The 115,343-nt window shown below is 31.8% G+C and carries 97 protein-coding genes, 1 tRNA gene and 4 pseudogenes (1 of these 102 running past the window's edge); 60 read left to right on the forward strand and 42 right to left on the reverse strand.

Going from position 1 to position 115,343, the window contains the following annotated elements:
- Positions 1-659: 659 nt before the first annotated feature.
- Entirely contained in the window at positions 660-2,312 is a 1,653-nt protein-coding gene (gene pruA / locus L3X37_RS10660) for an L-glutamate gamma-semialdehyde dehydrogenase (protein WP_237240161.1), read from the reverse strand.
- Between the two features lie 150 nt (positions 2,313-2,462).
- Here pruA and L3X37_RS10665 point away from each other — a divergent pair, with 150 nt between their 5' ends.
- Both L3X37_RS10665 and L3X37_RS10670 read left to right on the forward strand, forming a co-directional pair.
- Positions 2,463-3,188, forward strand: coding sequence for an NRDE family protein (locus L3X37_RS10665; RefSeq protein WP_237240162.1), 726 nt, complete (start codon positions 2,463-2,465; stop codon positions 3,186-3,188).
- Positions 3,181-4,173 (forward strand): DUF6695 family protein, encoded by a 993-nt coding sequence (locus L3X37_RS10670; protein WP_237240163.1) that lies wholly within the window; start codon positions 3,181-3,183, stop codon positions 4,171-4,173. Before L3X37_RS10665 ends, L3X37_RS10670 begins: the two co-directional genes overlap by 8 nt.
- Before the next feature lie 437 nt (positions 4,174-4,610).
- On the opposite strand, the gene apaG is transcribed toward L3X37_RS10670, so the two are convergent.
- Both apaG and L3X37_RS10680 read right to left on the reverse strand, forming a co-directional pair.
- On the reverse strand, positions 4,611-4,997 hold the full coding sequence (gene apaG, locus L3X37_RS10675) for a Co2+/Mg2+ efflux facilitator ApaG/CorD (RefSeq protein ID WP_237240164.1): 387 nt from the start codon (positions 4,995-4,997) through the stop codon (positions 4,611-4,613).
- Positions 4,998-5,104: 107 nt separating this feature from the next.
- Complete coding sequence (locus tag L3X37_RS10680) at positions 5,105-6,352, reverse strand: type IX secretion system plug protein (RefSeq protein WP_237240165.1); 1,248 nt, start codon at positions 6,350-6,352, stop codon at positions 5,105-5,107.
- Positions 6,353-6,517: 165 nt separating this feature from the next.
- On the opposite strand from L3X37_RS10680, the gene L3X37_RS10685 reads away from it, so the two are divergent.
- The 8 genes from L3X37_RS10685 to L3X37_RS10720 all read left to right on the forward strand — a co-directional run bounded on the left by L3X37_RS10685 (position 6,518) and on the right by L3X37_RS10720 (position 14,092).
- Complete coding sequence (locus L3X37_RS10685; RefSeq protein ID WP_237240166.1) at positions 6,518-7,873, forward strand: Na(+)-translocating NADH-quinone reductase subunit A; 1,356 nt, start codon at positions 6,518-6,520, stop codon at positions 7,871-7,873.
- A complete protein-coding gene (locus tag L3X37_RS10690; RefSeq protein WP_237240167.1) occupies positions 7,873-9,099 on the forward strand; it encodes an NADH:ubiquinone reductase (Na(+)-transporting) subunit B in 1,227 nt (408 codons plus the stop codon). Before L3X37_RS10685 ends, L3X37_RS10690 begins: the two co-directional genes overlap by 1 nt.
- Positions 9,100-9,102: 3 nt before the next feature.
- The gene (locus tag L3X37_RS10695) at positions 9,103-9,846 is read left to right on the forward strand and encodes a Na(+)-translocating NADH-quinone reductase subunit C (RefSeq protein ID WP_237240168.1); all 744 of its coding nucleotides are present in this window, start codon (positions 9,103-9,105) and stop codon (positions 9,844-9,846) included.
- Between the two features lie 3 nt (positions 9,847-9,849).
- Entirely contained in the window at positions 9,850-10,494 is a 645-nt protein-coding gene (locus tag L3X37_RS10700) for an NADH:ubiquinone reductase (Na(+)-transporting) subunit D (RefSeq protein WP_237240169.1), read from the forward strand.
- A 78-nt stretch (positions 10,495-10,572) separates the two neighbouring features.
- Positions 10,573-11,304 (forward strand): NADH:ubiquinone reductase (Na(+)-transporting) subunit E, encoded by a 732-nt coding sequence (nqrE, locus tag L3X37_RS10705; RefSeq protein ID WP_237240170.1) that lies wholly within the window; start codon positions 10,573-10,575, stop codon positions 11,302-11,304.
- A 1-nt stretch (position 11,305) separates the two neighbouring features.
- Positions 11,306-12,613, forward strand: a complete 1,308-nt coding sequence (nqrF, locus tag L3X37_RS10710) for an NADH:ubiquinone reductase (Na(+)-transporting) subunit F (protein ID WP_237240274.1) — start codon at positions 11,306-11,308, stop codon at positions 12,611-12,613.
- Between the two features lie 67 nt (positions 12,614-12,680).
- The gene (locus L3X37_RS10715) at positions 12,681-13,058 is read left to right on the forward strand and encodes a DUF8840 domain-containing protein (protein WP_237240171.1); all 378 of its coding nucleotides are present in this window, start codon (positions 12,681-12,683) and stop codon (positions 13,056-13,058) included.
- Positions 13,059-13,108: 50 nt separating this feature from the next.
- Positions 13,109-14,092: an FAD:protein FMN transferase gene (locus L3X37_RS10720; RefSeq protein ID WP_237240172.1), complete on the forward strand. Its 984-nt coding sequence runs from the start codon at positions 13,109-13,111 to the stop codon at positions 14,090-14,092.
- Positions 14,093-14,166: 74 nt separating this feature from the next.
- On the opposite strand, the gene L3X37_RS10725 is transcribed toward L3X37_RS10720, so the two are convergent.
- Positions 14,167-14,931, reverse strand: coding sequence for a class I SAM-dependent methyltransferase (locus L3X37_RS10725; protein ID WP_237240173.1), 765 nt, complete (start codon positions 14,929-14,931; stop codon positions 14,167-14,169).
- Between the two features lie 117 nt (positions 14,932-15,048).
- Positions 15,049-15,867, reverse strand: coding sequence for a type I methionyl aminopeptidase (map, locus tag L3X37_RS10730; RefSeq protein WP_237240174.1), 819 nt, complete (start codon positions 15,865-15,867; stop codon positions 15,049-15,051).
- A gap of 128 nt (positions 15,868-15,995) precedes the next feature.
- Between map and L3X37_RS10735 the strand changes: the two are divergent.
- A pseudogene (locus tag L3X37_RS10735) lies at positions 15,996-17,243 on the forward strand (acetyl-CoA hydrolase/transferase family protein).
- Here L3X37_RS10735 and L3X37_RS10740 read toward each other — a convergent pair.
- Together L3X37_RS10740 and gpmI are read right to left on the reverse strand one after the other, a co-directional pair.
- Complete coding sequence (locus L3X37_RS10740) at positions 17,240-17,650, reverse strand: BT0820 family HAD-type phosphatase (RefSeq protein WP_237240175.1); 411 nt, start codon at positions 17,648-17,650, stop codon at positions 17,240-17,242. The pseudogene L3X37_RS10735 and the gene L3X37_RS10740 sit on opposite strands and share 4 nt — an antisense overlap.
- Before the next feature lie 81 nt (positions 17,651-17,731).
- Positions 17,732-19,249 carry a 2,3-bisphosphoglycerate-independent phosphoglycerate mutase gene (gpmI, locus tag L3X37_RS10745; RefSeq protein WP_237240176.1) on the reverse strand — a complete coding sequence of 506 codons (1,518 nt, stop codon included), beginning with the start codon at positions 19,247-19,249 and terminating at the stop codon, positions 17,732-17,734.
- Positions 19,250-19,497: 248 nt separating this feature from the next.
- Between gpmI and L3X37_RS10750 the strand changes: the two genes are divergently transcribed.
- The 3 genes from L3X37_RS10750 to L3X37_RS10760 all read left to right on the forward strand — a co-directional run bounded on the left by L3X37_RS10750 (position 19,498) and on the right by L3X37_RS10760 (position 23,094).
- On the forward strand, positions 19,498-19,881 hold the full coding sequence (locus L3X37_RS10750) for an ankyrin repeat domain-containing protein (protein ID WP_237240177.1): 384 nt from the start codon (positions 19,498-19,500) through the stop codon (positions 19,879-19,881).
- Between the two features lie 393 nt (positions 19,882-20,274).
- Positions 20,275-20,347, forward strand: a tRNA-Met gene (locus L3X37_RS10755).
- A gap of 98 nt (positions 20,348-20,445) precedes the next feature.
- On the forward strand, positions 20,446-23,094 hold the full coding sequence (locus L3X37_RS10760) for an ATP-binding response regulator (RefSeq protein WP_237240178.1): 2,649 nt from the start codon (positions 20,446-20,448) through the stop codon (positions 23,092-23,094).
- Here L3X37_RS10760 and L3X37_RS10765 read toward each other — a convergent pair.
- The gene (locus L3X37_RS10765) at positions 23,078-23,758 is read right to left on the reverse strand and encodes a LytR/AlgR family response regulator transcription factor (RefSeq protein ID WP_237240179.1); all 681 of its coding nucleotides are present in this window, start codon (positions 23,756-23,758) and stop codon (positions 23,078-23,080) included. The two genes, L3X37_RS10760 and L3X37_RS10765, sit on opposite strands and share 17 nt — an antisense overlap.
- Before the next feature lie 121 nt (positions 23,759-23,879).
- On the opposite strand from L3X37_RS10765, the gene L3X37_RS10770 reads away from it, so the two are divergent.
- On the forward strand, positions 23,880-24,329 hold the full coding sequence (locus tag L3X37_RS10770) for a doxx family protein (RefSeq protein ID WP_237240180.1): 450 nt from the start codon (positions 23,880-23,882) through the stop codon (positions 24,327-24,329).
- Positions 24,330-24,340: 11 nt separating this feature from the next.
- The gene (locus L3X37_RS10775; protein ID WP_237240181.1) at positions 24,341-25,828 is read left to right on the forward strand and encodes a cytochrome C; all 1,488 of its coding nucleotides are present in this window, start codon (positions 24,341-24,343) and stop codon (positions 25,826-25,828) included.
- A gap of 136 nt (positions 25,829-25,964) precedes the next feature.
- Here the strand turns inward: L3X37_RS10775 and L3X37_RS10780 are convergent.
- The 5 genes and pseudogenes from L3X37_RS10780 to lacZ form a co-directional block, all read right to left on the reverse strand.
- Positions 25,965-26,185 (reverse strand): annotated as a pseudogene (locus L3X37_RS10780) (integrase core domain-containing protein); the annotation flags it as partial.
- A 65-nt stretch (positions 26,186-26,250) separates the two neighbouring features.
- A complete protein-coding gene (locus L3X37_RS10785; RefSeq protein WP_237240182.1) occupies positions 26,251-27,576 on the reverse strand; it encodes a saccharopine dehydrogenase C-terminal domain-containing protein in 1,326 nt (441 codons plus the stop codon).
- Between the two features lie 24 nt (positions 27,577-27,600).
- Positions 27,601-29,049: a tagaturonate reductase gene (locus tag L3X37_RS10790; RefSeq protein ID WP_237240183.1), complete on the reverse strand. Its 1,449-nt coding sequence runs from the start codon at positions 29,047-29,049 to the stop codon at positions 27,601-27,603.
- A 182-nt stretch (positions 29,050-29,231) separates the two neighbouring features.
- Positions 29,232-30,239 carry a zinc-binding alcohol dehydrogenase family protein gene (locus L3X37_RS10795; protein ID WP_237240184.1) on the reverse strand — a complete coding sequence of 336 codons (1,008 nt, stop codon included), beginning with the start codon at positions 30,237-30,239 and terminating at the stop codon, positions 29,232-29,234.
- 43 nt (positions 30,240-30,282) lie between these two features.
- Complete coding sequence (lacZ, locus tag L3X37_RS10800; RefSeq protein ID WP_237240185.1) at positions 30,283-33,420, reverse strand: beta-galactosidase, LacZ type; 3,138 nt, start codon at positions 33,418-33,420, stop codon at positions 30,283-30,285.
- A gap of 226 nt (positions 33,421-33,646) precedes the next feature.
- On the opposite strand from lacZ, the gene L3X37_RS10805 reads away from it, so the two are divergent.
- Complete coding sequence (locus L3X37_RS10805) at positions 33,647-35,311, forward strand: glycoside hydrolase family protein (protein WP_237240186.1); 1,665 nt, start codon at positions 33,647-33,649, stop codon at positions 35,309-35,311.
- Positions 35,312-35,340: 29 nt separating this feature from the next.
- The gene (locus L3X37_RS10810) at positions 35,341-36,246 is read left to right on the forward strand and encodes an alkaline phosphatase family protein (RefSeq protein WP_237240187.1); all 906 of its coding nucleotides are present in this window, start codon (positions 35,341-35,343) and stop codon (positions 36,244-36,246) included.
- A 484-nt stretch (positions 36,247-36,730) separates the two neighbouring features.
- Here L3X37_RS10810 and L3X37_RS10815 read toward each other — a convergent pair whose 3' ends face one another.
- The gene (locus L3X37_RS10815) at positions 36,731-38,419 is read right to left on the reverse strand and encodes an ATP-binding protein (protein WP_237240188.1); all 1,689 of its coding nucleotides are present in this window, start codon (positions 38,417-38,419) and stop codon (positions 36,731-36,733) included.
- 695 nt (positions 38,420-39,114) lie between these two features.
- Here L3X37_RS10815 and L3X37_RS10820 point away from each other — a divergent pair.
- Positions 39,115-40,761, forward strand: a complete 1,647-nt coding sequence (locus L3X37_RS10820) for a solute:sodium symporter family transporter (protein ID WP_237240189.1) — start codon at positions 39,115-39,117, stop codon at positions 40,759-40,761.
- Between the two features lie 42 nt (positions 40,762-40,803).
- Here L3X37_RS10820 and L3X37_RS10825 read toward each other — a convergent pair whose 3' ends face one another.
- The gene (locus tag L3X37_RS10825) at positions 40,804-41,481 is read right to left on the reverse strand and encodes an NUDIX hydrolase (RefSeq protein WP_237240190.1); all 678 of its coding nucleotides are present in this window, start codon (positions 41,479-41,481) and stop codon (positions 40,804-40,806) included.
- Between the two features lie 94 nt (positions 41,482-41,575).
- On the opposite strand from L3X37_RS10825, the gene L3X37_RS10830 reads away from it, so the two are divergent.
- The 11 genes from L3X37_RS10830 (at position 41,576) to era (ending at position 52,847) form a co-directional block, all read left to right on the forward strand.
- Positions 41,576-42,409, forward strand: coding sequence for an SDR family oxidoreductase (locus tag L3X37_RS10830; protein WP_237240191.1), 834 nt, complete (start codon positions 41,576-41,578; stop codon positions 42,407-42,409).
- A 20-nt stretch (positions 42,410-42,429) separates the two neighbouring features.
- On the forward strand, positions 42,430-43,605 hold the full coding sequence (gene uxuA, locus L3X37_RS10835; protein ID WP_237240192.1) for a mannonate dehydratase: 1,176 nt from the start codon (positions 42,430-42,432) through the stop codon (positions 43,603-43,605).
- 21 nt (positions 43,606-43,626) lie between these two features.
- Positions 43,627-44,469, forward strand: coding sequence for a 5-dehydro-4-deoxy-D-glucuronate isomerase (kduI, locus tag L3X37_RS10840; protein WP_237240193.1), 843 nt, complete (start codon positions 43,627-43,629; stop codon positions 44,467-44,469).
- A gap of 3 nt (positions 44,470-44,472) precedes the next feature.
- A complete protein-coding gene (locus L3X37_RS10845) occupies positions 44,473-45,267 on the forward strand; it encodes a gluconate 5-dehydrogenase (protein ID WP_237240194.1) in 795 nt (264 codons plus the stop codon).
- Between the two features lie 91 nt (positions 45,268-45,358).
- Positions 45,359-46,537 (forward strand): BT3233 family polysaccharide utilization protein, encoded by a 1,179-nt coding sequence (locus L3X37_RS10850; RefSeq protein WP_237240195.1) that lies wholly within the window; start codon positions 45,359-45,361, stop codon positions 46,535-46,537.
- Between the two features lie 10 nt (positions 46,538-46,547).
- On the forward strand, positions 46,548-47,951 hold the full coding sequence (gene uxaC, locus L3X37_RS10855) for a glucuronate isomerase (protein WP_237240196.1): 1,404 nt from the start codon (positions 46,548-46,550) through the stop codon (positions 47,949-47,951).
- Between the two features lie 14 nt (positions 47,952-47,965).
- Positions 47,966-48,940, forward strand: a complete 975-nt coding sequence (locus tag L3X37_RS10860) for a TRAP transporter substrate-binding protein (RefSeq protein ID WP_237240197.1) — start codon at positions 47,966-47,968, stop codon at positions 48,938-48,940.
- Positions 48,941-48,943: 3 nt separating this feature from the next.
- Positions 48,944-49,435 (forward strand): TRAP transporter small permease, encoded by a 492-nt coding sequence (locus tag L3X37_RS10865; RefSeq protein ID WP_237240198.1) that lies wholly within the window; start codon positions 48,944-48,946, stop codon positions 49,433-49,435.
- Between the two features lie 2 nt (positions 49,436-49,437).
- Entirely contained in the window at positions 49,438-50,742 is a 1,305-nt protein-coding gene (locus L3X37_RS10870) for a TRAP transporter large permease (protein WP_237240199.1), read from the forward strand.
- A 349-nt stretch (positions 50,743-51,091) separates the two neighbouring features.
- The gene (locus tag L3X37_RS10875; RefSeq protein WP_237240200.1) at positions 51,092-51,838 is read left to right on the forward strand and encodes an FKBP-type peptidyl-prolyl cis-trans isomerase; all 747 of its coding nucleotides are present in this window, start codon (positions 51,092-51,094) and stop codon (positions 51,836-51,838) included.
- Between the two features lie 127 nt (positions 51,839-51,965).
- A complete protein-coding gene (gene era / locus L3X37_RS10880; protein ID WP_237240201.1) occupies positions 51,966-52,847 on the forward strand; it encodes a GTPase Era in 882 nt (293 codons plus the stop codon).
- Positions 52,848-52,856: 9 nt separating this feature from the next.
- Here era and L3X37_RS10885 read toward each other — a convergent pair whose 3' ends face one another.
- The gene (locus L3X37_RS10885; RefSeq protein WP_237240202.1) at positions 52,857-53,363 is read right to left on the reverse strand and encodes a GTP-binding protein; all 507 of its coding nucleotides are present in this window, start codon (positions 53,361-53,363) and stop codon (positions 52,857-52,859) included.
- A 166-nt stretch (positions 53,364-53,529) separates the two neighbouring features.
- Here L3X37_RS10885 and der point away from each other — a divergent pair, with 166 nt between their 5' ends.
- Complete coding sequence (gene der / locus L3X37_RS10890) at positions 53,530-54,834, forward strand: ribosome biogenesis GTPase Der (RefSeq protein ID WP_237240203.1); 1,305 nt, start codon at positions 53,530-53,532, stop codon at positions 54,832-54,834.
- Between the two features lie 53 nt (positions 54,835-54,887).
- Here the strand turns inward: der and L3X37_RS10895 are convergent, their stop codons facing one another.
- The 5 genes from L3X37_RS10895 to L3X37_RS10915 all read right to left on the reverse strand — a co-directional run bounded on the left by L3X37_RS10895 (position 54,888) and on the right by L3X37_RS10915 (position 58,182).
- Positions 54,888-55,745 (reverse strand): TPM domain-containing protein, encoded by an 858-nt coding sequence (locus tag L3X37_RS10895; protein WP_237240204.1) that lies wholly within the window; start codon positions 55,743-55,745, stop codon positions 54,888-54,890.
- A gap of 7 nt (positions 55,746-55,752) precedes the next feature.
- Positions 55,753-56,190: a TPM domain-containing protein gene (locus tag L3X37_RS10900; protein WP_237240205.1), complete on the reverse strand. Its 438-nt coding sequence runs from the start codon at positions 56,188-56,190 to the stop codon at positions 55,753-55,755.
- Complete coding sequence (locus L3X37_RS10905) at positions 56,190-56,777, reverse strand: LemA family protein (RefSeq protein ID WP_237240206.1); 588 nt, start codon at positions 56,775-56,777, stop codon at positions 56,190-56,192. The genes L3X37_RS10900 and L3X37_RS10905 overlap by 1 nt, the downstream gene beginning before the upstream one ends.
- A 104-nt stretch (positions 56,778-56,881) precedes the next feature.
- A complete protein-coding gene (locus L3X37_RS10910; protein WP_237240207.1) occupies positions 56,882-57,211 on the reverse strand; it encodes a MerR family transcriptional regulator in 330 nt (109 codons plus the stop codon).
- On the reverse strand, positions 57,211-58,182 hold the full coding sequence (locus tag L3X37_RS10915) for a M23 family metallopeptidase (RefSeq protein WP_237240208.1): 972 nt from the start codon (positions 58,180-58,182) through the stop codon (positions 57,211-57,213). Before L3X37_RS10915 ends, L3X37_RS10910 begins: the two co-directional genes overlap by 1 nt.
- A gap of 225 nt (positions 58,183-58,407) precedes the next feature.
- Between L3X37_RS10915 and alaS the strand changes: the two genes are divergently transcribed.
- From alaS to L3X37_RS10945, 6 genes are all read left to right on the forward strand, one after another.
- On the forward strand, positions 58,408-61,059 hold the full coding sequence (gene alaS / locus L3X37_RS10920) for an alanine--tRNA ligase (protein WP_237240209.1): 2,652 nt from the start codon (positions 58,408-58,410) through the stop codon (positions 61,057-61,059).
- Positions 61,060-61,134: 75 nt separating this feature from the next.
- The gene (locus L3X37_RS10925) at positions 61,135-61,533 is read left to right on the forward strand and encodes a GxxExxY protein (RefSeq protein ID WP_237240210.1); all 399 of its coding nucleotides are present in this window, start codon (positions 61,135-61,137) and stop codon (positions 61,531-61,533) included.
- Between the two features lie 64 nt (positions 61,534-61,597).
- Positions 61,598-62,548 (forward strand): GSCFA domain-containing protein, encoded by a 951-nt coding sequence (locus tag L3X37_RS10930; RefSeq protein WP_237240211.1) that lies wholly within the window; start codon positions 61,598-61,600, stop codon positions 62,546-62,548.
- A 580-nt stretch (positions 62,549-63,128) separates the two neighbouring features.
- Positions 63,129-63,743, forward strand: a complete 615-nt coding sequence (locus tag L3X37_RS10935; protein ID WP_237240212.1) for a DUF4230 domain-containing protein — start codon at positions 63,129-63,131, stop codon at positions 63,741-63,743.
- 9 nt (positions 63,744-63,752) lie between these two features.
- Positions 63,753-64,688 carry a pyridoxal-phosphate dependent enzyme gene (locus tag L3X37_RS10940; protein ID WP_237240213.1) on the forward strand — a complete coding sequence of 312 codons (936 nt, stop codon included), beginning with the start codon at positions 63,753-63,755 and terminating at the stop codon, positions 64,686-64,688.
- A 128-nt stretch (positions 64,689-64,816) separates the two neighbouring features.
- Entirely contained in the window at positions 64,817-65,569 is a 753-nt protein-coding gene (locus L3X37_RS10945) for an enoyl-CoA hydratase/isomerase family protein (RefSeq protein WP_237240214.1), read from the forward strand.
- 87 nt (positions 65,570-65,656) lie between these two features.
- Here the strand turns inward: L3X37_RS10945 and L3X37_RS10950 are convergent, their stop codons facing one another.
- Positions 65,657-67,417 carry an aromatic amino acid hydroxylase gene (locus L3X37_RS10950; RefSeq protein WP_237240215.1) on the reverse strand — a complete coding sequence of 587 codons (1,761 nt, stop codon included), beginning with the start codon at positions 67,415-67,417 and terminating at the stop codon, positions 65,657-65,659.
- 159 nt (positions 67,418-67,576) lie between these two features.
- On the opposite strand from L3X37_RS10950, the gene L3X37_RS10955 reads away from it, so the two are divergent.
- A complete protein-coding gene (locus L3X37_RS10955; protein ID WP_237240216.1) occupies positions 67,577-68,680 on the forward strand; it encodes a bestrophin family protein in 1,104 nt (367 codons plus the stop codon).
- A gap of 17 nt (positions 68,681-68,697) precedes the next feature.
- Entirely contained in the window at positions 68,698-69,027 is a 330-nt protein-coding gene (locus tag L3X37_RS10960) for a thermonuclease family protein (RefSeq protein ID WP_237240217.1), read from the forward strand.
- A gap of 178 nt (positions 69,028-69,205) precedes the next feature.
- Here L3X37_RS10960 and L3X37_RS10965 read toward each other — a convergent pair whose 3' ends face one another.
- Positions 69,206-69,775 (reverse strand): DUF4136 domain-containing protein, encoded by a 570-nt coding sequence (locus L3X37_RS10965; RefSeq protein WP_237240218.1) that lies wholly within the window; start codon positions 69,773-69,775, stop codon positions 69,206-69,208.
- Positions 69,776-69,913: 138 nt separating this feature from the next.
- Positions 69,914-70,102, reverse strand: a complete 189-nt coding sequence (locus L3X37_RS10970) for a C1orf53 family protein (protein WP_237240219.1) — start codon at positions 70,100-70,102, stop codon at positions 69,914-69,916.
- Between the two features lie 50 nt (positions 70,103-70,152).
- On the opposite strand from L3X37_RS10970, the gene L3X37_RS10975 reads away from it, so the two are divergent.
- The 5 genes from L3X37_RS10975 (at position 70,153) to L3X37_RS10995 (ending at position 73,863) form a co-directional block, all read left to right on the forward strand.
- Entirely contained in the window at positions 70,153-70,491 is a 339-nt protein-coding gene (locus L3X37_RS10975; RefSeq protein WP_237240220.1) for a hypothetical protein, read from the forward strand.
- Complete coding sequence (locus tag L3X37_RS10980) at positions 70,481-71,392, forward strand: 1-aminocyclopropane-1-carboxylate deaminase/D-cysteine desulfhydrase (RefSeq protein WP_237240221.1); 912 nt, start codon at positions 70,481-70,483, stop codon at positions 71,390-71,392. Before L3X37_RS10975 ends, L3X37_RS10980 begins: the two co-directional genes overlap by 11 nt.
- A gap of 5 nt (positions 71,393-71,397) precedes the next feature.
- Positions 71,398-72,204: a glucosaminidase domain-containing protein gene (locus L3X37_RS10985; RefSeq protein WP_237240222.1), complete on the forward strand. Its 807-nt coding sequence runs from the start codon at positions 71,398-71,400 to the stop codon at positions 72,202-72,204.
- Positions 72,205-72,212: 8 nt separating this feature from the next.
- Positions 72,213-73,499: a glutamate-1-semialdehyde 2,1-aminomutase gene (gene hemL / locus L3X37_RS10990; protein ID WP_237240223.1), complete on the forward strand. Its 1,287-nt coding sequence runs from the start codon at positions 72,213-72,215 to the stop codon at positions 73,497-73,499.
- Between the two features lie 79 nt (positions 73,500-73,578).
- Positions 73,579-73,863 carry a hypothetical protein gene (locus tag L3X37_RS10995; protein ID WP_237240224.1) on the forward strand — a complete coding sequence of 95 codons (285 nt, stop codon included), beginning with the start codon at positions 73,579-73,581 and terminating at the stop codon, positions 73,861-73,863.
- 97 nt (positions 73,864-73,960) lie between these two features.
- On the opposite strand, the gene L3X37_RS11000 is transcribed toward L3X37_RS10995, so the two are convergent.
- The 3 genes from L3X37_RS11000 to L3X37_RS11010 all read right to left on the reverse strand — a co-directional run bounded on the left by L3X37_RS11000 (position 73,961) and on the right by L3X37_RS11010 (position 77,600).
- A complete protein-coding gene (locus L3X37_RS11000; RefSeq protein ID WP_237240225.1) occupies positions 73,961-74,422 on the reverse strand; it encodes a DUF4890 domain-containing protein in 462 nt (153 codons plus the stop codon).
- Between the two features lie 437 nt (positions 74,423-74,859).
- Complete coding sequence (locus tag L3X37_RS11005) at positions 74,860-76,077, reverse strand: hypothetical protein (RefSeq protein WP_237240226.1); 1,218 nt, start codon at positions 76,075-76,077, stop codon at positions 74,860-74,862.
- Positions 76,078-76,103: 26 nt separating this feature from the next.
- Entirely contained in the window at positions 76,104-77,600 is a 1,497-nt protein-coding gene (locus L3X37_RS11010) for a hypothetical protein (protein ID WP_237240227.1), read from the reverse strand.
- 150 nt (positions 77,601-77,750) lie between these two features.
- Between L3X37_RS11010 and yiaA the strand changes: the two genes are divergently transcribed.
- The 7 genes from yiaA to L3X37_RS11045 all read left to right on the forward strand — a co-directional run bounded on the left by yiaA (position 77,751) and on the right by L3X37_RS11045 (position 82,913).
- On the forward strand, positions 77,751-78,233 hold the full coding sequence (gene yiaA / locus L3X37_RS11015; RefSeq protein ID WP_237240228.1) for an inner membrane protein YiaA: 483 nt from the start codon (positions 77,751-77,753) through the stop codon (positions 78,231-78,233).
- A gap of 106 nt (positions 78,234-78,339) precedes the next feature.
- Entirely contained in the window at positions 78,340-78,678 is a 339-nt protein-coding gene (locus L3X37_RS11020) for a hypothetical protein (RefSeq protein WP_237240229.1), read from the forward strand.
- Between the two features lie 25 nt (positions 78,679-78,703).
- The gene (locus L3X37_RS11025; protein ID WP_237240230.1) at positions 78,704-79,984 is read left to right on the forward strand and encodes a DUF2157 domain-containing protein; all 1,281 of its coding nucleotides are present in this window, start codon (positions 78,704-78,706) and stop codon (positions 79,982-79,984) included.
- Positions 79,984-80,631, forward strand: a complete 648-nt coding sequence (locus L3X37_RS11030; RefSeq protein WP_237240231.1) for a DUF2459 domain-containing protein — start codon at positions 79,984-79,986, stop codon at positions 80,629-80,631. Before L3X37_RS11025 ends, L3X37_RS11030 begins: the two co-directional genes overlap by 1 nt.
- A 4-nt stretch (positions 80,632-80,635) precedes the next feature.
- Positions 80,636-81,214: a GDYXXLXY domain-containing protein gene (locus L3X37_RS11035; RefSeq protein ID WP_237240232.1), complete on the forward strand. Its 579-nt coding sequence runs from the start codon at positions 80,636-80,638 to the stop codon at positions 81,212-81,214.
- A 36-nt stretch (positions 81,215-81,250) separates the two neighbouring features.
- Complete coding sequence (locus L3X37_RS11040; protein WP_237240233.1) at positions 81,251-82,129, forward strand: alpha/beta hydrolase; 879 nt, start codon at positions 81,251-81,253, stop codon at positions 82,127-82,129.
- Positions 82,130-82,163: 34 nt separating this feature from the next.
- A complete protein-coding gene (locus tag L3X37_RS11045; RefSeq protein WP_237240234.1) occupies positions 82,164-82,913 on the forward strand; it encodes an alpha/beta hydrolase in 750 nt (249 codons plus the stop codon).
- A gap of 259 nt (positions 82,914-83,172) precedes the next feature.
- Here L3X37_RS11045 and lysS read toward each other — a convergent pair whose 3' ends face one another.
- Both lysS and L3X37_RS11055 read right to left on the reverse strand, forming a co-directional pair.
- Positions 83,173-84,864: a lysine--tRNA ligase gene (lysS, locus tag L3X37_RS11050; RefSeq protein ID WP_237240235.1), complete on the reverse strand. Its 1,692-nt coding sequence runs from the start codon at positions 84,862-84,864 to the stop codon at positions 83,173-83,175.
- Between the two features lie 323 nt (positions 84,865-85,187).
- Positions 85,188-86,777: a peptide chain release factor 3 gene (locus L3X37_RS11055; protein ID WP_237240236.1), complete on the reverse strand. Its 1,590-nt coding sequence runs from the start codon at positions 86,775-86,777 to the stop codon at positions 85,188-85,190.
- Positions 86,778-87,057: 280 nt separating this feature from the next.
- On the opposite strand from L3X37_RS11055, the pseudogene L3X37_RS11060 reads away from it, so the two are divergent.
- Positions 87,058-87,315, forward strand: a pseudogene (locus L3X37_RS11060) (IS1595 family transposase); the annotation flags it as partial.
- Positions 87,316-87,404: 89 nt separating this feature from the next.
- Here the strand turns inward: L3X37_RS11060 and tnpA are convergent.
- On the reverse strand, positions 87,405-87,836 hold the full coding sequence (tnpA, locus tag L3X37_RS11065; protein WP_237239481.1) for an IS200/IS605 family transposase: 432 nt from the start codon (positions 87,834-87,836) through the stop codon (positions 87,405-87,407).
- Between the two features lie 83 nt (positions 87,837-87,919).
- Entirely contained in the window at positions 87,920-92,821 is a 4,902-nt protein-coding gene (locus tag L3X37_RS11070) for a DUF8202 domain-containing protein (RefSeq protein ID WP_237240237.1), read from the reverse strand.
- A gap of 197 nt (positions 92,822-93,018) precedes the next feature.
- Between L3X37_RS11070 and L3X37_RS11075 the strand changes: the two genes are divergently transcribed.
- Positions 93,019-93,981 (forward strand): tetratricopeptide repeat protein, encoded by a 963-nt coding sequence (locus L3X37_RS11075; RefSeq protein ID WP_237240238.1) that lies wholly within the window; start codon positions 93,019-93,021, stop codon positions 93,979-93,981.
- A 3-nt stretch (positions 93,982-93,984) separates the two neighbouring features.
- On the opposite strand, the gene rsmG is transcribed toward L3X37_RS11075, so the two are convergent.
- Positions 93,985-94,614, reverse strand: coding sequence for a 16S rRNA (guanine(527)-N(7))-methyltransferase RsmG (gene rsmG / locus L3X37_RS11080; protein WP_237240239.1), 630 nt, complete (start codon positions 94,612-94,614; stop codon positions 93,985-93,987).
- Between the two features lie 143 nt (positions 94,615-94,757).
- Here rsmG and L3X37_RS11085 point away from each other — a divergent pair, with 143 nt between their 5' ends.
- The 4 genes and pseudogenes from L3X37_RS11085 to L3X37_RS11095 all read left to right on the forward strand — a co-directional run.
- Entirely contained in the window at positions 94,758-95,855 is a 1,098-nt protein-coding gene (locus L3X37_RS11085) for a fatty acid desaturase family protein (protein WP_237240240.1), read from the forward strand.
- 28 nt (positions 95,856-95,883) lie between these two features.
- Entirely contained in the window at positions 95,884-97,068 is a 1,185-nt protein-coding gene (locus L3X37_RS11090; RefSeq protein WP_237240241.1) for a pyridoxal phosphate-dependent aminotransferase, read from the forward strand.
- Positions 97,069-97,924: 856 nt separating this feature from the next.
- Positions 97,925-98,050 carry a hypothetical protein gene (locus tag L3X37_RS15310; protein ID WP_262910815.1) on the forward strand — a complete coding sequence of 42 codons (126 nt, stop codon included), beginning with the start codon at positions 97,925-97,927 and terminating at the stop codon, positions 98,048-98,050.
- Positions 98,051-98,171: 121 nt separating this feature from the next.
- Positions 98,172-98,285: pseudogene (locus L3X37_RS11095) on the forward strand (transposase); the annotation flags it as partial.
- A gap of 261 nt (positions 98,286-98,546) precedes the next feature.
- Here L3X37_RS11095 and L3X37_RS11100 read toward each other — a convergent pair.
- Entirely contained in the window at positions 98,547-99,371 is an 825-nt protein-coding gene (locus L3X37_RS11100; RefSeq protein WP_237240242.1) for a Two component regulator three Y domain protein, read from the reverse strand.
- Positions 99,372-99,475: 104 nt separating this feature from the next.
- Positions 99,476-101,386, reverse strand: coding sequence for an ABC-F family ATP-binding cassette domain-containing protein (locus L3X37_RS11105; protein ID WP_237240243.1), 1,911 nt, complete (start codon positions 101,384-101,386; stop codon positions 99,476-99,478).
- Between the two features lie 85 nt (positions 101,387-101,471).
- Here L3X37_RS11105 and L3X37_RS11110 point away from each other — a divergent pair, with 85 nt between their 5' ends.
- Entirely contained in the window at positions 101,472-101,855 is a 384-nt protein-coding gene (locus tag L3X37_RS11110; protein WP_237240244.1) for a DUF983 domain-containing protein, read from the forward strand.
- A 118-nt stretch (positions 101,856-101,973) separates the two neighbouring features.
- Here L3X37_RS11110 and L3X37_RS11115 read toward each other — a convergent pair whose 3' ends face one another.
- The 8 genes from L3X37_RS11115 to L3X37_RS11150 form a co-directional block, all read right to left on the reverse strand.
- Positions 101,974-103,017, reverse strand: coding sequence for an NAD(P)/FAD-dependent oxidoreductase (locus tag L3X37_RS11115; RefSeq protein WP_237240245.1), 1,044 nt, complete (start codon positions 103,015-103,017; stop codon positions 101,974-101,976).
- 154 nt (positions 103,018-103,171) lie between these two features.
- On the reverse strand, positions 103,172-104,062 hold the full coding sequence (gene porN / locus L3X37_RS11120) for a type IX secretion system ring subunit PorN/GldN (protein ID WP_237240246.1): 891 nt from the start codon (positions 104,060-104,062) through the stop codon (positions 103,172-103,174).
- A 47-nt stretch (positions 104,063-104,109) separates the two neighbouring features.
- Complete coding sequence (porM, locus tag L3X37_RS11125) at positions 104,110-105,672, reverse strand: type IX secretion system motor protein PorM/GldM (protein ID WP_237240247.1); 1,563 nt, start codon at positions 105,670-105,672, stop codon at positions 104,110-104,112.
- Positions 105,673-105,718: 46 nt separating this feature from the next.
- Positions 105,719-106,354, reverse strand: a complete 636-nt coding sequence (gene porL / locus L3X37_RS11130) for a type IX secretion system motor protein PorL/GldL (RefSeq protein ID WP_237240248.1) — start codon at positions 106,352-106,354, stop codon at positions 105,719-105,721.
- A gap of 85 nt (positions 106,355-106,439) precedes the next feature.
- On the reverse strand, positions 106,440-107,798 hold the full coding sequence (porK, locus tag L3X37_RS11135) for a T9SS ring complex lipoprotein PorK/GldK (RefSeq protein ID WP_237240249.1): 1,359 nt from the start codon (positions 107,796-107,798) through the stop codon (positions 106,440-106,442).
- Between the two features lie 162 nt (positions 107,799-107,960).
- Entirely contained in the window at positions 107,961-109,127 is a 1,167-nt protein-coding gene (locus L3X37_RS11140; RefSeq protein ID WP_237240250.1) for a formimidoylglutamase, read from the reverse strand.
- Between the two features lie 6 nt (positions 109,128-109,133).
- On the reverse strand, positions 109,134-111,620 hold the full coding sequence (gene topA / locus L3X37_RS11145) for a type I DNA topoisomerase (protein WP_237240251.1): 2,487 nt from the start codon (positions 111,618-111,620) through the stop codon (positions 109,134-109,136).
- Positions 111,621-111,758: 138 nt separating this feature from the next.
- A complete protein-coding gene (locus tag L3X37_RS11150) occupies positions 111,759-112,541 on the reverse strand; it encodes a hypothetical protein (RefSeq protein WP_237240252.1) in 783 nt (260 codons plus the stop codon).
- Positions 112,542-112,832: 291 nt separating this feature from the next.
- Here L3X37_RS11150 and miaB point away from each other — a divergent pair, with 291 nt between their 5' ends.
- Both miaB and L3X37_RS11160 read left to right on the forward strand, forming a co-directional pair.
- The gene (gene miaB / locus L3X37_RS11155; protein ID WP_237240253.1) at positions 112,833-114,281 is read left to right on the forward strand and encodes a tRNA (N6-isopentenyl adenosine(37)-C2)-methylthiotransferase MiaB; all 1,449 of its coding nucleotides are present in this window, start codon (positions 112,833-112,835) and stop codon (positions 114,279-114,281) included.
- Positions 114,282-114,283: 2 nt separating this feature from the next.
- Positions 114,284-115,343, forward strand: the 5' portion of a protein-coding gene (locus L3X37_RS11160; RefSeq protein WP_237240254.1) for a sigma-54 interaction domain-containing protein. It continues 209 nt past the right edge of the window; only the first 1,060 of its 1,269 coding nucleotides appear in the window; the start codon lies at positions 114,284-114,286; its stop codon lies off the right edge, out of view.

Consider the following 115,343-nt stretch of genomic DNA (forward strand, 5'->3'; position numbering starts at 1 on the left):
TACCCCCTTGTTTGTAGTGCGCCCATATTTTATTGACAGATCGCTCTGTAATGCCAAATACTTCACTGGCTTGTTTTTGGGTTCCTAATTTTTTCAGTAAATACTGTGCTACACGAAACCTTGTTTCTTCTTGTGCAAATTTGTTTTTTCGCTTCTCTATACGTGTTTTCATTTACTAAAGATAGTAAAAACAACTATAACAAGAACTAATTTATACTCTTATTAATATATCTTATTTGAATGGTAGTTATACACAAAAGCACAAAGGCTTTGGTAGTGTTTTTTACCTCTAATAAAAACGCTGTTGAAGTTTGTGGAGTCCTCAATTTTTACTTATGCTGAAACTTAAACCTAATATTAAATTAAACTATAGTTATATTAACCTTGTAGTGACTTACTACAAAATCTAACTTAAATCAACTAGAAATAAACATATCAAAAATACATTTAACTGTATTTTTAAAAGTAACAATTGTTACAATATATAAACTAAAAAACGCTGTTTTTCTTAATTAATAATAGAGTTTATTTTTATATATTCTCATTATTTAAAAAAACTTATCTTTTTTATTTATATATAATTTTTATGATTTAGACACACACACAAAAAAAAAGTCACAAAAATTTTTATTTATTTAAAGAACTTATCTTGACTTTTTCTATTTCCCAAAAAAAATGCCTGAAAATTCACCCAAAAAAGGATAACGATAATCTGTAGGCGTAACAAAAGTTTCTTTTATCATTCTTGGCGACACCCAACGTAATAAGTTTTGGGCGCTACCAGCTTTATCGTTTGTTCCAGAGGCACGAGCGCCACCAAATGGTTGTTGCCCAACAACGGCTCCCGTTGGTTTATCATTAATATAAAAGTTTCCGGCAGCGTTTTGTAACGCTTCGGTTGCTTGTGTTATGGCATATCTGTCGGTTGCTAAAACAGCACCTGTTAAGGCATATTCACTAGTTTCATCAACCAATTTTAGAGTTTCCGTATAAGTATCATCTTCATAAACATAAATGGTAATTACTGGTCCAAACAACTCGGTACACATAGTTGTATATTTAGGATTTTTAGTAACAATAACTGTAGGCTCAATAAAGTAGCCTTTGCTTTTATTGTAACCACCACCAACAATAATTTCTGCTTCAGTATCTGCTTTGGCAGCATCAATATATTTTGCCAATTTATCAAAAGAACCTTCGTGAATTACAGCGGTAATAAAATTACTTAAATCTTCTGGAGAGCCCATTTTAAATGAGTTAACATCTTCAATAACATATTTTTTTACATCTGCCCAAAGACTCTGTGGAATATAGGCTCTTGAAGCTGCACTACATTTTTGCCCTTGAAACTCAAAAGCGCCACGAACAATAGCAGTTGCTACTTGTTTTGCATTAGCCGATTTATGAGCGATAATAAAATCTTTACCACCAGTTTCTCCAACAATTCTTGGGTAAGTTTTATAGTTATGAATGTTATTACCTATTTGTTTCCAAAGTTCTTTAAAAATGAATGTTGAACCTGTAAAGTGTAATCCAGAAAAATCTGGGCTCGCCAATACAGTATCAGTAATCATTACTGGGTCTCCAAAAACAACATTAATAACACCGGCAGGAACACCAGCTTCTTTAAATACATCCATAATAACTTTTGCAGAATATATTTGGCTATCACTTGGTTTCCAAACCACAACATTACCCATTAATGCCATACATGCTGGTAAGTTTCCCGCAATGGCAGTAAAGTTAAAAGGTGTAACGGCATAGGTAAACCCTTCTAGTGGGCGATACTCAATGCGATTCCAAGCATCGCTTGTGCTTTCTGGTTGCTCATGGTAAATGTCCGTCATAAACTGAACATTAAAACGTAAAAAATCAATCAACTCACAAGCCGCATCAATTTCGGCCTGATGAACCGTTTTAGACTGCGCTATCATGGTTGCCGCATTTATTTTAGCACGGTAAGGACCAGCAATTAGTTCAGCAGCTTTTAAAAAAATACCAGCACGTTGCTCCCATGGCATTTGCGACCATGTTTTTCTGGCTTCTAAAGCGGTAGCAATAGCGTCTTCAACATGCTTTTTTTCTGCTAAATGATAGGTTCCAACAACGTGTTTATGGTCGTGTGGAGGCGACATGGTTCTGGTATTTCTAGTAGTAACATCCTGTCCATTAATGTACATTGGTACATCAATTTTACTATTAAACATGGTTTTGTATGCACTAAGAACTGCTTCACGCTCTGGAGACCCAGGAGCATATCCTTTAACAGGTTCGTTTATCGCTACTGGCACATTAAAAAATCCTTTTCCCATTATATTTGTGTGTTTTTATTGAATTGTCAAAAAATGAGCTGCAAATTTACGAATTTTATAATCATTTATATCGAGCGACAAGTATTAAATCGAAGTTAATATTTGTTTATTTTTTGTAAGTTGCCAAACCGTTTTAAGACTACAGATTTTATGTGTACAGTAACTTTAATTTATAAGGGCAAAAATGATTTTGTGCTAACTTCAAATCGAGATGAAGCACCAAATAGAACGTCTTTAAAGCCAGAAATTTATGCTATTAATAATACTAAAGTGTTGTTTCCTAAAGATGAATTTTCTGGAGGAACTTGGATTGGCGCAAGTGAAAAAAACCGAGTGGTTTGTGTGCTTAACGGTGCTTTTAAGTTTCATAAACGCAAATCTAAGTATAGATTAAGTAGAGGTATAGTAGCTAATGATTTTTTGATTACTGATGATATCATTAAAACCATTGAAAATTATAATTTTGATGATATTGAACCTTTTACGATTGTTATTGTAGATTGGAATTTTGACTTAAAATTTCATGAATTAGTTTGGGATGGAACTAACACATATTTTACTGAATTACCTTTAGAAACTAAAATTTGGTCATCTTCAACCTTGTATTCAAAGGCTATGAAATCTGAACGTTTAAAATGGTTTGAAGATTTTAAAACAGATAATATTTTAGATAAAAATACATTACTAATATTTCATAAAACTGCTGGAAAAAATAATGATGATTATGGTGTAATAATGAATCGCGGCTTTGTAAAAACAACAAGTATTACACAAATTGAAAAGTCTGCTAATAACCTAATAATGCATTACGAAAGTCTTGTGGATAATACGGTTACAACAAAAAACTTCTATAGCCCACAGGTAGTAAATGAATAATTCTGGTATTATTTTAACACTTGCCTATCCAGATACTATTGTTATGGTTTCTGAAGAATGGTTTTCTCCGTTTTTACGTTATTTAGGTGTTGGTAAAAAGAATTATTTAAGAGCAGGACATGCTGCTCTAGTCTTAATTGATAAAAAAACAGGTGCCCTAGAATATCATGATTTTGGACGCTACATTACCCCAGAACCTAACGGTCGAGTAAGAGGTAGTGATACCGATAATGAATTACATTTTTCGTTAAAAGCAAAGATAGAAAATGATACTATTACAAATTTAGATGCCATTTTAGAGTTTTTAGCAACACATCCAAAAATAACACATGGCGATGGTAAATTAGTAGCATCCGTTTGTAATGCCGTGGATTACAGAAAAGCACGAACCCATATTACCAAAATGCAAAACAAACATTTTATACGTTATGCAGCGTTTATAAAAGATGCTTGTAATTGCGCTCGTTTTGTAACCGATACGTTGATTGCATCGGTAACAGATTTAGAAATTAAAAAGAAACTTGAAAATTCTAAATGGTTTACACCAAGTACGGTTGGTAATGTTCTGCTTGCCGATACTGAAAATCATACTTTTGAAGTCAGTGAAACTGGTGAAATTTCTAAATTTAAAGGCTCTCAAAAAAGTGAAAATGTACGTTGTTTTTTAGATAAGCTAAAGGATTATAAAGTTAATTTGAAAGGAACACAACACCCAAAACCAGTTGAAGGTTTGCATGAAAAAGCACAATGGTTATCTGGAATTGCTGCTGGTGCGTGGTTTGAATTGCACGATTTGGGAAATAAAACCAAATACCGCTTTAAGCGTATTTCACCTTATGGGAATATTGATTGCGATGCTATTTTTAAAGTTAAAGATGCTACTTTTGATTATAATTTAGAATATCAATTTGTGCATTACTCTAATTGTAAGTTTTTTAATATTGAGCAAAATGGGAAGGTTTTTAGGTTTGAACGGAAGTGTTGATTTTTTCGTCATTCTGAGGGAGGTACTACTGCAAGAATCTGTTTAAAACAGGTTTTAATTATGAAACAATCTTATGTGTAAATAGCAACCAACAAGAACAACACTGTTTTGCATACTGGAGTTTCAAGTGACTTAGTTAAACGTATGTGTCAACCATTAGTCAAAAACGTTTAAAGTTTTTTTAGCAAAGTATAATTGCGATAAATTAATGCATTTTGAAGCTTTCAATTTTATTGAAATGACTACTAAAAGAGAGAAACAGATTAAGAAGTATTAGCGAATTAAAAAGATTAAGTTAATTTAAGAAGATAGCTCAGAATGGAATGACTTATTTGATGGTTGTTTTATTTTGGGTAAAACTTAAATTAATGAGATTACCCCGTCGCACACTACTCGCAATAACAGCTTTTACTACAGTTACTAAAAATTAAAGACTTCTAGTTTATAGCAAAAGGAGCACTTAACTTAAAAGTTGGAATAGTAACTTGAAACTTTTTGGTAGTAGTAAAGTTTACCATACTATAAAAACCTTGCATAGCCCCAAAAGGTGAGGTTAATAAGCAACCCGAAGTATAGGTGTGCGATTCGCCTGGTTTTAAAACAGGTTTTTCGCCAATAACACCTTCACCAGTTACAATTTCAACATTATTAAGAGCATCCATGATTTCCCAGTGGCGCGCATAAAGCTGCACTGAGTCTTTACTTTGGTTTTCGATTGTAACCGTATATCCAAAGGCGTATTGTATTTTATAGTTTTTATAAAACGAGCCTTCGAAATTGGTTTCGACCGAAATTTTTATGCCACTTGTAACTTGTTGAACCATGTTAACTGTTGATAGACAATATGTTTAGTCGGCTAAAATAATGAATATTAGATTTAGAATAACAAAATTTAACACCAATGATTGAAAATATTAGTTAAACGGTGCATTTAATTAGAGATATTGACCGATGTACCCTCGCCTAAGCCAATAATTTTGTCGTAGCGGGCGCCTAAATCTCTGTAATACACAATAACTTTGTAATTATTCTCGGTTTGGTAAAAGTTGCCACTAATAGCGCCTTCATCTAGAACACCATTATTTACAACAACATATTTGTAGTTGTAAAAACCTTGTTTTAGTAAAACAGGTTTAGTGAATATTTTGTCGTATTCATCGTATTCCATTCGGGTGTTTTCTTCAAAAGCATAATTGTTAAAATTACCATATAAATAAATGGATTTATCTTTTAAATCATTATTGGCAATTAACGAAAAATGCACCCAAACGTAGTCTGCCTCAATACTTGGGTCTTGGGCATCTATATTGGTTACTAAATAGTTTCCGTTAATATCTGGGTTATAGGTGTATGGTCTGCTAGCTCTTTCGGTATTAGTAAATAAATAATTATGATATAAATCTTGTAAATCTATCCGTTGCACACCAATATTTGCAGCTCTTATATCTTTGTTTTCAAAATATAAATATTCATTTCCTCCCCAAAAACTAGATTCTATATCGTATTTGTACATAAGTTTATTCCCTATTGTAAATTGAGGTTTTAAATTAGAAATGGCTGTATTTAAATTATTGTTTTGAACCATTACTATTTTCACATTTTGTTTGGGGTTGTTAAATTGCATATTACGTGGTGATATGGCAATTTCTAAACGCTGTTTTTCTTCAATAAATTGTACATCCCTTGAGCGTTTTATACTAACCCCAACATTAGATTTATCTTCGTAAATCATAAATTTTCTCGAAAAAACAAGTTCATCATCATCATTAAAAATGCTTATAAGGTAGTTACCCGTAACTTTTAAACGTCTGGTTTGCGCATTGGGTATAGTAAGTTTGTAATGCGAATATATTTGATACGTGTTTAGTGAGTTTTCGTAATTTCTAATACGCTGATTATCAAAACCATCTAAGTATTCATATTTAATTAGCTCAGAAGGTGTCCAATCAAAATTAAAATGCTCAATTTTATAGTAAAAATCTTCTTCATCGCCATTTAAAGCATCAAATTCTAAAATAACCTGCTCACCTAGCTTTAAAACAGGTAATTGGCTTTCTCTAGTGTTTCCTTTAAAAGCAATGGTTTTAATATAATCTGGTGGATTAACTTCTTCAACTTGAGAAAAGGTTAATAATGGGATAAATAAAAAAATAATATTTTGTTTAAACTTCAATAGCATTTTTGAGTTAATTTTTGCATAAAGATAAACAAATATAATGCCTAAGTTCTTTTTATTATTTAGAATAGGTATAAATAATAAAGATGAATGTTTTTGAATGAATTTTTAGTGTTTTATTCGTATTTTTGCACGGATTTTTACACAACTAATTTCAATAAAAAAAATATGTCAAACGACATTCGTATTAAAAAGGGTCTGGACATTAAACTTATTGGTGAAGCTGAAAAAACTGTTGAACAAGCGGTTATTAGCAACTACTACACCATAAGACCAGAAGATTTTCATGGCGTTATTCCTAAACTTGTTGCAAAAGAAGGTACTACTGTTAAAGCAGGAGGCACTTTGTTTTTTGATAAGTCTAACGAATCTGTTAAATTTTCTTCACCTGTATCTGGAAAAGTAATAGAGGTAATTCGAGGACCAAAAAGACGCATTGATGCCATAAAAATTGAAGCTGATAAAACGCAGTCTTATGAAGATTATGGAACGTTTAATTTAGATGCAGCAAGTGCTGATGATCTTAAAGCTCATTTATTAGTATCTGGATGTTGGCCATTTATAAAGCAACGACCTTATGATGTGATTGCTAATCCTGAAAAATTGCCAAAAGCCATTTTTATCTCAGGATATGCAAGTGCACCTTTAGCAGCAGATTTAGATTTTACGCTAAAGGGTAAGGAAGCTAAATTACAAGCTGCTGTTACAGCACTTACTAAACTTACAGAAGGTAATGTGCATGTTTCGGTTGGTAAAAAATCGAATTCGCCATTGGCTGGTTTATCTGGTGTTACATTACACAAAGTTTGTGGTCCGCATCCTTCAGGGAATGTAGGGACTCAAATTAATAAAATTGACCCTGTTAATAAAGGTGAAGTTGTTTGGACAGTAAATGCGCAAGACTTAGTAATTATAGGCGAATTGTTACTTACTGGAAAATTTAACGCAGAACGTATTGTAGCACTAGTTGGGTCTTCAGTTGAAAAACCAAGATATTTTAAAACCATTATTGGTAGCGAAGTATCAACAATGGTTTACGATAAAGGTATTTCTAAAGATGCTAATGCGCGTATTGTTTCTGGTAATGTTTTAAGCGGAAAGCAAGTGAAACCTGATGGTAGTTTAGACTACTACAGTAATGTTATTAGCATTATTCCTGAAGGCGATGATTACGAATTTTTTGGTTGGAATAAACCCATTTTTAATAAAATTTCTACATCAAGAGCCATGACTTTTTCTTGGTTAACTCCTAAGAAAAAATACGACTTAAATACCAATACAAATGGTGAGCATCGCGCTTTTGTAACTACTGGAACGTATGAAGAAGTTTTTCCATTAGATATTTATCCGATGCAAATTTTAAAAGCTTGTATGTATAAAGATTTAGACGAAATGGAAGCTTTAGGAATGTACGAAGTGGCTCCCGAAGATTTTGCTTTAACAGAATTTGTTTGTGTGTCTAAACAACCACATCAAAAGATTATAAGAGAAGGTTTAGACTTAATGCTTAAAGAGATAGGATAATGGGCTTAAAACAAAACTTACATAAATTTAAAGAAAAGAATAAAAACAAAAAATGGATTCCTGCATTTAATGCCATTCATACATTTTTATACTTACCAAATGAGATCACACATAATGGGACTCATATAAAAGTTGCCGATGATTTAAAACGTACCATGAATACGGTTATTATGGCAATGATTCCGTGTTTAATTTTTGGTATGTTTAATGCAGGTTATCAACATCATTTAGCATTGGGCGATATTCAGGCGGTTGCAGGAAGTTTCTTTAGTTCAGAATTTTGGACGATGGATAATTTCTTAGTTGGATTTTGGAAAATAGTGCCATTAATTATTGTGTCTTACGGTGTTGGTTTAGGTATCGAATTTATATTCGCTATCATAAAAGGACACGAAGTAGAAGAAGGTTACTTAGTAACAGGGATGCTTGTGCCACTTATTGTGCCTATTGATATTCCACTATGGATGCTTGCTGTAGCCGTAATCTTTGGTGTAGTAATAGGAAAAGAGGTGTTTGGAGGAACAGGAATGAATATTCTTAACCCTGCATTAACCATAAGAGCCTTTTTATTCTTCGCTTATCCAACTTGGATGAGTGGTGATAAAGTTTGGGTACATGGTGCTGTAGAGCGCGACCAAATGATAGCTGCAGGAGAGAACCTTGATGCTGTTTCTGGTGAAACCATTTTAGGTGTTTTGGCTCAAGGTAAAGAAGTGACGCATTCTGTTTCGGAAATGTTCTTAGGTTTTATTCCAGGTTCGGTAGGTGAAACGTCAACATTATTAATACTATTAGGTGGTTTGTTCTTAATCTTTTCAAAAATAGGGAGCTGGAGAATTATGCTATCGTCTGTTTTAGGAGCTATAGCTATGGGATTAATTTTTAATGGAGTTGTAGATTCTGGATGGATTACAGAAAGCAGTAAATTTTATGGGTTAATGAGCACACCTTTTTGGCATCACTTAATTATTGGTGGTTTTGCTTTTGGTACGGTATTTATGGCGACAGATCCTGTAACAGCTTCGCAAACCACAAAAGGAAAATGGATATACGGTTTTTTAGTAGGATTTATTTCTATAATGATTCGTGTATTCAATCCAGCATATCCAGAGGGTGTTATGTTAGCTATTCTATTAATGAATGTGTTCGCGCCAACAATCGATCATTACGTAGTACAAGGAAATGTTAAAAGACGTTTAAAACGTGTAAAGGTTAAAACAGCTTAAGTTATGAGTAATAAAACAGATTCAAATATATATACAATACTATTTGCCATAGTAATGGTAATTGTAGTAGGTGGATTGTTAGCGTTTACAGCTTCAGCTTTAAGGTCAAACATTGATGAAAATAAACGACTAGAAAAGCAGCAAAATATTTTGTATGCCATGGGAGTTAATGAAAACGAAGGGAATTCAGCAGTTTTTGTTTCGACAGAAAAAGCTCCAGAGTTATTTTCGCAATACATCAAAAAACAATTAGTCATTCAAGATGGAAAGGTATCTGAAGATGATCAAGCTTATCTAATTGATGTTAAAAAAGAACAAGCTAATGCTAAAGTGGGTAATGCAAGACGTTTACCGTTATTTGTTGGAGAAAAAGATGGTAAAACATTTTACATTGCTCCAATTAGAGGTAAAGGGCTTTGGGATGCTATTTGGGCTTATGTAGCTATGGATGAAAATATGGTAGTAAAAGGTGCGTATTTTGATCATAAAGGAGAAACACCAGGTTTGGGAGCTAATATTAAAATGCGTTATTTTATGGATGACTTTATTGGTGAGCATTTGATGAAAAATGGTGCCTTTAAAGGAATTAATGTAGCAAAAGGAAATGCTGATCCTAAAAACGAAGATAAAACGGATAATGAGGTAGATGCCATTGCAGGTGCTACTATTACAGGTGATGGCGTTTCAGCAATGATAAAGAGCGATTTAAAACTTTACGTACCTTATTTTGAAACTTTAAAACAATAACAAATGGGACTTTTATCAAAAAAAGACACAGCATTAATAACAGATCCACTAACAGATAATAACCCAATTACAATTCAAGTACTAGGTATTTGTTCTGCTTTAGCTATTACGGCAGAACTTAAAGCTTCTTTAGTAATGGGGATTGCAGTATTGTTTGTATTAGGAGTAGGTAACGTCGTTATTTCTTTAATGCGAAATATTATTCCTTCAAAAATTAGAATTATAGTACAGCTTATAGTTGTGGCTTCTTTAGTAATTATTGTTGATCAAGTTTTAAAAGCATTTGCTTACGAATTAAGTAAAACGTTATCAGTGTTTGTTGGGTTGATAATTACCAATTGTATTATTATGGGGCGTTTTGAAGCTTTTGCTTTAGGAAATGGTCCTTGGCGTTCTTTTTTAGATGGCATTGGTAATGCTTTGGGGTATGCTGTAATTCTTATAATAGTTGGTTTTTTTAGAGAGCTTTTAGGGTCGGGAACACTTTTCGGTATTCCAGTACTAGGAGATTCTATTGAAAAAACAGGAGTATACGCATTTGGATATGAAAATAACGGATTTATGTTAATGCCTCCAATGGCATTAATTGTAGTAGGTATTATTATTTGGGTACAACGTAGTAGAAATAAAGCATTAATTGAAGACTAAAATTTAGCTGATGGTAAATGATTTTTAGTTAAAAATTTTAACCAAAAACAAATAACCAACAACAAATAACTAAAAAATATGGAACATATAGAATTATTTTTTAAATCAATATTTATAGATAACATGGTATTTGCAGTGTTTTTAGGAATGTGCTCTTATCTTGCTGTATCTAAAAAAGTGAGTACTGCGGTTGGTTTAGGCGCTGCAGTAATATTTGTATTAGCTATTACAGTGCCTTTAAACTGGTTGCTAGATCAATACCTCTTGCAGCCTGGTGCGTTAGCATGGTTAGACCCAAAATACGGTGTTAATGGTAGTGAAACAATGGATTTAAGTTTTTTATCATTTATCATGTTTATTGCAACGATTGCAACTATGGTACAATTGGTAGAAATAGTAGTGGAGAAATTTTCACCTTCATTATATAATTCACTAGGTATTTTCTTGCCATTAATCGCTGTAAACTGTGCGATTTTAGGAGGTTCATTATTTATGCAATCTCGTGAAATCCCAACTTTTGGTCTAGCATTAAATTATGGTGTTTCTTCAGGAATAGGGTGGTTTTTAGCGATATTAGCTATTGCAGCTATTCGTGAAAAAATTAGATATTCAAATGTGCCACCAGCGTTAAGAGGTTTAGGCATTACATTTATTATTACTGGATTAATGGGGATAGGTTTCTTAAGTTTTGGAGGCATGCTAACAGGAGGAGAAGAAGAATATGAAGTAGAAAAAACAGCTAAGATAATAGATACAGCAAAAGAAACTAAAGAAAATGAGTTAGCTAACAACATAAAAGTAAATGAGTAATATGATTTTGGCAGCAGGTACATTAGGAACAATAATAGCAACAGTAACAGCTTTTTTAATTATTACGTTGTTATTAGTAGCATTACTATTAGTTGTAAAGCAAAAATTATCACCATCTGGTCCAGTAAAAATCATCATTAATGGTGAACGGGAAATTGAAGTAGCTTCAGGAGATAGTTTATTATCCACATTAGGTGCACAAAAAATATTTTTGCCATCAGCCTGTGGTGGTGGTGGAACGTGTATTCAATGCGAATGCCATGTTTTAGAAGGAGGAGGAGAAGCTTTACCAACTGAAACACCTCATTTTACTCGTAAAGAGTTAAAAGAAGGCGCACGTTTATCTTGTCAGGTTAAAGTAAAGCAAGACATGAATATTACCATTCCAGAGGAAGTGTTTGGTATTAAAAAATGGGAAGCAACCGTTGTGCGTAATTATAATGTGGCATCATTCATTAAGGAGTTTGTTGTAGAGATTCCTGAAGATATGGGCTATAAAGCAGGAGGTTATATCCAAATTGAAATTCCTGAGTGCGAAATTAAATATTCAGATATTGATATTACGGCACATCCAGAAGAGCATGATACGCCAGATAAATTTCAAGCAGAATGGGATAAATTTGGACTTTGGCCTTTAGTTATGAAAAATACCGAAACTGTTGAAAGAGCTTATTCTATGGCTTCTTTTCCAGCTGAAGGAAGAGAAATTATGTTAAATGTACGTATTGCTACACCACCATGGGATAGAAATAAAAACGGATGGATGGATGTAAACCCAGGTATAGCATCGTCTTATATATTTGCGCAAAAACCAGGAGATAAAGTAACTATTTCTGGGCCTTATGGAGAGTTCTTTATCAATGAGTCCGAAAGCGAAATGCTTTATGTTGGTGGTGGAGCAGGTATGGCACCAATGCGCTCGCACTTATATCATTTATTTAAAACCCTAAAAACGGGTAGAAAAGTAACATATTGGTATGGTGGACGTTCTAAACGCGAGTTATTTTACCTTGAGCATTTCTATGAGTTGGAACGTGAGTTCCCTAACTTTAAATTCTATTTAGCGCTTTCTGAACCTTTACCAGAAGATAACTGGAAAGTAAAAGAAAATATTGATGCTGAAGGCGATGGTTTTGTTGGGTTTATTCACAATTGTGTGATTGATAATTATTTAAATCATCATGAGTCGCCAGAAGATATAGAATTGTATTTCTGTGGACCGCCATTAATGAATAAAGCAGTTCAAAAAATGGGAGAAGATTTTGGTATCCCAGACGAGCATATCAGATTTGATGATTTTGGAGGTTAAGCTTTAAAACTTTATAAAACTAAAACCCAATGCGAAAGTGTTGGGTTTTTTGTATTATTTTTACATTATGAGTAAACCACTTACAGAACAAGAATTACACAATTTAGCTATGAACCATGTTGGAAAAGATTTAGAACAACGTGGTTTTGAGTTTATAGCTGTTAATAGTAAACTAAAAAAACATCCGCAATTTGTGTGTATCGATAAAAATAAGCAATATTATTTTGTAATTGTTCGCGTCGTTATTTTACCAGATAATCCTAATAATTATGATGTAGTTTGGATGGAATCATTTAAAAAGCATGCCAGAGAAAAAGATGCCAAAGTATTATACGCAGGTGTTGGATTAGGAAATCCAGATGATAAAAAATCTCCTATTCATTTAAACCAAGAGTATTTATTGGAGTATAATGGTATACAGGTTTTAGAAACAAATTTGAATTAAAACGTTATTCCGAGCATAGCGCGGGAATCTTTATAAAAGGAATTTAAAAGATGAAAAAAAGAATATTATTTGTTCTAACTGTTTTACTTATAGTTTCATGTAAAAAAGAAAAAGAAGTAAATACAAATACAATACTTGAAGGAGTTGTTTTTGGTACTGATTATAAGGTTGTTTATAATTCAGAAATTAATTACCAAAAACAATTCGATAGCTTGTTTTATATTATTAATAAATCGATGTCTACATATCAGGTTAACTCAGATATTTCTAAATTAAATAGAAATGAAAGTGTTGAGGTTGATGAACATTTTATAAAAGTTTTAAACAATTCAAAAGAAATTTATAAAGCAACTAAAGGTGCTTTCGATCCTACAATTGGAGCAGTTGTTAATGCTTGGGATTTTGGTTCCGAAGGAAAAATTATAAATCTTGATAGCCTTAAAATTGATAGTTTAATGGTTTCAGTAGGTTTAGATAAAGTAAAACTGATAAATAGACAGATTGTTAAGCCTAAAGAAACTTTTATAGATTTTAACGCCATAGCAAAAGGTTATGCTGTTGATGTGGTTTCAGAATTTTTAGAAAACCAAAATGCAAAAAACTATTTAGTCTATATTGGAGGCGAAATAAGAACTAGCGGCATTAATATTGAAAAAAAACTACCATGGCGAGTTGGTGTGGAAAACCCGAATTTTAATGGTACACAATCAATAAATAGAGCTCTAAGTTTAAAAGATAAAGCTATGGCAACATCTGGGACTTACAGAAAGTTTAAAGTTGATGAAAACGGAAATCGTTATGCACATATAATCGATACTCAAACAGGCTATCCTAGTAAAACCAACTTGTTAAGTATTTCAGTAATTGCAGATGATTGTATGACCGCCGACGCCTATGCTACTGCTTTTAAGGCTATGGGTATTGAAAAGGTAAAAGCCTTTTTAAAAGAACACCCTGAGCTTAAAGTGTTTTTAATTTTTGAAAATGAAAACCAAGAGTTTGAAACTTTAGCTTTAAATGATTTTCCTGAGTAATTGTAATTGCTACGTCAAACTAAACTTGTTTCTGTTTCTCATAGTATTTAAAACAGTATTTTGTAATTATAAAACTATTTATAACAAACCGGAATAATTTCGCCTTTAGTTAAACAATATTTTTCAATATCTGCACTTGAAAGGGTTGAGGTATAATCAATTTCTTCAACTTTAAAGCCAATACTTCGCAGTTTATCAAAATAATCCCGACCATAAACACGCACATGGTCGTATTGTCCAAATATTTTAGCACGTTCTTTTTTGTCAGTTATCGAATCGTCTTCAAAAGTCTCTGCTCTGCTTAAATCTTGAGGAATTTGAAGAATTGCCATTCCATTAGGTTTTAAAACGCGATATAATTCTTGCATAGCTTTAATGTCATCTGGGATATGCTCTAAAACATGGTTGCATAAAATAACATCGTAACTATTATCCTTAAACGGAAGATTACAAATATCTGCTTTTACATCGGCTAAGGGTGAGTTTAAATCTGTAGTGGTGTAATCCAGATTTTTCATTTTTATAAAGCGCTTATAAAATGCTTGTTCTGGTGCAAAATGAAGAATTTTTTTTTCTGATGAAAAGAAATTTGTTTCATTTTTTAAATACAACCATAACAAACGATGGCGTTCTAAACTTAAAGTAGATGGCGACAAAACGTTATTGCGTTGATTGCTATATCCATAGGGTAAAAAACTCCTAAAAGATTTATTATCTATTGGGTCGGTAAATTTAGTTCCTTTTAAAAAAAATACTAAAACAGGGCGAATAATATAACTTAACCTAATGAGTAAAGGTCTTGGTATTACGTTTAATATAAGTTTGAAGAGTTTTTTCAAAAGCGATTATTTATAATCTTCACGATCGTGTAAAAATGTATCAATGAAAATACAATCTGTTAAAGCAATAGCGCTATGGATTTTTCTTTGATTCTTAAGAAAATTTATAAGCTATAATTATAAAACCAATTGTTTCTGTCTAAACTCATCTTCCTCATTACTTTCAATACCTAAAGCTTCGTATATATATGCGAATGTTGAAAGTAACTCTGGTTTTCCATCAACTAGTGCTACATCGTGTTCAAAATGAGCACTTGGTTTGTTATCTAAAGTGGTAATAGTCCAGCCGTCTCTGTGTTGTTTTATTCTATGTGTTCCCATATTAATCATAGGCTCAATAGCTACTACCATACCTTCAATAAATTTTTTACCACGACCACGTTTTCCGTAGTTTGGCATCTCAGGGTCCTCGTGCATTTTGCTACCTAAGCCATGACCAACGAGTTCTCTCACAACACCATAACCATGATCTTCGCAATATTTCTGAATGGCGTAACCCACATCTCCAACCCGATTTCCTTTTTTAAATGCTCTAATACCAACATATAAAGATTCTTTGGTAACCTTCAGAAGCTTTTCCGTTTCTGTTGCAATCTCACCAACAGCAAATGTATAAGCATGATCCCCATAAAAACCGTTTTTTAATGCACCACAATCTATAGATATAATATCGCCTTCTTCGAGAGGCTTGTTAGTTGGAAAACCATGAACCACTTGGTCGTTAGGACTCATACAAAGTGTATTAGGAAAATCATATAATCCTAAAAAACCAGGTATAGCACCATTGTCCCTAATATATGCTTCGGCTAACTTATCTAGTTGTAATGTTGTAACACCGGGCTTAACCTCCTTTGCAAGCATTCCTAATGTTCTGGAAACAATCAATGCGCTTTCTCGCATTAATTCAATTTCTTCACTTGTTTTTACGACAATCATCTTTAAAAAATATGGGCAAAGATACTTAAAAATAAAATTCTAATAATTTGTATTTATATGCCTATATGCCTTTTGACATTTTTATGAATTCACTAATTGGTAATTTTACTAAATTAAATATCAATAAGATGTATAAAATAGTAAGCGCTGAAGAGGCAGTAAAGGTTATAAAGTCTAATAATAAAGTTTATATTCAAGCCGCCGCCGCTCCGCAATTACTGATGAAGGCTAAGACCGAGCGTCATGAAGAATTACGTTACGTTGAGGTTTGTCATTTACATATTGAAGGCGAGACACCTTATACAAATCCGGAATTAAAAGATAGCTTTCATGTAAATTCCTTTTTATTGGTAAAAATGTGCGTCATACTCTAACACCTGGAAATGGATCTTATACGCCCGTTTTTTTAAGTGAATTACCATTGCTTTTTAAAAGAAATATATTGCCAATAGATGTCTCTTTAATACTCGTTTCTGTTCCAGATAGTCATGGATATTGTTCTTTAGGCGTTTTTCTTGAAGCCACTTTGGCTGCTATCGAAAATGCTAAAATTGTAATTGCACAAGTTAATAAACAAATGCCTAGAACTTATGGTGATGGAATTATTCATTATAAGTTCTAGGCATTTGTTTGTTGAATGTAATGAAGCTATTCTAGTATTTACTTTAGACGAACCTACTGAGGTTGAAAATAAAATCGGTGACTATGTAGCTAGTTTAATTGAGGATAAAAGTACTTTGCAAATGGGAATAGGTACAATACCTAATGCTGTTTTATCAAGGTTGATAAACTATAAAGGTTTAGGGTTGCATATCGAAATGTTTTCTGATGGCGTTTGATTTAATTTTAAAAGATGTTATAAATGGGAATTACAAAGGTGTAAATCTAGGGCATGCATTGTCAACTTTTTTGGCAGGTTCTAAGCGATTATATGATTATGTTGATGATAATCCTTTTGTTTAAATGCAACCATCTGATTATGTGAACGATGTATCTATTATAAAAAAAAATCCTAAATGGAGGCTATTGAAGTTGATGTAACAGGACAAGTTTGTGATGATTCTATTGGCACCAAAATGTATTCTGGTGTAGGTGGGCAAATGGATTATATTCGCGGAGCATCATTAAGTGATGATGGTAAGGCTATAATTGCTTTACCGTCAATAAAAAATAAAGGCATTAGCAGAATTGTACCTAGTTTAAAACTTGGTGCAGGTGTAGTTACTACACCTGCATATGTGCATTATGTAGTAACAGAATATGGTATTGCTAATTTGTACGAAAAAAAAATTAAACAACGTGTTAAAGCATTAGTAGATATTGCGCATCCAGACTATAGAGCATCTATTGAAAAAACGCATTTTGATTTAATTTAAAGGTTTTTAAAAAAATTAAAAAAACCTTTTTTTTGCTTAGGAATATTTGGTTTTGTGTTGGTTAGCATTTGGTATATCTCGCCCCAACCTATAAAACCACCAATATTCCTGTCGTCAATAAATAAATCGGCATGAATTTTTCTGCTTATATTTTCACCGTATTCTTCTCCAGAAAAGCTATTATTTACAGCGTAAAAAACAATACCATTGTTTTCGCAAAAGGCTACAGCTTCATTTAGTTTTTTACCACATCGGTAAGTCCATAAAATCAATCGATGCCCTTCTTTTTGAAGTTTTCTTAAAGTTTCAAAAGCAAAAAGTTTAGGTTTACCTATTTTTGGGTAGGCGTCTTCAACTATGGTGCCATCAAAATCTACAGCAATTATAAGCGTTTGGTCAAAATTCATTTAAATTATTGACTTGAATTTAACACAAAAGTACAATATTTTAACCACTATGAGAATTCAAAAACCTAACCTTATACAACTTTAAATCAAAGCATGTTGTGACATGGTATTGGGTTGTGGCACACCCATAAGTTTTAAAATTGTTGGAGCCATATCTCCTAAAATACCATCTTTAATATCTCTTAAATCATTATCAATTAAAATTACAGGAACAGGATTTGTTGTATGTGCGGTATTTGGTGTGCCATCTGGATTAATCATGGTTTCACAATTGCCATGATCTGCTATAAGCAAAGTAGTATAACTATTGTTTAATGCTGTATTAACTATAGCTTTTACGCATTCATCAACAGCTTCACAAGCTTTTATTGCTGCCTCCATGACACCAGTATGCCCAACCATATCGCCATTTGCAAAATTTAAGCAAACAAAATCTACATCGCCTTTTTGCAATTCAGGTACAAGAGCATCGCGCAGTTCGTAAGCACTCATTTCGGGTTTTAAATCGTATGTAGCCACTTTAGGTGAGTTTCTTAAAATCCGAGTTTCCCCATTAAAAGGTTCTTCACGACCACCAGAAAAGAAGAATGTAACGTGAGGATATTTTTCAGTTTCAGCAATTCTTATTTGTTTCTTACCATGATTTTCTAAAACTTCACCAAGAGTTTCGGTTAAATTTTCTTTATTGAATATGACGTTGATATTTTTATAAGTATCGTCATAATTTGTTAGCGTTACATAGTGCAGGTTGAGTTTGTGCATGTTTTGCTCATGAAAATCGTTTTGTGTTAAAGCTTCGGTTAACTCACGACCACGATCTGTTCTAAAATTAAAGAATATCACAACATCATCATTTTTAATTTGTGCAATAGGTTTACCAGACTCATCAACTGAGATAATTGGTTTTATAAATTCGTCGGTTATATCATTCTTATAATTTTGTCTTATAGTTTCGGTTATATTTGTAGATTTTTCACCAGCACCATTAACCAAAGCATCGTAAGCTAGTTTTATGCGTTCCCAACGTTTATCTCTATCCATTGCATAATAACGACCAGTTACAGTTGCTAATTTGGTACTAGTGTGTTCTATGTGGTTCTCTAGTTCGGTTACAAAGCCATAACCAGATTTTGGGTCTACATCACGCCCGTCGGTAAAGGCATGTACGTAAGTGTTGGTTAAACCAAAATTGTTGGCAGCATCAATTAAACCCAATAAATGGTTAATATGTGAGTGTACGCCACCATCGCTTAACAAACCTAAAAAATGAACATTCTTATTATTGATTTTAGCATAATTAAAAGCATCAACTAAAACTTGCTCGTTATTTAGGGTTTTATTTTTTACAGCTAGATTTACTTTTACTAAATCTTGATAAACTATACGTCCAGCTCCTAAATTCATATGTCCAACCTCGCTATTTCCCATTTGCCCTTCTGGTAAGCCAACATGCAAACCATCAGTTCTTAAAGTGGCAAAAGGGTATTTTTTATATAGGGAATCAATAAAGGGTGTTTTAGCATGATCGATTGCAGATACTTTTGGGTCTGGAGAATTACCCCATCCATCAAGAATCATTAAGATGACTTTTTTGTTCATTTTTTGTGAGAATTTTTAAGTTTTCAAAGATAATGAGATTATAAAAAAATCTATAGAAAAAAGCTTTAAAATCCTTATAAACAAAAGATTTTTACGAGTATCTCAACAAAAAAGCTTTAACATAATAAAATGTGAAATCAATGTTAAAAATATGTTATTAATTATTTTTTATGTAACAAATTAAAATTTTTATCGTCTCTTTAGTATATCAAAAAACGAAATCAATAATCAAATTAAAATCTTTCATCATGAAAAAAACAATCATTATTTCTGCAATCGCATTATGTTTTTCTATTACAACTATTAATGCAAAATCTATTAATCACAACACTAAAGATTACAGTATAGAAACTGTGTTACAAGTTAGTCCTTTTTGCGTATCTATTGCTAAAGGCGACATGGATACGGTTAAAAAACTAATTGATTTAGGTGTAGATGTAAACAAAAAATCTAATGGGATGACGCCATTAATGTACGCTGCCAAGTTTAACAGAACAGACATTTTAAAGCTTTTAATATCTAAAGGCGCTAAGTTAAAAGTTAAGTGTAATAGGGGGTTAACTGCTGTAAAATATGCTAAGCAATCTAATGCAAAAGAAGCTTTAGCTATTTTAGAAGAAGCATTAAGATAAGATAAAAATAATTGTATTATAATAATTATTTTGAGTTAGTCACTCTTAAAAGAGGCTGTCTAAAAAGGTTTTTTGTTTTTTTAGAGTTAAAAAATTTGTATCAAAAGGCACCATTAAAAAAACTTTTTAGACAGCCTCTTTTTTTAGCTTAATAGAAGAACATTATTTTACATGCCCATATTATTATAAAAACGCTTCTATGGTATTAGATAACTCAATATTACAACAAAAACACATTGAAGATTGAGAGATTTGTTGCTAACCCAATTCAAATTTATATAAGCCTTAATAATTTAGAATAGGTAGCTTTTCAAACAGATACCATTGAACAATAATTTTTCTAATTTTATTATTGTAGAAATTAAAAAGGGTTGTATATTTGCAATCCAATATCGCGGGATAGAGCAGTAGGTAGCTCGTCGGGCTCATAACCCGAAGGTCACTGGTTCGAGTCCAGTTCCCGCTACTAGCAAAAATAGGGCTTTCAAGAAATTGAAAGCTTTTTTTTATTTCTCTGTACAACATATGTACAACAAATAATAGCTTAACTCGATAAGCCATGTGATGAAAAAACTTTTTTCACAGAATAAAATAAACTTCAATAGATCTATACTTGTTAAATCTGCAATATTTTTTATTCTGATTATAACGGTAGTGCTATCTGCATCTACATACTTGTTAAATAAGAAAGCAACAAGAACAGTAGAACTTTATAGTCAAGATCGCTTAAAACATACCTCAAACATTGTTGAAAGGGCTTTCTATTCTACGTTAAAGGAAGTTGAAAATGATATTTCCCTCATTTCCAAAAATGTCGCATTAAAACATTTTATCTATGCCCCATCTCATAGAAACCTAGAACAATTTGATAATTTATTTTCGATTATATTAAGTGAAAAACCCAATTATTTTCAAATTAGATTATTGGATATTAATAATGAAGGAAAGGAGCTAATCAAATATGAAAAACATAAGGATACTGTTTTCAAAACTCCAGAAGATAAGCTGCAATATAAAGGCAATAAAAACTATTACAAAAATGCCCTGAGTATCAACGCACCATTTTATTTTTCTGAAATAACTCTAAATGAAGAATATGGAAAGGTCAGCATACCGTTAAGACCTACCTTAAGAGCCATTGGTAAATTATTTGGTAAAAACGGCACACCTGAACTTATGATTATTATAAATGTTGATCTTTCAAATTTTTATGATGAAATATTACAAATTAATAGACAAGAAATTAAGAGCAGTATAGTTGATAAACTAGGAGAATTTAAGTATGATAATGATTTTAATAATTGTTTTGGATTTCAAAGAAACACGAATATAACTTTTAAAAAAATCTTTAATCTACCAATAGATTCTTTACTCTTTAAGGAGCAGGGTAAAAATCTCATTCAGGATTCAATTGACCAAAATTATATTTATCATTTAAAAGAAGTAACATATTCAAGCGGTTTAAATACACTATACTTCGTTACAATAGCAAGTCAAAAAAACATATTTACCAATGTAACTCTAATAAATAAATACTCGCTCCATCTAGTGCTTATAATTTGCTGTATTATTTTTGTTGTTATTTTTTCCTATGCCTATTATTTTGCTAAAAAGATACGAAAAGTTACTAATGCTATTAGTAGTTATAATGATGAATCATTTTCAGCTTCCTACTTAATAGATATAAAAGATCGAAAAGATGAAATAGGGTTACTTGCTAGAACTTATATTAGAATGAAAAATGATATTGATTCCAATATCTCTAAACTAAAAACCTCATTAAAACAAGAAAAAGCAGCAATACAGGAAAAAGATGAGTTTTTGCAAAACATGGGGCACGAGATAAGGACTCCCTTGAACAATATTTTAGGCCTTACAAATTTATTAACCCGAAACAAACCTTTAGAAGCTCAAAAACCGATTATTAAGGCATTGGAAAGAAGCGCCAGAAACTTGAATGGTTTAATGCATGACATACTTGATGAACAAAAATTAATTCAAGGTGAAATTACTTTAGCTCCAACCGATGCAAACATACATCAGCTATTAGAAAATATCGTTTCCAACTATATGTTTGAAGCTGTTAAGAAAGGATTGGAAGTTAACCTAAATACTTCTAAAGATATCAAGGAAAAACAATATTTAATTGATATTTTAAGATTTGAACAAATTATTACCAACCTTTTGGTTAATGCCATTAAATATACATTAAAAGGAGGTATTAATATAAATGCTTCTATTGATAAGGGTGAACTTTCTGTAGAAGTAATTGATACAGGAGAGGGGATTACTAATAAACATCTTAATAAAATAAAAAATCGATTCTACAGGGTAAATAATTTACGATTGGATAAAGAAGAAGGTTTTGGTTTAGGTTTATCTATTGTGGTAAAGTTGATTAGTTTATTTAATGGGAATTTAGAAGTTTCTTCTTCTAAAAAAGGATCCATTTTTCGCTTTTCAATTCCAATAAAAGTATCTACAACTAGAAATACTATATCTTCCGAAAATGACACACTGTACCCCAGTTATGTTGAAGGGTGTAAAATATTACATATAGAAGATGATTTGTCGACGTTGTTTATGATTAAAAATACGTTTGAAGCTATAGGGATTAAATTAAAGCAAGTTTCTACAATTGCTGATGCAGAAAACATCCTTAAAAAATCTTCTTTTGATTTAATCCTAACGGATTTGATGCTCGATTCTGAAAATATTATTGATTATGTGAAAAATGACCTTTGCCAATATTATATACCTATAGTGGTCTTTTCAGCATTAACTAATTTTGATGCGAATAACTTAGATATAAGATATTTACAAAAACCAATGGATTTAAATGCTTTAACGGATTACGTGGTTACATTAACCTGCAAAAATGAATTTGATACTCCTGAACTCGGCAATATATATAGGCAGTATGATAATGATAGTAGTAAAACTAAAAAGTACCTAGCTATTTTAATTCAGGAATTCAATCAATATCATTCAAGAATATTGACTGTTCTAGAAACTAAAAATCAAAAAGAATGGGATGCCATTAAGCACAAAATAATTACGCACATAAATTCGTTAAAGCTCGACCATATGAAAGCTATTTTCCAAGAAGATATAAATAGTATCTCATTGGAAAAATCACAAGCTCTAATCGATGATATTAGATACTTACTATGCTATTTAAGAAATGAGCAGAGAACTAATTTAGCAAATTGAGTTTTTTAAAAAATTCTTCCTCGTAAGTTTTACTAAGTGGTATCATTTGATCCGAAATTGTTATTCCCTCTGAAGACACCCTATCAACTTTATCAATATTTACAATGTAAGATCTATGGATTTGTTGAAAACTAGAAGTCAATTTTGATGTAACTTCTTTTAAAGTCATAATAGTCATTACTTTTCTATCAGCCATATAAAACTCCAAATAGTTGCCGGCAGATTTAATATATAGTACATCTTTAATAAAAATCTTAATAAGATTATTGCCCTCTTTTATAAAAAAATGCTCCTGCTCATTAAAGCCGACCTTCACTTGTTTTTTAACCTTTTCAATAGCTTTGTAAAATCTTACAAATTCAATTGGCTTAACCAAATAATCTATAATTTGAGGGTAATTATATGATTCATGTCCAAAATCCCTGTTAGAAGTAATCATAACAACCGAAACATTTTTATCCAAGATGGAAAGAATTTCTTTTCCTCTTATATCTGGTAAATCATAATCCAAAAGAATTAAATCAAAACGATTTTGGTTTATTAGTGTAATAGATTCAAAACCAGAATAAGAAATGGTAATATTAAAAATAATGCCCAGTTTCGTGCAGAAGTGTTCTAATAAGTCACATATTAAAGGATCATCGTCAACAATTAAACAACGCATATAATTTTAATCAGTTTATTTTACGGTTTCATCATTTAAAACCTACTATCCATCAATTTTAAAGAAAAGATAATAGCATAATTTTTACTTTGGCATAAATTTACAACAAAAAACTAAGTTTATGAATGAACTAAAAAATGTTTTAGTAAGTAAAATATATAAGTATTCTGATAAACATAAGGTTTCTTTTTTAGCTATTTCAATAGGTCTCATTTATTTATGGTTTGGCATATTAAAGCTTTTTCCTGGTTTAAGTCCAGCCGAAAATTTAGCAGGAAACACACTCTCTGCCATCGTTTTTTACACAATAAACCAAAGAACACTTTTAATAGTACTAGCCCTTGTTGAAATTTTTATTGGTATTAATCTTCTATTTCAAAAAAGAAATAAACTTTTAATCTATCTCGTGTTTATCCACATGATTGGCACACTGCTTCCATTGTTTATTTTTCCCGAAATTTCTTTTACCAAACCGCCTTTCGGATTCAGTATTATTGGCCAGTACATCATGAAAAACTTTGTCATTATAAGTGGGTTAATAATTGTTTTCTCTAAAAAATCAACTAAATAAAAAAATTACAAATGAAGAAAAAACAACTAATTTTATTCTTAACCTTTGGAGCTTTATTGTTTCTGAGTTTCCAAATAGCTAATAACCATTTACATTTATTACAATCTCCTGGGGTTGTTATAGAAGATTATGTAGAACCTGATTATGAATTGGGGTCAGGACACATAGATTCGCTAATTCCATATCCAGATGTAAAAAAAGGAGAACGCACACCATTTGACTTATGGCGTTACGGTGGTAAAGGTAAAAGTTCTTTTACCACACCAGATTTACCTATGTCTTGGGAAGAATGGCTAAAATTCCATGAAAAGCAAAAACCAGAGTTAATGGCTGATGTTAGGAATTATATGAACTCCCGATTTAATTTTAGCGGTGAATCTTACGACGGCAAAACAATGTCTGGAGGAAGAAAACCAATTATGAAAGGCCCAATTTCAAGACTTCCGAAAGGCATTTCTTCTTTTGAAGATTTAGACAGCTATACTCCAGAAGAAATTAAAAACAAGAAACTATTCCCTTTTGTTCCTTTGGCTCATCCTTTGCACTCAACAGCTCATATGCTTTTTCCTGATAGCTGGAATAAAGCACATCCAGAGCACAATAGGATTGATGTGAACCATGATTTTCCTGATGAGTATTTACCTGAATTTCCACCACCAATGTTTTTATCTAACCATAAGGAACTTGGAGATGTTACAAAAGGCAAAGAGGTAACATTAGCCAATTATTATGAAATTTTTAATGGCCTACTTACTCCAGAACAAATGGAAGGCTTAAACGAACTATTAACTCCTACTCCAACAACTTGGTTTAACCATACCCCGCATAGAGTTACTAAAGAGCCTAGCGCTGGTGTTTCATGCTTTTCTTGTCATGTGAATGGCCATACAAATGGAGCTATTGAATTAGGTCCTGATAGTAGACCTAATCTTGCCAGACTTCGGGTTGACACGCCAACAATGAGAGGCAACTTTAATGCTATGCAGTTAGGATCTAAGCGCTCTATAAGAAGTATGGATCATTTTGCAGAAGTAGAAGAGTATTTTGATGGAGATCCAGGTATGCAACAACACATAGGTCAAAGAGGTTTACAAAGAGCGCTTTCTAATAGAATGGGAGATTTTAATTCCATGCTGGATTTTCCCCCTGCACCTAAGTTAGATGGTATGGGTAATTTAATTCCAAGCAAATCGACAAAACAAGAATTATTAGGAGAAAGTTTGTTTAGAGGGAAAGCTAAATGCGCCACTTGCCATTACGGGCCTGCATTTGTAGATGATTACCTTCATGACTTAAAGGTAGAGCGTTTTTATAAAGGAAGACCAGAAGGTCCAATAAAAACGTTTCCACTAAGAGGTATAAAAGATTCTCCTCCATACTTGCACGACGGAAGGCTGCCTACTTTAGCAGATGCTACTGAATTTTTTAATGTCATTTTTGAGCTAAAACTTACTAAAAAAGAAAAAGAGGCTATTACTGCTTATATGATGTGCCTATAATCTAGTTGAGGATAAACTATAATTTTTTTAAGTTTTAATAAGAGTTTATTGATTCATAACCCGAAGGTCACTGGTTCGAGAATACTCCAGTGTCTAATTGGACTTACAATAAAAAACTGAACATTAAGTTGCGAGATTATGCAACTAGATTATTGTTATACATTTCTAAATTAAATTCATTAATAGTTTTATAGTTTAAAAAAGAATGTCTTCTTCTTTTATTATACCAAGTTTCTATCCAGCTAAAGACTCACAATTCAGCTTGTGGCCCATAATTGTATTTGTGTTTATACACACCCATTCTGTTTTTAGACTTTTAAAGTAAGACTCAGCAACAGCATTATCCCAACAATTACCTAGATTGTAAAAACAACTACTGCAAATAAAGGAAGTACAGAATATTTTATGACCTCTTATAGATTTTAGCCTAGAATTACGTCCTCAATTTGTTCATTCATAGAAATCCCTAAAGCCTTCAATTCTTTTAATATTGGAGCATAAATAGATTTCTTAATTGGAATATGTACTCCAGTATCTGTAATTTTTTCTTCTAGAATTAATTTAACACCAATAGCTGCTGGCAAAGCTACAGTTCTGGCTATAGATGTATAATCTTTATTTCCATAATCTAATAACCTAGAAACTATGGTTTCTTTATCACCATTGGATTTAGTAATCTTAAATATATGCTGCATAATCACCATATCTCTTTCTGTCTTCCCTAGCATCATTTTTTCTACCATCAAATCAGACACTAAGTCAAAAGCTGATCCTTTTTCTAAATGTACTGGAGTTGTATCTAAAACCCCTAACCATTCTATAGCTTTTAGCCCAGAATTACTATCATCAATTTTAAATTTATCTTTTATTTCCTGCTTTAAACTTTTCACATCAAACCCATTTAGATTGGCGGTTATTTCTGCAAAGGTTTTTCCTTTTAAATTCAATTTGGCATAAGTTGTAAGTTTTAGTTCTTTTAACAAATCTAAAGCTTCACACCAATTTTTATACCTAAACGTGCCTCTATACATTGTTTTCACTTCAGGAATGTCGTAAATAGATATATACTCTAAAGAATCACGATTTGGATAAACCTCCATATTACCTATATTTGGAAAGTTTATTTTCAATGGATTTTTAAACAAACCTGAAGTTTCAATTTTAACTACTTTCCCGTTTTTAAGAAATTGGGCATCATTGTTACTTGCCATTACAACCCCTTTAGGCGACCAAGAAAATTTGTATTTAAACGGATTATTACTTGCTTCAGGAGCACACAAAGCTCCACAAAGCGAATAGAATTCATTAACACTACCACCTTCGCCATGAACCCTATCAATTATTTCCATAGCGGTCATATGATCAAATCCAGGGTCAACACCCAATTCATTTAATATAATTACTCCAGCTTCTTTAGCATCTTTATCTAAATCTTTCATTTCTTTAGAGACATAAGATGTAGTTAACATATTTGTTTTATTAAAAATACATCTTTTTGCTACCATAACATGGTGTATGTAAGGTAATAGGCTAACAACCAAATCATGATTAATAATCAAATCATTCAAGATATCATCTTGACCAACACTCCATGCAACAGCACTCCCATTAGAGTAACCGTCTAAAACTTTTTCAGCCTTTTCTTTTGTCCTGCTTGCAAGTGTTACTTCAACATTATTATCGAGCAAGTAATGCACAATAGGCTTAACTATCATACCTGCTCCCAATATCAATACTTTTTTTTTCATCAATATAATTTCAATTTATTATTTCTACTTTATACTATTTCTTATTAAAGATTCAAGAGATTTGTGTATTCCATCATTTATGATATGTTCTAGGCCAGTAGTGACCGCTTTTTGAAGTCCATCAACCTTTGTTAAATCCATTCCCCAAAATTCAACATTTCCAAGTGTAGCCTTAACTATTGTTGGAATATGTCCTTTATCCCATTGTAACTTAAAGAAATCCAAAACAGATTGAGTGTCTTTTAACAGAATAATTTCATTGTTTCTTTCGCCCTTATAGAATGCAATTAATGCCGATAACGAAAACAATAACCTATTAGGCAGTTCTCCATTTCGTTTAATATACTCAAGAATAGTGGGTAGTACTCTTGTTTTAAATTTAGAGATAGAATTCAACGATATACTCATTAATTCATGTTCTAGGTATGGGTTTAGAAAACGATCCAATACGTCATTTGCAAACTGAATGAGTTCAGCTTTTGGTAAATCCAGTGTTGGGCAAATCTCTTCAAAAATGGCCTCTTTTAAAAATTTGCCAACGACATGATCTTCTATTGACTCTCGAACCTTATCGATCCCATATAAATAAGCTACAGGAACAAGTGCTGTATGGGCACCATTCAAGACACGTACCTTTTGCGTTCTATAAGGTTCCATATTATCAGTAAAAATAATATTCAAACCACAAGTTTCTGCTGGAATTTCCTCTTTTATAGATTCTGGACCTTCTATTACCCATAAATGAAACTGCTCCCCTTCAACTACCAAATTATCCTTATAACCCAATTCTGTTGTTATATTTTCTATGTTATCCTTTGGGTATCCAGGAACAATTCTATCTACCAATGTATTGCAAAAAATACTATTGGTCTCTATCCAATCTACGAAATCGAGTCCTAGATTCCAATCGCAGGCGTATTGCAACACGATTTTCTTTAAGTTATCACCATTTCTATCAATAAGTTCACATGGGATAATAATCAATCCTTTGTCTGGAGCTCCATTAAAAGCTTGAAATCTTTTATATAATAAAGCGGTTAATTTTCCAGGAAAACTTTCTTGAGGAGCATCGTCCAATTTATCGTTTGCATTATAAGCTATTCCAGCCTCAGTAGTATTGGATATCACAAAACGAAGGTCTGGGTTTTCGGCAAGTAACAAATAAGCATTATAATCTTGATATGGATTAATACCTCTTTGGATACAATCTATAATTTCATGTTCGCTAATAGCCCTTCCATTTTTAAGTCCATAAAGACACAATGTATATAATCCTTCCTGATTGTTTAAAGGTTCTATCGATCCTTGCTTTGTGGGTTTTACTACTACTACTCCAGAATCAAAATTTGCTTTATGATTCATTTCATTAATCATCCAATTTGCAAAACCTCTTAAAAAATTCCCTGAGCCAAATTGTAAAACTCTTTCTGTATAAGGTTTAGTAGATGGTATGCTTCTATTTAATAAATTCATTTTTGAAATATTATTTATTGAACTCATCTTGACTTTTTCTATTTCCTGAAAAATGGTCTAAATTCCTTCATATTTTGTTGCTTTTTTCGTCCGTAGCAATGCTATGTTTTTATAAAAATGCCTAATCTGAAGAAATTTTGTATCCTTTTAGGTGTAAAAACAAAAAGTCAAGAATGAGTTTATTAAAAATCTACAGTAGCTTTTATAACGCCTGTTTCTGGTTTTAACCAACTGTCAAAATGGTCTATCATTTCTGTAAATGAAACATTGTGAGTAATAAACGAATCTGTTGGAAATTGATCCAACACACCAATAACATACTCAAAATCTTCAACAGTGGCATTACGACTACACATTAAGGTCATTTCCTTTGCATGTATTTTAGGATGAGTATAGGTCAATTCTCCTTTAGATAGACCTACTAACACAAATCGGCCTCCATGAGACATATAATCAGGGCATGCCTGTAATGCAAACTTATTCCCTGAAGCATCAAACACCGCCGTACATAAATCGCCATTAGTTATCTCAGAAACCTCATTAACTGCATTTTCTCCTGCCTCAACAATATATTCAACTCCTATTTTCTCTTTAGCATATTCCAACCGTTGCTTATTCATATCAATAGCAATAACTTTTGCACCTGCAATTTGTGCTAACTTCATAATACCTATTCCTATGGGGCCACACCCCACTACAGCTAAGGTCTCCCCTACTTTTATACCTGCCCTTCTTATAGCATGTGCCCCAATAGCTAAGGGTTCTACTATAGCCATCTGGTTGTCTGACAAATTATTAGCTGGTAACAGGATATTGGATGGTACAGTAATTTGTTCTTGCATACCTCCATCTCCATGCACACCTAAAACCGTTATATTTGTACAGCAATTAGTTTTTCCACTTTTACAGGCAATACATTTGCCACAACTCACGTAAGGCATTACAACGACTTTATCTCCTTTTTTAATACCCTTGGGGTTTTTACCTATTTCTAAAACTTCAGATGCCAATTCGTGTCCCAAAATTCTAGGATATGTAAAAAACGCTTGGTTACCGGCATAGGCATGTAAATCTGTACCGCAGATGCCGACTTTTTTAATCTGCAACAATGCTTCGTTTTCGTTTCTGGTTGGTATTGCTTTTTCTTTTAAGACAAATTTACCTGGCTTTTCACAAACTATATACTTCATTTAAGTCTATTTATTATTTTATATAATTTAACATAAAGAGTGCTTAATCTTTTTGAGGGACAACCCAATAAGAATAACTATAGGACTTAAATGGTAATCTATATTTTTCTAAAGGTAATGCTCCCCAACTGTTAATACTACCCAATCCTTGTTGAAATCCATCTATATTAACATAAACGTCATCCCTAGCAATGAGTTCTCCAGCATGCTTTTGACCTTTTTCACTTCCAGAATCCAAGTCATCAACACTGTAATTTAAAGCTGAAATATTGAGAAACTTCTCTCCAAAAAGTTTTAAGGAAACCCCATCATTTGTTAGTATTTTCATCCAACGAACACCCCCTCTATTCCCGTTTTCTTGAGGTCTTATATAAGGAAAATAAAGATCCGAAATAGAACTTGAATACAGCCCTACTTTAGCCGCATGCTGCCTATCGGCGTAAGATTCGAATGGTCCTTTACCATACCATTCAACATTTTTAAATTCGCTAGATAATATCCATTCGTTACCAAATTTAAACATGTTCGCATGGTCTCCCTTTAATGCTTCAAAATTATTGGAGATGTTAATTGTGCCATTTCCATAAATTGTATAAACTTGCCTAAAAATGGCATCCCCTCCAAACAACTCCTTGGTACTAGAAACAACTACTTTAGTTTTTGATTTTTCTTTAATAATTACTTGAGCTATTTCATTTTTTCCAGCCGTTTTCCATTCGGCATATCTTTTTTGCAACTTTGCCCCATAATCATTATCATTGGGTGCTCTCCAAAAATTTACTATTCCACCTTTTTCTATTAAAGATTTTCCGTTAAAAATATAAGACGATAATGTTCCTGAGGCTTTATCTAATGAAATTTCAAAATCAAAGCCTTTGATAGTAACGTCTTTTGAGGTTTCATCAAGTTCTAAACTGGGTAGATTATTGGGCTCGTTAAACACAAACTCTACATCATTTATTTGAAATTGCTCATAACCAATTTCAAAACCTGATTCTAATAACGGTTCTGTTTCTTTCAATACAACTTTTAGATTCAAAAAATATTCTACTCCTACGTTAAAATCTTTTTTAAATGGAATTAAAAGCGTAGCCGTTTTTTGAGGTTGACAATTTATACTATCAATGCTTCCAGAGTCAACCACCAAACCATTACCTATAACCTCCCAATTTAATTTATAATTAGATAAATCCCTAAAAAAATACCAGTTCTTGATATCAATTAACCCTTTACTGATGTCATTTTCATAAAACTTGATATTTTGATGGATGTGCTTAACTTCATTTATATGAGGATTTGGTTTTCTGTCAGGCTGTACCAATCCATTATTCAAGAAATTGTTATCACTAGGCACATTTTCTGGACCAAAATCACCACCATAGGCAAAAATCGTCTTACCATTTTTTTCTGTCTTGATTCCTTGATCTACATAATCCCAAATAAATCCCCCTTGTAGCTTATCATATTTTTCGAATAAGTTCCAATATTCTTTAAAACCACCAATACTATTCCCCATAGCGTGGGCATACTCACATTGAATCAAGGATCTATTATCTTCTTCAGAAGTTGCATATTTTTCACAATAATCGGGAGTAACATACATGGGCACATACAAATCCGTATTCCACTCCAAACCTGACCTTTCATACTGTACCGGCCTAGTACTATCCAGTTTCTTGGCCAATAAATAAGTATTATAAAAATTATATCCATTTCCTGCCTCATTACCTAAAGACCAAATAACAATTGATGGGTGATTTTTATCACGCAAAACCATTCTTTCTGTACGATCCATATGCGCCTTTAACCATTTGGGGTTATTTGCCAGCGTTTTAGTAAGATCATATCCCATTCCATGGGATTCTATATTAGCTTCATCTATAACATAAATGCCATATTGATCACACAGCTCATACCAGTAAGGGTCATTTGGATAATGACAAGTTCTAACCGCATTAATATTATACTTTTTAAATATTTGGATATCCTTAAGCATGTCTTCTTTTGAAACCACATGCCCAGTCTCAGGATCTGTCTCATGCCTATTAACACCTTTAAAGAGTATGGGTTTACCATTTAACAAATACCTGCCATTAACAACCTCAGAACTGCGGAACCCAATTTTTCTTGAAATTACTTCTTTAATATAACCTGATTTATCTTTTAGAATTATATTTAAAGTATAAAGATTTGGTGCTTCTGCCGACCACCTTTTTACCTTTGGAACAACCGTTTTAAAATTTATAACAGCTAACGTATTAGAATTGAATTCAACTTTCTTATTCGAATGAACCATAGTTTTATCCATATCTAGTAGTTCAATTTCAACTGTTCCTTTATATTTTTTTCCAATTGTATTTGAAACATTGACTTGTAATTCAAAGTCACCATCAATATATTGGTTAATCAACCCTGATTTTATCGTAAAATCTGAAATATGAACTTTTGGTCTGGCATATAAATAAACATCCCTTTCGATGCCAGATATGCGCCAAAAATCTTGACACTCGAGATAACTACCATCACTCCAACGATATACCTCTAATGCTATGGTGTTTTTTCCAGGTTTAACAAAGTTTGTTAAATTAAACTCAGCTGGTAATTTTGAACCTTGACTATATCCTACTTTTTTACCATTCACCCATATGTAAAAAGCTGATTTAACTGCTCCCAAGTGAATAAATATTTCTTTATTGTTCCAATGAGATGGCAACTCAAAATTTCTTTTGTAAGATCCTACAGGATTATCCCCATCTGGAATGTCTGGAGGATTAGGGTTATTAACCGCAAAAGGATATGTTGTGTTGGTATAAATAGGAATACCATATCCTTCAATCTCCCAATTGGAAGGCACTTTAATGTCGTCCCAATTGCTTACATCAAAATCTTCTAAATAAAAATTTTCTGGTCTTAATTCAGGAGATTTAACCCAATTAAATTTCCATATACCATTTAACAACAAATAATTATCAGCACTTTCCAGTTCATTTTTTAAGACCTTCTCTTTTGAACTGAATGGAAAAAAAGACGCCCTAGGCGGCAATTTGTTTTCTGATATAACATCTGGATTTTCAATTATAGGATCTAAAGTTTGAGACATCGCGACGTTAAACAACAACCATATAATTACAGTGATTTTATTTAATGTGTTCATTAAAGAGTCTTTATTAAGTGATTTCATTCATTAAATCATACCGATATTTAATAAGCTTTAAGTATCTTAAAAACTGTAGTAGCTATTTAGGGCACAATATAAGTAATATACGCTGTAAATTAAATATTTTTTCATACTTAAATAATATTTTTATATTTGAAACTCTGTTGGCTGCGAAAGAATAAATTAACTATTTATTACATTCTTGCTTTTATGATTGCAGTACCTTGTAGTTTCATATAAATTAATAAAAATGAAGTTAATATTTAAATTATTCCCTGTTTTAATATTTGGCATAATACATATTGGGGCCATTGCCCAAATCAAAGAAAGAGAACGTCCAAAATCATGGGATAGTTTAGTATTTGGCGGACGATTTATGGATCGTTTCCTGCCCATACCAGTTCAAGGAACTTTAACTTATGATACCTGGGGTGCTAAAGATGTAATTCCAAGGTATATAAATAATGGTATAGAAGACAGTATTAATTCCTATTGGGGAGGAAAGGCCGTATTAGGAAAGGATAGCAAATATCACCTTTTTGTCTGTGGATGGTCAGAAAATTCACCGAAAGGACACATGTATTGGAGTAAATCCACTGTTTTTCATACTGTATCAGAAAACTCATTTGGCCCCTATAAAATAAAGGATACTATTGGACATGGACACAACCCTGAAGTTTTTCAACTTAAAGACGGGAGGTATATGATTTATGTTATTGATGGTCATTACATTTCCAATTCTCTTGATGGTCCTTGGGAATATGGAAAGTTTGAATTTGACAATCGTGATCGAAAAATAATAGAAGGACTTAGTAATTTATCGTTTGCCAAAAGAGAAGATGGTTCAATTATTATGGTGTGCCGAGGTGGAGGCATTTGGTTTAGTAAAACTGGTATATCACCCTATAATCAAGTTACAGAAACAAGGGTTTACCCTCCTGTTGAAGGAGAGTTTGAAGATCCAGTAATTTGGAAAACTAACGTTCAATACCATATGATAGTAAACGATTGGTTAGGAAGAATCGCCTTTAGTTTACGATCGAAGGATGGCGTAAATTGGAAAGTAGATCCAGGTGAAGCTTATGCGCCTGGTATTAGCAATTATGAAGATGGTACCCAAGAAAAATGGTTTAAATATGAAAGAATTAAAATGTTACAAGATAAATATGGCAGAGCTACGCAGGCACATTTCGCCGTTATAGACACTGTTAAGTGGAATGATTTACAGAACGACAACCACAGCTCTAAACACATTATAATCCCACTAACCAAAGGAAAATTAGCCACCATATTAAATAAAAAGAAAATTACAGCTAAAACAAAAACCATCACAGTTAAAATTGAAGCTGAAAATGATTTTAACCCACACACCGATATTGATTTTAATTCTTTAAAATTTGGAGCTACAGAACAGGTAAACTTTGGCAGAGGTTCTAAAGTGGTAAAAACCGAAAAATTCGGAAACGACATCATCATTACCTTTGAAGGTAAGGGTAACGGTCTTACCAATGACAATTTTGTCGCTAAAATAATAGGTAAAACCACAGACAATAAGCTTTTATTTTCCTACGCCCGTCTGCCCGAAATAAATTATATTGAACCCATTCTGTCTGCAAGGATGCCAAAAATAACAAAAAGCGCAGAAGGTTATGACATAAGTGTTGAAATTGAAAATTTTGGGCAGGTAGACTCTCAAATTTCAAAATTGAAGTTGGTCTACCTAGACAATAACATTGAAACATTTTTGGTATCTGCCAAAGTTCCTAAATTAAAACCCTTTGAAAAAACAATCATACACTTAAAATATAAAGGTAAAATGTTTATAGGGAAAGAAACACTTCCTCTTAAGGTAATAATAAACCCTAAAAACAAAGTTCCATCAATATTACATAGTAATATTTCACTTTCGGAATAACAGATTTAATAACACCTTAAAAACATACTATGAATTTAAATCAAAAATACCTTAGCCTATTACTCCTTATCTTTTCGATAGCAAGTTTCAGTCAGAATAAAAAAGTCCTTTTAATTGGAATTGACGGACTTCAATATAGCGAAATTGAAAAGGCCAAAACATCTAATATTGATGAATTTATTATAAAGAGAGGCTTTGCTGGTGGGATAAAGGGAGAAGCATCGGAACAGGCAACTTCAAGTGGACCGGGATGGATTACATTGCTAACAGGTGTGTGGAACGACCAACATGGTATAACTAGTAATGATGGTAGCAAGTTAAGTAAAGCACCAAGTATATTTAGCTTTATTAAAGACCACAATAAAGATGCAAACCTAGTAAGCATAAGTACTTGGAAAGAAATTAATTTAATTTTAAAAAACGATCTGTACAAAACAAATTTTGCCACAGTTGGAGGAACCGATTTTTTATCGACCGAATTAATGGTCAATCAAATTACAGATTACGCTCCAGATTTTAGCTTTGTACATCTTGACGATGTAGACCATATTGGGCACTCATATGGCTTTGGAAATGCTTATACTGAAGTTGTTGAATATATTGATTCTTTAGTCGGCGATATTATGAAGGCTGTAAGCCTTCGTAGAAAAAAACATCACGAAGATTGGCTAGTAATTATCGTTACCGATCATGGTAGGGACAGTAAAGGGTTTTCACATGGCGAGCAAAAAGTGAACCAGAAAACAATTTTTATTGGGATGAACAAAGAAGGAAATGATTATTTTATGAATAGCGATGATGGCAAAACTCTAAAGACCTTAAAAGAAGTAGAAGCCCTAATTCCACAAACTGCTGTGGTTCCCACAATTTTAAAACATTTGGGTGTCCCTATCAATCCCAACTGGAAATTAGACGGAAAGCCATTAATTGATTAACCCTTTATTGTATTTCTGCATTTCTTGGGTTATAATCTCATAACCTTAGAATGAATACATGATAGGGCAAAAAAAATCTGCATACCATATCTGCGCAGCTATTTCGTTTATAACGAAACAAATATGGTTGCAAAACAGCTAAAATAGAGTTTAGCCAAAACACCTAATATTGATGAATTCATTATAAAAAGAGACTTTCACTGGTCAGATTAAACGGCAAAGTCGTTCAAGTGGCTTAGGTTGGATTACACTGCTAACAGTCGTGTGGAACGACTAACATGTCAAACAAGTAACGCTGGCAGTAAATTAAACAAAGTACCAAGTGTTTTTAGTTTCATAAAAGGGCAAGTTCAGTAAAAATATTTGAAATTGGTAAACTGTCCAAAAGAAACAAAAGGTAAATATTAATCATTTCATTACCGGACAAACTATTATTACAATTAGGCCTTGGCATGTTGGAATTTTTAAAAAGAGTCCTTATATATTATCCATTATTCACGTTTAATAATTCTTCAATTTGTCCCAAAAGATCATTTGGCTCAAAAGGTTTAAATACAAAACCGTTCATCCCACTATGATAAATTTTATTTTTAACTTCCATAAATACAGATGCTGATAAGGCTAAAATTGGAATGTTGGTATTAAACGCTCTTATTTTTTGTGATGCTAAATAACCATCCATTACAGGCATTTGAATATCCATCAACACCAAATCATAATTATTTTCACTAACCTTATTTACAGCCTGTAACCCATCACACGCCACATCAACATTTAAATTTGCCTTTTCCAATATTTGCTTGCCAACCATTACATTTATTTCGTTATCTTCTACAAGCAAGATATGTTGTTTCTTAAAATCGTATTTACGGTTTTGTTTGTGTTCATTCTCTTTAGACTCATCTTCAGAAACAATATCTAAATCCAGTTCAAAATAAAATCTGCTTCCCACACCCACTTCGCTTTCTAATTGAATTTGAGACCCCATGGTTTCAACTATACTTTTCACTATTGGCAAACCTAACCCCGTACCTCCATATAATCTATTAGTATTTTGAGAGGCTTGTGTAAAAGCTTCCCAAATTTTATCTTGAGCCTCTGACTCTATACCAATACCTGTATCTATTATTTCTGTTAATAATCTTATCTTTGACTTACTTTGTGATAGTTTATCAATACGCAACGTTACGCTGCCTTGTTCGGTAAACTTAACAGCATTAGAAACTAAATTGTTTAATATTTGATTGAACCTTATAATGTCCAACCAAACTAATGGCAACTTTTTTTCAATTTCTAAGTTAAAACTTATCCCTTTCCTTAAACATATGGCCTCATGTATTTTTTTAATTTGCTTTACAGATATAACTATGTCTGTAGAAATAGGATCCAAATCAATATTTGAAGACTCCATTTTACTAAAATCCAATACATTATTAATAAGATTCAATAATATTTTGCCCGAATAATTTAATGCCTCAATATTTTCCCTTTGATCCGGGCGTGGATTAGAAACCCCTAAAATATGTGATAGTCCTATTACGGCATTTAATGGCGTCCGAATTTCATGGCTCATAGTACTCAGAAACCTTGATTTCGAATTTGATGCTTCTATAGCTTCTTCCCTTTTATGATATAGCTTTTGATAATATCTTATGTTTAAAAATGAGAAATGAAGAAGCTCGTAACCTATCAAAATTATGGTACTTAAAATAGAAATGGGGTAAACAAAACTAGATGCTATATTAACATCCACTTTAGTCACAGTAAATAAGTTAAAGTTGGTAGCATAAAGCCCCACCCAAAACACAACTGATAGAATTGAAAATACGGTTATATATATTTTTTCTCTTCTAAAGGAAAACATTAAAAATGGTAGCCCCATCGCAAAAATCAATATAAATTCTACGCTCCCAGGCTTTCCTACAAAAGATGATGTAACTGATACCCCAAAAATAAAAGTCATCATATATAATATTCTGGCTATGGTAATTTGCTTTTTTGCTAATAAAGCAGAAATAATAAAAATTAATACCATTACACCGATGTAATTGGATAATTGTAACATTCCTATTTTGTAGACAACGAAGCACCAAATTAATGCTAAAATGGCAGTAAACAACGAAATGGCTGAAACTAGCTTAATACGTCTCTGGGAGAACTCAGAATCTGACATAAATTTAATCAATTTGAGATAAATTTATACTTTTTTTATAATTTCTTTTGTTTTTCTTCTATTTATTTTTACCATATAATACCAATTTACTTATAAAATGACTCATATAAAGTGTTTTTATAATGATGATTTCCAGTAATAGACATACTCTCATTTATGGTAAATTCGACACGTTTTGACATAAGTAAATATACAAAATACATACGTCATTTTATAAGTAAATTGGTATAAAACTCCCTTTGAAGTAGAGCAAGAATTTTATCAATTTAAATATGTAGCATTAGGTCTTAGAAAATTTGTCTGACTTTTTGTTGCAAGTCCAAAAGAGCAGCTTCCTCCAAATAAATACATGCAAGGGGTTCTCTTTTGAAAAACAATAAAATAAGGAGTTAAACCAATAAAATGGTTAAATTTAGGGTGCTTAAAATTTATTTGGGATAGGATTGATAAAACAGTTAAATATAGCGAATAAATATAATGAACAATCTTATCCAAAATTAGAAAGTTATTTTTAATAAATTAAATCTAACTAATGGTATTTTGCACCATGTCTTTATAACAATTAATACATCATTTTAATAATATCATGTGCATTTTTTTATTTGAGTCTTTTCTTTTTTTACTATATTTCACGACAGAATAAAGTTGAATTTTAACAAAACAACTTACAATAACTAACTAAATCTACATTAAGCATGCAATTTTTAACATTTATTGGGTTTACAGCATTAGTTGCTATCATATCATATTTAGCCACAAGAAGAACTAACGAATCTTCATCAGATGGTTATTTTTTAGGAGGAAGAAGCTTAACTGCTGGAGTAATTGCAGGTTCATTATTGCTCACCAATTTATCAACAGAGCAAATTGTTGGCTTAAATGGTTCTGCTTACCAAAGTGGTTTGTCTGTTATGGTTTGGGAAACACTTGCTGCAATTGCTATGGTAGTTACAGCTATGTTTTTATTGCCAAGATATTTAAAAGGTGGATTAACTACTATTCCAGGGTTTTTAGCAAAACGATTTGATGTAACAACAAAAACGTTAACATCAGTATTATTTCTTTCAGGATATGTGGTAGTGTTGTTGCCTATAATTTTATATTCAGGTTCTTTGGCAATTAGTGGTATGTTTAATGTGCCAGAATTGCTTGGAGTTACGCATACACAATCTATATGGATTTGTGTTTGGGGAATTGGTATTGTTGGGTCAATTTATGCCGTTTTTGGAGGATTAAAGGCAGTTGCAGTTTCAGATTCTATTAATGCTATCGGGTTGTTAGTTGGCGGAATTTTAATTCCAATTTTTGGTTTAATGATGATTGGAGATGGAAGTGTTTTAGACGGATTGTCAACTTTAACAGCAGAAAATCCAGATAAGTTTAAATCGATGGGAGGGCCAACTGATCCTGTACCTTTTTACACCATTTTTACAGGTATGATGCTAGTGCAATTGTTTTATTGGGGAACCAATCAGCAAATTATTCAGCGCGCATTAGGTGCTAAAGATTTAAAAGAAGGACAAAAAGGTTTATTGTTAGCATCGTTTATAAAAATACTAGGTCCTATAATCGTTGTATTACCGGGTTTAATAGCTTTTCATCTTTTTGAAGGAAATTTAGAAACTGCTGATAGTGCTTATCCTATGTTAGTTAAAAAAGTTCTACCAAATGCATGGGTTGGTTTTTTTGCAGCAGTTTTATTTGGTGCAATTTTGAGCTCTTTTAACAGTGTTTTAAATAGTTCGGTAACCTTATTTGGTATAGATGTTTATAAACAACATTTTAATAAGGAAGCTGATGAAAAAACAGTAGTTAAATACGGTAAAGTATTTGGAATTATTTTAGCCATAGCAGCTATGTTTATTGCGCCTTTAATTGCTAATGCCGGAAGTCTTTTTGCTTACTTACAAGAAATTAATGGAATATATAGCATACCAATACTTACTATTATTGTAGTTGGTTATTTAACTAAACGTGTACCAGCCATAGCGGCTAAAATAGGTTTAGCATCAGGTTGTTTGCTTTATATTATTAGTCAATTTATTATGCAGCCGTACTTTGTAGATAAAGCACTAGCACAAGCAAAAGCTTCTGGAATTGTAGATGAAGGTGCTTTGGCTCTGATTAAAGCTCAGGCTTATCCGCATTTCCTTGATGTAATGGCTATACTATTCGTTTTAAATGTAATTATTATGCTTGTTATAGGTTTAATAAAACCAAGAAAAGAACCTTTTGTACAAGAATATACTGAGCAAGTAGATATCACCCCTTGGAAATATGTTAAGCAAGCTGGAATTGCTATTTGTATTATCGTTATAGGAGTATATATTTATTTTGCTTAAGTATTTTACAAGAATCACGGTTTGGTAATTTGTGTGTTAAATTTATTTAATTTTTCTAAATAAATAAGGGCCTCCTTTAATGCCTTTTTTTATAATACCAGTGTTTTCAAGCAAATTCATCTGTAAAATTTTTTTCCTAAAGTTTCTTCTATCTAATTTCTTATTTAAGATAGATTCATAAAGGGATTGCATTTCATTAAGCGTAAATGTTTCGGGAAGTAACTCGCCAAAAATTAAATTACTCTTTAAGTTTAGCTTAAGTAAGTTATGAGCATCTATTATAATTTCTAAATGATCAAACCCAATGTTATTTGGAAGCTCATTTAAGCGAAACCATTTAATTTGCGTAACATTCATTTTTTGCTCAATGGGGTGGTTTTCAGGCTTTATTAAGGCATAAAATGATATGGTTATTACCCGTTTTACGGGATGTCTTTTTATGTTTGTATAGGCTTTTACCTGTGAGATGTGAACATTTTCAACTCCAATAAGACAACGTAGAACTTTATGCGCACATTCATCAATGGTTTCATTATCATCCATAATTCCTCCAGGTAGAAGCCATGAATTTTTATATTTACCTACTGTACGTTTAACAAGAAGAATTCTTAAATGTCCTTTCTTAAAACCAAAAAGGCAAATATCTGCGGTAATACTAGATTCATAAGAATCTGGTTGAACCTGTATGCTTTCGAGATATTTATTTTCAACAATTTTCAATTAGAGATTTTTATAAGTGCCAAACTTACTATTTTTTTATATATTTGAAACCGTGTACAAAGTACACAGAATATTTTTAATTTTATATAATCAAATGCAAATAAATAAAACTATTGTAGTTACTGGTGCTGGCGGTGTGCTTTGTAGTACGCTAGCAGAAGCCTTAGCTAAGCAAGGACATAAAATAGCCTTGTTAGATTTAAATAAAACTGCTGCAGTAAAAGTTGCAGACAAAATTAATAAGAGTGGAGGTCTTGCCATTGGAATACAGGCCAATGTTTTAGAAAAAGATTCTCTTATTTCTGCTAAAGAAGAAGTTAATGCTACTTTTGGTAAATGCGATATTCTAATAAATGGAGCAGGAGGAAATCATCCATTAGGAACAACAACTAACCCGTTTTTAGAAGCAGACGATTTGATGAATAAAACAGAAGGTTTTAAAACTTTTTTTGATTTAGATCCAAAAGGAATTCAATTTGTGTTCAACTTAAATTTTATAGGAACACTGTTGCCTACACAAATATTTGCTCAAGACATGGTTGGTAAAAAAGGCTGTAGTATTTTAAATGTGTCTTCAATGAATGCCTTTACACCATTAACAAAAATACCCGCTTATAGTGGGGCTAAGGCAGCAGTGTCTAATTTTACACAATGGTTAGCAGTTCATTTTTCAAAAGTAGGTGTACGAGTTAATGCATTGGCTCCAGGATTTTTCTTAACAGAGCAAAATAGAACCTTATTAACTAATAATGATGGAAGTTTAACCTCTAGAGGTAATCAAATAATTGAACAAACACCTATGGGTAAATTTGGAGAACCAGAAGATTTAGTAGGTACAACATTATGGCTGTGTAGCGAAGGCGCATCATTTGTAACAGGAGTTGTTGTGCCAATCGATGGAGGCTTTAGTGCGTATAGTGGTGTATAAACATATAAAATACGTTTTTAATGGAACAAACATGGCGATGGTACGGACCAAATGATCCCGTATCTTTATCAGATATAAAACAAGCTGGAGCAACGGGTATCGTTTCGGCATTACACCATATTCCTAACGGCGAAGTATGGACAATTCATGAAATTACAAAGAGAAAAGAAATCATAGAACAAGCTGGTTTAATATGGAGCGTTGTTGAAAGTATTCCTGTTCATGAAAACATAAAAACACGCTCTGGTAATTTTAAAACATACATAGAAGCCTACAAACAAAGTATCGAAAACTTAGCAAAATGTGGAGTAAACATTGTATGTTACAATTTTATGCCCGTTTTAGATTGGACACGTACCGATTTAAATTTTGAAGTAGAAGATGGTTCTAGAGCCTTACGTTTTGATGTTAATGCTTTTGCAGCTTTTGAGTTGTTTTTGTTAAAACGACCAGGAGCAGAAGATAATTACACTAAAGATCAAAAAATAAATGCAAAAAAGTATTTTGAAAGCCTTTCTAACAAAAAGAAAACACAACTTGTAAACAATATTATTGCAGGTTTGCCAGGAGCTGAAGAAGGGTACACTCTAGAAGATTTTCAAACTATTCTTGATACTTATAAGGATATTGATGCGCAAAAATTAAAAGAAAATTTGGTGTCATTTTTAAAGGAAATTATTCCTGTGGCTTCAAAAAATAAAGTGTTAATGTGTATTCATCCAGACGATCCGCCATATCCAATACTAGGATTGCCAAGAGTAGTTAGTACCGAGGCAGATTATGCTTATTTGTTTGATAATATACCAGACAGAGCTAATGGTATTACATTTTGCACAGGATCTTTAGGTGTTCGAGCTGATAATAATTTGGTTAATATATTAAAACGATTTTCTAATCGTGTACATTTCCTTCATTTAAGAAGTACAAAACGCGATGAGCAAGGTAATTTTTATGAGGCTAACCATTTAGAAGGTGATGTTGATATGTTTAATATAGTAAAAGAAATCCTGATAGAAGAAAAAAGACGTAAAGCAGAAGGTAGAACAGATTTTGCAATACCAGTAAGACCAGATCATGGGCATCAAATGCTTGATGATTTACATAAAAAAACCAATCCAGGATACTCTGGTATTGGACGATTACGTGGTTTAGCAGAATTGAGAGGGCTAGAATACGGATTAAAACAAACAGTGTAATAATACTAAACGCATTAAAAGATGAAAACAGAATACGAAACACGATATGCTTCAAGTCCAAAAGCTGTAAGAGCTTATGACACTCAGGAACTAAGAGACGAATTTTTAATTGATAATTTAATGCAAGAAGACCAGTTGGTTTTAGTTTACACGCATTATGATAGATATATGGCTGGTTCTGCGGTGCCTGTTGCAGATGCAATTTCATTGGATACTATCGATCCACTCAAATCGTCGTATTTTTTAGAAAGAAGAGAAGTTGGAATTATTAATGTAGGTGGAGATGGTGTTGTTGAAGTAAATGGAGATGTCTATGAACTTACTCTAAAAGATGCACTCTACATTGGTAGCGGAAATGAAAATGTTGCTTTTAAAAGTGTAGATAAAAATAATCCTGCTAAATTTTATTTAAACTCAGCACCAGCTCACAGAAATTACCCAACAAAAAAAGTGAGTAAAGCTGAAGCAAATAAAATTGAATTAGGCTCTTTAGAAACAGCAAATCATCGTACGGTAAATCAAATGATTATAAGTGGTATTGTTGATACATGTCAGCTTCAAATGGGGATGACTGAATTAAAAACTGGCAGCGTTTGGAATACTATGCCCGCACATGTTCATGATAGAAGAATGGAAATTTACTATTATCTGGATATTCCTCAAGATCAAGCGGTATGTCATTTTATGGGACAACCTCAAGAAACAAGACATATTTGGATGCAAAACAATCAAGCTGTAATATCTCCACCATGGTCTATTCATTCAGGGTCTGGAACTTCAAATTATACTTTTATTTGGGGTATGGCTGGTGAAAATTTAGATTATGGCGATATGGATGTTGCAAAAATAACAGAATTAAGATAATTTATGAGTGTTTCATTATTCGATTTAAAAGGCAAAAATGCACTAGTTACAGGGAGTACGCATGGTTTAGGTATGGCTATGGCTAGAGGATTAGGATTGGCAGGTGCAAACATTATTGTGAATGGGAATTCATCACAAGACAAAATAGACAAAGCTGTTACCGAATATAAAAATGAAGGCATAAATGCTGTTGGCTTTAAATTTAATGTAACAAATGAGACAGAAGTCATTGATGCTATTGCAAAAATAGAAGCCGAAGTAGGGCAAATAGATATTTTAATTAATAATGCCGGCATCATCAAGCGCACACCACTCATTGATATGGAAGTTGAAGATTTTAAACAAGTTATTGATGTCGATTTAGTAAGTCCATTTATTGTCTCAAAACATGTTGTACCAGGTATGATTAAGCGTAAAGCTGGTAAAGTGATTAATATTTGCTCTATGATGAGTGAGTTAGGTCGAAACAGTGTTGGTGCTTATGCAGCAGCTAAAGGAGGCCTAAAAATGTTAACTCAAAATATGGCAACTGAATGGGCAAAACATAATATTCAAGTAAACGGTATCGGTCCAGGCTATTTTGCAACATCACAAACTGAGCCTATTAGAGTAGATGGACATCCTTTTAATGATTTTATTGTAAACAGAACGCCTGCGGCAAAATGGGGAGACCCTAACGATTTGGCAGGTGCAGCTATATTTTTATCATCAAAAGCAAGTGATTTTGTAAATGGTCATGTAGTGTATGTTGATGGAGGAATTTTAGCTACAATTGGAAAACCTTCAAACGAAGATTAGTTATGAAATGAGCCATAACTAAGGTTGATACCTACCGAAATGTTTAATGGCGAATTACATCTGACAGATGAAAAAAATAAAATTTAAACAGATGAAAAAAGCAACTTTATTCTCAGTAGCGTGCATCGTTTTATGTTTATTAGGATGTGAAACAGCCAATAAACATATAATCACAATCAATAATAGTTTAGATGAAGCACGTTCATTTGAAACAGTTGAAATAAATGCTTCTGAGTTATCATTAAAAGAAGGCGAAAGTTTTGAAAGCTTTTCGGTGAAGGATTTAAAAACCAATACAATTATATTATCCCAATTTGTAGATAACGATCAAGATGGGAAGATGGATTTGTTATTGTTTCAACCTAAAATTGAAGCTAATAGTTCAAAGCAATATGAACTTGTTGTGGTCAATAAATCTGATAAAGCTAAAATCATTAACTATTGTTATTCAAGGTTTGTTCCCGAAAGAACAGATGATTATGCTTGGGAAAACAATAAGGTGGCTTTTAGAACTTTTGGACCAGTGGCTCAAAAAATGGTTGAAGATTCGGTTAAAGGAGGGACGCTTTCTAGTGGTATTGATGCTTGGTTAAAACGTGTGGAATATCCAATAATTAATAAATGGTATGCCGAAGACCAAAAAGAAAAAGGTGCTTACCATAAAGATAAAGGAGAAGGTTTAGATAATTTTCACGTAGGTGTTTCACGTGGTGTTGGTGGTATTGCTATTAAGTCAGATTCAGTTTATCATTTTTCAAAAAACTTTACAGGTTGGAAAACTATCACAACAGGTCCTATCCGAACGAGTTTTGTTTTAGAATATGAAGATTGGGATGCCAATGGAAAAACCATTTCAGAAACCAAACGTATTTCTTTGGATTATGGTAGTAATTTATCTCGATTTGAAATTGAAATTTCTGGTACAAATTCTATTTCAACAGGATTAACCTTACATAATAAAGATGGAGAAGACACTCAAAACCAGTCTTCAGGATGGGTGTCTTATTGGCAACCTCATGACAATTCTGAATTAGGTACAGGAATCGTTGTTTCTCATGGAAATATGATTTCATCAACTCTATATGATACTGTTTTAAAAGACGAAAGTAATTTGTTTGCAGAAGTTAAAGTAAGTAACAATAAAGCTATTTATTATGCAGGCTTTGGCTGGAAAAAAGCTGGAGATTTTACGTCTAAAGAAAATTGGAATGCTTATTTAGAAAGCTTTTCAAAAAAAATAAATAATCCTTTAATAGTAACTTTGAATTAAGTTCTCATAAATGAAAACAACAAATTTTATTACTGATAATTTTATTTTACAATCAGAAGTTGCTGAAACTTTGTACCATAAGTATGCAAAAGATTTACCTATTATAGATTATCATAATCATTTATCACCTCAATTAATTGCAGAAAATCAACCTATAAAAAATATTACCGAAGCATGGCTTAAAGGCGATCATTATAAATGGCGTGCAATGAGAGCTAATGGTATTGATGAGCTATTTATAACAAGTTCTGCAACATCACACAAAGAGAAGTTTTTAAAATGGGCAGAAACGGTACCTCATACCTTAAGAAACCCTTTATTTCATTGGACACATTTAGAGTTAAAACGCTATTTTGATATTGATGAATTATTACAACCTAATACAGCTGACTCAATTTATAAGAAAGCCAATGCTATTTTAAAAAGTAAAACACCTGCTCAACTTTTAGAAGATTTAAAAGTAGAAGTAATTTGCACTACCGACGATCCTATTGACGACTTAAAACACCATCAAGAAATTGCTGAAAAAGGATTTTATACAAAGGTTTTTCCAACCTTTAGACCTGATGTGTTAATGTTAATCCAAAAGGAATCATTTTCTAACTATATCGAAAAATTAGAAAATTGTGTTGGCTTTTCTATCGAAAATTTAGAGGATTTATTAAAAGGGATTGAAAGTAGAATTGAATATTTTCATAGCATGGGCTGTCGTTTATCAGACTATGGATTAGAGCAAGTTTTTGCTGATGATTTTATTGAAGAAGAAGTTGATGTTATATTTAAAAAGCGGTTGTCTGGTAAAAACATATCAAAAAATGAGGCTGATATATATGCGTCTTGTATTTTAAATAAATTGTGTAAAATGTACCATGCTAAAAGTTGGGTGCAACAATTCCATATTGGGGCTATCAGAAATAATAATAGTAGATTATTAAACCAAATTGGTTTAGATGCAGGTGTAGATTCAATTGGTGATTTTCCAGTAGCTAAAAACATGTCTAAATTGTTTAATAGCCTTGATAATACCAATCAATTAGCAAAAACTATAACTTATAATCTAAACCCATCACAAAATGAGGTGTTTGCAACAATGATGGGTAATTACAGCGAAAGTGGTATTTCAGGAAAAATGCAATGGGGTTCTGGATGGTGGTTTTTAGACCAAAAAGATGGTATGGAAAAGCAAATAAACTGTTTGTCTAATATGGGTTTATTAAGCCATTTTGTAGGTATGCTAACCGATAGCAGAAGCTTTTTGTCTTTTCCTCGCCATGAGTATTTTAGGCGTATATTGTGCAATATTATTGGAGAAGATGTAAAACAAGGTCTTGTTCCGAATGATATAGAATTTCTTGGTAAAATGGTTCAAGATATTTGCTACTATAATGCGACAAACTATTTCAACTTTAAATAAATAAAAGTAATGTAATGAAGTATAAAATAATTCTCTTAATGTTTTTTTTTGTGGCAATTTCTTCTTGTAAAAAAGAAGATAGGACTAAAATTCTCTATTTAGGTCACAGCCTACCGCAATCACACCCGGTTCATAAAGGTATTTTAGAATTTCAAAAAGCATTAGCGAATAAATCAGGAGGAACGTTAAAGATTAAAGTTTTTCCAGATGCTCAGCTTGGTTCAGAAAGAGAAGTTTTAGAATTATTGCAAATAGGAAGTGTGGCTGCTACAAAGGTGAGTGCTGCAACTTTATCTAATTTTGTTCCAGAATATCATATTTTAGGAATTCCTTATCTTTTTAGAGACCAGAAACATCGTTTTGAGGTTTTAGAAGGTTCTATTGGTAAATCTATCTTAGAAAAAGGAAGTAAGTTTTGGTTACGCGGACTTTGTTATTATGATGCTGGTAGCAGAAGCTTTTATACTAGTAATAAACCTATTAGGACACCTGAAGATTTAAATGGATTAAAGATTAGGGTAATGAATAATCAAATGGCAATTAACATGGTAAATGCTATGGGAGGCTCTGCAACGCCTTTAGCTTATGGCGAGTTGTATACTGCTATTCAGCAAGGTGTTGTTGATGGTGCTGAAAATAATCCGCCATCGTTTGTGTCTTCTAATCATTATGAAATTAGCAAGTATTACACTTTAGATCAGCACTCTGCGGTGCCAGACGTACTTTTAATAGGGACTAAGTTTTGGGATAAACTATCAGAAGAAGAAAAAGTTTGGGTACAAGAAGCAGCAGATGAGTCAGCCCAAGCGCAAAAGAAATTTTGGAGCGATTCTGTTGAAGAATCCATGCGAATTGCAAAAGAAGCTGGTGTAGAAGTAATTATTCCTGAAAAATCTTTATTTGCAGAAAAATCTAAATCGGTTTTAGAAGATTTTATAAAGAAATATCCTGATATGGAAGAGACTGTAAATCAAATAAAAAATAAATAAGTTATGAGTGCAGCCAAGGTTGTTTTTAATAAGGTAAATAAGATATTAGAGTGGTTTCTAATTATAATTTTTTCCTTATTGGTATTAGATGTATTGTTTCAAGTGTTTTCAAGATATATTTTGGGCTCATCTTTTACATGGACAGAAGAATTTGCACGTTTTTCGTTGATTTGGATGACTATTTTAGGAGCCGCTTATCTCAATGCAAAAAGAGAGCATTTATCAATGGATTTCTTATATCAAAAGTTGTCAGATTCCAACAAAATAAAAGCGTCAATACTTATAGAAATTTTAATTTTTCTTTTTGCCCTAATAGTTATGGTAATTGGCGGACTTAATTTGGTTTATACAACTTTACATTTAGAGCAACTTTCAGGTACTTTAAGAATTCCTTTGGGATATATTTATGCTATTATGCCTTTTAGCGGGTTGCTTATTATGTGTTTTTCCGTTTATCACATATCAAACATTTATTCTAATAAAACAAATCAATAATTATGAGCATTGAAGTTATAAGTATTATCGTTTTATTTGTTAGTTTTTTTGTGCTTTTATTAATTAAAGTTCCTGTTGCTTACAGCATAGGGATTTCTACAGCGCTTAGCTTATTACTGAATATTGATAAAATGCCAGGTATAACAACCATTGCTCAACGAATGACAACCGGAATTGACAGTTTTGCTTTGTTGGCTATCCCATTTTTTATACTTGCTGGAGAAATTATGAAACAAGGTGGTATTGCAAATCGATTAATAAATTTTGCAAAATCATTGGTAGCAAGCCTACCAGGGGGGTTAGCATATGTAAATGTATTAGCATCAATGTTGTTTGGAGCTATTTCTGGATCTGCATTAGCAGCAGCTTCAGCAATAGGGTCTATTATGACTGATAGGATGGAAGAAGAAGGCTACCCAAGAACATTAAGTGCATCAGTAAATATTACAGCTTCAACTACTGGTTTACTAATTCCACCTAGTAATATTCTTATTGTTTATGCTTTGGCAAGTGGGGGTGCAGCCTCTGTTGCTGCTTTGTTTATTGCAGGATATTTACCAGGAATTTTATTAGGATTGGCAATTATGGGCTATGTAGCTTTTATAGCTGTTACCAAAAATTATGCTAGAGGTAAAAGAGCAACCTTGTTTGAAGTTTGGACTTATTTTAGAAAAGCATTTTTTAGTTTATTATTATTAGTTATTGTAGTTGGTGGTATAGTAGTCGGCGTTTTTACAGCTACCGAAGCTTCGGTGATAGCTGTTTTATATGCCGCTGTTTTAGCTTTAATTTATGGCGATGTAAAAAAACAGGATTTTCCTAAAATATTATTATCAAGTGCAAAAACTACGGCTGTAGTTATGTTTTTAATTTGTACCTCTATGGCTATGTCTTGGTTGTTTTCTTTTGAAGGCATTCCAGAAATGATTAGTAACTTTTTATTAGACTCATTACAGAATAAGTTTGCTATATTTTTTGCAATTAATATTATTTTACTCATCATAGGAACCTTTATGGATATGACTCCGGCGGTTTTAATATTCACACCAATTTTTTTACCTGTAGTTACTACTTTAGGTATGGATCCTGTTCATTTTGGTATTGTAATAGTTTTAAACTTGTGTATCGGAATTTGCACACCTCCAGTAGGAACCCTCCTTTTTGTTGGAAGTGGAGTTGCAAAAGTATCGGTCACACAAGTAATTAGGCCATTGCTACCGTTTTTGTTAATTATGATAATTGTATTAATGCTAATTAGTTTTATTCCAGAAATATCAATGTTTTTGCCTAGAGTTTTTGGTTTATAAAACCTTAAAATTTAGAACTCATCTTGACTTTTTGTTTTTAACCGAAAATGAGTTGAAATTTGACCTATCATGCAAGTTCTATATATAAACTGGTTGAAAATAATTTCGGAATTTCTATTGTGCCAAAATCACTTCAAAATAATAATATAAAGGGAATTAAGTTTATCGAACTAACTAAAATCTCACAAAAAACAGTGCTTTCTGTTATGTTAGAATAAAAAGAATAGAAACCCAATTTTAGAGAAGTTTTTAAATCATATTACATAAAAAATGTAGTAACAAAACAAGCTTTGTTTACTACAAAAAAAATACATACTTTTGGCATCGAATAAAAAATAAACTATAAAAAATGAAAACAATTAAATTTTTAAGTGTTGTTGTATGTGCTTCAGCAGTGTTATTATCATGTAATAAAAATGGAGTAACTAATAAACCATTAAATACTCAAATTGATTCAGTGAATTATGCTATAGGAGCATTTAGTGCTAAAGGTTTAATGGCAAATATAAAAGGAAGTAATTTTGATGAAGCCGATAAAGATCTTATAAAGCAAGCATTTATTAATGTATTAGACTCTACAGATGTTTTAATAGAAGATACTGAGGCTCAGAAAATTTTAAGCAATTACTTTGCTAAAAAGCAACAGGAAGACCAAAAGAAAGCACAAGCTGAACAATTAAAAAAACTTGAAGAACAATATAACGATGTTAAAGTTGCTGGTGAAAACTTTTTAGAAGAAAACAAAACCAAAGAAGGTGTAAAAACAACTGAATCTGGATTGCAATACATTGTTTTAAAAGAAGGAAATGGAGAAAAACCAGAAGCATCTTCTAAAGTAAAAGTACATTATCATGGTACAACTACAGGAGGAGAAGTTTTTGATAGCTCTGTTGATAGAGGAACGCCGTCTGAGTTTGGTTTAAACCAAGTTATAAAAGGTTGGACAGAAGGTATTCAGTTAATGCCAGTAGGCTCAAAATATAAATTCTTTATTCCTCAAGAATTAGCATATGGAGCTTTTCCACGCCAAGGCGGTGTTATTAAACCGTTTGATGTTTTAGTTTTTGAAGTTGAATTATTAGAAATTGTTAAATAATACAATAACTAATTTAAATATATTTAAAAACAGGAGGCTAGCTTCCTGTTTTTTTGTTTAAGAGTTTATTGATAGTGAAATAAACAAACCAAGATTGTAACTTTGCATTCTTAATACTTTTTTAAAAATGGCTCACAAAGCAGGTTTTGTAAATATTATTGGTAATCCTAATGTTGGTAAGTCTACGTTAATGAATGCTTTTGTTGGTGAGAAGTTGTCAATAATTACATCAAAAGCACAAACCACCCGTCATAGAATTTTAGGTATTGTAAACGGTGATGATTTTCAAGTACTTTTTAGCGATACACCAGGTATTATAAAACCAGCCTACCAATTGCAAGAATCTATGATGAGTTTTGTAAAATCTGCCTTTGAAGATGCTGATGTTTTACTTTACATGGTTGAAATTGGCGAGCAAGAATTAAAGGACGAAGCATTTTTTAGTAAAATAAAAAACTCTAAAATACCTGTTTTATTATTGCTAAATAAGATTGATAAATCTAATCAAGAGCAATTAGAAGCCCAAGTACAGCTTTGGACAGAAAAAGTACCTAATGCAGAAATCGTACCTATTTCGGCTTTAGAAGAGTTTAATGTAAAAGAAGTATTTAATCGTATTATTGAGTTACTTCCAGAATCGCCTGCGTTTTATCCAAAAGACCAATTAACAGATAAGCCAGAACGGTTTTTTATAAATGAAACTATTCGAGAAAAAATTTTAATGCACTACAAAAAAGAAATCCCTTATGCTGTTGAAATTGAGACTGAAGAGTTTTTAGAAGATGAAAAAATTATACGTATCCGCTCTGTAATAATGGTAGAACGCGATACACAAAAAGGTATTATAATAGGACATAAAGGATCTGCCTTAAAACGTGTAGGTGTTGAGGCTAGAAAAGATTTAGAAAAGTTTTTTAACAAACAAATTCATTTAGAATTGTATGTGAAAGTAAATAAAAACTGGCGTAGTAATCAAAACCAATTAAAGCGTTTTGGTTATAATAATTAGAAAAATCTTCTAAGTAATTTTGTTTTCTTTTAAAATTTGATTCATAAATTCATGGAGTTCATACATTTGATTAGTACCTGTAGCTTTTCCAATGCGCCCACCAAAGTAAAGTGCAAACCAAATAACAACCATAAACAAAGTTATAAAAATTTGTATGGCGTAATTGTTACCTAGAGACCAATTAGTATAGGCCCAAATTCCAAAACCAATAAAAAGGCATGCTACTAAAAAATGTAGAAACATAAACATAGTCCAAACGGTTGGGTTTGGTCCAAACAATCCATGCAACGTACTCGTCTTGTTTTCAGATTCATTTATTTCTAAATGTAATTGCGGAGACCAGAAGTGTTGGTTTTCTTTAGGGAATTTAATAAAAACATGGTCGTCTATCCTACTAACAATAAAATTAGGATGAGTTTTTTTAGTGTCCTCAAAAGCTTTTAGTAGCGTTTCGTTATTTTCATTTAATTCAATTTTAAATCGCGGACGTAAAACAATATCATTAGTAGTTGGCATATTTCAATTTTTAACTTTAGAAATTTAGTGTTTTTTCTTCAAACTATAAATCGTTTTTAATCTTTACTCAAAAACAGTGATGCATTGGGTATATTTCCTATTTTTGCAAAATATTTCAAACGAAATATAAATTAATCAGTTTTAGGCTGTTGCATAATAAAAGCATATGAGTAATATAGTAGCTATAGTAGGTCGTCCAAACGTTGGTAAATCAACATTTTTTAATCGTTTAATTCAGCGACGCGAAGCTATTGTTGATGCCGTAAGTGGCGTAACTAGAGACCGCCATTACGGAAAAAGTGATTGGAATGGTAAAGAGTTTTCACTTATTGATACTGGAGGTTATGTTTTAGGAAGTGATGATGTTTTTGAAGCTGAAATTGATAAACAAGTTGAATTAGCCATTGATGAAGCCGATGCCATTATTTTTATGGTTGATGTTGAAACTGGTGTTACAGGAATGGACGAAGACGTTGCTAAATTATTGCGTAAAGTTAACAAACCTGTTTTTTTGGTTGTAAATAAAGTGGATAATAGCAAACGATCTGAGGATGCTGTTGAGTTTTATGCTTTAGGCTTAGGCGACTATTATACCATTGCCAGTATAAATGGAAGTGGTACTGGCGAACTTTTAGATGCCTTAGTTGAAGCCTTACCAGAAAAAGAAGAAGTTGTTGAAGAAGAGTTGCCTCGTTTTGCTGTAGTTGGTCGCCCAAATGCTGGCAAGTCTTCATTTATTAATGCTTTAATAGGTGAAGATAGATACATTGTTACCGATATAGCAGGAACAACTCGAGATGCTATTGATACTAAATACAATCGTTTTGGATTTGAATTTAACTTAGTTGACACAGCAGGAATACGTAGAAAATCAAAAGTAAAAGAAGATTTAGAGTTTTACTCAGTAATGCGAAGTGTTCGAGCTATTGAACATGCTGATGTATGCTTGCTGGTTTTAGACGCAACAAGAGGTTTTGACGGACAAGTACAAAACATTTTTTGGCTGGCAGAGCGTAACAGAAAAGGTATTGTGGTTTTAGTAAATAAATGGGATTTGGTTGAAAAAGATCATAAATCTATGAAAGACTACGAAAAAGCCATAAGAAAACAAATGGAACCTTTTACAGATGTTCCTATTATTTTTATTTCGGCACTAACAAAACAACGTATATTTAAAGCTATTGAAACAGCTGTTGAAGTATATAAAAATCGTAGCAAAAAGATAAAAACTAGTCAGCTTAATGATGTGTTATTGCCTATTATAGAAAACTACCCACCACCAGCTTACAAAGCAAAATATGTAAAGATTAAGTACATTATGCAATTACCAACACCACAGCCACAGTTTGCCTTTTTCTGTAACCTCCCGCAGTATGTAAAGGAGCCGTACAAACGTTTCTTAGAAAATAAATTACGTGAACATTTTGGTTTTAACGGTGTGCCTATTAGTGTTTATATGCGGAAAAAGTAAGTTTGTTAGTTGTGATATTTTATTGATTTTCCAAAACCCAAAACCTAAAGTAGTTACCAACCGCCAGAAGCTCCACCACCGCTAAAACCGCCACCACCGAAGCCGCCACCAAAACCACCACCGCTACTACTTCCACCTGAAGACCAGCCACCACCAAAGCCACCAGAACTTCGTCTGTAGCTTCCGCGTCCAGAATTGCTTAATATAATAGCTTCTAGAATATCAATACCGTCAGATCTATTACCTCTGTTGCCACCATGACCTCCATTTCTTCTGTTTTTAGAAATAGAAATTAGAATAATGATAAATATAAAAAGTAGAATAAAAATAAATCCAATTGGAAATTCATTATTTGATGATTTTCGAGTGCCCTGATATTCACCATTTAAAACTTCAAAAATAGAATCTATGCCTTTATTTAAACCTCCGTAATAATCATTTTGTTTGAAAAAAGGAATTATATCGCGTTCAATAATTCGTTTAGATAATGCGTCTGTCAAAAGATATTCAATACCTTCACCTGTGTTTATTCCAATCCGTCTATCATCTTTAGCAAGAATTATTAGGATACCATTATCTTCTTTTTCTTGTCCAATACCCCATTTTTCACCCCATTGTGCTCCAAGAAAATTAATGTTTTCGCCATTAGTTGAATTGATAATTGTTAAAACGATTTGAGTAGAAGTGGTATCAGAGTATTTTATAAGTTTTCTTTCTAAATTTAGACTATCACTATAATTCAGTAGTTCAATATAATCATAAACGCCTTTTTGGTCTTTTAACTTTTTTGGCTTATCTGGAATTTCAAATTGAGCAAAAGAAAAACAAAATGCAAAAACGATTAAAAGCAAACTTGTAAAAAGTGTCCTTTTTTTTATTGATGATTTAATACTTAATATTGAGTATTGCATACTAAATTTAGCCTTTAGAAATATCGTTTGAAAGTTCGTTAGTATCTAAATATGAATAGGGGAAATATGTTTTAAGTAGTTCCCCAGATTTCTGAATGCCTTCAACAAGTCCTTGTTTAAAATTACCAGCTTTAAAATGCGATTGTATAATGTCTTTAGTACTGTTCCAAAAGTTGTTTGGTACTACGTTGTTTATGCCAACATCGCCATAAATAACAAAATTTTTATCTTCTATGGCAACATATATTAGTACCGCATTTTGAAGTTTGGTATTATCCATTTTTAAGGTGTGAAAAACCTCTAAAGCACGATTTGTTGCATCACCATTTGCTGTTTTTTCTATATGAACTTTTATTTCGCCAGAAGTATTTAATTCCGCTAATCTTATAGCTTCAACAATGTCACGCTCTTCACTAGCGGTTAGAAAAGCTTCAATTTCAGACATTAAAATTCTACTTTAGGAGCGTTTTCACTACCTGGAGTACTTTTAAATCTAGCCATTTCCTCAAAACCAAATAAGCTGGCTAATAGCTTGCCAGGAAATTTTGTAGTGTATTTATCATAAATATTTACTGCATCATTAAAGCGGTCTCTCGTTACATTAATTCTGTTTTCAGTGCCTTCAAGTTGCGATTGTAGTTCTAAAAAACTCTTGTCTGCTTTTAAATCAGGATAACGTTCTACTGTTACTAATAATTTAGATAAAGCCCCGCTTAAGCCTTGCTGTGCTTGTTGAAACTGAGCCATTTTTTCTGGGGTTAAATCGCCAGCGTTAATCGTAGTTTTTGTCGCTTCAGAGCGTGCTTTAATAACACCTTCTAGAGTTTCTTTTTCGTGTGCTGCATAGCCTTTTACAGTTGCAACAAGATTTGGAATTAAGTCTGCACGACGTTGGTATGCACTTTCAACTTTAGACCAAGCTGTTTTTGCATCAGCTTCGTATTCTACTGCTGTGTTATTAAATCCTTTTCCCCAAGAATACAAACCAATAACAAGTATTCCTATTACAATCCATGGTAAAAATTTCTTCATAATAAATTAGATTAGTATAATTTGTTAATTGTTATTTATGAGACACTTAATTTTTAAAAAAGTTACATGACAAGGTATGTCTTTTTTTAATAAAGCGTTAAATGTTAAAGATGCTCCTTAATCTTTTTAAGCTGGTTTTTAACATCTTCAAGTTTACTAATAATCTCAAAATTATTTAAGGTTTCTTTTTTACCTTCTTTTATATGAATTTTTGCACCTTCTAATGTAAATCCGCGTTCTTTTACAAGATGATAAATAAGTTTTAAATTCTTAATATCTTCTGGCGTAAACTTACGGTTGCCTTTGGCATTTTTTTTAGGTTTAAGCGCATCAAATTCTTTCTCCCAAAAACGTATTAAAGAGGTGTTTACATGAAACGCTTTGGCTACTTCGCCAATACCGTAATATCTTTTTTCTGGTAAATCTATATGCATTAATCTAGAGATTGGTTTTCTAATGATGCGTGTTCTAATAGCTTGCTAAATTCTTCAGCAGTTAAACTGCCATAGTAAAAGTTTATAGGATTAATACGTGTGCCATCTTTAAATATTTCATAATGTAAGTGTGGCGCTTGAGAACGTCCTGTACTACCAATAAATCCAATTAAATCACCTCGCTTCACTTTTTGGTTTTTCTTTACATTGTACTTGTATAAATGCGCATAAAGGCTTACGTAACCAAAGCCATGGTCTATTCTAATATGCCTTCCATATCCACTCGATCCTGCATCGGCACGTTTTACTATACCATCACCAGTTGCATAAATTGGCGTGCCTCTAGGTGCAGTAAAATCCATACCCCAATGCATTTTTCTTACTTTGGTAAATGGGTCAGATCGCATTCCATAACCAGAAGCCATTCGTGTTAAATCTTGATTACTAACAGGTTGTATAGCAGGTATGGCTGCTAAAAGTTTTTCTTTTTCTTCAGCTAAAACAGTAATTTCGTCTAACGATTTAGATTGTACCACAATTTGCTTTTGTAAAATGTCTAAGCGTTTATTACTTTCAATAATCAATTCAGAATTATCAAAACCTTCTAAGTTTTTATACCTGTTAATACCACCAAATCCAGCTTTTCGTTGCTCTTCAGGGATAGGGTTTGCCTCAAAATAAACACGGTAAATATTATTGTCTCTATCAGCAACATTTGCAAGTACAGCTTCGGCTTCGTCCATTTTTTTATTCAATAAATCAAATTGCAAGTGCATGTTTTGTAGTTCTCTTTTTAGGGCTTTTTCTTTGGGAGACTCAATATATAAGTTAGCAACAAATAGAATGATAAATGAAAATAAAAACGAGGCTAAAAGAAATAACGATATAAACGCAAATGTTTTTCTTTTTTTACGTTCAATTTTCCGATAGGAAAGCGATTCAGAATCGTAATAATATTTTACCTTACTCATTGTTTAAATTATACTATTTTTGCAATTGAAAAATTAACGTAAACGTTGGATTTAATATGCAAACGACCAAACCTGATAGATAGTATTCAATATATATTGATAATCTTTATAATACAGGTTCTCGAACACCAGACGTTTAAAATAAAAATTTGGTGAGTAAAGATAAAAATTGTTTTGCAATTAAATAAAATAATTTAACAATTGCGGTATTACGCATTATAGTAAATGAAGTCACAAGATATTCGGTTAAAATTTTTAAATTTTTTTAAGGAAAAGCAACATAGCATCGTTCCGTCTGCACCAATGGTTGTAAAAGATGATCCTACATTAATGTTTGTAAATTCTGGTATGGCACCTTTTAAAGAATATTTTTTAGGAAATGCCCAACCCAAAAACAATAGAATAGCAGATAGCCAAAAGTGTTTACGTGTTTCTGGGAAACATAACGATTTAGAAGAGGTTGGCTATGACACCTATCACCATACTTTATTTGAAATGTTAGGAAATTGGAGTTTTGGTGATTACTTTAAAAGGGAAGCTATTGCTTGGGCTTGGGAGCTATTAACAGAGGTTTACGGTATAGATAAAGATATTTTATATGTTACGGTTTTTGAAGGAAGTGATGATGCTGATAATCTGCCAATGGATACCGAAGCTTATGATTTTTGGAAAACATTTATTTCTGAAGACCGCATTTTAAAAGGTAATAAAAAAGATAATTTCTGGGAAATGGGCGACCAAGGTCCCTGTGGTCCTTGTAGCGAGATACATGTTGATATTCGCTCTGCAGAAGAAAAAGCTAAAGTAGGCGGTAAATCTTTGGTTAATATGGATCATCCACAAGTTGTTGAAATCTGGAATTTGGTTTTCATGCAGTACAACCGAAAAGCTAATGGTAGTTTAGAAAATCTTCCAGACAAACATATTGATACCGGTATGGGTTTTGAGCGCCTTTGTATGGTTTTGCAAGGTGTACAATCTAATTACGATACCGATGTGTTTACACCAATAATCCGTGAAATTGAAACCATAACAAATAAAAATTATGGAAAAGATGAAAAGATCGATGTTGCTATTCGTGTTATTTCAGACCATGTTCGTGCGGTAGCTTTTTCAATTGCAGATGGGCAATTACCAAGTAACACAGGTGCTGGTTATGTTATTCGTAGAATTTTACGTCGTGCAGTACGCTACGGTTTTACCTTTTTAGATAAAAAAGAACCATTTATTTATAGGTTGGTTGATGTATTGAGTAACAGAATGGGAAAAGCTTTCCCAGAATTAAAAGCTCAAAAACACCTTATTGAAAATGTTATTAAAGAAGAAGAGCAATCGTTTTTAAGAACTTTAGATAAAGGGATTGAAATGCTTGAACATCACATGGATTTTAATACTTTGATGAAAGACAAAGTAAATACTATTATTGAAATTGAGAAAGTTATTTCGGGTACTACTGCCTTTGAGTTATATGATACATACGGGTTTCCTTTGGATCTTACACAGTTAATAGCAAAAGAAAATGGATTCTTGGTTGATGTAAAGGGTTTTGAAAATTTGATGCAAAAACAAAAAAGCAGATCGCGTGCAGCCAGCGAAATGTCTACTGACGATTGGACGATTTTAATTGATGATGCCGAAGAAGAATTTGTAGGTTACGATACCCTTGAAGCTAATGTTAAATTAACACGATATAGAAAAGTAACATCTAAAAAAGATGGTGATATGTATCAGTTGGTTTTCAATTTAACTCCGTTTTATCCAGAAGGAGGCGGACAAGTAGGTGATAAAGGTTATTTAGAAGATGCCCATGGCGATGTGGTTTATATTTTAGATACCAAAAAAGAGAATAACGTTATTATACATTTCGCCAAAAATTTACCAAAACATATTGATGAATCTTTTAAGGTTGTTGTTGATGCTAAACAACGCTATAGAACTGAGTGTAATCATACAGCAACCCATTTGCTACATCAAGCATTACGTGAGGTTTTAGGTGAGCATGTTGAACAGAAAGGAAGCGCAGTACATTCTAAATATTTACGATTCGATTTTTCACATTTCTCTAAATTAACCGTAGAGGAATTACGCGATGTAGAAAATTTTGTAAACAGAAGAATTGATGGAAAATTACCATTAATTGAAAAACGAAATATCCCTAAAGATGAAGCCATTGCAGAAGGTGCTATGAGTTTATTTGGCGAAAAATATGGTGATACTGTTCGTGCTATTCGATTTGGACAATCTATTGAGCTTTGTGGTGGAACGCATGTAAAAAATACTGCTGATATTTGGCATTTTAAAATCATATCAGAAGGTGCAGTAGCAGCAGGCATACGTCGTATTGAAGCCATTACAAATGATGCTGTAAAAGATTTTTATTTTGAAAATAATCGTGCTTATTTTGAAATGAAAGATTTACTTAATAATGCTAAAGAACCTGTAAAGGCACTTCAGAATTTACAAGAAGAAAACACAAATCTTAAAAAGCAAATTGAATCATTATTAAAAGCTAAAGCTAAAAACATAAAGGGCGAACTTAAAAGTGAATTACAAAACATAAATGGTGTTCAGTTTTTAGCTAAAAAACTAGATTTAGATGCAGCTGGTTTAAAAGATGTGGCTTTCGAGTTGGGTAGTCAGTTCGATAATTTATTCCTGTTATTTGCTACAGAGCAAAACGAAAAGGCATTGTTATCCTGTTATATTTCAAAAGAATTAGTAGCTAGTAAAGGGTTAAATGCTGGACAAGTTGTTAGAGAACTTGGTAAGTGTATTCAAGGCGGTGGTGGCGGACAACCATTTTTTGCAACTGCTGGAGGTAAAAATCCTGCTGGGATTGATGAGGCTTTAGAAGAAGCTAAAAAGTATCTTAATTAATCTTGTAAAATAAGTTTAGTCGCGCAAAGGCACTAAGACGCAAAGTAGAAATGTGGATTATGGACGTAATGTTTTATGAGCAATAAAGAAGATAATTTTGAGAATTATTTAGCCTCAATAATAGTAGATTGCTGTTATCAAATTCATGTTGGTTTAGGTCCAGGCTTGCTAGAATCTGTTTATGAAGAAGTTTTATTTACTGAATTAACTGAAAGAGGGTTGCAAGTGGCACGTCAAAAGCAATTGCCAGTTATATGGAAAGATAAAACTTTAGACTTGGGATTTAGAACTGATTTAATAGTAGAGAATAAAGTCATTATTGAAATAAAATCAGTTTTAGAATTGCATCCTGTTCATAAAAAACAATTGATGACTTATTTAAAGTTATCTGGATTAAAATTGGGATTATTAGTGAATTTTAATAGTCCTTTGATAAAAACTGGAATTACTAGATTAGTAAATGGTTTAGAATAGCATATTTATAAACTTTGCGTCTTAGTGCCTTTGCGCGAAAAAATAGTACATCTTCGACAAAAGAATGAAATTACAAACAAAAATACCATTAAATAAGCAATCTAATAATCTAATAGACTACAACTCTAACGTTTTATTATTAGGCTCTTGTTTTTCAGAAAACATTGGCGAGAAATTAAGCTATTTTAAGTTTCAAAATGATATAAACCCTTTTGGTATTTTATTTCATCCAAAAGCTATTGAAACATTAATCTTCAATGCAGTAAACCAAAAGACGTATTCAGAAAAAGATGTGTTTTTTCAAAACGAACAATGGCATTGTTTTGATGCGCACTCAAAACTGAGTAATATTTCAAAAGAAGATTTAATAAATCAACTTAACAAAAAACTCAACTTAACGACTAAACAACTAAACAACTCTTCACATATTATAATCACATTAGGCACAGCTTGGGTTTATAATTTTATTGAAACTAATCGTGTCGTTGCAAATTGCCATAAAGTACCTCAAAAACAATTCAAAAAAGAGCTAATGTCTGTTGATGCAGTTCTTAAATCTTTAAAAAGTACAGTTAAATTAATTAAGAGTAAAAATCCTGAAGCTTCAATTGCATTTACAGTGTCACCAGTGCGTCATATAAAAGATGGTTTTGTTGAAAACACCCAAAGTAAAGCACATCTAATCGCTGCAATTTATCAAATAATTAATGAGGATAATAGTATATGCTATTTTCCTTCTTATGAAATTATGATGGACGAATTAAGAGATTATCGTTTTTATTCAGTAGATATGATTCACCCCAATCAAATAGCCATCAATTATATTTGGGAAAAATTTCAAAGCGTTTGGATTTCTGATGAAGCTTCAAAAATCATGTTAGAAATTGATGACATTCAAAAAGGATTAAACCATAAACCATTCAACTTAAGTTCTTCTGCACACCAAAAATTCCTTCAAAATTTAAAGTTTAAAATAAAAGAGCTTCAATCTAAATTCCCAAATATTTCATTCTAATTAAAATACTTGTATTGCAAAAGCAAACAACAAAAGCATTTACGTGCACAATATCAATAATTAAACCTTGTTGCTGATATTTCTCGATTAGATGTGATGGATAATTTTATTGCGCTTAATCTTTTTTTATAACACTTTTATCGAAAAAATATTTAATCATAGACTTATAATTGTAGATTTAATTTGCTATTAATCAGTTCATATAAAAAACATCGGTTGTTTTAATCATAATCAATGATTTGCAATGGGTGTTTTTTTTGATAAATACACTTAAACTTTTTTCAAAAAAAAGAGTACTCTCAGTTATTTTCTTGTTACTCAATTTAGTTGTTAATGATAGTTTTTCTTAAAACTCAACAAAAATTATTTAGAATACACATTTGCTCTAAAAAACAATCTCATTTAACTTAATGTTTGTTTAACCTTTAGATAACAAGGGATCTCTTCTAACATATTATTTTTGTACCATTAGTTAGTTTTTATAACATTGGTTAGACTTCTTATGTCGAAGGAAACCGATGTTTTTTTCTTTATAACATATACTTTATCGCTCACTAGAAAAATATTTCTAAATTAGTGCATGCGAAAAATTCTATTTGGTGTCATTATTACATTGGTCGTTTTATTTATTTTTAAATATTGCGACGAAAAAAAAGAGAACAAAATTGTGCTCCAAGAAAGTTCGGCACTCATTCAAAAGCAAATTAAAAATGTTGGTAAACTAATTGTTACTGAAGGTCATTTTAGTGAAGTTTTTAACTACAAAAACTCTAAAGAAATCTTTGGCGAGTATTTTACTTCAGATAAAAAAGCACTGGTAGTTGTAAATGCTGAGGTAACTATTGCTTACGATTTAAGTAAAATTGAATTTAAGATTGACGAATTCACAAAAACACTTCAAATCATTAGTATTCCAAAAGAAGAAATAAAAATCAATCCAGATTTGGAGTATTACGATATGCAATCCGATTTTTTTAATCCGTTTGAAGCTAAAGATTATAACGAAATTAAAAATGCAGTTAAAGCATCATTAGCTAAAAAACTAGAAAAATCCGATTTAAAAGTCAATGCTAAAAACAGGTTAATTAGCGAGCTATCTAAGTTTTATATTTTAACTAATTCTTTGGGTTGGACATTAACATATAATGAAACACCAATGACCTCAATCGAGAATTTTCAAAACTTAAAATTGTAATGATTAATTATGGATAAAATTGCTTTACAAAATGTGCATAACCGTATAAAACCTTATATACATAAAACACCAGTTTTAACATCGCGCTTGTTAAATAACATATGTGGAGCAAATGTGTTTTTTAAATGCGAAAATTTTCAGAAAATGGGCGCTTTTAAAATACGAGGAGCAACCAATGCTATTTTAAACTTAACTGAAGCACAGAAAAGTAAAGGAGTAGTAACACATTCATCGGGTAATTTTGCTCAAGCCTTATCTTTAGCAGCAAAAAAAATAGGTGTTAAAGCTTATATTGTGATGCCTAAAAATGTACCACAAGTTAAAAAAGATGCTGTAAAAACTTATAAAGGAATTATTATTGAATGCGAATCTAATATTATTGCACGCGAAGAAGAAGCTAAACACATTCAAATAGAAAAAGGAGCAGCGTTTATTCACCCATCAAATAACGATGATGTTATCCATGGACAAGGGACGGCAGCTATTGAATTGTTAGAAGATTATCCTAGTTTAGATTATATTTTCACGCCTGTTGGTGGAGGCGGTTTATTGGCTGGAACTATTTTGGTAGCACAATTTTTTTCTGAAAATTGCAAAGTTATTGCTGGCGAACCTAAAGAAACAGATGATGCTTACAGATCGTTACACTCTGGGAATATTGAAACAAACGAAAGTTCGAATACCATAGCTGATGGATTAAGAACACATTTAGGCGATAGAAATTTTCCTATTATAAAAAAGTACGTCGATAGCATAATAAGAGTTCAAGAAGATGAAATAGTTGATGCTATGAAATTAATTTGGGAACGCATGAAAATTATTGTTGAACCTTCAAGTGCTGTTGCTTTTGCGGCTGTTTTAAAACACAAAGAAGCTTTAAAAAATAGAAACATTGGAGTAATTATTTCTGGCGGAAATGTAGATTTGTCTAACCTGCCATTTTAACTGAAAAAGAATGTTATTTATAAACCTATTTTGATATGTAAATTAAAAGTCATTGTCAGTTCGAGTGATTCCGATAACTATCGGAATTGTATCTAGAATAATACTATAAATAATCGTAATTTGCAACCATGTTAGAGCCATACGTGAAATTAGAGATTAAAAACCAAATTGGATATATTGAGTTTTTTCATCCAGAGCATAACGCTATGCCTAGCGATAATCTTAAAAAACTAGAAAACACAATTGTTGAAGCAGGAATAAAAGATGCCATTAAAGTTATTGTTTTAAAAAGTGGTGGTGACCGAACCTTTTGTGCTGGTGCCAGTTTTAAAGAGCTCATTGCTATTGATGATGCCGAAAAAGGAAAACAATTTTTCTCTGGTTTTGCAAATGTTATTAATGCTATGCGAAAATGCCCAAAGTTAATTATTGCTCGTGTACAAGGAAAAGCAGTTGGCGGTGGTGTTGGTTTAGTAGCAGCAGCTGATTATTGTTTGGCTACAAAATATGCATCCATAAAGATAAGTGAGTTAAGTATTGGCATTGGTCCTTTTGTGATTGAGCCAGTTGTTTCTAAAAAAATGGGACAGACAACCATGACTCAAATGACTATTAATGCTGAACAATTTTACACTGCCGAATTTGCAAAAGACAAAGGTTTATATGCTGATGTTTTTGATTCCGTTGATGCTTTAGATGAAGCCGTAAAAGCATTAGCTCAAAAATTAGCGAGCTATAACCCTGAAGCTTTAAAAGAAATAAAAAATGTGTTTTGGCAAGATACAGGATATTGGGATAATTTGCTTATTGAACGTGCCGAAATTAGCGGCAAACTGGTTTTAAGCGAATTTACAAAAGAGACTTTGAAGCGGTTTAGGTAATTAATTACACGTCGTTCTGAATTGGTTTTAGAAAGCCCCCTTTTTATTAATTTGAGACCACGAAACAAGTTTAGGGTGGCGAAAAAATTATTTCATAACAGTCCCTTTTTCAACAATACCCAACCCATCATCAACTAAATGTCCAACTTCGGGTCTATTTTGTTTAATGGTTTCTAAATGCTTTAAAATACTTTTGCATAGTTTAGTTTCATGCCCTTTAAAAGCAAGTTCATAAAGTTCAACAGGTAATAACCAATCGTTTGAATGGTTTTCAATAAGTTCTTCTAAAACTTTGGTTCTAGAAATGGTTTTGTTTTTACCATCGCGATAATCTCTAACTTGTTGGTATAAAGCTTCAAGTTTAAGTAAGTTTTCAGATTTTTTTACATGGATAGTTTCTGTTGATGACACATGTGTAATTAAATTGAAGCTGTTTAAATCTGCTGGTCCAGAAAAAGCCGAAACAATATCTTTGCCAACAGCCATATCGTACACACCCCATTGTGGTTTAAATAAAATGTTGTAATTGTGTGTAACCGTACAATTTTTAAAACTAATTAAAATTATTTTTCCTTGTAAATTTCTTTTTCCAGTAATAATTTTTCCTGAAACTTTAATACCACCTTCAAACTCAAGCGTTACAATTTTTTCTTCATAAATATCGTAAGCTCTTAAATCGCGTGGGCTCATATCTTCAATAGCTAAATTGATACCTTTTAATTTTCCAATTGGAGAACCAAATCCTTTTGTATGAGTTTCTATACCATGTCCAACTAATTCTTTTTCTCTGTATGCTAATGAAGTGTGTGTGTGTGTTTGTATGTAAATGGGCTTTCCTTCATGTTGAATAACGTCACTAAAAATACCAGAAATTTGTAAACCCGTACTAAGTTCGATAGTACCTAGTGCATTAGAGTTAATTAATTTTTTAACACCAGAGAGTCCACCTTTGCGCAGCGCCATAGTATTGGCAAACTCTTCTAAAATTAAACTTAAATGGGCAAAATCTGGTGTTACAAAAAGCTGAGGTTGAGGTTTTGTAATATCAAAATCTTTATAAGCGGCTTCAATATTATATGGTAGTTTTTTAACTTCGTTAGTCATACACCAAGCGCTTTCTCCAATAGATGATAATAGTCCTGCGCCATATATTTTTGGGTTATGTAAAGTCCCTATTAAGCCATATTCAACGGTCCACCAATGTAGATTTCGTATTAGGGTCATTTCGCTAGGTTCTCCCATATTTTGTTGGATATCCTCAATTTTTTTTTCTGCAGAAGCGACATCATCTTTATTCGAATTAGGTGCTTCTTTTATAATAGACAAATGCCTAACCGCTTCGTACAGCTCATAATCTTTAGCCGAAGAAATAGCTTTACAACCAACTTCTCCAAACCTACGCAGATATTCGGCGTATTCTGGATTGGCAATAATAGGCGCATGTCCTGCACCTTCGTGAATAATATCTGGAGCTGGCGTATATTCAATATGTTCTAATTGCCGAATATCGCTGGCAATAACGAGTACATTATATGCCTGAAATTCCATAAAAGCATTTGGCGGAATAAAACCATCAACAGCTACTGCAGCCCAACCAATATCTTTTAAAATACGGTTCATGCCATACATATTTGGTATACTATCAATAGAGATACCTGTTTGTTTTAAACCTTCTAAATACGATTTGTGTGCTACCTTAGTTAAAAAATCGACATTTTTTCGCATTACGTAACGCCAAACCGCTTGATCTATAGCCGAATAATCCTCGTAATTTTGAGGTTTTATAAACTGTTTTAAATGCTTTGGCAATCTTTGTAAAATACTGTTTGATTCAAATGATTTAGACATTGCTAATTTTAATGTGAATATACTGTACAAAAATACGAAATACTCATTAAAATACGTATTTTTTGATTTTCTTTCAATAAATAAGTTTTATATAGCTACTTAATTAAATAAACATTAAAATATTTCCATATATTTAGAACACTAAATTTTAATTAAACCATGTATACAAGACGCATATTTCCAGTTGCAGGCGTATTAAAATGGACACGTCGTCATATTTTTTTATTTCTTTTTTTAGCATTAATCCCCGTTTTTTTGTTTGATGTTTTAGGATTAAAATGGTTACATGTACCATGGCTGCCTTTAGGGGTTTTGGGTACAGCGGTAGCTTTTATTGTGAGTTTTAAAAATAATGCGTCTTATGACCGACTTTGGGAAGCACGTAAAATTTGGGGCGGCATTGTTAATGCATCGCGTTCTTGGACCATTATGGTTAAAGATTTTATTAATAACAACCATGCTAAATCACCGCTTTCAGAAAGGGAGTTAGCATTAATTCATCGAGAATTAGTGCATCGCCATGTAGCGTGGTTAACAGCATTGCGTTATCAATTACGTAAGGATAAACCATGGGAAATGCACCTTAAAGAAAAACGATCAAACATTGAGTTTAGAGCTTCACAGTATAGAGTTTGTGAAGATGAAATACCAATTGAAGAAGTTATAAAATCATATATTTCTGATAAAGAGTATAAAGAGTTATTTGCAAAAGGTAATCAAGCCTCACAAATTTTAGGAATTCAATCTAAGCGTTTAAAAGACCTTATGAATCAAGGCTTGATTGAAGATTTTAGGCATATGGAAATGACAAATATGTTAGTAGAATTTTACACATTACAAGGTAAAAGTGAGCGTATAAAAAACTTTCCGTACCCAAGACAATTTGCTACTTTAAATTATCTTTTTGTTTGGATTTTTATTATTCTTTTGCCCTTTGGAATTATGGAAGGTTTTGAGTCTATTGGAGATCATATTCTTGAAGATTTGGTAAATCACGAATCTAGAACTTCGTTAGGTCATTTAGCACAGGAATTTATTGCTAAGCATTTTGTTTGGTTTTCAATTCCGTTTAGCGCATTGATTTCTTGGGTGTTTCATACTATGGAAGCCATTGGGGAAAATACCGAAAACCCTTTTGAAGGTGGCCCAAACGATATCCCTATTACCGATATGAGTAGAGGAATTGAAATTGATATTAGGCAGCTTATTGATGATACTAATATACCAGAGCCTTACGTATGGAAAAATGATATTGTAATGTAATAGTAAAATTAAAAATAATGTATAATTATAAAGCTAAAATAATCGATGTTTACGATGGAGATACTGTAACTGCTCTTGTAGATTTAGGGTTTCTTCATTTTCAAGAAATGAAACTGCGCCTTTACGGTATTGATACACCAGAGTTAAGAGGCGCGGAAAAAGAAGAAGGTAAAAAAGTACGAGATATTTTAAAGAAAATGATCCTAGATAAAGAAGTTACTATTCGCTCATATAAAGATAAACAAGGTAAATACGGGCGCTACTTAGCAAATATCATTTTAGAAGATGGGTTAGAAGTTAACCAATGGTTGGTTGATAACGGACATGCTAAACCATATTTTCCGTAGTAAGGAAAACTATTTGGTGTCTTTTAAGATTTGATTAATTCTTGGCAATTTATCTGTAATAAGTTTTTTATATTTATGTTAACTATTGCGCTTATTGTTTTGAACTTAGTTTCTAAAGTAAAGAATATTAAAAAAAAAGAGGCTGTCTTGACTTTTCAGACAGCCTCTTTTTTATGTTTTATTGTTGTGCTTTAGGGGGGTATTTTTCCATAATTTTAGCGACAAACTCTTTAATACGAGCTTCTTTTTTATCCATATTTCGCGTTAAATAACCAGAGCCCATACCTTGCCAGATTAATTCTTTTTTGTTCGCATCAATTAAGTCAACAAATAAAGTGCCTTGAGTGCTTGTTGAAACCATTGGTTGTTGATTCCAGCCCCAACCCCAACCAGGTCCGAAGCCACCCCATGGGCCCCATCCGCCCCAACCCCAGCCACCAATGCCCCAGGCATTGTTGTATACGTCTACACGTTGCTGTGATTTTGTAAAAAGACTAATTAATAAGTCTGGGGTTTCAGATTTTGTAAAACCTTTTGCTAAAAGTTCAGCTTCAATAGCTCTCAGAATTCTACGTTTATCTAAGTCGCTAATTTCAGCTTTATCAATACCTGTTTTGTAAAAAGCAAAAGTTTTGTATTCGCTAAATTTTGCATTTTTATCATAATCTGCAGCTACTCTTACAGAGCTACATGAGGATGCCAAAATTAACAATGCTAAAATTGGTAATACTTTTAATGTTTTTTTCATAGCCTTAATATTTAGTTTTCTTTTTCAAATCTAAAAATACAATAATTCTCTTTAAAATTATAGATTTTTTATGTATTAGTTAGCATCAATAATCATACCAAGAGGCTTTAATTTAAAGATTTTGAGCTTGTTAAGCTGCTATTTTTTTATCGAGTTTTTGTTTTTAACTGTCCTGAGCGCAGTCGAAGGATTATAGCCGTAAGGACAGTGTTTACATGCACTTTCACAGCAATACCCTCTTTTTAAATGATACTGTTCTGTAAAACAACGGTAGCCTTCTGGTGTTAAGTAGAAGTCGCCTTCTTCAATGGGGATAATTTTCTTCATTATATTGCAAATATAATATATCTTGGATTGATTTTTGAATAGCCTAGTTTATGATTTTTATTTCAAAATATCTTGTACCAAAAGGTTACACCGGATTAGCTGTTTTTCCTTTTGTGTTTTTAAAATATAATCGATTTAAAACAGATTATGTGTTAATTAATCATGAGAAAATTCATTTAAGGCAACAGTTAGAAATGCTAATTATACTGTTTTATTTGGTTTATGGAATTGAGTTTTTGTTTAGATTATTTCAATATAAAAATTGGAATTTAGCTTATAGAAATATTTCTTTTGAACGCGAATCGTACACTAACGAATTAAATTTAGATTACTTAAAACACAGACCCTTTTGGGCTTTTTTAAAGTATCTTCGCATTAATGACTTTTAATCTAGAACATACTACAAATCAGCCTATAATTTTGCCTAAAAATAAGGGTGTTGAGTTGCATGTAAAACGCGAAGATAAAATTCACTCTTTTGTTTCTGGTAATAAATACAGAAAGTTGAAATATAACCTTATTGAAGCCCAAAATAAAGGTTTTAAAACATTACTAACTTTTGGTGGTGCATATTCAAACCATATCGCCGCAGTGGCATCAGCAGGAGAAATGCTTGGGTTTAAAACTATTGGCGTTATTCGAGGTGAAGAGTTAGAAAGTAAAGTCAGCGATAATGCAACTTTAAGTTTTGCTAAGCAATCTGGTATGCGGTTTAAGTTTGTATCTCGCGAAGATTTTAAAAATAAAATATCCAAAACATTTATCAGTAATTTAAAAGAAGAATTTGGGGCATTTTATTTAATACCTGAAGGTGGTACAAATGCTTTGGCAATTAAGGGATGCGAAGAAATTCTATCTGGTTTAGATAAGGAGTTCGATTATATATGCACTTCTGTTGGAACAGGCGGAACAATCTCCGGACTTATAAATTGTTCAAAACCTAGTCAACAAGTTTTAGGATTTCCTGCCTTAAAAGGTGATTTTTTACAACAAGATATTAGTAAATTTGTAACTAAAACTAATTGGAAATTAATTACCGATTATCATTTTGGAGGTTATGCTAAAATAAATAAAGCTTTAATCAGTTTTATTAATGATTTTAAAACAGATTATCAAATTCCATTAGACCCTATTTATACAGGAAAAATGATGTTTGGAATTTTTGATTTAATCGAAAAAGGATTTTTTTTAAGAGGCTCAAAAATTTTAGCTATTCATACAGGAGGATTACAAGGTATTTCTGGAATGAATGCGGTTTTAAAAAAGAAGAATTTACAAATTATTGAATAATAAAAATGAAACAATTACTATTAGTATGCTGTTTAGTTAGTATGGTTTTTAGTTGCCGTTCTAAAAAAGCGATAGTAACTAAAAAATCAAAAAGTAATACAGAACAGGTTGAAGTAAAAACAGAAACCAACAAAACCCAAGAAGAAGTTATAGAACAACCTAAAGTATACGCTAATAAAACTGAGAAATACATTAATACTTATAAAGAAATCGCTCAAAAAGAAATGCAATTATATAACATACCTGCAAGTATAACCTTAGCACAAGGTATTTTAGAATCGGGTTCTGGATCTGGTACGTTATCGGTTAAAGCCAATAATCATTTTGGAATTAAATGTCATGAATGGACTGGTAAAAAAATCTATCACGACGATGATAAGGCTCAAGAATGTTTCAGAAAATATAAAGATGCTAAATATTCGTTTAGAGACCATTCGTTATTTTTGTCTGAAAGAAAACGCTATTCAAAACTCTTCAAGCTTAAAAAGGAAGATTATAAAGGTTGGGCAAAGGGATTAAAAGCAGCAGGTTACGCCACCGATAGAAAATACCCTCAAAAATTAATTAGCTTAATAGAGCGCTATAAATTATATGAATTTGATAAAGAAGTTTTAGGCGATTCTTATGTAAAATATGAAGCCCCAATTACAAGTGATGCTGTAACTTATACGGTTGTAAAAGGGGACACTTTGTATTCTATTTCAAGAAAATACGGTATTAGTGTAAAAGAACTTCAAAAAGCAAATGGTTTAATCGATAATACCATTAGTATTGGTCAAGCATTAATTGTTAAGCTATCATCAAAAAAATAATAAAAAACATGAACTATAAACGTAGCAGTGCATTGTTTGCACAGGCCGAAACTGTTATACCTGGAGGTGTAAATTCGCCAGTACGTGCTTTTAAAGCAGTTGGGGGCACACCAATTTTTGTAAAAAAGGCAAAAGGCGCCTATTTATATGATGAAGACGATAACCGATTAATTGATTATATAAATTCTTGGGGACCAATGATTCTTGGTCATGCTTATCAACCTGTGGTGAATGCGATTGTTGATAAAGCTAAAAAAGGAACATCGTTTGGCATGCCAACAGAAATTGAAACTAAAATTGCCCAATTAGCAGTTTCTATGGTACCTAATATTGATAAAATTAGATTTGTAAATTCTGGAACCGAAGCCTGTATGAGTGCGGTTCGATTAGCACGCGGTTTCACAGGGAAAGACAAAATTATAAAGTTTGCTGGTTGTTATCATGGGCATTCCGATTCGTTTTTAATACAAGCGGGTAGTGGCGCAGTAACTTTTGGATCGCCCAACAGCCCTGGAGTTACACAAGGCACAGCAAAAGACACATTGCTTGCGCGTTATAATGATATTGAAAACGTTACGCAATTAATTGAAGCCAATAAAAATGAAATCGCTTGCATTATTATTGAGCCTGTTGCTGGTAATATGGGGTGTATTCCTCCAAAAGAAGGATTTTTACAAGGATTAAGAGATTTATGTGATACCAACAATATTCTTTTGATTTTTGATGAAGTAATGACGGGTTTCCGTTTAGCAAAAGGTGGTGCGCAAGAGTTATTTAATATTAATGCAGATATTGTTTGTTTTGGCAAAGTAATTGGTGGCGGATTGCCAGTTGGTGCTTTTGCTGCACGAAACGAAATTATGAATCATTTAGCACCTTTAGGACCAGTTTATCAAGCGGGGACTTTAAGTGGTAACCCCTTAGCTATGGCGGCTGGTTTAGCCATATTGAATGAACTAAATAGTGATGCTGAAATTTTTAATCGTTTAGAAGAAAAAACCACGTATTTGCATAATGGTATTGAAAAAGTATTAACTGAAAATAACATCACGCATACCATAAACAGAGTAGGTTCTATGATTTCGGTACATTTTGATAAAGCTGAAGTTGTAGATTTTGAAACTGCTGCAAAAGGCAATAACGATACTTTTAAAAAATTTTTCCACGGATTGCTTAATGAAGGTGTTTACATTGCGCCAAGTGCTTTTGAAACTTGGTTTATTACTGATGCTTTAACTTATGAGGATTTAGATTTTACTGTTGAGGCTGTTGGTAGGGTTTCTGAGACTCTATAAAAGAATTAGATGAAGCTTTTTTATGAATAATATAAAAACTGCAATTATATCCTATTGCTAGAGAAAGGGAGTTTCAAAAATGATTGATAAAAATCTTGAAAAAAGAAATAAATTAAAGCGAAAAAAAGAATCTTTAACTCACTCAGAATGGATGACATTTTTCTTTTTACCCTTTTTTAATCGAAATCCTTTTGGACAGGATGATGAATTTTCTCTAACTGAATTGGAAAGATTTAAGAAGTATGGATTTGAGAAGAAATTCTCTGAAGCCATAAAAGCAAAACGCCAAGGTCTTATATTTTGGTTTTTAGTCATAGTATTGACATCTACTGCACTTGCATTTTACGATAAAATATTTAGTTGAGTATAATTTTAATATGCTTAAATAGTAAAACAAAAAGCACCCTAATAAAGGATGCTTTCATCAACTAATCAAACTATAATCAACTAACCAACTAAAATTAGTTTTGTCTTTTATTTCTTTGGTCTTTATTACGACCTTTATTTTTTTGTGATCTTCTGGCTTCCAATTTTTCCCATTTAGCATATTGCTCGTCATTTAAAATGGTTTTCATTTTTGCTTTTGTTGCTATTTGGTGGTCTAGCTTTGCATTAACCATTGCTAAACGTTCTTCTTTCGATGGTTTTTCAGCATTACCTCTTTCTTTTTTTGCTTTACGGGCTTCCATCATTGCTTTTCTTTTAGTGGCATTCTCTAAATTTAGCTTTTGGATTTTAGCTTGTTGCGATTCGTTTAAATCTAAATATAAGGTCATTTTTTTTGTTTGTAACGTCGCCATTTCTTCTGCAGAAAGATTCATCATTTTTTGTCCTCTTTCTTTGTTTTGGTGTGTTCTTTTGCGTTCTTGAGCTGTAGCTTGAAGTGCAAATAAAGCAAGAGCAATTATTACTAATTTTTTCATTTTTGTTATGTTTTAAGTTATTTGTTGTTAGGACTTTGGTAAAACAAAAAGGTTTAATTGCAACTTAATATTTAACGTGATGTTAACATGTTTGATAGTGCTTAATTTAATGTGAGTTCGATTTGAAAGACTTTTCTTTAAGTATAAAAATTAATAAAAACATAGGTCACCTTGAGCGTAGTCAAAAGGTTTTTTAAATCGATAATTTCAATAGGTTCGACTGCGCTCAACCTGACAATAAATTATAAATTAAATCGAAATCACGTTGGTCTAAGCAAAGGCTTTGGCGGATAGACCCGCGTTAAGGATTGAGGCATGCTTCGACTACGCTCAGCACAGGTTTGTTGAAGCTCCCCGACGTAGGAAGGAGCGACTGCCGAAAGCCTGACCCTCCCAATAGCTATCGGGAGGGGAACGCCCAAAGAATAATAAATTTGTTATTTAAAAATAGGAAAACTTAAGTTAATACCTGTTTGTAAATCTGGAGCGTTGTTTACTAATAAATCTTCTTTAAAATATAAGGCGAGTTTGTAGTTTGGGCGACCGTAAGTATATATTAAAGACCAATTTGATAGTGCTTTGTATTGCGTTGTAACACCGTGTTGCCAACCGCCATTTATTTCTTGCCATTTACCTAAAAGTTTGTAATAACTAGCTTCTTTACGTTTGCTATAACGTGATTGTATTTGATAGTTTACTCCAAAAGCATGGTAATTTCCTTTTTTTGTGTATTTGGTAAATTCTATATCGGTTTCAATGGTTGCTAAAAATTTGTTGTTTCCTAAATCGATAACATCCCCTAGGTTTATTATGTTTTTACGGAGTAAATTCATGCCAACGCCAACATTAAATTGGTTGTTGTTTTTTAATGTGATTTTTTTAATACCGCTAGCAGAAATACCAAAATCTATTGACGGGTTGAATTTAGAGGTGTTAATTCCTAAATGATTTCCGAAACTTATAAAGATATTTTTGGTATTGTTAATTTTTAATGATGGATAGTAATAATGGTTGAATTCAATGCCACTTAAAAAGAAATCGTTGTTATTTAGCTCTAGTGCGCTTCCGTTTCTATCGGTATATTTAAAATTTACTTGGTTTAATCCGTAATAACGTCTTCCGTAAGGGTCTTCGTCACCAGAAATGTTACTATGAAACCATTCAATTGTTTCATCGCCAGTAAAAAAAGAAAACGGGTGTTTGCCTTTGGTAATTAAATACGAGCGTAATGAAATCCCTAATTCGTGGTGTTTTCCTAAAGGGATGTTTGTATTAAATCTAAATTCTTTAATAACAGCATCAATAACAATATTCATATAATCCGCTGGTGTGGTTTCTTGGTCTATAAAAGTGAAGTCACGAGCATACCAAATTACCTGACTTAATGCGTTTTGAACTTCTGGATCTTTGGGTAAATAGGCTTCAACAAATGGATGGAAAGTATTACCGCTATTATAATTTATGCTAAAGGTTGTATTATTAGGAGGTTTTATTTTAAAGTTTTGGTGAATTCGTGAACTAAATATCCCGAAATGATGTGTTGTTAAAATATTAGGATTGTCAATACCATTTTTTATAGATAAGCTGTCTGTTTGTTGAGCGTATAGAGAAGGTAATCCAATAAAAGAAAAGGCAATTAATAGTGTTTTTATCATATATAAAACCTGTAAGCAAGCAGGTTTTACAGTTCAATCAAATTTAAAGTTGTGTAGTAAAGGGGCTGGTTTTCCATTTTGCTTTTTAACCAAGCATAAAAGCTCATAACAAATATATCTTCTCTGTCTTTACTAATCCATTCAAAAGCATTTTCAACTTTGTTTTTAAAAGCTACAGAGGTTGTTATTTCGGGGTTTTTATAGCAATCTTCGGCTAAAGATAAAAAAATCAGAGCACGATGCTGATTAATTTCTTTTAAATAATTAGTATAATTTCGTTTAAAGCTTAATAGCCTAGAATCTACTAAATCAATATTTTTCAGTTCAATATGCAATAAGATTTCCATTAGATGCTTTTTAATCACCCATTCTTTACCCGCTTTTTCAATATACCATTTATCGGTGTGGTAAAACTTTGAAAATAACCGAAACGCAGTTTTAAAATCATTTTTTTGAAAATAAAACATAATTAAACTTAAACGAATATCTAGCAAAGACTCAACATCTGGATGTTTTATTTTCACAAGAGTACTTAGTAGATTTATAGCTTTCTCTTGATAGTTGGTGTAATTTAAATTAAGGCTAGTAAGTAGGTTATATTTTAGTCTAAAGGTATTGTAATACTTTTTTCGTTTCTGCTTCATATAATGATGCATTAAGTTTAAATAGTTTTGGGAATCTTTAAATTTTTTATTCCTAAATAAAGTATTGGCAATTAAATATAGAATTTGAATATGGTAATACAATTGCTTTTCTCGGTCTTTATACTCAATTATAGATTTATAAGTGTTGATTAAAAAAGGTTCGATTTTTAAATAATCATTAGTTACAAAGGCCGAAAAACTATTTATAGCTATTAGTTGATAAAGTGATTTAAACGACATTGATTCACTAAAACTTATATTGTGCTCTTTTAAGGTTGTTTTTAGAATGATTTCGAAATCTACAACATGACCCTTGTATATATTGTTATGAAATGTTTGTCTGATTTTTGCATAAACAATATTGAGCTGATCTTCTAACCGATGCCTTTTTTGATTGTTTTTAAATTTTGAAATGAGTTGATTAATATCTATTGAAGGTTCTGCATAAGCATATTGAATTTTAGTGTGATAAATTTCGTTTAATAAGGGAAATAAATGATGCTCTGTAGCTACTATTTCAGCTTTGTCTAAAATTTTGTAAGCCACTTTGTATTGTTTGTTTTGCAAGCAAGTACGTGCTGCCAATATGTATTTAATAATTTGCATATCAATGGCTTTTTCCTCTTGTAAACTTGTATTAGCAATAAAATCGATTATTGATTGGTATAAACGTTTTCTTAAAGCATGATACGCGCCTTTATTTTGGTTTCCGTAGAGTTTAAAACACAGTTCGTTCGAGTTTAAATCGTCATGTAGCAAATACTTAAACAATTGAACATTTTTAGTATCGCTACGTTTGTTCTTTTTTTCTAAATAATTTATAAAACGCTGTTGGTCTTCACTAGAAAATGTTGAAATTATTGTATTTAAATCAGTCATTTAATCGTCATAAAATATTTTAATAATATAATAAATATAGTAATTTAATGACAAATAATAAATTTTATATCGTCAGTATTCTGTAAAAATTGTGTTTCGTTGTTTTAAAAGGTTTTGCAGTTTTGTCTTGTAATCATTAAAACAAAAATTATGAATTATGAAACAACGGTGTCTTTAGATGACAAGTCTAAAAAACCAGAAGTAAAAAAAGAAGTTAAAATTTTCGATCAAAAACCTACTGCGGCTTTTATTGGTGCCTCTTGGACAGCTCTTTTAATTGGAATGACATCCTATTGCATAGGTTTGTGGAATTCTGATATGTTACTAAACGAAAAAGGCTATTATTTTACTATTCTACTTTTTGGATTGTTTTCGGTTATATCAGTGCAAAAGGCTGTAAGAGATAAATTAGAAGATATTCCGGTTACCGAAATTTATTATAGTATTAGTTGGTTTACAACAGTTACTTCAATTGTACTTTTAGTTATCGGACTTTGGAATGCCGATTTATTACTTAGCGAAAAAGGGTTTTACGGTATGTCTTTTCTATTGAGTTTATTCTCAGCTATTGCCGTGCAAAAAAACACCAGAGATGTACAATATATCGATAGGTCTATTGATGACGACAAATAGTAATTACCACAAAAATCAAAATATAAAATGCAAAGGGTTGTTTTGATGATGGTTAGTTAACCCTAAACCTCGTGGTTTTGGCTGCGAGGTTTTAAAATCTTTTCAAATGAAACCGAAAATCACAAAGGACTTAGTTGAATTCTATAAAAGACGCTTAATTTCTAGAGGAAAAATTCTTTTTAATGCAAGTATAATAACGTCACTATTTCTAGTTTTAATTTATCTAAACTCGACGGTTTTTAAAATGAATTTTGTACTAATAGGTGTTTTTCAAGAATTATTTACAATTCCAAGTATTTCAGTCCAGCCATTACTATTGTTTTTATCTTTAAGAATATTTATTAGAACAAAATTTAAAGTAAAATCATATACGTTTTTTGCTTTAATAGTATCTTTAGTCACCTTGATACTAACTTGGGGAAGTTTTATTATAACCAAATTTTAATCTGCTTTTAAATAAATAAATAATTATGAATTCAAAAATTAAAAACGATATAAAAGAACTTGTTGAAGAGCAAGTCATTTCAATTGAAGTTGCAACAAATATCGAAAACTATTATAAGTCTAAAAAGGTAGATTCACCAAATCGATTATTTACTGTTTTTGCAGTATTGGGCTCTACACTCGTTGGTCTTGGTATTATTTTAATACTGGCACATAACTGGGATCATTTTTCCAGGTTTATAAAAACCATTTTTGCTTTTGCACCATTAGTTATAGGGCAATTATTTGTGGGTTATTCTATTTTAAAACAGAAATCGGCAACATGGAAAGAAGCTTCTGGTGTATTCTTGTTTTTTGCGGTAGGTTCTGGTATAGCATTAGTGAGTCAGATTTATAATATTCCTGGAGATTTTAGTAACTACATGCTAACCTGGATTTTACTTTGTGCCCCACTTATTTATCTTTTAATATCAAATACATTAGCTGTTTTACATATTATTTTTGCAACAAATTATGCTTGTGCATTTGGGTATTTTGATGGCAACCAAACACCGTGGATGTATTTGTTACTATTGGTAATATTAGTGGCACATTATTACAATTTATTAAAATTTAAAAAAGAACATAATATCACTTCAATTTTTAATTGGCTCTTACCTTTAAGTGGTGTTATTGTATTAGGAGCTTTTGTCTCAAAAAGTGCAGAGTTTGGGTTTTTAATGTATGTTATTCTATTTGGATTGTTATATAATATTGGAAAGTTCCCTTTTTTCGATAATCAGAAATTAAGAAAAAATGGATATTTGGTTTTAGGGTCTTTAGGAACTATTTATATACTGATGCTTACTAGTTTTGAGTGGTTTTGGCAAGATATTTTAAGACACGATATTGCATTTAACTCTCAAGAATTTTATATATCAATAGTACTTTTTCTATTAACATTAAGTGTTATAATCTATTCATATTCAAAAAAATCGATTAAAAAATTCAACCTTTTTCAATGGGTGTTTATCATTTTTACAGTTATCTTTTTTATTGGAATATCAGGTAGTTTTGTTTCAATAGTGTTAATTAATTTATTGATTCTAGCTTTAGGAATTATAGCTATAAAAATTGGAGCAGATAAATTTCATTTTGGCATTTTAAATTACGGATTACTAATAATAACCACACTTATAATATGTCGCTTTTTTGATACAAATATGAGTTTTGTAATTAGAGGGTTGCTATTTGTAAGTTTTGGTTTAGGTTTCTTTTTAACCAATTATATGATGTTGAAAAGGCAAAAGAAAAGTAAGACGGAATAATGAAGTATTTAAAAAAAATATTAAAATTTATTTTAGGAGTTTTAGCTCTTCCTACAATTTATCTTTTAGTTTCTCTGTTGTTAACGGCTATTACTGTAAACAAAAATGAAACAGATTTATATACTGAAAAAGAGATATTCCTTAGTACAAACGGTATCCATTTAGATATTATAATACCGACTTCGGAAATTGAAGATGAATTAATTAATGGACTTAAAATGAAAGATGAAAAATACCTGTCCTTTGGTTGGGGAGACGAAAGTTTTTATTTAAACACACCAACATGGAGTGATTTGACTTTTAAAAATGCCTTCAGCGCTATGTTTTTAAAAGGTAACGCATTGATTCATCTAACAAAATATTCAGAAAAAAATCCTAAATGGATTGTAGTTAGTATAAATGCAGAACAATTATCGAAGCTTAATAAGTATATTTTAAATGCTTTCAAGCTTGACGAAAATGGCAATAAAACAATCTTGAAAAACAAAGGTTATACTTTAAACGACGATTTTTATAAAGCTAAAGGAAGTTACTCTATTTTAAAAACGTGTAACTCTTGGGCAAATTCTGCACTTAAAACAAGTGGTTTAAAAAGCTGTTATTGGACGCCTTTTGATTTCGGAATTATCAATAAATACAAAAATTAATAACATGAAAACAATTCACATATTTATTCTATTTATAGTTGTAGCAGTTGCACAATTATTCGTTCCAGCTCAAATGATTTTTAATAGAGAAAGTATTATAAATAAAGGCATAGCATATAAATTTAAAACACAACCAGTAGACCCTAGCGACCCATATAGAGGTAAATACATCAACTTGAATTACGAGCAAAATTCTTTTGTTACATCTGATACAATGTGGGAGCGAAAAGATAAAGTTTATGTGTGTTTAGAGACTGATAGTTTAGGTTTTGCAAAAGTAAATGCGGTTAGTAAAACACCTTTAAATTTAGATAAGGATTTTTTTATTGCTGAGGTTGTTTGGTATAATAAAAAAGACCAGAAACTAAACTTTAATTTACCATTTAATCGTTATTATATGGAAGAGACCAAAGCTTATGACGCTGAAGTTGCGGTTAGAAATAATCGACGAGACTCTGTTACCAATACAACTTACGCTTTGGTATATATTAAAGATGGTGAAGCAGTTTTAAATGATGTGGTTATAAATGATATTTCAATTAAAGAATATGTTGAGAAAGACATTGATAAATCAATAGATTGATTTATTGTATATTAGTCAAACTAACATATTTTTCATATGCCGTATTGGTTACATATTCTTATAGTTGTATTTGTAGTTTACATTGTAATAAGTATTGCTTTGTACTATTTACAAGATTATATGCTGTTTAAGCCAGAAAAATTACCAAATGATTTTCAGTTTAATTATAAAAATCAAGATTTCGAAGAACATAATCTTGAAACCAGAGACGGTGCTGTTATAAATGGTATTCTTTTTAAACCCAAAGGAGAATCAAAAGGCATTGTTTTATACTTAAAAGGGAATTCAAAAAGTATAAAAGGTTGGGGCAAATTTGCAGTCGATTTTACACGACATAATTACAATGTGCTTATGGTAGATTACCGTGGTTTTGGAAAAAGTACAGGCAGACGTTCGCAAAAAGCCATTAAGCGCGATTTACAAGAAGTGTACAATAAAATAAAAGAATATACAACTGAAGACAGGATTATACTTTATGGCCGCTCACTAGGCTCTGGTTTTGCTGCGAAATTAGCCTCAATGAATAATCCCAAAACACTCATTTTAGATGCGCCATATTATAGTTTAACTAAAGTTACAGCACGTTATGCACCTTTTATGCCATTAAGTGTTTTAATAAAATATCCATTACCAACTTATAAATGGCTAAAATATGTACAATGCCCAATTCATATTATTCATGGAACCAATGATAAATTAATTCCGTATAAAACCAGTGTAAAACTATCTCAAGTCAACCCAAAACTTACAAAGCTACACTCAGTAATTGGTGGTGGACATAAAAACTTAAATAACTTCGAATCTTACCATAAAATGATTCACGACATACTTAACCAAAAACCCCACGACATCGATTTATCAACTACAAGTATTCATGTTAAACACAGCTCGAAAACCACTAAAACAAAAGCTTAAAAAAACGCTTGTTGTTTTAATTAGTCTCTATCTTATGGTTGGATTATTATTATATTTTTTTCAAGAGAGAATACTCTTTTTACCAACAGTACTAGCAAATGATTATGAATATCAATTCGATTATCCTTTTGAAGAATTATTCTTAAAAACTGACGATAAAACAGTTATTAATGCTATTCATTTTAAAACGGAAAATCCCAAAGGGGTAATATTATATTTCCATGGTAACGCAGGTGATTTATCGCGTTGGGGATTTGTTGTAGAATATTTTGTTGAAAAGCAATATGACGTTTTAATAATGGATTACAGAACCTATGGGAAAAGTACGGGTAAGTTAAGTGAACAAGCGCTTTATGATGATGCAGACTATTGCTATGACTACTTAAAAACCCATTATGATGAATCTGTTATTACGCTTTATGGAAGGTCCTTAGGTTCAGGAATTGCTTCGTATTTAGCATCAAAAAACAAACCAAATCAACTTATTTTAGAAACGCCTTATTATAGCATTATAGATGTTGCAAAATCTAGATTCCCCATGTTTCCTGTCGAGAAATTATTAAAATATAAGTTGCCTACACATCAGTATATCCAGCAAGTGAATTGCCTAGTTACTATGTTTCAAGGAACAGAAGATTTGATAGTACCGTATAAGTCTGCTAAAAAACTTTTTAAAATATCACCAAAAAATCTAACTACTTTTATAACTATTCAAGGTGGTAATCATAAAGATTTAAATAATTATGAATTATATCATACTCAAATAAAAAAAATACTGCCGTAAATGTCTTAAAAATTTAACAAGTTAATTCTCATATCTTAAAAAAAACATAAAACTGCAATTATAAGCGTTAAACATTTCTAAATAAACATGGCTAATTAAACAATTTATCGTCAATTTGTACCGAAGTTAGTTTGTTTGTAATACTACACGATAAATAGTTAGTTAAGTTTAGTTTAGTTAAGTTTGGTTAGTAAAAAAGCCGGAGGTTTTGAACCACCGGCTTTTACTTTATTATAAAATAGTCTTATAAACAAAATAGCTACACAAGCTCAACAAATAACCCTTCTTCAGTCTTGTTAACTTTAGCAAGTGTGTTTTTAGTAAGTTCTTTAATTGATTTATCCCATTTTTTATTTGATAAACCAGATTGAATTTTCAAATCATTTAATCCTAGTTTTTCAGTCTTTTTTAAAATATCTAATATAGCTTTAGCTTCATCAGTTAATGCCACTTGTTTTTTCTCTGGTCGCATTTGCGGAAAAAATAAGACTTCTTGTATCGATTGGTTATTAGTTAAAAACATAATTAACCTATCCATACCAATACCCATGCCAGATGTTGGTGGCATACCATATTCTAAAGCACGTAAAAAATCGTGGTCTATAAACTCTGTTGCTTCATCATCTCCTTTTGCTGCTAGTTTTAATTGGTGTTCAAAGCGCTCACGCTGATCAATTGGGTCATTAAGTTCGCTGTATGCGTTGGCAATTTCTTTACCACAAACCATTAACTCAAAACGCTCTGTTAACTCTTTATTATCACGGTGTTCTTTACACAACGGACTCATTTCTTTTGGGTAATCTGTAATGAATGTAGGTTGTATATAATTACCTTCGCATTTTTCGCCAAAAATCTCGTCGATAAGCTTGCCTTTACCCATTGTGTCATCAACTTCAACTCCTAAGCCTTTAGCAGCTTGTCTTATTTCGTTTTCACTTTTTCCAGTTATATCAAACCCAGTAAAATGTTTTATAGAATCAGCCATAGTAACTCTGGTATAAGGCGCTTTAAAATCAATTTCATGGTCGCCAAAAGTTGCTTTAGTTGCTCCATTAACGGCAATTGCACAATGTTCCAATAAGCGTTCGCAGAAACCCATCATCCAATTGTAATCTTTATAAGCTACATAAATCTCCATGGCTGTAAACTCAGGATTATGAGTTCTGTCCATACCTTCGTTTCTAAAGTTTTTAGAAAACTCATAAACGCCATCAAAACCACCAACAATTAATCGTTTTAAATACAATTCGTTGGCAATTCGCATATATAAAGGCACATCTAAAGCGTTGTGATGTGTAATAAACGGACGCGCCGCAGCACCGCCAGGAATGGGTTGCAAAACAGGTGTTTCTACCTCAAAATAGCCAGCGTTGTTAAAAAAGTTACGCATGGCGTTAAATAATTTGGTGCGTTTTACAAACACATTTTTTACATGCGGATTTACAACTAAATCTGCATAACGCTGTCTGTAACGTTGCTCTGGATCGGTAAAAGCATCATAAACTTTTCCGTCTTTTTCTTTAGGTAATGGCAATGGTTTTAATGCTTTACTTAATAATGTAAAATCTTTAACCTTTACTGTTTTTTCACCAACTTTAGTGGTAAATAATTCACCTTTAATACCTATAAAATCACCAAAATCTAGAAGCTTTTTAAATACATCATTGTATTTGGTTTTGTCTTCGCCAGTACAAATTTCGTCACGATTAAAATATACTTGTATTTTACCTTCAGCATCTTGTAATTGTGCAAAACTTGCTTTACCTTGTATTTTAACCATCATTAATCTACCAGCAATAACAACCTGTTTCCCTTCTTCAAACTGTTCTTTTACCTGTTTAGAGGTGTGATTTACTGGGTATAAATCTGCTGGATACGGATTAATGCCTAATTCACGTAGTTTTACTAATTTCTCTCTTCGTACAAGTTCTTGCTCTGATAATTGCGACATATTATAAATGCTGTGTGTAAATTTTAATGGGCAAAGATACTATTAAAACTGCTCTTTTAAAACTTATTTTTTGGCGTTACAGTAAGGGTCGGGCTTTCCGTTACAATCTTTTTGCTCGTGCCTCGAAAAAAGGATTTTCACTGCAATCCCTAATGCAATAAAAAGATTTTTTTAACTTAGTTATTTGGTATTATTAATAATTATGTTGATTTAGATATACTTCAATATAAAAAAATAAACCATAAACTAAGGTTATGCTTTATTTTAACATTTTGTATAAGTTCTTCAAATCAAGATGCTATTGCTTGAAGGAATACATAAGTTCAATTAAATTCTGATGTAAAGTGAAATGTAATACTTGGATATTTTTGCTGAGTCATTTGTAAAGAAAAAGCAGAATCGGCTAAAAATACGAGCTGATTTTGTTTGTCCTTTGCAAGAAAACGTTGCTTAACTCTAACAAACTCTTTGTATTCATCACTATTAGAATTTTTAGGATCTACCCAACATGCTTTAAAAACATTTAAGTTTTCGTAAGTGCATTTTGCTCCGTACTCATGTTCTAACCTATATTGAATTACTTCATATTGTAATGCACCAACTGTACCAATAACTTTACGCCCGTTAAGTTCTAAAGTAAATAATTGAGCTACACCTTCGTCCATTAATTGATCAATACCTTTATAAAGTTGTTTAGATTTTAACGGATCTGCATTGTTAATATATCTAAAATGCTCTGGAGAAAAACTTGGGATACCTTTGTAATTTATAATTTCTCCTTCGGTTAGTGTATCACCAATTTTAAAGTTTCCAGTATCGTGTAAACCAACAATATCACCAGGATAAGAAATATCAACAATTTCTTTTTTCTCAGCAAAAAAAGCATTAGGGCTTGAAAATTTTAATTTCTTATTATGCCTTACATGAAGATAAGGTTTATTACGCTCAAAAATTCCAGACACTATTTTAACGAATGCTAATCTATCTCTATGATTAGGATCCATATTGGCATGAATTTTAAACACGAAACCTGTAAATTTTTTTTCTTCAGGTTTTACCAAACGTTCTTCACTTTGCTTTGGTCTTGGTTTTGGCGCTATTTCAACAAAACAATCTAACAACTCACGAACACCAAAATTATTTAAGGCAGAACCAAAAAATACTGGTTGTAAATGACCACTTAAATATTCTGTTTTATCAAATTTCGGATAAATACCTTCAACTAGATCTATGTTTTCACGTAAGACATCGGCTTGAGCGTCTCCTATTAATTCATTTAATACCTCAGATTGTAAGTCTGAAATCTCTACAGTTTCTTCAATATTTTTTCGACTATCACCACCAAATAAATTAATGTTCTTTTCCCAAATATTATAAATCCCCTTAAAGTCGTAACCCATTCCAATAGGAAAGCTAAGCGGACAAACGGTTAGTCCTAGTTTTTGTTCTACTTCATCCAGTAAATCAAAAGCGTCCTTTCCTTCTCGGTCTAATTTATTAATAAAAACAATCATGGGGATGTTGCGCATACGACATACTTCTACTAATTTTTCAGTCTGTTCCTCAACCCCTTTAGCCACGTCAATAACCACAATTACACTATCTACAGCAGTAAGCGTTCTAAACGTGTCTTCGGCAAAATCTTTGTGTCCTGGCGTATCCAAAATATTAATCTTAATGCCATTATATTCAAAAGCTAATACTGAAGTAGCTACCGAAATACCACGTTGCCGTTCAATTTCCATAAAGTCACTAGTAGCCCCTTTCTTTATTTTATTACTTTTTACAGCTCCAGCTTCTTGTATAGCGCCACCAAAAAGTAATAGTTTTTCTGTTAACGTAGTTTTACCAGCATCAGGATGAGATATTATACCAAATGTGCGTCTGCGCTCTAATTCTTTTTTAAATAACATAATATAAAATATGTGCAAATATACTATTTGGTAAATGTTATTCTAAATAACATGCAATTAATATGGTTTTAATCTAAAAGAATTCTACGAGGCTTGCCTCGTGAGTAAAAGAGGAAAGTTTGAAAACCTAAGATTTTCATCAAACTAAAATAAATTTTTATCCGTTGAATACCTCGTGGGCTTCCTCCGAGGATTATTTATTTTTTCATTATTATAATATAAGGTTTATTTTTAAAAGCAGACCTTTTTACTTTATAAAGTGGACTACAACATCACTTAAGTGGATAGTAACAAAGGATTAAATTTTAAGGCTTTACATAGAAGATTCGACCATATAAAATCGTACATAAGGACAACATATTCTTGAGCAAGTGAGTTAAACCTAAATCGATATTTTAATGAGTTTTGTTTTACAATTAATCACTCTCAAAGCAAAAACACAATATTCAATATTTTAATAATCAAAATGGTTAATAGTGATAAAATTTATCAAATTGAAATTATATGCGACCAACTAATGACCTTTAGAAAAAATTAAATTATTCAACTATAACTAAACCACTATGGACTAAAGTACCATAGGTTTTTAAATCTGACTAAAGTCAGCAGTACGCAAACAATTCGTGATTACTCAAGTATAAAAGAATCTGTATCATTGTTTGATTTTCGATGATGTTCTAAATATTCATTTACCATTTCATCTGTAATATTACCAGTACTCCAACAACCAAATCCTATAGCCCAAAAATGCCGCCCCCAATATTTTTTGTGCAATTTCGGGAACTCTTGCTGCAATCGACGAGAACTTCTCCCCTTCATTTTCTTTACTATACTGCTAATATCTTGTGATGGACGATATTCTATATGCATATGAACATGATCTTTACTAACAACCCCTTTCAAGATATTTATCCCTTCCGCATCACAAATCTGTATCAATATAGACCTACACTTTTTTTGGATATCACCTTCCAAAACTGAATATCTGTATTTTGTACTCCAAACTATATGTACTGTTAATCTAGAAACAGTATGTCCATTTACTCTTTGCTCTGACATAAACCAAAGATAAAAATTTTTAGAAGCTAAAGCGAGATGCACTAAAGTGCATAGTTTTAACTAAATTTGAGACCAATAAAATATTATTCAATAATAATTTTTTTATTAATTTTTCTTTTAACTGTATTTAATTGCACAATATAAGCTCCTGTAACAACTGATATTTGCTTAGATGTTTTATTTGAAGTATAGTCTATAAATTTTATTTTTTGCCCAATAATATTATATAGTGAAATGCTTAAAAGTTCTTCATCAATCAGTCCTTTTACTTTTAATTCTGATACAGATTCATCAAAATAAATTGAAACATCATCATTTATTTCAATATTATCAACAGATGAAGATTGTGACTGAAATACTAAAGCAAATCTATCGTTATAAACACCTGCATCTAAAAATATTTCAAACGGATTATTATTTATTAAAAAAGTTTCGTTGGTAGTATTATCTTTTATATAAAGTGTTTTATTTTCATTTAAATTTTCAACGCCATCAAGTTTAATTCTTGCTATACCAGAGTTTTTAATAATAATTCCCATTGGAAATTCTTGAGTGTCATCAAAATTACCAACCCCTTGAATAACAAATTTTGCTTCGTTAAAAGTCCAATACATATCTTCTTCTGCAACGTCGAGCATAAAAGCATCATATCCTAAATCAAATTTATTAGAGGCATTAACATCCTTACCTATAACTATTTGTCTATGATATCCTGTTGGAGAATCAAATATTAATCGTATTCTTGGTGTATCATCTTTATGCTTATCATTTGTAATTCTTTTTTTCTTACCTGAAGATTTTAAAAATAATGATGTTGAGCCATCTTCGGCAGCAAAGACACGTTGACTATTTTTAAATACAATGTTGCCTCCATCGACAATATCAACAGCCGCTCCATTATCGTCATCAAAACCATCCAATGCAGTACTTACAAAAAACCCTTGATTAACCGGAATGTACTGTCCTGGAATTTTAGTTCCTAAAGCAGGTCCTCCTGAGTTTGAAGTATTATTAATCCTCGGATCATCTGAAATTGCCACAGCACCACCAATTAAGTTTCTTGTTGCATAGCCTCCAATATAACCTCGCAATTCGTGAGTGTTTTCTTCACCAAAATGATCCCAAAAATATAAAGCACCATTAAAAATAGTTCCTGTTGAATTATTTCCACCATCAGCAATACTCATATTATCCAAAATAAATTCTGTTGCATCAATTGCCGATGGATATGGGTTACCTATTAAACGATCAACATCTCCAGTAGGGTTTTGAGCGGTTACATTTTTATTTAATGCTAGTGTTATATCTCCATTATTTGGCAAACCTTTGAATACATAGTTTTGCTGATCTGTAATTGCTACAGAACCTGAAGTGCCTTTCATAGTAAAGCCTTCTCCCGCAGCCAAAGATGTTAATTCGCTAATACTTTCCCAAGAGTTATAATCATCTACAGGACCATAGAACTTAAATAACCAATACGAGCTGATAGTTTTTGCTAATCCAGGTGTTGGAATACCATCACTTGCATTTAAAGAAGCATCAAAATTAAGCCCTTGATAAAGCGAAGAAATAGTGCCATCATTTAAAACGCCAGATATAGTATGATTAGCATTTGATGATGAAACCCCTGTACCTCTAGCACTTGTATTTCCTGCTATTGGAGCAACAGAAGATGACCAATAATTATAGTTAAACCCATTAGCAGTTCCTTGTTGATCTTTTTCTAAAAAGCCTCCGCTATCTGCATCTATAATACTACCCTCACTTTGGATTAATTGAGATTCGCCTATTAAATCTATAATACCATCTAATTCTAAATAATGAGAAATAGTTAATGCTTGTCCTGAGTTTGTTTCGTCCTGAGGATCAACAGGATCTGCTATTGTTAAAGTTCCAGCGGTTTGAATTAAACCTAATAATGATATATCTCTGTCACCAGATGTAATATCATGAGAAATTTCAGCAATATTCCAATCTATTACAGTGGCACCATCTAAACTTAACGAATTTGGCTCCATTTGATCAGAACTATTGCTCCAAGTTGTTCCTGCATCCCAAGCTCCGTTATCAATAGACACATAAGGCAAAGGTGTTGTTTGATTATCTACAATCTCCTTCGTTTTATTTAAATAATTTAATCGTAAAAAGAAGCGATTATCCGTTAATCCTTCAATAGTAGAACCATAAAAAGAATTAAAATCATAATAGACTCTTAAGTTACTCCATGGTATATTAGCGATCTCATTACTTGCAGAAGCTTGTGGCAAAGTTTTTCCATCAACATAATCTGTACCAGCAATATCAAATCGTTCAATTTCTTGATTCATTAAATAACGTATCTGATTTTCATTTAATGCAAAATCCCAAACATAAACTTCATCAATCTCACCTAATAAAGGATTTATAATATTATTCTTATCAATATAAACTGCGCCTATTGCATAATTATTAAAGTTTGGAGACGGATGCACAATGTCTTGAACTGATTTATCCAAAACGCCATCTATATACATTAAAATAGTACCACTATGATACACAAACGTGGTATGATGCCATTTACCATCATCTACATCGACATTTGATGTATATTTTGGTGTAACAGCATCATCAATATACACTTCAATATTACCAGATGTATTTAGTCTGATTTGTAACTTTTCGCCTTTAGCCATTACTGTTCTATTACTAGCATTTGCGGCACATTTAATCCAAGCAGAAATTGTAAAATTATCTACACTCAAATTAAGATTATATTCACCAAGTAAGTAATCGCCTGAGACTATACTTATTGAATGCTTTTCGGATAAGTTTGATGTTTTTCCAAAAGTAAAATACTTTGTGTCATCAAAATCATACCAAGTTTGAAGATTTACTCCTCCATCTTCAGACCTAAGTGGAATAACATCAATAATATCATCATTTCCAAAATTAGGATTATCAGCAACTATTAAAGCATATTCCTCCGTAGCTAGTTTTGAAAAATTAATAAATGCAGCAGATGGAATAGAAATATAAACAGTTTCTACATCACCATTTACGTTTTCATTTGATTCAACAATTTTCCATATTCTATCAATACGAGTTAACGATGTTGTAATTCCAGAAGCTATAGTTACTGTATTTGTATTAGAACCAGAAAAAGATGCATTATTATTTCCCCAAACCAAAAAATCTCCATCTTTTTTGAATTCATTTGGATTAGCACTATTGGTTGTAAAAATCCCATTTAAACCAATACTTACTTCATTAAGCATGTTTATCGTTTTTGATTGTTTTTGATTTAAATCAGAAATAGAATCTCTGCCAATTCCTGCAACATGATAATTATAGCCAGAGTTAGCCGTAACATCCCAAACCTTTTTGTCGAAAGAGTTTATATAATCCTTCTGCACTTCGGTTGAAGCGCCTAATGTAATTCCGTATTTAATAGCTAAATACGATTCTACTTTCTGTCTATCAGCATCAGATAATCTTCCTGAGAACGTAAATACCTCAGCAACACGACCATTTAAACTGCCTTGAATGTCAAAATTTCTACCAATCCAATAACCACTTCCTGATATATTTGTAAAAGCAACATCTGAAACATTTGATGTTGTTAACATATTAGAATTATAAAGTATATCTTGCTTAGTTGGTGATACTGCAGCATCATTTCTTACATTAATTATTCCAGCATTAGAATAAGATGAACTAATGCTAATTTCTGCTTCTCCATTAAAACTATTTCCACCATCTACATCTTGATTATATGATAAGGTTTCGTTAGTAAACTCAGCCGAATAATTGCCAAATCCAATACCTGTAATGTCTCCTGTACTTCCTGAATCTACCCCTGCAAAGATGGTATTTCTATCCGACGCGCTAGTCATTGTAGCATCTGGAATCATAACAATAAATATATCATGGTTATAAAAGCCGCTTATTGGTGTATCATCATTATACACGTATTGCTCAGTAGCTCCGCCATCATTTTCAAATTTCACTACAGGGTTATAATTAATATTATCTGTAGCTGTATCTAAATAGGTTGGCTCTTTACCAGAAACAGTAGTAGCATCTTTTCCGTTAGTCCCTAAATCTAACCAACTCGTTAAATTAGAGCCAGATGTTACTATTCCTCTTGTAGATTTTAACCACAATTTGAAATTGCTGGTAATACCACCAGGTCCTGGTATATTTTCATTAAACATTTCTGCAGTTACATTTAATAAAAAAGGATTCGTATCAGGATCGTTAGTATCTATACTAATGGTAGCAGACTGAGTACCAGTGCCAGCAACTGGCGCAACAAAAGTTACGTCAAGAAAAATTCCAACAAACGAAGGTAATCCTAAAAATGGAAGCCCCTGAGGTGAAGCTGTAGTAAAATCTCCATTATTACTTGTAGCCGACGTAATATTCATTGGGCAATTTCCAATATTAGCAATTAGAAATCTTCTTGTAACAGATGCCCCTTCGTTTACAACTCCAAAAAATGTTCCATTAGTATCTGAAGTTGTTGCATTGTTATAAGAAATATCTGCAAAAGGACTTCCGCCTAAAACATAAACTTCTGGAGAAGAATTAACCTGTAATGTAAAAGTAAAATTAGGTTGGTTATGAATTACAACTGTAACTAGTGTACTAGTACTTAAACAACTTGGACTTATATTTTCTATTTCAAAATCTAGATATTTATTTCTTCCTCGGCAATTATTGGGCTTTATATTCTTTTTTGGGTTATTTGGATTAATATCGAAATCTGTAGTGTTAGATATATTTATATCTCGAATTTTTAACTGTCTACAATTAGAGCTTGCAATGTTAGTAATTCTAAAACCTAAGATATTACCAGCACTAATGGTTATAGTAGATCCTTCTGTAACAACTGAACCTCCAATAACTTCAAGTTGCACAACTTGAGTATTACCAACAAAACAAATTAGGAAAAAAGAAATTACAAAATAATTAACAGGGCAATTGAGACTAGAGAGATTTATCATACAAAAGCTTTAAGACGTTAAAATTTTAAATTAGAGACTACTTATTTTGTAAATCAACAGCAAATTTAGTTTAAATTCCCATAAAATAAAATAAAATAAAAAACTCTAGTAATTATCAATTATTTTCAATTTAATATTAGATAAATTTTATTTTATTTAACATTGTTTTTTTTCATAAATTTGCTATATTCATATTTATGAAAAAAAATGTACTACTATTAATATTTTTAATACCTCTATTATCCTTTGCCCAAGTAAAAAAGCTTTATCGACAAGCATATAGGACAACAGATCCTAAAGAAAAAATAGAACTATTTACAAAAGTAATAGCCTTAGAACCAAAAAATTTCGACGCCTATTTTCATAGAGCTATTGCCAAAAATGATTTAGGCGATTATAGTGGCGCTATTTTAGATTATTCAAAAATACTTTTTTACAAACCAGACGCAGATACATACTATAATAGAGGGAATTCTAAATTTAGTTTACAAGATTTTTTCGGCGCTAAAGATGATTACGAAAATGCGTTAAAATTAGATTCACAATTTTTAGATGCTAAATATAATTTGGCGTGCGCTAAATATTTTTTAGAAGATTACTTAGGCTCTATAAAAGATTTAAACAAAATAATTGAATTAGCTCCAACTGAAGATAAAGTATATACACAAAGAGCCAATGCCCTATTAGCTCTTGAAAAATACAAATTAGCATTACAAGATTTTTCAATGGCTGTTATAATTAACCCTAACGCAGACACCTACTATAATAGAGGGCTAACTCATTTAAACATTAATTATTACAAGCTAGCACAAAAGGACTTTAATAAGTCTTTAGGTTTTGATACAAATAATGCCTCTGCATATTTTTATAGAGGTGCTTCACATTTGTTATTAGGTAGATATAAAAAAGCGATTTCAGATTTCACAACTACATTAAAATATAATGCTCTAGATTATGAGGCCATTTTAAGTTTAGCCTTAACCTACTATAAAATGAATGATTTACAAAATGCTAAGTCAAATTTTAAAAAAGCAAAATCTGTATTGTCTGATGATGAACATATTAATAATAATAATATAGAATTGTTTAGCGATAGCTTTTGGTATAAAAGTCAGTTTTTCTTTTTTAAACAAAACTTTGAAGCGCTAACTAAACTTTAAGAATTAGCCCTTATACTTTAAAGGCAAATGCACCAGTTTTTTAGTTTCGAAAAAACCTTCGGTATAATAATCGCTTAAATTATAAATAGTTGCGGTTTTATAGGTTTTAAGTTCTTCGGTTAAATCACCACCTTTTAAATACAAAATACCATTTTTTAAATCGTTATTTTGTTTTTTGGCAATTTTGCCCCTTACCCAGTGTACAAAGGTTGGCATTGCAGCAACAGCACGACTTATTATAAAATCGTAAGTATCGTTAATAGTTTCAACTCTAGAGTGTGTTGTTTTTACATTGGTTAACCCTAATCCTGCAACAACCTCATCTACGACTTTTAATTTTTTTGCTATACTATCTACTAAATGAAAAGAACATTCTGGAAACAAAATAGCTAACGGAATTCCTGGGAATCCGCCTCCTGTACCAACATCTAAAAGTTTAGAATCTTCTTTAAACTGAATTAATTTTGCAATTGCCAGGGAGTGCAAAACATGTCTTAAATATAACTCATCAATGTCTTTACGAGATACTACATTAATTTTTAAATTCCAGTCTTTATAGAGTATTTCTAACTTTTTAAAGTTCTCTATTTGATCTTTATTAAGATTAGGAAAATACTTTAAAATAAGGTCCATTACTGTTAAATTTTCAACAAAAATATACTTTTTATGTGCATATTTTTACAAAAAAACGTTATTACTTCAAATGGTTTATACTTATATTTGTCGCGTATAGATATAAGCTAAAAAAGAAGCCTTATATATTTAATATTAATAGCATGACTAAACAAACCCTTTCTTTCTCGAGAAAAGACTCTGCAAAATTTTTTAAAACATTAAATAAACGTGTTAATGATTATTTTAAAGAAAATAACATAAAACGCACAGGGAATTGGAAATTATATTTAAAAGCTGTCGTAATGTTTGCTTTATTAATTGTACCTGTAGTTTTAGTTTTAACGATTGATAATTTACCAGCTTGGACACAAATTATTTGTATGATGATAGTTGGTGTTGGTATGGCAGGCGTTGGCATGAATGTTATGCATGATGCCAATCACGGATCATTTTCAAGTAAAAAATGGGTTAATAAATTAATGGGAAGTAGTATTTACATTTTAGCAGGCAACGACTATAACTGGAAAGTACAACACAACGTTTTACACCATACTTACACTAATATTCAAGGCCACGATGAAGATATTGATGCTGGACGAATCATTAGGTTCTCAAAGCACGCAAAATGGTTCCCTTTTCATAAATATCAAAAATATTATGCCTTCTTTTTGTACGGTTTATTAACTGTAAATTGGGCTATTACTACAGATTTTATCCAATCGTACCAATATCTAAAAAGAAAACTAGCTTACGGAAAAATGCCGCATCCTGCAACACAATGGACCAAGCTAATCATTGGGAAAATAATTTATTATGCGGTTTGGATAGTTTTACCAATATCATTAGGTTTTGCATGGTGGCAAGTTTTAATTGGATTTTTAGTTATGCATTATACCGCAGGTGTTATTTTAAGTGTTATTTTTCAGTTAGCCCATGTTATGCCTAATACTGAAATGCCTTTACCAGATGAAAATGGTAATATGAAAAACACTTGGGCCATTCATCAATTATTTACAACATCTAATTTCTCACCTAAAAGTTGGTTAGTTGGATTTTACACCGGTGGATTAAACAGACAAGTTGAGCACCATTTATTTGCTAACATAAGTCATATTCACTACAGTAAAATAGCAAAAATAGTTAAAGAAACTGCTAAAGAATTTAGCTTGCCATACAATGAATACAATACGTTTTGGAAAGCCGTTACAGAACATTACAATCAATTAAAAATGCTAGGACAAAAGCCTAGTTTAGCATAAACTTCTTATTTATATATAAATATATTACATGCAATTATTATCCGATAGAATTTTAAACATGGCAACGTCTGCTACGTTAGCCATGGCAGCAAAAGCAAGAGAGTTAAGAGGCGAAGGTAAAGACATAATAGGTTTAAGCCTTGGTGAACCAGATTTTAATACACCAGATTTTATTAAAGAAGCTGCTATTAAAGCAATAAATGACGATTACAACTCGTACACACCAGTAGATGGTTATGTTGAGTTAAAAGAAGCGATTATTACAAAGTTTAAACGCGATAACAACCTAACATATACATTACCACAAATTGTTGTATCTACTGGTGCAAAACAATGTTTAGCAAATGTAGCTGCGGTTATGCTAAATGCTGGCGACGAGGTACTTTTACCTTGCCCGTATTGGGTAAGTTATTCTGATATTGTAAAGCTAAATGATGGTGTTCCTGTTGAAGTTAAAACGTCTATCGATACCGATTTTAAAATGACTGCCGCTCAACTTGAAGCAGCTATTACACCTAAAACAAAAATGATTTGGTTTAGCTCGCCTTGTAACCCAAGTGGCTCTATTTATAGTGAAGCAGAATTAAGAGCTTTGGCAGATGTATTAGTTAAGCACCCTAATATTTATGTGGTTTCTGATGAAATTTACGAACACATAAATTATGTTGGTAATCATGCTAGTATGGCACAATTTGAAGATATGTACGACCAAACAATTACCGTAAACGGTGTGTCAAAAGCTTTTGCAATGACGGGTTGGCGTGTTGGATATATTGGCGCTCCAGAAAAAATTGCTCGTGCTTGTAATAAAATGCAAGGACAAATTACAAGTGGGACAAACTGTATTGCGCAACGTGCTGTTATTACCGCTTTAAACGAATCGCCATCTCGAGTACAGTACATGATAAATGAATTTAAGGTGCGTCGTGATTTAATTTTAGGTTTATTGAACGACATAGAAGGGTTTAAAACCAATACACCAGAAGGTGCTTTTTACGTTTTCCCAAATGTTACACATTTCTTTGGAAAAACATTACGCGGAAAAACCATAAACAATGCTACTGACTTCTCTTTATATTTATTAGAAGAAGCTCTTGTAGCAACCGTTACAGGCGAAGCTTTTGGGAATCCTGATTGTATTCGCATATCTTATGCAGCTTCGCAAGAACAAATTATTGATGCTATAAAACGTATTAAAGAAACAGTTAGTTAAAATAAACTAATTCTCTATAAAAAATTAAAAAGAGGCTATCTAAAAAAGGGCACTAAAAAAGTAGCATAAATAATAAAAGCAGTAAAAAGTTAAATTCAATCTGTATTTTTACTGCTCTTTTATATCTTGATTATTCAAAATACAGTTTATGCTAGTTTAACAAAAAAGCCTGCCGTTTTAAGTACCTATTCAGATCTTTATGATTTAATAATCGTGCCCAAGACAATTTATACCAATTAACTATAATTTGACGCATATATTGTATATTCACTTATGTCAAAACGTGTTGAATTTACCATAAATGAGAGTATCGAAGAACTAAGAAAACTTCGATTAAAACAAAAATGTTCTATATAAGCAAAGGAGATTAATATAGCTTGAGCTTCTAAAAGAAACTACAAATATCCCAAGAGAAAAATCCAGCTAAAAATCAGCAATAAGTTTACGTACTCAGGAGCGTTGGATACAGCGTTATATTTCTGGGGGCATATAAAGCCTATTAACTGATGCCCCAAATCTTAAAAAATCTAAAATAATAACGGATGAAATAGACCAAGGATTATCAAGACGTGTAAATTCTAGCGAAAAACCTTTTTTGGGGTATTGGGATGCTAAAGATTGGGTTCTGTCTGAATATGGTGTTGAAATAACCTATCATTGGATTAGAGACTATTTGATTAAACACTTTAAGACCAAATTAAAAAGCCCAAGAAAATCTCATTACAAAAAGACAATCAGGCTATAGAAGCTTTTTTAAAAACTCCCTAACACGCTAGATCAGATTAGACTTAATCTAAATAAAGACAAGTTTGCTAACGCGAATTTATACTTTCAAGACGAAGCTAGATATGGGTTAATGACGCACTTAGGAAAATATTTAACAGCCTCAGGAGTTAAGCCAATCGTAGAATATCAACATGTTTTTAAAACAACCTATTTGTATGGCAGCTATTCTCCAACCAATGGAGATAGCTTTGTCTAGGAGATTAACGGTGTCGATTCTATAATTTTCGAAGCTTTATCTAAAGGCATTCTCCCTATACAAACCCAAAGAGTTTAAAATAGTCGTTATTGATAATGCAAGGTTCCATTCCACAAAGAACATTGACGTTCCGAGTAATATTTTCCTTTTAACTATTCCACCATACTCACCGGAACTTAAACCTTGCGAACAAGGTTTGGCAGTATATAAAAAAAGATACAAAAATCAATGGTTTAAAGATATGAACGAACTCAAAAAGTGGTTGCATAATTTTGTGAAACAAATGTCTAAAGAACAAATAATGCCTATTACTGGAAATCATCATTATAAAAACACTTTATATGCGTCATTTTATAAGTAAATTTATAATACTAAGCAAATAAATGAATTAATACATTTAACTTTTGCATGATGCATTGGTAAAAAAAATAGACAACAATAATTTGCTATCTATTTTTTTAACTAATTAATTTATGAGACTAGCTTTACTCTATAACTAATCTTTTTCAATATCCATTGTAGCCGTTGCATTTTGTAGCTCTAAAAACATAATGCTAGGTGGATTTTTTCCAGAAACACTTATGTATTCCTGATTTAAATTATTATCGCTTACCATAAATGTATTTAGCTTGGTTAAATTCATAAATTCCATTGGTAAGTCTCCAGTAAACTTATTACTTGATAACAGCAATTCTTTTAATTGTGTTAGTTGAGCAATCTCTACAGGTATCTCTCCATCCATTTTATTATCCATAACGCTCAACTTTTCTAATTTTGATAAAGCGTAGATTTGATTTGGAATAGTACCTGTTAAAAAATTACTTCCTAACAAAAGTTCTTTTAGGTTTGTTAGACTCATTAGCTCCATAGGAATATTACCTGTTAGTTTATTGCTATAAAGTTTTAATGATTCTAATTTTGTTAAACTACCAAGTTCTGATGGTATCTCACCTTCAAAACTATTCATAAACAACTCTAAAGAAGTCAATTCCTTTAAATTTGCTAACTCTGCTGGAATTTTCCCTACTAACTTATTAAAACCAAAATTTAACTTTCTTAAAGTCTCAAAGTTTCCTATTTCCTTCGGTAAGTTACCTTGAAGATTATTAAAAGGTAAATTAAGTTCTACAACTTTATTGTTTTCAATAGTAACTCCGTACCAAGAATCAACTGATGTGTTAAGATCCCATGTTGTATTCCATTTGCTTCCTTCGGTTGAATTATATAAGGCTATTAATGCATCTCTTTCACTTGATGAAATATTTGCAAAAGAATATGCAGAAACCAAAAAGCATATAACTATAAGTTTAAAAGTCTTCATTTTTGAACAAATTTTGGGATTTAAGATTAATTCTCTTACGAAAATAGGCTATAAGCAGACTAAAATCTATTTTATTCGATGAAATGCTTTAAATTTTAACATTTCTATTCGCTAAATTGCTCAATCTGAAGCTGAATACCTTCCCATTTTTTCATAAATTCGTCTAAATCTGATTTCTTTTTTTGATAATTATCGAAAAAATTTGGTTGCGAAGTGACTGCTTCATAATTAATTTCAAGTGATAAATCAATAGCTTTAATATCCTTTTCTAATTGATTTATTTTAGATTCAACGTTACTTAATTTATTGTTTAAAGACTTTATTTTTTTCTGATTTTCGTAAGACTGCTGTTTCTTAACTTTTGGTATTTCTTTAACTATAGTGCGTTTTTCAATTTCGCGCAAACTTTCAACTTTACGCTGGTCTAAATAATAATCAATATCGCCTAAATATTCTTTTATTTTATGATCCTTAAACTCGTAAACTTTATTGGTTAAGCCTTGTAAAAAATCTCGATCGTGCGATACTAAAATCAAAGTACCTTCAAAGCGTTTTAAAGCTTCTTTAAGCACATTTTTAGATTTAATATCTAGATGATTTGTAGGTTCATCCATTATTAAAACATTAAAAGGCTGCAACATTAATTTAGCCAATGCTAAACGGTTGCGCTCTCCACCTGAGAGGACTCTTACATATTTATCTACTTCTTCACCTCTAAATAAAAACGAGCCTAAAATATCTCGCACTTTACTTCTATTGGTTTCGTTAGCGGCATCAATCATGGTATCATGTACTGTTTTGCTACCATCTAAATATTCAGCTTGATTTTGAGCAAAATAACCTATTTGCACATTATGACCTAGCTTTAAATGTCCTTCATATTTTATTTCTCCAACAATAATTTTAGCTAGTGTAGATTTCCCCTGTCCGTTTTGTCCAACAAATGCTGTTTTACTATCACGCTCTATAAGTAAATCAATAGCTTTTAAAACTTGATTATCGTCATAATTTTTCGAGAGACCCTCAGCTTGAATAACCACTTTACCGGGAGTAATAGAAACGGGGAAATTAAGTGTCATCACACTATTATCATCTTCATCAACTTCAATTCTATCAATCTTATCAAGTTTTTTTATAAGCGATTGCGCCATAGTAGCTTTTGATGCTTTTGCCCTAAACTTCTCTATAAGTTTTTCGGTTTGCTCAATTTGCTTTTGCTGATTTTTTTGAGATGCTAATTGTTGGGTTCTCAACTCTTTCCGAAGCACTAAGTATTTACTGTAAGGCTTTGGGTAATCGTAAATTCTACCTAAAGAAATCTCAATGGTTCTATTAGTAATATTATCTAAAAACATTTTATCGTGAGATACAATAACTACTGCTCCAGGATAATTTTTTAAAAACCCTTCCAACCAAATAATAGATTCAATATCTAAGTGATTTGTTGGTTCATCTAATAATAATATATCATTATTTTGTAAAAGGAGTTTTGCGAGTTCGATACGCATGCGCCATCCACCAGAAAAGGTATCGGTTAGCATATTAAAATCTTCACGTTTAAAACCTAAACCTTGTAAAATCTTTTCGGTATCTCCTTGGTAATTATAACCTCCTAAAATTTCATATTGATGTTGAAGTTCATTAATATCAACCATTAATTGATGATAGCCTTCACTTTCATAATCGGTACGTTCTGCCATTTGCGTATTAACCGCTTCCATTTTAGATTCAAGAGCTTTAATTTCTGTAAAAGCTTCATAAGATTCTTCGAGCACGGTTCTTCCAAATGTAAATTCTATATCCTGTTTTAAAAAGCCTATTTTGAGTTCTTTATCGGCTGCTATTTGACCGGAATCTGGTTCCATTTCTTTCGATAAAATTTTAAGCATAGTCGATTTACCAGCTCCGTTTTTTCCAATAAGCCCAACTCTATCTCCATTACCTAATTTAAATGTTATATCTTCAAACAGGTATTCGCCTTGAAATGAAATCGATAAATTATGAATATTAACCATAGAAATGTAACTTTTATCACAGACCCTTTACTATTTATATAGTATTTTTACTTCGTGATTGCGCTCGCAAAAATACGCAAATATTATGTTTAAAAAAGGAACAAAAATATATAGCATTTTAACTGGCACATGCCCTAAATGTCATGAAGAATCTATGTTTAAAAACAAGAATCCTTATATGCTTTCTGAAGCCTTAAGCATGCACGAAAATTGTTCACATTGTGGTACAAAATATAAAATTGAACCTTCTTTTTTTTATGGTTCCATGTATGTTAGTTACGCTGTTGGAATAGCATTTGCAGCCGCTGCTTTTGTTATTTCCTTTTTTGTTTTTGGCGCCAATATTAACATTGTGTTTATTTCTATTATTTCGACATTAATTGTTTTTATGCCAATTATTTTAAGGATTTCCAGAAACATTTGGATAAATTTTTTCATGCATTACGATAAAAATTTAGCTAAAAAGTAGTAATAGTATTTAGATTTTAGACCGCTACGCTGATAGAATCAAGAATCTAGAACTATTTACATTTAATTGATAAACAGTAGAAATATATTTCTCGAATTCAAAAAAAAATTAAATTGTATTAGTTTAAAAAGCGTTTAATATCAACTTCATTATCTATAGGCACATCGTTTTCAATAAAGTTATAAAGTTGATGAGCCACATAGGGTCCAATCATAACACCACGTGTTCCTAACCCATTTAATACATACATGTTTTTATGTGCAGCATGTTGCCCCACTAACGGACGTCTATCTTTTACCGTTGGACGTATTCCAGCAACTTGATTAACTACTGTAAACGGACACGTTATTAGCTTTTTAAGCTTATTTAACAGCTCTTCTTTTGCTTTACTTGTAGTTTTATTAGTAGTATCTTCCCAATTATAAGTAGCACCCACTATATACAAATCATCTTGCAACGGAATTAAAAACACACCAGCCTTCAATACAAAATCAATTTTTAAATCTGGTGCTTCAATCATTAATAGTTCGCCTTTTGTTGGCACTAAAGGTAGTTCTTTAAAAAAAGAGTTTTTATCAACCCCAAAACCTTCGGCAAATACAATGTGTTTTGCTTCTATATTTTCATATTCAATTACATTTTCTAAAATTTCAATCGTATCATAATTAAAAGCTTCTTTAAAAAATATCCGGTCTTTTAATAGGTGTTTTTTATAAGCATCAATTAAGCACTTGACATCAATTCTACCAGTTTGCAATACCTTACCAAAACCAAAAGGAGCATCTATACTCTTATTTCTATTTTTTATAAGCTTAACTGAAAGATACTCTGATAGTTTTAGTTTATCACTCGCTGTAAACCAATCGTTTTGTTCTTCTAAAGATGCAAACTTTCGGTAAACTGGTATTTTGTAATTTAGCTTTACGTTTAATTCTTTTTCTAACTTAGCATACATTGGCAATGCCATTTGCAATTGCTCTTTACTTTTCCAAACGGATGTAAAACGTTTTAAAACAACAGGATTATATAAACCACCTGCAACCACAGATGATTGTTGCGATTTATCATCAAAAACCACAAAAGTTTTATTGTTTGCTTTTAATTGTTCGCAAAAACTAATACCTGCTAAACCGATGCCTACTATAATATAATCTACATGCATTGGTTGCGAAGATAATCACATTTCTATTATTAAACACGTGAGATGCTGAAACAAGTTCAGTATGACAATAATAGTAATTTTAAAATCAGTTTTTTTCAAAAAAAAAGCTGTCTTTTCAGACAGCCTCGTTTTTTAATATTTATTTTCATGCGACTTAATATGTCCACATATCTAATTCGAAATCTCGAATTTTATCTTTAATACGTTCAGACTCTAAGAGCTGCATTAAAGCATTATCAGATACATATTCACTAATTGTTCTATCGCCATGAACATTTTCTTCTTTATAAATATATCCATGAAAACGTCTAGAATTTAATAAATGGTCGAAAGAAAAAGGCATAGAACTATTTTCAGTATTAAATGATTTTGCTTCATGCAATACCTCTCTTGCATCTGGGAAAAACACCCAAAACAACTCTACTAAATCTGCATTTTCAGTACCAATAAAGTTAACATCTTCTGCAACCGGTGCTATACCCAATAACCTGTATTTCATTTCGGCTTGACGCTTATCGAAATACCAAAGCCCTTTAATACGATATTCTTTAATATCTGCTGCTGTAATATCTCGTCTGTCAATATATTCAGCAGATAATTCTTCACCAGCATTAATCTGTTCAATACCCAATTCTGTGGTATCAATTTTAGTTAAAGCCGCTTCAATATCTTTTAAAGTTCTTTTTGTTGTAAAATAAGAATCGTCATAAATGTTTTTTATTTTACCGCTTTTAACACTTTTCATAAGTACATCATACAACGACCTCCTATCGCTACCAATATTATTGGTATCTATAGGATAGTACAGCGGGAAGTTAGAACGTTCGTCTAGAACTACTTTTTCCCATGTCATTTTAGCAAAAAGTATATCTCTGTCGTCAACATAACCATATTCTAATGGCTTATCATTATCGACTGCTTTTTGCGCTTCTGTTCTTACCCCTATTTCTTCAGGGCTTTTAGCGTTTAGTATATTGGCTTGTGCAAACATACCTGACACTGTAAAAACTGTTGCTGCGGTTAATAAAAAACTTTTTACACTCATTTTCTTTTACTTTTTAATTATTTATTAGGGTAACCCAATATGCTCTTCTAATTTGTAAGCTCAACAAATACTGGCGATACTTTTTTAAGTATTACACTAACACCACTGGCTTTAGCTTGAATGTCGAATATTTGAACTCCAGAGCCTCGTTTAGCTTTACGTAAAGCACTTTTAGCTCTACTATCTAACTTGTTTCCGCTAACATTTATTGTTGGTTGGCCAGGAACTTTAAATTTAAATCCTGTTACACGTAATGGTAATTCGAAATCAAAATCATCAAACTTAGCACCAATAGTAGAAATTTCAAGGCTGTTACGTTGCATTTTAATTGCACCATCTTCACCTCTTATGGTACCTGTTGGTTTTGGTAAATCTTTAATTCTAAATTTAGCATTGTCACTAACTTTACCACCATCTGGTAATGTTCCTGTTACGTTAATAGTAACTTCTCTACCTTGAACTCTTGTAGCATCCATAACATACTTGCTTCCACCTGCTCTAGATAAACCTTGAGCACTTGCAGCTACTTTATTATCTGGAATACCAGCAAAAGAAATGGTCATTGGGTTTTTAACACCTCTATAAACTACATTCATTTTATCTGCTGAAATCGTTGCTGCATTTGGTTTAGCAACTGTAGCAAATGATGATTTTACAGGTACTTCAATTTCTTCTCCATCTTGAGCAAAAATTAACTTACCTTCAATTTTGTGCTCACCAACTCCTCCAGTTCCTATTTTTAACTTTACTTTACCGTCTTCAATAGAATATTGGTTTTCGTTTAATGGTCTTCCATCTAAAGTTAATTCAACTCTACTTGGTTTAGTTGAAGCATCTTTACGGCCTAACACAATTTGTCCGTCAAACTGCTCACCATTAAAGTAAGCCGATTTTGAAGTTTCCATTAATGTAGTATAGTTCGTCATAGATACCTCACTAGAAAGTGTTCCTTGTAACATGTTAGCTAAAACTTCAGATTCCGTTGTTTTAATATCTGCTTGTAATTGTGTCATTTTAGTTAAAGAAGCTACTAAAGGAAAACCTTTGTAGTGATAATCTAACCAACTTTGCTTAACATTATCTCTATTACGCACATCTTCTGTACTAAATTTAGCTTGTACATCTTTAACAACATTTTCCATTCCCTTTTCATCAGCTAATAATGATGTAACACCATCTCTAAAAGATGCTATTTGATTTAAAAACTCTTGCCCTTCAGGTTTAAGTTTGTCGCCTTTGAAAAAGTTTTCATCTAAATAATCGCCTTTATCCATAATCTCATAATCAGTTGGATCATCTAGCTTTTCGGTCATTTTAGTTTTTAAATCTTCTAGATATGAATCAAACTTTTTTGCCAAGGCATCAATTTGATCTGCTTTAGATTTTAATGGTGCATATTTCTCAGGTTGATCTATGGCTTTTTGATCTAAACTAGCAACAAAACTCTCGTTACGTAATGATGTTGCTTCATTAGATTCAGTAAGCTTTTCGTTCATTAATCCGAAGGCTGAAAGCACTTCTTTCGACATATTTAAAGCTAGCATTGCTATAAATATTAAATACATCAGATTAATCATTTTCTGTCGTGGTGATAAATTTCCTCCTGCCATGTCTAATTAGGTTTTTGGTTAATTAATAATTTGGGTAACCCCCTAATTAGTTTTTATTCATTGCAGACAACATTCCACCATAAACTCCATTTAATGAAGATAAGTTAGACGCTAAAGATTGCATTTGTTCTTTTACTTTTGCAGCATTTTCTGCAGACTCTTCATTAATTTCAGCTTGCTTGTTAATACTCTCTAACTGTACTTTATATAAGCTATTTAAAGACTCCATTTGTGCAGCAGCAAGAGTTAACTCTTCGCCATACTTTTTAGTAGCCTCAACAGAATCTATAGTTGAAGACATATTTTTTGCAGCACCCTCGAAGTTTTTAATACTATCTCCTAAACTTGCCATTAATTCACCATCAATTTTAGCATCTTTTAATAACTCGTCTAATTTTTTAGATAATAATCCTTGTGGGTTCTCTTTTTCTTTTTTGTCAGCTTGTCCTCCAGCAAGTTCTGGGTAAACTAACGACCAATCTAAATCTTCATCTACTGGTTCGAATGCTGAAATAGCAAAAATAATTGCTTCGGTTACAAGACCTAAAGTTAACATAACATTACCTGTTAAAGGTCCTATTTCAAAATGAATAATTTTGAATAGCGCTCCAATTATTACAATTGACGCTCCTAATCCGTAAGCCATATTCATAAATTTTTTACTTGCTTTTGACTGTGCCATAATTTTTCGGTTTTTAATTTTAAGTAGAAATACTTAAGTAGGTTAATTAATAGTATTTATTATTGATTTGATTAAATTTTACTTATTAAGGTTTTTTACCAGTTGCTTGTGTCCCCATGTAATCTTGTACTGTTCTGAAACCTATATAACTCCTTGCAGAATCCGCATATTCGTAATCTCTTGAACTTACTTGTAAATAGTAAGCCACATCTTTCCAAGAACCACCTCTTACAACTTTACGTTGATTATTTTTATCGTTTACACTTGGATTAATTGATGATGTATACTCATAAGAATTTGGATCGTAGGATGCATTTACCCATTCTGAAACATTACCCGCCATGTTATATAAATTATAATCGTTTGGATCATAAGATTTAGCTTCTACAGTATATAATGCTTGATCTGCTGCATAATCTCCGCGTACGGGTTTAAAGTTTGCCATAAAACAACCTCTATCGCTTTTAGTGTAAGGCCCACCCCAAGGGTACGTTGCAGCTTGTAAACCACCTCTAGCGGCATACTCCCACTCTGCTTCAGATGGTAATCTAAATCTATTTACATAGGCTGCTTTTTTTGATTTTTGGTATGAGTTTTTGTTAATGGTTCTCCACTCACAAAATGCTTTAGCTTGTTTCCAAGTTATACCTACAACTGGATACTCACTATATGCATCATGCCAAAAATAATCGTTATGCATTGGCTCGTTATAAGAGTAAGCGAAATCCCTAATCCATACCGTTGTGTCTGGATAAATTTCAATTTCTTCTTTTTTTATAACATCTTTACGTTTAATACCTCTATTTCTCGCCGCTTCTTGGATATCCATATGGCTGAATTGGAACTTAAATTTTTTAACATCCCAAGTGCGCTGTCCGTTATAAGATTCTTCAAGTGGTAAATACATTGTATCCATAACTTCAGTGTAGTACTCATCTGGATATTCATCAGTATCAAAAATTAAATCAACATCATGATTTATTTTTCTACCCTCATAACCTGTTGGCCCCAAGCCTGTGTAGTTTTCGAACATATATTTTTCGTAAACAGACATGTTAGCAGTATCTGCATCTTTAAAAGCATACTCACCAATACCTCCATCTTCTGGTACTTTTCCAACCTCATCTGCTAAAACAGCAAGTTTCATTCTAACAATAGAATCTCTTACCCAATTAACAAACTGTCTGTACTCACTGTTGGTTATCTCAGTAGCATCCATATATAGAGCTCTTACAGTAACTGTTTTTGCAGGAGCATCGTGTATTCCGGCTAGATCGTCATCGGCTTTACCCATAATAAATGCGCCACCTGGAATAAGTTCCATTCCATAAGGTTTTTCAGGGTGCCATTTTTTACCTTTAACACCTACTAGCTCACCTCTATCTTTAGAGCCACAACTAGCTAATAATGTTAATACTGCGGTTAATAAAATAAACTTCTTCATATTCATAGAAAACTCGAGGTTAATTATTTAAGCTTTATTTTGAGAGCGTAAACATATTTATATATTTTTTAAAAAACAACTTTTTTTAGATAAAAATTACATTTCATCGTAAAAAAAATACATTTTACCGATGAAATAAGATCTTTAACCATACTTTGTCTATTAGACACAATTCTTCTGAAACGCTTTAAACCAGCGATCTGGTATCTTATTTTTACATGCGTCTAAATAATCTTGATGCATGCAAGGTAATAACGTATGTCTTTTTAATTTATTATTGACTTCTGATAAAAAAGGAATCTCAATCCACCATCTTCCTGTTTTTACACTCTTATAAAATACCAATTCTTGATTGTCTACTAAAGTAATGTATTTTTGATAGCTCTTTTCGTCTGTAAAATCATCATCTTTTACTCTAAAATTGACACCTTCAATAAAGTACCAAATCATTTGAGCTATTAGCATAGATGTTATTTCATCATCTTTTGATGGTTTATACTCGTAAATTCCAAATGACGACACTTTATTACTTATACCAGCATAACGTGCTATGGCACAAATTTCTTTACCGTCTAAACCATTTGGTGAGTACTTTTGATTTAAACTAACTTCTGATGCTTTTACCGAACTTAAATCAATACTCACAATATTGGCATCGCGCAAAACAGGTTCTACTAAAGTTATATCTTTTGAAACTTCTCCTAGCCTATAAGATTCAAAATAAAGTTTATTCATCAAATCTATTTCTTCTTGCGAATTAAAATAGGTTTGATGCCCAATAGCTGCATAATTAAAAAGATTATAAGGCTCATCTAAAATTATTTTCCCAACAAAACTGTTGTTTTTTATAGGTTTTGCAGAGTCGCCTAAATCAAACTTACTATCAACATTTACAATATTAACCATAGGTACTAAAGCATCGTAAGCTCTATAATTGGCATAGGTTAAATCTTGAGAGCCTCCTAATATAATAGGTATAATATTTTTTTTAACCAATATGCTAATAGCTTCTTTTAACGCAAAGTATGTGTCTTGAACACTTTCGCCTTTGTTAATATTACCTAAGTCTGCAACACTAGTATTCCAGCTACCTGGAAAAAGGGCATATAAAGATTTTCTAATTTCGTCAAGCTGAAACTCTTCGCCTATATAATTAATGTCGTTTCTATTTTCTAAAACTCCAAGGATAGCAATATTTACATCACCCAAATCTGGAATGCCGTTTTGTGCAGAATGAATTTTAAGTTTTCGGCCCAACGCTTGAGATGATAGCAACTCGTTATGTGCTAACACTAAATCTGAAACTGGAGAGAGGAAATTAAAATTCATGGTTTATTATTTCTTTTTTGCTGAGGCTTTTTTTCTAGTTTTCTTTTTAGGTGTTTTGGCTTCAATAAGTGCTTTAGCTTCTTCTAATGTCATATCAGATACATCGATTGTTTTTGCTAATTCTACTTTTATTTTACCTTTAATAACATGGTGTCTTCCCCAACGTGCTTTTTCAACACGTATACCTTCATCTTTCCAATTATGTATAACCTTATCTATTTCTTTTTGAATTTTAGTTTCAATCAATTCAACAATATCATCATCAGATAAATTATCCCAATCGTATTTTTTATTTACGTTAATAAACATATTATTCCATTTTATAAATGGTCCAAAACGCCCTTTACCTTTTTGCACAGGTAAATCTTTATACATATATATAGGAGCATCAGCCTTTTGTTTTTCTTTAATTAAAACAATAGCTTCATCCAACTCAACACTTAAAGGGTCAACACCTTTTGGTAACGATACAAATGATTTACCAAATTTTACGTATGGCCCGTATCTACCATTATTAACCACGACTGCTTCACCTTCAAAAGTTCCTAAGTCTTTTGGAAGTTGAAATAAATCCATGGCTTCCTCATAAGTTATTGTATTTAATTGTTGGTCTGGACTTAAACTTGCAAACTGAGGTTTTTCATCATCATCAACCGTCCCTATTTGCACCATTGGCCCAAACTTACCCAAACGTACACTAACTTGTTTTCCTGTTTTTGGATCTTTCCCTAAAATACGTTCACCAGACTCTCTTTCGGCATTTTCTTTTACATCTTCTACTTGTGGATGAAAATCTTTGTAGAATAATTTCATCATTTGTGTCCAATCTTCTTTTCCTTCAGCAATATCATCAAAATCTGCTTCAACTTTTGCAGTAAAATTATAATCTAAAATACTTTCAAAATGATTAACCAAAAAATCAGTTACAATCATTCCTATATCAGTTGGAACGAGTTTTCCTTTGTCTGAACCAACTTTTTCGGTTAAGGTTTTATCTTTTACAGTTCCATTCTCAAGTGTTAGCTGCGAGTAGTTACGCTCCTCGCCTTCAACAGTTCCCTTTTCAACATAGTTTCTATTTTGAATAGTGGAAATAGTTGGCGCGTAGGTTGACGGACGACCAATACCTAATTCTTCTAGCTTTTTAACAAGTGATGCTTCTGTAAATCTTGCAGGCGGACGAGTATAGCGTTCAGTTGCAGTAATATAATTATTAAGCAATGTTTCGTTGGTTTTCATTGCTGGCAACATACCTTCTTGCTCAACATCTTCATCATCAGTTCCCTCTAAATATACCTTTAAAAAACCATCAAAAGTAATAACTTCTCCATTGGCATTAAAAGTTTCGCTATGTGTTGAAGCACTAATTTTTACATTGGTGCGTTCCAACTCAGCTTCACTCATTTGTGAGGCGATTGAACGTTTCCAAATTAAATCGTAAAGTCTTGCTTGATCGTAATCAATATCAACTGAATGTGTTGCAAAATTGGTAGGACGAATGGCCTCGTGAGCTTCTTGAGCTCCTTTAGATTTACCTTTATAGTTTCTTGGTTTACTGTATTTATCCCCAAAAGCATTTTTAATTTCAGCCTCTGCTCCTTTTCTGGCTTCGTCTGATAAATTAACACTATCTGTTCTCATATAAGTAATTAAACCTGCTTCGTAAAGGCGTTGTGCCATTGTCATGGTTTTACTTACTGAAAAATATAATTTACGCGATGCTTCTTGTTGCAATGTTGATGTTGTAAATGGTGCCGCTGGTGATTTTTTTGCTGGCTTTTTTTGTAAGTCTGCAACTTTAAAATCTGCTAAAGCATTTTGTTCTAAAAATTTTTGAGCTTCCTCTTTTGTTGAAAAATTCTTAGGTAGTTTTGCCTTAAAAGTTTGTCCATCTCCGTTTGAAAATTCAGCATCAATCCTATACGAAGCAACAGGTTTAAAGTCTTGTATTTCGCGTTCTTTCTCTACAATTAATCGTACTGAAACTGATTGTACACGACCTGCCGATAAGCCACCTTTTACTTTTCTCCAAAGCACAGGAGACAACTCGTAACCTACAATTCTATCTAACACACGACGTGCTTGTTGTGCATCAACTAAATCGTAATCAATCCCTCTAGGGTTCTCTATAGCTTTTTGAATAGCTGTTTTAGTAATTTCGTGAAAAACAATACGTTTGGTTTTATCCTTATCTAACTTTAAAGCTTCGGCTAAATGCCACGCAATAGCTTCTCCCTCACGGTCTTCATCACTAGCTAACCAAACCATTTCTGCTTTTTTAGCTAATTCTTTAAGCTTTTTTACAACTGCTTTTTTATCTTTAGAAACTTCGTATTTTGGTTTAAAATCACCATCAACATTTACTCCCAATTCCTTTGAAGGTAAATCGGAAATATGCCCAAAGCTCGATTCTACTTTAAAATCTTTTCCTAAAAATTTTTCAATAGTTTTTGCTTTTGCTGGTGACTCAACAATTACTAAATTCTTTGCCATACTTGATTTTTTGAAGCTACAAATGTATATGAAAAAAAGTTTATCTGTAACTTTTTAAAGATAAACTGTGAACATTTTAAATAAAAAAACCTGTTTTTAACATTTTAAAAACAGGTTTTTTGTGTTGTATTATATACTTTATTCAGTAGAAGTTCCTATTTCTTCAATAGCACTTGTTTCTTCAAAACCAACAACTTTTTTATAAATTAAATATGTTGGATGATACATAAAAGGTCTTAAAAACAACCATCCTATACTACAAGTGATAAAACCAAGAACTAAGTAACATAAAAAACTAACAATTAATAAACCTAGTCCAATTAACCATTTCTTAGTTCCTAACTTAAAACTAGCTTTAACAATATCACTTACACCTAATTCTTCATTAAAAGCAAAAATAGGTGCAAAAAACGAAAGTGGTACAAGGGTATATAATAAAGGAAGATAACATAATAGAGCTGAAGGAATTAATATTACATATGCTATTAACATTAATATAAAAATTTTACTTAAATATTTACTTTTAACAAAATAAAAGAAATCTGAAGTTGCTACTTCTTGACCATAATCTAACTTCTTCATTATTCTAAAAAAAGCAGCATACAAAGCTGATGTTATTGTACCCAAAACAAAAATTCCAACAATTACAAAAACTATATACAAAACAGACATACCTGCAAAAAAACCGTTAAATGCTTCTGGATCAATCTCACCATTATTTTGTTGAGCAATAATAAGTGTAAATAATGGTGCGTATAAAGCAATTATTAAAGGAAATGTTACAATTAAGGTAAATAACCAAAGCAAAAAACCTTGTAACCAAGTCTTTTTAAATAGTTCGATAGATTCACTAAAAATAGTTCCGAAATCTAATTCTTTGGCACGTTCTATTTTTTCTAATAAACTGGAAATTGTATTCATGTTCTATATTATTGGTTAGTATAATTATTCAAAGTAAATGTTTTCTAACAGATTTAACAAAATTTATCTTGTTTTTAAAAGTTCAATAAAACAAGAAATTATAAATTAATTAAAGCTCATTGTATATTTTAATTCGAGTTGTAAATTGTCTATTAGCTTCTATTTTATAGTCATTAATAATGCAAATTTGTTACAAAAAAACAAAACATTAACCTGACATTGTGTCATAAAATCTAAATAAATAGTATCTTTGTACACTTATTGACTACTATACTATGGTTTAAGTATATTATGGAGAAAGTTATAGACGAAAGTAAACAAGGGCAATCCTTGGTTTTAAAACATAAAAAAGAAAATACACGCAAACTTTTTATTGAAAGTTATGGGTGTGCTATGAATTTTAGTGATAGCGAAATTGTGGCTTCTATTTTAACAAACGAAGGTTTTAATACAACTCAAAAACTAGAAGAAGCCGATTTAATTTTAGTAAACACCTGCTCCATTCGAGATAAGGCAGAACAAACCGTACGTAAACGTTTAGAAAAATACAATGCTGTAAAACGCGACCATAATCCTAAAATGAAAGTAGGGGTTTTAGGCTGTATGGCTGAGCGATTAAAGACAAAATTTTTAGAGGAAGAAAAAATTGTTGATTTAGTTGTTGGGCCAGATGCATACAAAGATTTACCAAATCTATTAGCCGAAGTTGATGAAGGTAGAGATGCCATAAACGTTATCCTATCTAAAGAAGAAACTTATGGCGATGTTTCGCCTGTACGTTTAAACACCAATGGCGTAACAGCTTTTGTATCAATTACTCGTGGTTGCGATAATATGTGCACCTTTTGTGTGGTACCCTTTACTCGTGGTAGAGAACGTAGTCGAGACCCACAAAGCATCATTGAAGAAATTAACGATTTATGGAGCAAAGGTTATAAAGAAATTACGCTACTTGGGCAAAATGTAGATAGCTACCTTTGGTATGGTGGCGGACTAAAAAAAGATTTTGTTAAAGCTAGCGACATACAAAAAGCAACCGCTGTAAATTTTGCCAATTTATTAGAATTGTGTGCCAAAACACAACCTAAAATGCGAATTCGATTTTCAACATCAAATCCACAAGATTTAACTTTAGATGTTGTTGAAACCATGGCGAAATACCATAACATTTGTAATCATATTCATTTACCAGTACAAAGTGGAAGCGACCGTATTTTAAAAGCTATGAATCGTTTACACACACGTGAAGAATATATAGAATTGATTAACAACATTCGCGAAATTATTCCAGATTGTGCTATTAGTCAGGATATGATTGTTGGTTTTCCAACAGAAACCGAAGACGATTTTCGAGATACCGTGTCGTTAATGAAATACGTTAAATACCATTTTGGATACATGTTTACCTATTCTGAACGCCCAGGAACTATGGCAGGACGAAATATGGAAGATGATATTCCTGAAGCCACAAAAAAAAGACGACTGGCAGAAATTGTAGCATTACAACAAGAACATAGCGGCATTAGAACCAAAGAACACTTAAATACGGTTGTTGAAGTTTTAATTGAAAAAGAATCTAAAAAATCTGACACACATTGGTCTGGACGAACATCGCAAAACATTGTATGTGTGTTCCCAAAAGAAAATTACAATATAGGTAATTTAGTAAATGTAAAAACAACTAATTGTACAACTGCAACACTAATTGGAGAAGCCGTTGGATTATCAAAGAATAATTAATTATGGAATCGGTTCAAGCAATAAAACAACGTTTTGGTATTATTGGTAATACACCAGCACTAAATCGCGCTATAGAAAAAGCAATTCAGGTAGCACCAACAGATATTTCGGTTTTAGTAACAGGAGAGTCTGGAGTTGGTAAAGAAAGTATTCCTAAAATAATACATCAATTATCTCATAGAAAACACAACAAATATATAGCTGTAAACTGTGGAGCTATTCCAGAAGGAACCATTGACAGTGAACTTTTTGGGCACGAAAAAGGGGCATTTACAGGTGCAACACAAACACGTTCTGGTTATTTTGAAGTTGCCGATGGCGGTACTATTTTTTTAGATGAAGTTGGCGAGTTACCTTTAACCACTCAAGTTCGCTTATTACGTGTTTTAGAAAATGGCGAGTTTATTAAGGTAGGCTCTAGTAAAGTGCAAAAAACAGATGTGCGTATAGTAGCAGCAACTAACGCTAACATGTTTCAATCTATTGAAAAAGAAAAGTTTCGTGAAGATTTATATTATAGGCTAAGTACGGTAGATATTCATTTACCACCACTTCGCGAACGACAAGACGATATTCATTTATTGTTCAGAAAATTTGCAAGCGATTTTGCTTTAAAATATAAAATGCCAACGGTTAAATTAACCGACAATGCCATACAAGCATTACTAAAACATAGATGGAGCGGAAACATTAGACAGTTACGAAACATTGCTGAACAAGTTTCGGTTTTAGAACAAAATAGAACGATTTCTGCTGAAACATTACGAGGCTACTTACCAACATCGGGCAGCAATTTACCAGCTGTTATTAAAACATCTAAAGCAGAAAGTGATTTTAGTAGTGAGCGTGAAATTTTATACAAAGTGCTTTTTGATATGAAAAGCGATTTGAATGATTTAAAAAAGCTAACTATGGAACTAATGAAAAATGGCAACATAAAAGATGTTGAAAAAGATCATGAAAGCTTAATTCAAAAAATTTATGGTGAAAATGAAAAAGATGAAACCAATTATGAAGACACTTTAGCAGAAACCAAAGTAATCTCAATTCCTGAGCATTCTA

The organism is Wocania arenilitoris (genome assembly GCF_021728535.1).
GTDB classification, from domain to species: domain Bacteria; phylum Bacteroidota; class Bacteroidia; order Flavobacteriales; family Flavobacteriaceae; genus Wocania_A; species Wocania_A arenilitoris.

What these genes read in the sequence shown, in the direction of transcription:
- pruA (WP_237240161.1), bottom strand. Translation starts at nt 2,312, where the DNA reads ATGGGAAAAGGATTTTTTAATGTGCCAGTAGCGATAAACGAACCTGTT.
- L3X37_RS10665 (WP_237240162.1), top strand. Translation starts at nt 2,463, where the DNA reads ATGTGTACAGTAACTTTAATTTATAAGGGCAAAAATGATTTTGTGCTA.
- L3X37_RS10670 (WP_237240163.1), top strand. Translation starts at nt 3,181, where the DNA reads ATGAATAATTCTGGTATTATTTTAACACTTGCCTATCCAGATACTATT.
- apaG (WP_237240164.1), bottom strand. Translation starts at nt 4,997, where the DNA reads ATGGTTCAACAAGTTACAAGTGGCATAAAAATTTCGGTCGAAACCAAT.
- L3X37_RS10680 (WP_237240165.1), bottom strand. Translation starts at nt 6,352, where the DNA reads ATGCTATTGAAGTTTAAACAAAATATTATTTTTTTATTTATCCCATTA.
- L3X37_RS10685 (WP_237240166.1), top strand. Translation starts at nt 6,518, where the DNA reads ATGTCAAACGACATTCGTATTAAAAAGGGTCTGGACATTAAACTTATT.
- L3X37_RS10690 (WP_237240167.1), top strand. Translation starts at nt 7,873, where the DNA reads ATGGGCTTAAAACAAAACTTACATAAATTTAAAGAAAAGAATAAAAAC.
- L3X37_RS10695 (WP_237240168.1), top strand. Translation starts at nt 9,103, where the DNA reads ATGAGTAATAAAACAGATTCAAATATATATACAATACTATTTGCCATA.
- L3X37_RS10700 (WP_237240169.1), top strand. Translation starts at nt 9,850, where the DNA reads ATGGGACTTTTATCAAAAAAAGACACAGCATTAATAACAGATCCACTA.
- nqrE (WP_237240170.1), top strand. Translation starts at nt 10,573, where the DNA reads ATGGAACATATAGAATTATTTTTTAAATCAATATTTATAGATAACATG.
- nqrF (WP_237240274.1), top strand. Translation starts at nt 11,306, where the DNA reads ATGATTTTGGCAGCAGGTACATTAGGAACAATAATAGCAACAGTAACA.
- L3X37_RS10715 (WP_237240171.1), top strand. Translation starts at nt 12,681, where the DNA reads ATGAGTAAACCACTTACAGAACAAGAATTACACAATTTAGCTATGAAC.
- L3X37_RS10720 (WP_237240172.1), top strand. Translation starts at nt 13,109, where the DNA reads ATGAAAAAAAGAATATTATTTGTTCTAACTGTTTTACTTATAGTTTCA.
- map (WP_237240174.1), bottom strand. Translation starts at nt 15,867, where the DNA reads ATGATTGTCGTAAAAACAAGTGAAGAAATTGAATTAATGCGAGAAAGC.
- L3X37_RS10740 (WP_237240175.1), bottom strand. Translation starts at nt 17,650, where the DNA reads ATGAATTTTGACCAAACGCTTATAATTGCTGTAGATTTTGATGGCACC.
- gpmI (WP_237240176.1), bottom strand. Translation starts at nt 19,249, where the DNA reads ATGAACAAAAAAGTCATCTTAATGATTCTTGATGGATGGGGTAATTCT.
- L3X37_RS10750 (WP_237240177.1), top strand. Translation starts at nt 19,498, where the DNA reads ATGAAAAAAACAATCATTATTTCTGCAATCGCATTATGTTTTTCTATT.
- L3X37_RS10760 (WP_237240178.1), top strand. Translation starts at nt 20,446, where the DNA reads ATGAAAAAACTTTTTTCACAGAATAAAATAAACTTCAATAGATCTATA.
- L3X37_RS10765 (WP_237240179.1), bottom strand. Translation starts at nt 23,758, where the DNA reads ATGCGTTGTTTAATTGTTGACGATGATCCTTTAATATGTGACTTATTA.
- L3X37_RS10770 (WP_237240180.1), top strand. Translation starts at nt 23,880, where the DNA reads ATGAATGAACTAAAAAATGTTTTAGTAAGTAAAATATATAAGTATTCT.
- L3X37_RS10775 (WP_237240181.1), top strand. Translation starts at nt 24,341, where the DNA reads ATGAAGAAAAAACAACTAATTTTATTCTTAACCTTTGGAGCTTTATTG.
- L3X37_RS10785 (WP_237240182.1), bottom strand. Translation starts at nt 27,576, where the DNA reads ATGAAAAAAAAAGTATTGATATTGGGAGCAGGTATGATAGTTAAGCCT.
- L3X37_RS10790 (WP_237240183.1), bottom strand. Translation starts at nt 29,049, where the DNA reads ATGAATTTATTAAATAGAAGCATACCATCTACTAAACCTTATACAGAA.
- L3X37_RS10795 (WP_237240184.1), bottom strand. Translation starts at nt 30,239, where the DNA reads ATGAAGTATATAGTTTGTGAAAAGCCAGGTAAATTTGTCTTAAAAGAA.
- lacZ (WP_237240185.1), bottom strand. Translation starts at nt 33,420, where the DNA reads ATGAAATCACTTAATAAAGACTCTTTAATGAACACATTAAATAAAATC.
- L3X37_RS10805 (WP_237240186.1), top strand. Translation starts at nt 33,647, where the DNA reads ATGAAGTTAATATTTAAATTATTCCCTGTTTTAATATTTGGCATAATA.
- L3X37_RS10810 (WP_237240187.1), top strand. Translation starts at nt 35,341, where the DNA reads ATGAATTTAAATCAAAAATACCTTAGCCTATTACTCCTTATCTTTTCG.
- L3X37_RS10815 (WP_237240188.1), bottom strand. Translation starts at nt 38,419, where the DNA reads ATGTCAGATTCTGAGTTCTCCCAGAGACGTATTAAGCTAGTTTCAGCC.
- L3X37_RS10820 (WP_237240189.1), top strand. Translation starts at nt 39,115, where the DNA reads ATGCAATTTTTAACATTTATTGGGTTTACAGCATTAGTTGCTATCATA.
- L3X37_RS10830 (WP_237240191.1), top strand. Translation starts at nt 41,576, where the DNA reads ATGCAAATAAATAAAACTATTGTAGTTACTGGTGCTGGCGGTGTGCTT.
- uxuA (WP_237240192.1), top strand. Translation starts at nt 42,430, where the DNA reads ATGGAACAAACATGGCGATGGTACGGACCAAATGATCCCGTATCTTTA.
- kduI (WP_237240193.1), top strand. Translation starts at nt 43,627, where the DNA reads ATGAAAACAGAATACGAAACACGATATGCTTCAAGTCCAAAAGCTGTA.
- L3X37_RS10845 (WP_237240194.1), top strand. Translation starts at nt 44,473, where the DNA reads ATGAGTGTTTCATTATTCGATTTAAAAGGCAAAAATGCACTAGTTACA.
- L3X37_RS10850 (WP_237240195.1), top strand. Translation starts at nt 45,359, where the DNA reads ATGAAAAAAGCAACTTTATTCTCAGTAGCGTGCATCGTTTTATGTTTA.
- uxaC (WP_237240196.1), top strand. Translation starts at nt 46,548, where the DNA reads ATGAAAACAACAAATTTTATTACTGATAATTTTATTTTACAATCAGAA.
- L3X37_RS10860 (WP_237240197.1), top strand. Translation starts at nt 47,966, where the DNA reads ATGAAGTATAAAATAATTCTCTTAATGTTTTTTTTTGTGGCAATTTCT.
- L3X37_RS10865 (WP_237240198.1), top strand. Translation starts at nt 48,944, where the DNA reads ATGAGTGCAGCCAAGGTTGTTTTTAATAAGGTAAATAAGATATTAGAG.
- L3X37_RS10870 (WP_237240199.1), top strand. Translation starts at nt 49,438, where the DNA reads ATGAGCATTGAAGTTATAAGTATTATCGTTTTATTTGTTAGTTTTTTT.
- L3X37_RS10875 (WP_237240200.1), top strand. Translation starts at nt 51,092, where the DNA reads ATGAAAACAATTAAATTTTTAAGTGTTGTTGTATGTGCTTCAGCAGTG.
- era (WP_237240201.1), top strand. Translation starts at nt 51,966, where the DNA reads ATGGCTCACAAAGCAGGTTTTGTAAATATTATTGGTAATCCTAATGTT.
- L3X37_RS10885 (WP_237240202.1), bottom strand. Translation starts at nt 53,363, where the DNA reads ATGCCAACTACTAATGATATTGTTTTACGTCCGCGATTTAAAATTGAA.
- der (WP_237240203.1), top strand. Translation starts at nt 53,530, where the DNA reads ATGAGTAATATAGTAGCTATAGTAGGTCGTCCAAACGTTGGTAAATCA.
- L3X37_RS10895 (WP_237240204.1), bottom strand. Translation starts at nt 55,745, where the DNA reads ATGCAATACTCAATATTAAGTATTAAATCATCAATAAAAAAAAGGACA.
- L3X37_RS10900 (WP_237240205.1), bottom strand. Translation starts at nt 56,190, where the DNA reads ATGTCTGAAATTGAAGCTTTTCTAACCGCTAGTGAAGAGCGTGACATT.
- L3X37_RS10905 (WP_237240206.1), bottom strand. Translation starts at nt 56,777, where the DNA reads ATGAAGAAATTTTTACCATGGATTGTAATAGGAATACTTGTTATTGGT.
- L3X37_RS10910 (WP_237240207.1), bottom strand. Translation starts at nt 57,211, where the DNA reads ATGCATATAGATTTACCAGAAAAAAGATATTACGGTATTGGCGAAGTA.
- L3X37_RS10915 (WP_237240208.1), bottom strand. Translation starts at nt 58,182, where the DNA reads ATGAGTAAGGTAAAATATTATTACGATTCTGAATCGCTTTCCTATCGG.
- alaS (WP_237240209.1), top strand. Translation starts at nt 58,408, where the DNA reads ATGAAGTCACAAGATATTCGGTTAAAATTTTTAAATTTTTTTAAGGAA.
- L3X37_RS10925 (WP_237240210.1), top strand. Translation starts at nt 61,135, where the DNA reads ATGAGCAATAAAGAAGATAATTTTGAGAATTATTTAGCCTCAATAATA.
- L3X37_RS10930 (WP_237240211.1), top strand. Translation starts at nt 61,598, where the DNA reads ATGAAATTACAAACAAAAATACCATTAAATAAGCAATCTAATAATCTA.
- L3X37_RS10935 (WP_237240212.1), top strand. Translation starts at nt 63,129, where the DNA reads ATGCGAAAAATTCTATTTGGTGTCATTATTACATTGGTCGTTTTATTT.
- L3X37_RS10940 (WP_237240213.1), top strand. Translation starts at nt 63,753, where the DNA reads ATGGATAAAATTGCTTTACAAAATGTGCATAACCGTATAAAACCTTAT.
- L3X37_RS10945 (WP_237240214.1), top strand. Translation starts at nt 64,817, where the DNA reads ATGTTAGAGCCATACGTGAAATTAGAGATTAAAAACCAAATTGGATAT.
- L3X37_RS10950 (WP_237240215.1), bottom strand. Translation starts at nt 67,417, where the DNA reads ATGTCTAAATCATTTGAATCAAACAGTATTTTACAAAGATTGCCAAAG.
- L3X37_RS10955 (WP_237240216.1), top strand. Translation starts at nt 67,577, where the DNA reads ATGTATACAAGACGCATATTTCCAGTTGCAGGCGTATTAAAATGGACA.
- L3X37_RS10960 (WP_237240217.1), top strand. Translation starts at nt 68,698, where the DNA reads ATGTATAATTATAAAGCTAAAATAATCGATGTTTACGATGGAGATACT.
- L3X37_RS10965 (WP_237240218.1), bottom strand. Translation starts at nt 69,775, where the DNA reads ATGAAAAAAACATTAAAAGTATTACCAATTTTAGCATTGTTAATTTTG.
- L3X37_RS10970 (WP_237240219.1), bottom strand. Translation starts at nt 70,102, where the DNA reads ATGAAGAAAATTATCCCCATTGAAGAAGGCGACTTCTACTTAACACCA.
- L3X37_RS10975 (WP_237240220.1), top strand. Translation starts at nt 70,153, where the DNA reads ATGATTTTTATTTCAAAATATCTTGTACCAAAAGGTTACACCGGATTA.
- L3X37_RS10980 (WP_237240221.1), top strand. Translation starts at nt 70,481, where the DNA reads ATGACTTTTAATCTAGAACATACTACAAATCAGCCTATAATTTTGCCT.
- L3X37_RS10985 (WP_237240222.1), top strand. Translation starts at nt 71,398, where the DNA reads ATGAAACAATTACTATTAGTATGCTGTTTAGTTAGTATGGTTTTTAGT.
- hemL (WP_237240223.1), top strand. Translation starts at nt 72,213, where the DNA reads ATGAACTATAAACGTAGCAGTGCATTGTTTGCACAGGCCGAAACTGTT.
- L3X37_RS10995 (WP_237240224.1), top strand. Translation starts at nt 73,579, where the DNA reads ATGATTGATAAAAATCTTGAAAAAAGAAATAAATTAAAGCGAAAAAAA.
- L3X37_RS11000 (WP_237240225.1), bottom strand. Translation starts at nt 74,422, where the DNA reads ATGAAAAAATTAGTAATAATTGCTCTTGCTTTATTTGCACTTCAAGCT.
- L3X37_RS11005 (WP_237240226.1), bottom strand. Translation starts at nt 76,077, where the DNA reads ATGATAAAAACACTATTAATTGCCTTTTCTTTTATTGGATTACCTTCT.
- L3X37_RS11010 (WP_237240227.1), bottom strand. Translation starts at nt 77,600, where the DNA reads ATGACTGATTTAAATACAATAATTTCAACATTTTCTAGTGAAGACCAA.
- yiaA (WP_237240228.1), top strand. Translation starts at nt 77,751, where the DNA reads ATGAATTATGAAACAACGGTGTCTTTAGATGACAAGTCTAAAAAACCA.
- L3X37_RS11020 (WP_237240229.1), top strand. Translation starts at nt 78,340, where the DNA reads ATGAAACCGAAAATCACAAAGGACTTAGTTGAATTCTATAAAAGACGC.
- L3X37_RS11025 (WP_237240230.1), top strand. Translation starts at nt 78,704, where the DNA reads ATGAATTCAAAAATTAAAAACGATATAAAAGAACTTGTTGAAGAGCAA.
- L3X37_RS11030 (WP_237240231.1), top strand. Translation starts at nt 79,984, where the DNA reads ATGAAGTATTTAAAAAAAATATTAAAATTTATTTTAGGAGTTTTAGCT.
- L3X37_RS11035 (WP_237240232.1), top strand. Translation starts at nt 80,636, where the DNA reads ATGAAAACAATTCACATATTTATTCTATTTATAGTTGTAGCAGTTGCA.
- L3X37_RS11040 (WP_237240233.1), top strand. Translation starts at nt 81,251, where the DNA reads ATGCCGTATTGGTTACATATTCTTATAGTTGTATTTGTAGTTTACATT.
- L3X37_RS11045 (WP_237240234.1), top strand. Translation starts at nt 82,164, where the DNA reads ATGGTTGGATTATTATTATATTTTTTTCAAGAGAGAATACTCTTTTTA.
- lysS (WP_237240235.1), bottom strand. Translation starts at nt 84,864, where the DNA reads ATGTCGCAATTATCAGAGCAAGAACTTGTACGAAGAGAGAAATTAGTA.
- L3X37_RS11055 (WP_237240236.1), bottom strand. Translation starts at nt 86,777, where the DNA reads ATGTTATTTAAAAAAGAATTAGAGCGCAGACGCACATTTGGTATAATA.
- tnpA (WP_237239481.1), bottom strand. Translation starts at nt 87,836, where the DNA reads ATGTCAGAGCAAAGAGTAAATGGACATACTGTTTCTAGATTAACAGTA.
- L3X37_RS11070 (WP_237240237.1), bottom strand. Translation starts at nt 92,821, where the DNA reads ATGATAAATCTCTCTAGTCTCAATTGCCCTGTTAATTATTTTGTAATT.
- L3X37_RS11075 (WP_237240238.1), top strand. Translation starts at nt 93,019, where the DNA reads ATGAAAAAAAATGTACTACTATTAATATTTTTAATACCTCTATTATCC.
- rsmG (WP_237240239.1), bottom strand. Translation starts at nt 94,614, where the DNA reads ATGGACCTTATTTTAAAGTATTTTCCTAATCTTAATAAAGATCAAATA.
- L3X37_RS11085 (WP_237240240.1), top strand. Translation starts at nt 94,758, where the DNA reads ATGACTAAACAAACCCTTTCTTTCTCGAGAAAAGACTCTGCAAAATTT.
- L3X37_RS11090 (WP_237240241.1), top strand. Translation starts at nt 95,884, where the DNA reads ATGCAATTATTATCCGATAGAATTTTAAACATGGCAACGTCTGCTACG.
- L3X37_RS15310 (WP_262910815.1), top strand. Translation starts at nt 97,925, where the DNA reads ATGACGCACTTAGGAAAATATTTAACAGCCTCAGGAGTTAAGCCAATC.
- L3X37_RS11100 (WP_237240242.1), bottom strand. Translation starts at nt 99,371, where the DNA reads ATGAAGACTTTTAAACTTATAGTTATATGCTTTTTGGTTTCTGCATAT.
- L3X37_RS11105 (WP_237240243.1), bottom strand. Translation starts at nt 101,386, where the DNA reads ATGGTTAATATTCATAATTTATCGATTTCATTTCAAGGCGAATACCTG.
- L3X37_RS11110 (WP_237240244.1), top strand. Translation starts at nt 101,472, where the DNA reads ATGTTTAAAAAAGGAACAAAAATATATAGCATTTTAACTGGCACATGC.
- L3X37_RS11115 (WP_237240245.1), bottom strand. Translation starts at nt 103,017, where the DNA reads ATGCATGTAGATTATATTATAGTAGGCATCGGTTTAGCAGGTATTAGT.
- porN (WP_237240246.1), bottom strand. Translation starts at nt 104,062, where the DNA reads ATGAGTGTAAAAAGTTTTTTATTAACCGCAGCAACAGTTTTTACAGTG.
- porM (WP_237240247.1), bottom strand. Translation starts at nt 105,672, where the DNA reads ATGGCAGGAGGAAATTTATCACCACGACAGAAAATGATTAATCTGATG.
- porL (WP_237240248.1), bottom strand. Translation starts at nt 106,354, where the DNA reads ATGGCACAGTCAAAAGCAAGTAAAAAATTTATGAATATGGCTTACGGA.
- porK (WP_237240249.1), bottom strand. Translation starts at nt 107,798, where the DNA reads ATGAAGAAGTTTATTTTATTAACCGCAGTATTAACATTATTAGCTAGT.
- L3X37_RS11140 (WP_237240250.1), bottom strand. Translation starts at nt 109,127, where the DNA reads ATGAATTTTAATTTCCTCTCTCCAGTTTCAGATTTAGTGTTAGCACAT.
- topA (WP_237240251.1), bottom strand. Translation starts at nt 111,620, where the DNA reads ATGGCAAAGAATTTAGTAATTGTTGAGTCACCAGCAAAAGCAAAAACT.
- L3X37_RS11150 (WP_237240252.1), bottom strand. Translation starts at nt 112,541, where the DNA reads ATGAATACAATTTCCAGTTTATTAGAAAAAATAGAACGTGCCAAAGAA.
- miaB (WP_237240253.1), top strand. Translation starts at nt 112,833, where the DNA reads ATGGAGAAAGTTATAGACGAAAGTAAACAAGGGCAATCCTTGGTTTTA.